Origin of the sequence: Azospirillum sp. A23 (assembly GCF_042938965.1) — a bacterium.
In the GTDB taxonomy this organism is placed as follows: domain Bacteria; phylum Pseudomonadota; class Alphaproteobacteria; order Azospirillales; family Azospirillaceae; genus Azospirillum; species Azospirillum melinis.
The window spans coordinates 1,684,130-1,795,982 of sequence record NZ_CP170667.1 but is presented as its reverse complement, the minus strand read 5'-3'; the positions used below and the strand labels follow the sequence as shown (position 1 = coordinate 1,795,982).

Here is a 111,853-nt window from a genome sequence, read left to right as displayed (position 1 = left end):
GACTCGAACGGTGTGTTCTTCGTCCGGGCGCTGGTCGACACCGCGCGCACCAAGGGCGACGGCTTCGTGGAATACATGTATCCCAAGCCGAACACCGAAGTGCCGCTGCCCAAGCTCAGCTACGTCAAGATGTTCGAGCCCTGGCAGCTGCTGATCGGCACCGGTGTCTACATCGACGATCTGGATGCCCGTTTCACCAGCAGCCTGTGGACCATGGCCGTCGTCGTCGGCGGGCTGGCCCTGCCGGTGGTGGCGCTCATCGCGCTGGTCGGCAACTCGATCAGCCGGCGCATCCGCCGCCTGTCCGACAGCATGCGCAGCCTCGCCGACGGCAACCTGTCCACCGTCATCCCCGAGACCGACAGCGGCGACGAGTTGGGTGACATGGGGCGTGCGGTCCAGGTGTTCCGGGTCAACGCCGAGGCCGGCCGCCGGCTGGAGGCCGAACAGGCCGAAGCCGCCCGCCGGGCCGAGGAGGAGAAGCGTCAGTCGATGGACCGGCTGGCCGCAAAATTCGAGGGGACGGTGGGCGGCATGATCCGCTCCGTCTCCACCACCACCGACGCGCTGGGGCAGAAGGTGCGGGCGATGTCGCAGGCGGCGGAGCAGACCAGCCAGCTGGCCGGCATCGTCGCCAGCGCCAGCGACGACACCGCCGCCAATGTGCAGACCGTCGCCGCCGCGTCGGAGGAGCTGAGCGGTTCCATCGTCGAGATCGGCCGGCAGGTGTCGGAAGCCAGCCGCGTCGCCGGCGAGGCGGTCGGCATGGCGCAGGAGGCCACCGGCCGAATCGGCAGTCTGGCCGAGGCGGTCGAACGGATCGGCACCGTGGTCGGGCTGATCAACTCCATCGCCGGACAGACCAACCTGCTGGCGCTGAACGCCACCATCGAGGCCGCCCGCGCCGGTGAGGCCGGCAAGGGCTTCGCCGTCGTGGCGAGCGAGGTGAAGGCGCTGGCCAACCAGACCGCCAAGGCCACCGACGAGATCGGCGGCCAGATGAGCGGCATCCAGGCGGTGACCGGTCAGGCGGTGACGGAAATCCAGAAGGTGGCAGCGGTGATCGAGCGGCTGAGCGGTATCGCCACGGCGATTTCCGCCGCGGTCGAGCAGCAGAACGCCGCAACCGCGGAGATCACCCGCTCGGTCCAGCAAGCCGCCGCCGGCACCGGGGAGGTGTCGAGCAGCATCTCCGGCGTCACCGCCGCGTCCGACGAGAGCGGCCGCACCGCCCGCGAACTGGTCGATGCGCTTGGCAAGCTGACCAGCGAGGCCGCCGGGCTGAACGCGCAGGTCGGCGACTTCCTGGCGACGGTGCGGGCGGCCTGAGGGCAGGTCGCCCCAAAGAAAAAAGGCGCCTTCCGTGAGGAAGGCGCCTTTTCCTTGTCGAAGCGAGGCTTACTTGGCGTTCGCCATGGCGACGGCGGTGTCGCTCATGCGGTTGGAGAAGCCCCACTCATTGTCGTACCAGGTCATGATGCGGACGAAGTTGCCGTCGATGACCTTCGTCTCGTTCAGCGCGAAGATCGAGCTGTGCGGGTCGTGGTTGAAGTCGGTCGAAACCAGATCCTCGGTGTAGGCTTCCAGCACGCCCTTCAGCGGGCCGTTGGCGGCGTCGGAGATCGCCTTGGTGATCTCTTCGACCGAGGTGGCGCGCTTGGACGTGAACTTGAAGTCGACGACCGACACGTTCGGGGTCGGAACGCGCATGGCGGTGCCGTCCAGCTTGCCCTTCAGCTCCGGCAGGACCTTGCCGACCGCCTTGGCCGCACCGGTCGAGGTCGGGATCATGTTCAGGGCCGCAGCGCGGGCGCGGTGCAGGTCCTTGTGGTTGGTGTCGACGATCCGCTGGTCACCCGTGTAGGAGTGGATCGTCGTCATGAAGCCCTTTTCGATGCCGACGAGGTTGTTCAGCACGAAGGCCACCGGGGCCAGGCAGTTGGTGGTACAGGACGCGTTCGAGACGATCTTATGCTCGGCGGTCAGCTTGTCGTGGTTGACGCCGTAGACGACGGTGATGTCCTCGTCGGTGGCCGGGGCCGAGATCAGCACCTTCTCGGCGCCGGCTTCCAGATGCTTGGCGGCATCGGCGCGCTTGGTGAAGATGCCCGAGCATTCCATGGCGATCTGGACGCCCAGATCCTTCCACGGCAGCTTGGCCGGGTCACGCTCCTGCACGACCTTGATGGAATGACCGTTGACGATCAGGACGCCATTTCCGTTTTCATCGGTACCGGTCTCGATGGTGCCGGGGAAGCGGCCGTGGACGCTGTCGTACTTCAGCAGGTGCGCATTGGCCTTCAGATCGGCGAGGTCGTTGATCGCCACGACCTCCACGTCCTTGCGGCCGCTCTCGTAGATGGCGCGCAGAACCAGACGGCCGATGCGGCCAAAACCGTTGATCGCTACCCGTACAGCCATGACTTCCTCCAGTTGGATATGGGGCGTCCGAATTCGGCTGGACGCCCCTTCGGCTTCTCTCAGAGACGCGCCTTAACGGCGTCCACGACCGCTTCGGCGGTGATGCCGAAGTGCTTGTACAGTTCCTGGTAGGGGGCCGATTCGCCGAAGCCGGCCATGCCGACGAAGGCGCCCTTGTCGCCCAGCCAGCGGTCCCAGCCCAGACGGATCGCCGCCTCGACGCCGACGCGCACGCCGGTGCCGAGCACGGACGCCTTGTAGGCGTCGTCCTGGCGCTCGAACAGTTCCCAACTCGGCATAGACACAACGGCGGTGCCGATGCCCTGGGCCTGCAGGGCCTTGCGGGCCTCCACCGCCAGCGACACTTCCGAGCCGGTGGCGAGAATGGTGGCCTTGCGCTCACCCTCGGCCTCGACGATCACGTAGGCGCCGCGGGCCGACAGGTTCTCGGCGGTGTGCTCGGTGCGCAGCGTCGGCACGTTCTGGCGGGTCAGCGCCAGCACCGACGGGGCGCCGGTGGCCTCCAGCGCGATCTGCCAGCATTCGGCGGTCTCGACCGCGTCGGCCGGGCGCAGGACCAGCAGGTTCGGGATGGCGCGCAGTGCGGCCAGATGCTCGACCGGCTGGTGGGTCGGGCCGTCCTCGCCGAGACCGATCGAGTCGTGGGTCATCACGAAGACGGTGCGCTGCTTCATCAGCGCGGCCAGACGGATGGCCGGGCGGCAATAGTCGGCGAACTGCATGAAGGTGCCGCCGTACGGAATGATGCCGCCATGCAGCGTCATGCCGTTCATCAGCGTCGCCATGCCGTGCTCGCGCACGCCGTAGCGGACGTAGCGGCCGGCGAACTCGCCCTTGCCCTTCACGTCGGCGGTGTTCTTGACCTTGGTGTTGTTCGACGGGGTCAGGTCGGCGGAGCCGCCGACCATCTCCGGAATCGCCGGCACCAGCACTTCCAGCGTGTTGCCGGAGGCGACGCGGGTCGCCCAGCTCGGCTTCTCGGCGCTTATCTTCTGCTTGAAGGCGACGATGGTGTCGGTCAGCGCGCTCGGCACGCCGTGGCTGAACGCCTCGTCGAATGCCTTGCCAGCCTCGGCGCTCAGGGTGGCGCGGCGGCTGCTCCAGGCGTTGTACGCCTCGGCGCTGCGGGTTCCGGCGGCCCGCCAGGCGGACAGCACCTCGTCGGGAACGACGAAGGGCTCATGGGTCCAGCCGATGGCGGTGCGGGTCGCGGAGACCTCGTCGGCGCCCAGCGGCGAGCCGTGGCAGGCGTGGCTGTTGGCCTTGTTCGGCGCACCCTTGCCGATGATGGTGCGGCAGGCGATCAGCGTCGGCTTGTCGGTGGAGGTGCGGGCCTGGGCGATGGCCTTGGACACCGCGTCGGTGTCGTGGCCGTCGACGGCGATGGTGTTCCAGCCATAGGAGCGGAAGCGCGCCTGGGTGTCGTCGGTGAAGCTGAGGTCGGTCGTGCCGTCGATGGAGATGTGGTTGTCGTCCCACAGCACGATCAGCCGGTTCAGCCCGAGATGCCCGGCCAGCGAGCAGGCCTCGTGGCTGACGCCCTCCATCAGATCGCCGTCCGACGCGATGACGTAGGTGTGGTGGTCGATCAGCTCGTCGCCGAAGCGGGCGTTGGTGATCCGCTCCGCCAGCGCCATGCCGACGGCGGTGGAGACGCCCTGGCCCAGCGGGCCGGTGGTCATCTCGATGCCGAGGCTGGGGTCGACTTCCGGGTGGCCGGGGGTCAGGCTGTGCAGCTGGCGGAAGCGCTTGATCTCGTCGATGGTCATGCGCTCGTAGCCGGTCAGGTAGGCCAGCGAGTAGAGCAGCATCGAGCCGTGGCCGGCCGACAGCACGAAGCGGTCGCGGTCGGCCCAGGTCGGGTTCTTCGGATCGAACTTCAGGAACTGCGTGAACAGGACCGTGGCGACGTCGGCCATGCCCATCGGCATGCCGGGGTGGCCGGACTTCGCGGCCTCGACCGCGTCCATGGAGAGCGCGCGGATCGCGCTGGCCATCGTGTGGAGGGAGGGCTGGGCGGAGTCAGCGGACATCTGGCGTTTCCTGCGGGTCGGGCGCGGTTGCGGCGTCGGCAACGGTGGTTGCGCGGTCGCCTTGATTAGGCGCCGCGAAACGGGCGCACCATGCAGAACCGCCGCCCACAGGTCAACATGGGATTGGGATAAGCGCGGGCATGGCAGAGGCCCCTCGTCCGTGTGGGAAGCCTCGCACCCGTTAAGGATTCGACACTGATGCATCGGTTGCGGCGTTCCGTCACGCCCCGGTATTCCGTATGGGCATTCGGTGGAAGAGTCCCTCGTGACGGTTGACGCGGTCGGCGTCCCGGCCCAACTCTAGGCGCTCCGATAAGGCAGCGGCTTGGCTTGGCGGCATGCCGGTCCGGGTCCGCCGCCCATCGAACATGACGTGCCCACAGGTCGAGGTTGACGTCCATGGATTCCCTGAAAACCGCTCTCGACCGTCTCGGCCGTGCCGTGGACCGGCTGGAACATGCCGCGACCGCCCGCGATGAGCGGGTCGTCCGGCGCGAACAGGACTTGTCCCAGGCGCTGGAAACCGCGCGGGCGGACCGGGCGACCGCCCAAGCCACCGCGGAGGCGGTGTCCCAGCGGCTGGAGGTCGCCATCGCCCGCCTGCAACAAGTGCTGGAGAGCTGACGCCATGGCGCAGGTGGATATCGAGGTGAACGGCCGCTTCTATCGCATGCTGTGCGAGGACGGGCAGGAGGGCCGGCTGCGGGAACTTGCGGCCTATGTGGACGACCGTTTGCGCCGGCTTACCGGCGGCGGGCGCAGCGGGTCGGAAGCGCAGATGATGCTGATGACCTGTCTGGTGCTGGCCGACGAACTGCAGGACGTGATGTCCGGCAAGGGGATCGCGCCCGCCGTGGACGAGGCCGCGGTGGTCGGTGAACTCGATCGTGTCGCAAAACGCATCGAAGAGGTTGCCGCGCGGCTCGAGCGCGCCTAGATTGGTACTCGGAAGGACCGCTGCCTGGTTCGACAGGCTGCAATAATCCCCAGGGCCGATAACCTTGATCTCTAGGGAGCTGTCCCTGTCCGGCCCATCGGGCCGGATACATGGCGCCCACCTGCTCATGCAGGCCATGGAGGATAGGCATATGGCCACCGGCCGAGGCGGCGCCTTCCACCCTATTCCGGGCCACCCTGTTTCCAGGGATGTCCCCGTTCCGTCCCTCCGCACGCAGTCCGCGATGACCGATCCGCAAGCCAAGGACGCCGCCCGACGCGAGGCGCGCGCCCGGCGCGACGCCATCGCCGACTCCGACCGCTCCACAGCCTCCGCCGCCGTGCGTGACCGCATCGCCGAACTGGCGCGCGATGGCCATCTGCCGGGCGGTGCCGCCGGGGGATATTGGCCGCTGGGGTCGGAACTCGACGCGCGGCCGGCTTTGCTCCATCTTAAGGAACTCGGCCATGCGGTCGGGCTGCCGGTCTCGGGCCCGCGCGGCACCGCGCTGCTGTTCCGCGACTGGGACCCGCAGGCGCCGATGACAGCCGGGCGCTACGGCATCCAGGAACCGGCGGAGGGTCGCGCGATCCTGCTGCCCTCGCTGCTGCTGGTGCCGCTGCTGGCCTTCGACCGCTCCGGCCACCGGCTCGGCTATGGCGCCGGCTATTACGACCGGACGCTGGACGGCCTGCGGGCGGGCCGGCCGGGAGCGGGCACGGTGGTCGCTGTCGGCGTGGCCTTCGCCGCGCAGGAGATGCCGGCGGTTCCGGTGGACGGCCATGACGAGCGGCTGGACTGGATCGTGACGGAGCGCGAGACGCTCCGCATTCATAAGTGAGTTATAGCTCCGTGCGTTTAACATGAAACGCGCGGAGCTATAGTTTTGTATTTGACGATCGGATTCACGCTTCAAATCGATGCCGATTTTTACGCGATCCGATCTAATCGGGAAGGTTGGGGCGATGCGGATTCTGTTCTTCGGCGATGTGGTGGGCCGGTCCGGGCGCGAGGCTGTGCTGGCGCATATGCCGATGCTGCGCGAGAAGCTGGACCCCGACCTGACGGTGGTGAACGGCGAGAATTCGGCCGGCGGCTACGGCGTCACGGTCAAGATCGCCGAGGAGTTCTTCGAGGCCGGCATCGATGTGGTGACGCTGGGCAACCATACGTGGGACCAGAAGGAACTGGTTTCCACCATCGAGCAGCAACCGCGCATCGTCCGCCCGGTGAATTACCCGGAGGGCACGCCGGGCCGCGGCTATGTGCTGCTTCAGGCGCGCGGCGGGCGCAAGGTGCTGGTCGTCAACGTGCTGCTGCGCCTGTTCATGGAGCCGATGGACGACCCCTTCGCCGCGGTGGACCGGGTGCTGAAGGCCCATCGCCTCGGCCCGGGCGGCGTCGATGCCGTGCTGATCGACATGCACGGCGAGGCAACCAGCGAGAAGATGATCATGGGCCATTTCTGCGACGGCCGCGCCTCGCTGGTGGTGGGCACCCACAGCCATGTGCCGACCGCCGACCACATGGTCCTGCCGAAGGGCACCGCCTACCAGTCCGATGCCGGCATGTGCGGCGACTACGACAGCGCCATCGGCATGAAGAAGGAGGTGGCGCTCGCCAAGATGGTGCGGAAGCTGCCGACCGAGCGGCTGTCCCCGGCGGAAGGGGAGGGCACCGTCTGCGGCTGCTACGTCGAGACCGACGACCGCACCGGACTGGCGGTCCGCATCGAGCCGTTGCGCATCGGCGGGCGGCTGAGCCCGACCTTGCCGGAACGGATGCAGTAAGGCCGTCACGGCTGCGGCCACGCCGCGCCGCAATCTCGCCATATTGACTTTCTAATCCCGTGGGTGTCGTCTCCCGCGCCGAAAAGGTGCGGTGGGGCGGCAGACCTGTTACATGTGTCGTGCGCTTCACCCCGCCCGATTGACCAATTCCGTTTCGAGGCTCGTTCGACCCATGGCCGGTCATTCCCAGTTCAAGAACATCATGCACCGCAAGGGCGCGCAGGACGCCAAGCGGTCCAAGATCTTCAACAAGCTCGCCCGCGAGATCACCGTCGCCGCCAAGAGCGGCCTGCCGGACCCGGCGGCCAACCCGCGCCTGCGCGCCGCCATCCTGGCCGGACGCGCGCAGAACATGCCGCGCGACCGCATCGACCGCGCCATCAAGCAGGGCACGCCCGGCGGCGGCGACGACGCCAACTACGAAGAGGTGCGGTACGAGGGCTACGGCCCCGGCGGCGTCGCCCTGATCGTCGAGGCGCTGACCGACAACCGCAACCGCACCGCCGCGGAAGTGCGCTCCAGCTTCACCAAGTACGGCGGCAGCCTGGGCGAGACCAACTCGGTCAGCTTCATGTTCAGCCGCATCGGCGCGATCTTCTACCCGGCCGCCGCGGCTGACGCCGACGCGGTGTTCGAGGTGGCGCTGGAGGCCGGCGCCGACAACGTCGAATCCGACGAGAACGGCCACGAGGTCACCACCACGGTGGAGAATTTCGGCATTGTGCGCGATGCGCTGGAGGCCAAGTTCGGCGGTGCGGAGAGCGCGCGCCTGACCTGGCGTCCGCTGAACACCGTCGCGCCGTCGGAGGATGCCGCGGCCAGCCTGCTGAAGCTGCTGGACGTGCTGGAGGACAACGACGACGTCCAGGTGGTCGAAGGCAACTTCGACATCTCCGACGAGCTGATGCAGAAGCTGACCGCGTAAGCTGAACGCGGGTCTTGCAAGCGGAGAGCGGGTGCCGTGTTTGCGCGGGCAGGACGAAGTGAGGCGACGGTGCCTTCGCCGGTGCGGCTGCTGGGGATCGACCCCGGCTTGCGCCACACCGGCTGGGGCATCATCGACGTGGCGGGCAACCGCCTGAGCCACGTCGCCGACGGCGCGGTGCATTCCGACGACCGCTGTCCGCTGGCCGAGCGTCTGGTGCAGCTCCACGACGCCCTGTCGGCGGTGGTGGAGCGCTACCGCCCCGACGAGGCGGCGGTGGAGGAGACCTTCGTCAACAACAACGCGGTCTCGACGCTCAAGCTGGGGCAGGCCCGCGCCGTGGCCCTGCTGGTGCCGGCCCAGGCCGGGCTGGCGGTGGCGGAATACGCCAACAACATGGTCAAGAAGGCGGTCGTCGGCCAGGGCCGCGCCGAGAAGGCGCAGGTCCAGACGATGGTGCGGCTGCTGCTGCCCGGCTGCGAGATCGCCTCGCCGGACGCCGCCGACGCGCTGGCCATAGCGATCTGCCACGCGCACCACCGCGCCAGCTGGACGATGTGGCGGCGGGGTGGCGAAGTGCCGCGTCAAACCCTCTCCCCCCCGGGGAGAGGGCAGGGTGAGGGGGATGCACAGCGTTCCTCTCCCAAGAGTCCACGCAGCGCTTCCCCCTCACCCCGACCCTCTCCCCGGGGGGGAGAGGGAGACGCTCCCATGGGGCGAGTGGGGGACATGGCGCTGATTGCGAAAACCAAGCCCACCGACTACATAACCGAGCGCGCGCGCGATCTGCGGATGAATGCCACGGACGTGGAAAAGATCGTCTGGCAGAAGCTGCGCAATGCCCAGCTCGGCGCGAAATTCCGGCGGCAGGAGCCGATCCTGGGCTTCGTCGCCGACTTCGTTGCCCATGACCATCGCCTGATCGTCGAACTGGATGGTGGCCAGCATGCCGAGCAGCGCGCCGCCCATGACGAGCGGCGGTCGCGCATGCTGGAGCAGGCCGGCTTCCGCATCCTGCGCTTCTGGAACACCGACGTGATCGACAACCTTGACGGCGTGCTGGAGACCATCCGCGCGCGTCTCGAAGAGACTTCCATTCTTCGCAGCCAGCCCTCGGGCCGGGAGTTCCCATGATCGCCAAGCTGACCGGCATCGTCGATTCCACCGGCACCGACTGGGTCGTGCTCGACGTGAACGGCGTCGGTTACCTGCTGTCCTGCTCCAACCGCACGCTGTCTCGCCTGGCGGTGGGGGAGCGGGCGTCGCTGGTGGTCGAGACCTTCATCCGCGAGGAACGCATCGTCCTGCACGGCTTCGGCGATCAGGCGGACCGGGAGTGGTTCAAGCTGCTGACCACCATCCAAGGCGTCGGCGCCCGGCTGGCGCTGTCGATCCTGGGCGTGCTCGACCCCGACCAGCTGACCCGCGCCATCGCGTCCCAGGACAAGACCGCGCTGGTGCGCGCCGACGGCGTCGGGCCGAAGGTGGCGGCGCGCATCCTCAACGAACTCAAGGACAAGGTCGGCAATCTGGCGCTCGGCCCCGCAGCGAGCGCGGGCGCGCCGGCCGGCAAGGGCGCCCCCGCCGCCGTGCCGGGCGCCACCCCGGCTCTGGCCGATGCGGTGTCGGCGCTGGTCAATCTCGGCTATGGCCGGTCGGAGGCCTTCGGCGCGGTCGTCGCCGCCGGGCGCGTGCTGGGCGATGACGCCGGCGTGTCCGATCTGATCCGCCAGGGCCTCAAGGAACTGAGCCAATGAGCGACCCCAACTCCGACCGTCTGGTCCAGCCGGGCCAGGGCCACGGCGATTCGGCCGAGGCGTCGATCCGTCCGCTGTCGCTCGCCGAGTTCATCGGCCAGCGGCAGGCGCGCGAGAACCTGTCGATCTTCATCCAGGCCGCCCGCTCCCGCAACGAGGCGCTCGACCATGTGCTGCTGTTCGGGCCGCCCGGCCTGGGCAAGACCACGCTGGCACAGATCGTGGCGCGCGAGCTGGGCGTCGGCTTCCGCGCCACCTCCGGCCCGGTCATCGCGCGGGCCGGCGATCTGGCGGCGCTGCTGACCAACCTGCAGCCGCACGACGTCCTCTTCATCGACGAGATTCATCGCCTTAATCCCGCCGTGGAAGAGGTGCTCTATCCCGCCATGGAGGATTTCCAGCTCGACCTCATCATCGGCGAAGGCCCGTCGGCGCGGTCCATCCGGATCGATCTGCCGCCCTTCACCCTTGTCGGCGCCACGACGCGCAGCGGCCTGATCACGCGCCCCTTGCGCGAACGCTTCGGCATTCCCGTGCGCCTGCAATTCTACGAGCCGGACGAGCTGGAGCTGATCGTGCGCCGCGCCGCCGGCGTGCTCGGCATGGGCATCACGCCGGAGGGGGCGCGCGAGATCGCCAACCGGGCGCGCGGCACGCCGCGCGTGTCGGGCCGGCTGCTGCGCCGGGTGCGTGATTTCGCCGCGGTCGCCGGCGTCGAGGAGGTCGACAAGCGCGTCGCCGATGCCGCGCTGACCCGGCTTGAGGTCGACCGGCTGGGACTCGACAGCATGGACCGCCGCTATCTCGGGCTGGTCGCCAACAACTATGGTGGCGGGCCGGTCGGCGTCGAGACGCTGGGGGCGGCGCTGGGCGAACAGCGCGACGTGCTGGAGGAGGTGGTCGAACCCTACCTGATCCAGCAGGGCTTTTTGCAGCGCACTCCGCGCGGGCGCATGCTGACCGACCAGGGCTTCCGCTATCTCGGGCTCAACCCGCCCAACGCGCCGCTCCGGCAGCTCGACCTGCTGGACCGCGTCCCCGACCCGACGGACGGGGACGGCGATGAGTGACGCATCCACCCCTCCCGGCCTCTCCGGCCGGTTCGCGGAGGACGGCACGCACCGGTATCCGCTGCGGGTCTATTACGAGGACACCGACGCCGGCGGCATCGTCTATCACGCCAATTACCTGCGATTCGCGGAGCGAGCGCGCACGGAGATGCTGTACTTGATGGGCTTCCGTCAGAGGGAGATGGCCGAGGGTTTGGGCGATGTCACAGGTGTGTCATTTGCGGTACGGCGCCTGACCATCGATTTTGACGCCCCTGCCAAGCTGGAGGACACGCTTGAAGTGGAAACCCGAATCGTCGATATCCGCGGTGCCTCCTTCGCACTTGCACAAGTCATCCGCCGCGACGGTCGCGTGCTGGCGCGCGCCGACCTGCAGCTGGTAACGATCAACCGGGCCGGGCGGGCCGTGCGCCTTCCCGAACCGGTGAAAGCGGCGATGGAGACGCTGCATGCAAAGCAAAACGCCTCTTCTCCCGCTTGACCCGCCTGCCTGATCGTATCGACCGTTTCCTTCCACTCCCCGTGCCAACAGCGCAAACGCGAGACTGACTGCGATGGACGCCCTGCAAACCGCCCAACTGGCCGGCAATGCCGCCGCCACGACGGCACATGAGATCACGATCCTCGGCCTGTTCTGGCAGGCCGACGCGGTCGTCAAGATCGTGATGATGATGCTCGTCGTCGCCTCGATCTGGTGCTGGGCGATCATCATCGAGAAGCTGATGCGCATCCGCCGGCTGAACGCCCAGGCCGACTCCTTCGAGGAGGCCTTCTGGTCCGGCGGGTCGCTCGACGCGCTGTACGACCGCATCGGCCAGACCCCGGCCGACCCGATGGCGGCGACCTTCGCCGCCGGCATGCGCGAATGGCGCCACGCCGCCGACCGCGGCATCGGCGGCACGATGAAAAGCTCGCTGCAACAGCGGGTGGAGCGGGTGATGGCGGTGAGCATCGGCCGCGAGATGGCGCGGGCCGAACGCTACATGACCTTCCTGGCCTCGGTCGGGTCGACCGCCCCCTTCATCGGCCTGTTCGGCACGGTGTGGGGTATCATGAACTCCTTCACCTCGATCGCCGGCTCGGGCAACACCAGCCTCGCCGTGGTGGCGCCCGGCATCGCCGAGGCGCTGTTCGCCACCGCCATGGGCCTGCTGGCCGCCATCCCGGCGGTGCTGTCCTACAACAAGTTCTCCACCGACCTCGGCCGCTACGCCGACCGGCTGGACACCTTCTCGGGCGAGTTCTCGGCGATCCTGTCCCGCCACCTCGAGGAGCGGGGAGCCGCCTGAACCATGGCCGGACAACTCGCAGGCAAATCCCACGGGCGCGGCAAGCGCCGGGGCTATCGCGCGATGGCCGAGATCAACATGACGCCCTTCATCGACGTCATGCTGGTCCTGCTGATCGTCTTCATGGTCGCCGCCCCGATGCTGACCGTCGGCGTGCCGGTCGACCTGCCCAAGACCAATGCCGCTCCGCTGGAGCAGCAGAAGGATCCTCTGTTCGTCACGGTGCAGACCGACGGGCGCGTCTTCGTCCAGGAGACGCCGGTCGAGCTGGCCAACATGGTGCCGCTGCTGATCGCGGTGACCAACAACAACCCCGAGGCCCGCATCCTGGTCCGCGGCGACGCCAAGATCGCCTACGGCAAGATGCTGGAGGTGATGGGCACCATGAGCGCCGCCGGCTTCAAGAAGGTCGGGCTGGTCGCCGAGATGCCGAACGGCCCGACCGCGTCCAGCGCGCGGGTCGGCGCGCCCAAGCCGGCGCGTTGAGGCGGGCGGAACTCCCATGCGCAAGCCCCTGATCGCCTCGGCGGTGCTGCACGTCGCGCTGGTCGCGCTGATGGTGCTCGGCATGCCGCCCAGCGATCGCAAGCTCGAAATCGCCTCCTCGATCCCGATCGAGATCGTCGACGTCGGCGAGATCACCCAGGCTGCCCGCGTCGAGAAGGGCGAGCCGAAGCCGGCCACCGCCGCGCGTCCGCCGATGCCCGAGGCCAAGCCCGCCCCGCCGGCGCCGGAACCGCCGGACGAGGAGGACGAGCCGCCTCCGCCCCCGCCTCCGCCTGCCAGGACGCCGGAGCCGCCGAAGGTCGCCCAGGTGCCGCCGCCCCCGCGCGAGCCGACGCCGCCGCCCAAGCCCGCTCCGACGCCCCCGCCTCCTCCTCCGCCGCCACCCCCGCCGCCCCCGGATCCGGCGCCGTCGCCGACTCCGAAGCCGCCTGAGCCTCCCAAGCCGGAGCCGCCGAAGCCGGAGCCGCCCAAACCGGAACCGCCGAAGCACGAGCCCAAGCCTGAGCCTCCGAAACCGGAGCCGCCCAAGCCTGAGCCGAAAAAGCCCGAGCCTCCCAAGCCGGAACCGCCGAAACCGGAACCGCCCAAGGCGGAGCCGAAGAAGCCGGAGCCTGCCAAGGAGGTCGCGAAGGCCGAGCCGGCGAAGGATGCCAAGGCCGAGGCGAAGAAGGCGGATGCGCCGGCCAAGCAGCCGGAGAAGCCGTCGGCCAAGGCCGACCCGCTGTCCGATCTGCTGTCGAACGTCGGTAAGATCAAGCCGTCGGACAACCCGAAGGCTGACGGCAAGGCATCGGCCAGCGCCAACAGCGACGCCAAGCCCAGCCAGAAGACCGCGTCCGCGGCTCCGGCCGGGGCGGCCAAGGCAACAAACGGCCCCGACAAGCCGTTCAAGCCGTCCGGCCGTGCGTTGGATGCCATCCGCGGCCAGCTGAGCAAGAACTGGAACTTCGACAGCGGCCGCAAGGACGCCGGCTCGATGCAGATCGAGATCCATGTGGAGGTCGGCCGCGACCACAGCGTGGTTCGCGCCTGGATCGACGACAAGTACAGGTCGCGTTACATGTCGGATGCCGCCTTCCGGGCGTCGGCCGACGCGGCGGTGCGCGCGGTCAAGCGGTCCAGCCCCCTGGAACTGTTGACCAGCGAGTTCACGCCGCAGACTTATGAAGATTGGCGCTTCATCGTGTTCAATTTCGACCCGAGGGACATGTTCTGACCATGACGACGAAGACGAGGCTTCTGTTGAAGCTGGCCGGGGCCACCGGCGCGCTTCTCCTCTCCCTCGGCGTTGCCGCTCCGCAGGAGGCGCGCGCCGAGTTGCGCATCGACATCACGCGGGGCGTGTCCGAGCCGCTGCCCATCGCCATCACCAGCTTCGCCGGATCGGGCGGGCGCGATGTGCAGATGGGCGCCGACATCTCCAAGGTGATCTCCGACGACCTGGAGCGGTCCGGCCTGTTCAAGCCGCTGGACCCGCGCGGCTTCCTGCAGACGCCGGACCAGCTGCGCAGCGGCGAGCCGCGCTATCAGGACTGGAAGGCGCTGGGCGCCCAGGCCCTGGTCGCCGGCAACACCACCACGGGCGCCGACGGCCGCATGAAGGTCGATTTCCGCCTGTGGGACGTCGCCGCCGGCCAGTACATGCAGGGGCTGAGCTACAGCGCCTCGCCGCAGGAATGGCGCCGCATCGCCCACATCGTGGCCGACGCCATCTATAAGCGCCTGACCGGCGAGGACGGCTATTTCGACACGCGCATCGTCTATGTCGCCGAATCCGGCCCGGCGAACGCGCGCAAGAAGCAGCTGGCCATCATGGACCAGGACAGCGCCAACCATCAGTTCCTGACCGACGGCCAGACCCTGGTCCTGACGCCGCGCTTCTCGCCGACGTCCCAGGAAATCACGTACATGTCGTACTTCAACAAGAAGCCGCGCGTGTACCTGTTCAACATCGACACCGGCCGCCAGGAGGTCCTGGGCGACTTCCCCGGCATGACCTTCGCCCCGCGCTTCTCGCCGGACGGCAACAAGGTCATCATGTCGATGGCCCAGAACGGCAACACCGACATCTACACGCTGGATCTGCGCACCCGCCGCCAGACCCAGCTGACCGATGCGCCGGGCATCGATACGGGCCCGAGCTATTCGCCGGACGGCCAGCGCATCGTCTTCGAGTCGGACCGCGGCGGCACCCAGCAGCTCTATGTCATGGGCGCCGACGGCTCGGGCGTGAAGCGGCTGACCTTCGGCGAGGGCCGCTACGGTACGCCGGTGTGGTCGCCGCGCGGCGACCTGATCGCATTCACGCGCCAGCGTGGTAGCAGCTTTGCAGTTGGCGTAATCCGTCCGGATGGGACGGGGGAACGGATCCTGACCGAAGCCTTCCACGTCGAGGGTCCGACCTGGGCCCCCAACGGCCGAGTCATCATGTTCTTCAAGGACTTGCCGTCGGGTGACGGGCGTGGCCGCAACGCGAAGCTGTACAGCATCGACATCACCGGCGCCAACGAGCGTCGCGTGAGCACCCCGGTCGACGCGTCGGATCCCGCGTGGTCGCCCTTGATTCCCTAGTGGAGTAGCCCTATTTTGCGGCCACGCGGGAGCAATGCTCAAGACAAAGGTCGAACGTCGTCTTTTCGTCGGGGATTGGCGGAAAGAAGCGGCTCCTGTGCAGACAAAGTTCGGCCATCAAACAAGTTTCGTTCAAGGGGTCCCTGAACATGCGTATGAAGTTCCTCGCTCTCGCCGCGGTCGCTCTGCTCGCCGCTTGCGAATCCACTCCGAACGACGCCGCCAACGGCGCCAACACCGGTGCCCAGCAGTCGTCGGTCCGTCCGGGCTCGGCGGAAGATTTCGTCGTCAACGTCGGCGACCGCGTCTTCTTCGGCCTCGACCGCTTCGACCTGTCGCCGGAGGCTCGCGCCACCCTCGACCGTCAGGCCAAGTGGCTGCAGACCTACGGCTCGGTCACCGTCACCGTCGAGGGCCATGCCGACGAGCGCGGCACCCGCGAGTACAACCTCGCCCTGGGTGAGCGTCGCGCCAACTCGGTGAAGAACTACCTGGCCGCCAAGGGCATCACCCCGAACCGCGTCAACGTCGTCTCCTATGGCAAGGAGCGTCCGGCCGTCGTTGGTTCGAACGAGGCCGCCTGGTCGCAGAACCGCCGTGGCGTGACCGTCGTCAACTGATGACGCCGGTCCCCGCCTGACGGGGAACAGGGAAGGGCGCCGCCGCCGGGCAACCGGGGGCGGCGCCTTTTCTTTTTGGCGGCATCTTTTCGGCGATATGTTTTTTGGGGCCGGGAAAATCCGGCAAGGTCGGTTCTTTGCGCGGACGCGCAAGTTCTGCTAAACAGCGGCCATCGCGTCGCCTTTATCGTTCGCCATGGTCGCCGTGGGTGCTCCCCCGGCATCAGATCTCCTCAGGATCCCACGCGCATGACCAACATCCGTCCCGTCGCCGCCCTGCTGCTGGGTGGCATGCTCGCGGCAACCCCCGCCCTGGCCCCCGCCCTGGCCCAGTCGAAGGGGCAGATCGAGCGGCTGCAATCTCTGGAAATGCAGGTCGCCGCGCTGGGCGGTCCGGTGGAGGTGGCGCAGCTGTCGCCCTCCGTCGCCGCCGATTTCGAGATTCGCCTGCAAAACCTCGAACGCACCATCCAGGATCTGACCGGCAAGTACGAGGAGTCGAGCTATCAGGTCACCCAGCTGCGCGAGCGTCTGGAGAAGGTCAATTCCGACGTCGATTTCCGGTTGAAGGAGCTGGAGAAGGGCGGCGGGACCGCCGGGGGCGCCATGGGTGGCGCGATGTCCGATGCCGCGCCGACCAAGCCGTCGAAGGCTGCCGCGGCCGCCTCCAATTCCGACGACAAGAAGGCCGACAAGCCGGCGCAGACCGCGGCGGCCAATCCGCCCTCGACCGCCGGCCTGTCGCCGGAAAAGCAGTATGAGCAGGCGTTCGAACTGCTGCGCAACTCCGACTATGACCGGGCGGAGAAGGCGTTGCAGGAGTTCATCGTCAAGAACAAGTCGCACGCCTATGCCGGCAACGCGCAGTATTGGCTGGGCGAGAGCTATTACGTCCGCAACAAGTTCCCGGAGGCGGCCCAGGCCTTCGCCGAGGTGCTGTCCAAGTACCGCACCAACCCGAAGGCGGCCGACAGCCTGCTGAAGCTGGGCATGACCCTGCAGCAGATGAACAAGAAGTCGGACGCCTGCACCGCCTTCGGCCAGCTGCTGACCAAGTTCCCCGAAGCCTCGGCCAGCGTGAAGCGCCGCGCCGATACGGAGCGCAAGCGCATCAATTGCCCGGCCTGATGGGCGGCGACTCCGAAGACGGCCCTGGAGACGGTGGGCCGGTATCGCCGGACGAGTTCGCCCGTGCCCTGGCGGCGCTGGGCGGATTCGAGCCGGCGCCGGCCGTCGCCGTCGGGGTTTCCGGTGGCGGCGACAGCATGGCGCTGGTCCTGTTGCTGCGGCATTGGGTCGCAGAGCGGGGCGGAAGCCTGCTGGCGCTAACCGTCGATCATGGGCTGCGGCCCGAGTCCGCCGGGGAGGCGGCAGCGGTCGGACGGGCGATGGCCCGTCTCGGCGTTCCCCACCGCATCCTGCACTGGGACGGGGCGAAGCCGTCGGCCGGAGTACAGGCGGCCGCCCGGACGGCGCGGCACCGGCTGCTCGGTGCGGCCTGCGCCGAGGCCGGCATCCTTCATCTGGCGCTTGCCCATCATCGCGACGATCAGGCCGAAACGGTGCTGCTGCGGCTGGCCCGCGGGTCCGGCATCGATGGGCTGGCCGGGATGGCGCCCGTCCGTGCCGATGGGGCGGTGCGGGTGATCAGGCCGCTGCTGCGCGTTTCCCATGATCGGCTGCTGGCGACCTGCCACGCCGAGGGCCTGGACTGGATCGAGGACCCCTCCAACCGCAACCCGCGCTTTGCCCGTGCCCGGCTGCGCGCCGCCCGCGAGACTTTGGGCGGGGAGGGGCTCGATGCCAGCCGGTTGGGCGAGGTCGCCCGGCGGGCCGGCCGTGCCCGGGCCGCGCTGGAACAGGCGACGGCCGCGCTGCTGGCGGAGGCCGCGACCGTTCATCCGGAAGGCTGGATCACCCTGGCGCCGGCACCTCTGCGCTCCGCACCGCTGGAGATCGCGCTGCGGGCGGTGGGCGCCGCGCTGGCTGCGGTCGGCGGGTCGGCGCACCCGGTGCGCGACGAGGCGCTGGAGCGGCTGCTCGACGGGTTGGCGGAGGGGCAGGGCGGGACCTTGGGCGGCTGTGTCGTTCGGAAGCGGCGCGGCGTGGTCATGGTGGCGCGCGAGCCGGTTGCGGTGACGGAGCGGCTAATGGTGGCTCCCGGAGAGATGATCCGCTGGGACGGCCGATTCGACCTGAGGGTGTCGTCCAGCCATCGCCGCCCTGTCACGGTCGCGGCGCTGGGGGCCGGCGGTTGGCGCGAATGGGCAGGTCGGCAGGTGCCGGAAAGGCTGCCCGACCTGCCGGTTCCGGTGCGGGAAAGCTTGCCAAGCCTTTGGTCGGGCGTGGATTTGCTTGGTGTGCCGATGATCGGTATGTGCTACGGGTTCGACGCGGATGGACAGCACCCGGTGGACAGCGCAAGGTTTTGTCCACTTTCGTCGTTGGGAAGACCAGCTTTTACGGTTGTTTCGGACCGGGACGGCATTATTTAATCAGGGAACGTGCCCGTAGGAGACCGGGGTGCGGCCTTGTCGGCGCACCGCATGGCGATGGGTTCGCAGAAAGGCGTGTGACGTGAACAATTTCGGCAAGAACCTCGCTCTCTGGATCATCATAGGGCTGCTCCTCGTGGCCCTGTTCAACCTGTTCCAGAGTTCCTCCACCCGCAGCCCGCAAACGACCGTTCCGTTCAGCGAGCTTCTCGCCGAAGTGGACCGGGGCCAGGTCGCCGACGTGACGATCAAGGGCAACCAGGTTTCGGGCCATTTCTCCGACGGCCGCTCCTTCAGCACCTATGTCCCGCCCGAAGCGGGTCTGGTGGAGCGCCTGACCAACAAGAACGTCCGGATCAATGCGGTCCCCGACGACAGCAACGTGCCGTCGCTGTTCTCGGTGCTGCTGTCCTGGTTCCCGATGCTTCTGCTGATCGGCGTCTGGATCTTCTTCATGCGCCAGATGCAGTCCGGCGGCGGCAAGGCCATGGGCTTCGGCAAGTCGCGGGCCCGCCTGCTGACCGAGAAGGTCGGCCGCGTCACCTTCGACGACGTCGCCGGCATCGACGAGGCCAAGCAGGAGCTGACGGAAATCGTCGAGTTCCTGAAGGACCCGCAGAAGTTCCAGCGGCTGGGCGGCAAGATCCCGAAGGGCTGCCTGCTCGTCGGTCCTCCGGGCACCGGCAAGACGCTGACCGCCCGCGCGGTGGCCGGCGAAGCCAATGTGCCGTTCTTCACCATCTCCGGTTCGGACTTCGTCGAAATGTTCGTCGGTGTGGGTGCGTCCCGCGTCCGCGACATGTTCGAACAGGGCAAGAAGAACGCCCCCTGCATCATCTTCATCGACGAAATCGACGCGGTCGGCCGCCATCGCGGTGCCGGCCTGGGCGGCGGCAACGACGAGCGTGAGCAGACCCTCAACCAGCTGCTGGTCGAGATGGACGGCTTCGAGGCGAACGAGGGCGTGATCCTGATCGCCGCGACCAACCGTCCGGACGTTCTCGACCCCGCTCTGCTGCGTCCGGGCCGCTTCGACCGTCAGGTCGTGGTGCCGAACCCCGACGTGCTGGGCCGTGAGAAGATCCTCAAGGTCCACATGCGGAAGGTCCCGCTGTCGCCGGACGTCGACGCCAAGGTCATCGCCCGCGGCACCCCCGGCTTCTCCGGCGCCGATCTGGCCAACCTGGTGAACGAGGCTGCCCTGCTGGCCGCCCGCATCGGCAAGCGCGTCGTCGGCATGTCCGAGTTCGAGAACGCCAAGGACAAGGTCATGATGGGTGCGGAACGCCGCTCCATGGTGATGACCGAGGACGAGAAGAAGCTGACCGCCTACCACGAGGCCGGCCACGCCATCTGCGCCATCCACTGCGCCGACAGCGACCCGGTCCACAAGGCCACCATCATCCCGCGCGGCCGTGCGCTGGGCATGGTGATGCGCCTGCCGGAAGGCGACCGCATCAGCCTGTCGCAGGCCAAGCTGCTGGCCGACCTGACCGTCGCCATGGGCGGCCGCATCGCCGAGGAACTGATCTTCGGCAAGGAGCGGGTGACCACTGGCGCGTCGGGCGACATCAAGATGGCGACCGAGATGTCGCGCCGGATGGTGACGGAGTGGGGCATGAGCGAGAAGCTCGGCCCGCTGCTCTACGGCGAGCCGACGCAGGAGGTGTTCCTGGGCCATTCGGTGACCCAGCACAAGAACATGTCGGACCGCACCGCCCAACTGGTCGACGAGGAAATCCGCCGCATCGTGGACGAGAGCTACGACCGCGCGCGGGTCATCCTGACCGAGAACATCGACCAGCTGCACACCCTGGCCAAGGGTCTGCTGGAGTACGAAACGCTGAGCGGCGACGAGATCAACCGTCTGCTGCGCGGCGAACCGATCCTGCGCGACGACGACCGCGAGACGATGGCCGTCCCGCCGCGTCCGACCACCGGCTCCGGCCGCCGCTCCTCCGTTCCGCCCAGCACCGGGCAGGAAAGCGGCGGCATCGGTCCGGAACCGCAGGGCACCTGACGGTTCGGGGTTCCGAAATGAAGAAGGCGGCGCTGCGAGGCGCCGCCTTTTTTCTTTGGCAGATTTCGAAGTGGGCGGGAGCCGCTCAGAGCGCGCCCTTCTGCTCGCGCCGGCGGTCCAGCGCCACGTCGAACTGGCGCAGCAGCTTCTGCATGCCCTCGAAGTACAGCTTGCGCGACGGCGTGTTCTTCATGCAGCGGGCGTCGAGATGGGCGACGCTGGTCAGCGCGGACACGCAGTAGCCGAGCAGCCAGTAGCGCGACCGGATGCTGCGCAGATAGTCGCGGAACGGCTCCGGCTGGCCGGCCATGAAGCTGCTGAAGGAGGTTTCGTAATCCGACAGGATGGTGCGGATGTCGAGCAGCGTCGTCTCCAGCAGCTTGCCCACCTTCTCGATGTGCATCAGCAGCTGGGTCTCGTAGGGCTTGTGCATGCGGATGTCGACCGGAATGCACTCGCGCGACTTCAGCCAGGTCAGGATGGTGCGGGCGCGCGGGGCGATGCGGCGCAGCTGGTATTCATAGAAGGTCGTGCCCTTCCACGCGCTGAAGATGGTGTCGGCCTCCGACCGCTCGATGCCGAAGGCGGAGACGAACAGGCCGGCCTCTTCCAGGTTGGGGTTCCAGATCGCCTCCAGGAAGCGTTCGACGCTTCCGGCGCTGCCCTGGCTGCCCGACAGCGCCTTGCGGACGATCGGCTCGATACGCGCGCGGATCAGGCGGCGGAGCTGGTGGTCCTCCTCGTTGGAGATCAGCCAGTGCCGCGGATCGACGTTGATCTTCTCCGCCTCGAAGCAGGTCTTCAACAGGAAGGCGTCGAGCGACGGCACGTCGTCGATCATTTGGAGCATCTTCATGTCGCCGATGATGCCGTTTTCCTGCGGCCCGTGCTTGATGCCGAACTGCTCTTCCAGCAGGGCGGCACTGTTGCGGCCGCGGAGATAGACGGCGACTCCGCCGCCCTCCGGCGCCTTGGCGTTGTGCGGCACATAGATCCCGGTTTCGACCGGGCGCTCGCCGCCCTCCAGTTCCTCATCCTCGGCGATGGGATCGCCCCCGTCGTCGTCGCGATCGTCGAAGTTCGGGTATTTGAAGAGGATGCAGTTGTTCAGGCCCTGAGCCTTGAACATGCGCTGCTCTTCGGGGATCTCGCGCGTGATGGCGATGAGATTCATCGATACGCTGGACCCGCCATAAAGGATCTGTTCAAGGATCGGAGAAACCGAGTCCATTTTCTTGCGAGCGCGCATGAATATTACCCAATCCCGCGAATATTTCTCAAATCATAAACGCCGCATTCGCAAACGCAAAGAGGGATCGGCGGACCGATCCCTCTCTTCACTATGCGATTGCGCGCAGCTTGCGGCCGCTCAACCAAATGGGTCAACCAACCGGGGCCGCTCAGACCTCAGCCGGCCTTCGGCGTGCCGCCCAGCGAGCCGAGCAGGCTGGCGACTTCGGCCGCCTCGTCCACCGCGACCATGCCGACAGTGTGGTAACCGCTGTCGACATGCATCACCTCGCCGGTGACGCCGCTGCCCAGGTCGGACATCAGGAACAGGCCGGCGCCGCCGACCTCCTGGATGGTGACGTTGCGCTTCAGCGGGGCGTTCAGCTCGTTCCACTTCAGGATATAGCGGAAGTCGCCGATGCCGCTGGCAGCCAGAGTCTTGATCGGACCGGCGGAGATGGCGTTGACACGGATGTTGCGGCCACCCAGATCGACTGCCAGATAGCGCACGCTGGCTTCCAGCGCGGCCTTGGCGACGCCCATCACGTTGTAATGGGGCATGACGCGCTCGGCGCCATAGTAGGATAGGGTAAGCAGGCTGCCGCCGTCCTTCATCAGCGGCACGGCGCGCTGCGCCACCGCGGTGAAGGAGTAGCAGGAGATGTCCATGGTGCGCAGGAAGTTGGCCCGCGTGGTGTCCAGGTACAGCCCGTCCAGCTCGTTCTTGTCGGAAAAGGCGATGGCATGAACCACGAAGTCCAGCTTGCCCCATTCCTGTTCGATGGCGGCGAAGGTCGCGTCGATGCTGGCCTCGTCCGTGACGTCGCAGGGCAGGACCAGCTTGGCGCCGACCTGTTCGGCCAGCGGCTTCACCCGCTTCAGCAGCGCGTCGCCCTGGTAGGTGAAGGCAAGCTCCGCCCCGTGCTGGGCCAGGGCGGAGGCGATCCCCCAGGCGATCGAACGATCGTTGGCCACGCCCATGATCAGGCCACGCTTGCCGGCCATGAGCGGCATCGGATTGGACATCGGAACCTCGTGAACGACGGATGTGCTGCGGCTCCAGCCGCGAAAAGTGGGGCGCATCCTACACGAAAGCGCCCGACGGTCAAACCGACGCGGGCTGTCTTGCCGCAGGAGGCGTCGCATGTCTCCCCCTAAGGACAATCCCGGCCGCGAGGAGGAGGAGCGCAGCCGCATTCTGACCGGCCTGCGGGAGCTTGGCGGCTTCTTCGGCCACTCGATGCTGCGCTTCTACAACGACAACTGCTTCCAGACCGCTGCGGCACTGACCTACACCTCGCTGCTGGCCATCGTGCCGATGATGACCATCGGTTTCGCCATCTTCTCCGCCTTCCCGGCCTTCAGCGCCCTGCAGCTGCGCATCCAGACCGCGCTGGTCAAGAATCTGGTGCCGGAGATCGGCGACGCGATCCTGGAATATCTCGGCCGCTTCATGGCGAACGCCGGCCAGATGCCGATTTTCGGCGTGATCGGGCTGGCGGTGTCGGCGGTGCTGCTGATCTGGACCATCGAAGGGTCCTTCGCCACGGTCTGGCGCGTGCGCGAGCCGCGGTCCTACGTGACGCGCATCCTGTCCTTCTGGGCGGTGGTGTCGCTGACCCCGCTGTTCGCCGGCGCCAGCCTGTCCCTGTCCAGCACGCTGTGGACGGCGCTGGAGGTCGCGCATCTGGAGGGGGTCGTCCATCCGCTGGCGGGGATCGGCATGCTGCTGCCCTTCGCCTTGCAACTGCTCGGCTGCTCGCTGCTGTATCTGATAATTCCGAATCGGGATGTGTTCTGGCTGGACGCGCTGTGCGGCGGCGCCATCGGCTCCATCCTGCTGGAAGGGTCGAAGGCGATCTTCGGCTGGTACATGCGCGAATACCCGGCCTACCAGACCATCTACGGCGCGCTGTCGGTGGTGCCGATCTTCCTGTTCTGGCTCTACATCGCCTGGTCGACGGTGCTGTTCGGCGCGGTGGTCGCCGCGTCGCTGCCGGAATGGCGGGCGGGCAAGGTCACCCGCGGCGGCATGGAGGGGCTGCTGCCGGCCCAGCGGCTGGCGCTGGCGCTGGCCGTCCTGCATGAGTTGATGGAGGCGAGCCGGCTCGGTGTCGGCATGCGCCGCCGCACGCTGGTCGGGCGGGTGCCGGTGGGCACGCTGCTGATCGACGGCATCCTGGAACAGCTGCGCGATGCCCATTGGGTCGCCCACACCACCCGCGACGCCTGGGTGGTCACCCGCGACATGGGCGAGGCGACCCTGCTGGAGCTGATGAAGGCGCTGGGCATCGGCATGCGCGGCTCCGTCCATGGCCTGGGCGGCCTGGATCTGCCCTGGCAGGAGCGCACCGCCCGTTTGCTGGACGCCGCCGAGGCGCGGCAGGGCGATCTGCTGAACGTGCCGTTGAAGCTGCTGCTGAACGACGATCTGCCGCCGGAAGGGCAGCCGGCGGGGCAGGGGGCGGGAGAGGGCAGCACCGGGCCGGTGCCGCTGCGGGCGGTGAAGAAATAGGGGGCAGGCGGTTACTCCAGCCCGGCCTTCTTGCGGACGTCGTAGCTGCGGGTCTTCGCCCATTCCTCGACGAACTTGACCAGTTCGCCGTCGGGCGGGTCGGGCAGGACGACCTTCAGCTTCACATACTGGTCGCCCGGCTGCTTGGTGGCCTGGTTGACCACGCCCTTGCCGCGCAGGCGCAGGACGGAACCGGTGTTGGCGCCCGGCGGCACCTTCACCGCGACCTTGCCGCTGATCGTCGGGACATTGACGGTCGCGCCCAGAACCGCCTCGTTCAGGGTGATCGGCACCTCGACATGGATGTCGCTGTCCTGCCGGGTGAAGAAGGGGTGGGATTCGACATGCACCTCGACGATGGCATCGCCGTTGGGCATGCCGCCCATGCCGGGCAGGCCCTGGCCCTTCAGACGCAGCTTCGACTCGTTCTCCGTTCCGGCCGGGATGGCGACGTCGATGCTCTTGCCGTTGGACAGGTTGATGCGTCGCTTCGACCCGTTCGCCGCCTCGATGAAGGGGACGGTGACGGAATAGGAGATGTCGCTGCCCCGAACCTTCGGCCCGGCGGAGCCGCCGGCCCCGGCTCCCGCTCCGGCACCCGGCCCGCCGGGGCGGCGCCGGCCTCCGCCGAACAGGTCGGAGAACCAGTCGTCGCCGCCGCCGAAGAAGCTGTCGTCGGCGGTGCTGCTGTAGGCCTTGCCGCGGCTGCCGGCGGTCCGGCCGCGCGAGCCGAAGCCCGCGTGCCGTTCCTGCCCCGACGGGTCGATCTCCCCGCGGTCGTAGCGGGCGCGCTTCTCGGCATCCGACAGCAGCGTGTAGGCGGCCGAGATTTCCTTGAACCGCTCCTCGTTGGCGGCGTCGCCCGGTTTCAGGTCCGGGTGATGCTGCTTGGCGAGCTTGCGGTATGCCTTCTTGATGTCGTCGGCACTGGCGGACCGGCTGACGCCGAGAACGCTGTAGGGATCGCGCGTAGCCACGGGCAGAGATTTCCCGCCCCAGGGGGGCTCAAAGGTTGCGGGTCGGCGGTGTTACGAGTTGCCGATGATCTTCCACGTACCGTCGGCCTGTTTGCAAGCGGTTCCGTAGGCCTGCTCCGTCCGCCCCTTGACCACGATGGTCTGCTGGAACTCGCGGCAATAGGTGCCGGTGTTGCTGTAGCCGTCGCGGGTGGTCACGATGGTACCGGAATTGCCCGACTGCGGGTTGTTCCAGTTGATGCGGTCGCCGACCGGAGCGGCATAGGCCTGACGGGCAGCGGTCTCGGCATAGCCGGAATCGGCCTTGTCGAGCGAACCGCCGATCTCCTTGCCGATGAAGGCGCCCAGCAGCGTGCCGACGCCGGTCGCCACCAGCTTGCCCGTTCCGCCGCCGATCTGCGAACCGATCAGGCCGCCGGCGACCGCACCGCCGACCGTGCCGACCGTTTCCTTCTGACCGCCCGTCTGGCACCCGGCCAGCAGGCCCACGACGATCACGGCCGGAACGACTTTCTTCACGAACATCCTTGCGCCTCGAAAAGGTTGGTTGCCGCGGCACCCAATCGGTGGCTTCGCGGTGGACAGTGATATAAGCGACCCTATGCTTGCTGTGAATTGTGATGAGGCTGTGACCCTTTCGCTTTTGCACAAAAGCCCGCTCCCGCACCGGCCGCGCGCCACCCGCCCGGCGGCGCGGGACCCATCGAGACAGGACCCAGGAATGACGGACAGCAACGACCGCAATCCCCGCTCCCCCTATGATCTCTTCGCCGAATGGATGAAGGAGGCGGAACAGAGCGAGCCCAACGATCCCAACGCCATGGCGCTGGCCACCGCCGACGCCAGCGGCATTCCGTCGGTGCGGATGGTGCTGCTGAAGGGGATCGATCCGCGCGGTTTCGTCTTCTACACCAACACCGAGAGCCGAAAGGGCACGCAGCTGCTGGCGAATCGGAACGCCGCCCTGTGCTTCCACTGGAAGAGCCTGCGCCGTCAGGTGCGGGTCGAGGGTCCGGTGGAGATCGTGACCGACGCCGAGGCCGACGCCTATTTCGAGAGCCGTCCGCGCGACAGCCGGATCGGCGCCTGGGCCTCGCAGCAGTCGCGCCCGCTGGAGGGCCGCTGGGAGCTGGAGAAGCGCGTCGCGCAGTTCGCCGCCAAATACGCCATCGGCACCGTGCCGCGGCCGCCGCACTGGACCGGTTTCCGCGTCCTGCCGTCGCGGATCGAGTTCTGGCGCGACCGCCCGTTCCGCCTGCACGACCGGCTGGTGTTCCAGCGGGTGGAAGGCCAGGGGACAGAAGGAACCGACGCCGATGCGCCGGGTTGGACGACCGAGCATCTGTTCCCGTAAAGGGGATGTCAGACCGGTGCGGACCGTAAGCGACCTGTAAGGACGGGCCGCTACGGTCGCGCCGGCCATGCCGGCCGGCTTTGCGGAGTGGGGGAACCAGTGAGCGACAATGCGGGAAACGCGGCATCGGCGGATCGCCTGCGCCGCTATGCCACCTATGCCAGCGTGTCGGTGGCCTCGACCCTGATCGCGGCGAAGCTGGGCGCCTATCTCCTGACCGAGTCGGTCAGCATCCTGTCCTCGCTGATCGATTCCTGCACCGACCTGATGGCCTCGGTGGTGACGCTGCTGGGCGTGCGCCATGCCCTGCGCCCGGCCGACGCCAACCACCGGTTCGGCCATGGCAAGGCGGAGGCGCTGGCGGCGCTTGCCCAGGCCGCCTTCATCGGCGGCTCCGCCGTGCTGCTGAGCATCGAGGCGGTGCGGCGGCTGGTCCGGCCGGAGCCGATCGCCGAGGGGACGATGGGCATCGCGGTGATGCTGCTGTCGATCCTGCTGACCGCCGGGCTGATCACCTTCCAGCGCCGGGTGCAGACCGCCACCGGCTCCGTCGCCATCGGGGCGGACCGGCTGCATTATTCCGGCGACCTGCTGATGAACGGTGCCGTCATCGTCGCCATCCTGCTGACCGAGGCGACCGGGCTGACCGTGGTCGACCCGCTGTTCGGCATCGGCATCGCCCTGTTCCTGCTGAACGGCGCCCGCGGCGTGGCGCGCGACGCGCTGGACGTGCTGATGGACCGCGAGTTGGCGGAAGAGGAACGCGGCCGCATCGCCGAGCTGGCACTGGCCGAGCCGGGAGTGCGCGGCCTGCACGATCTGCGCACGCGCAATGCCGGTACCGGCTGCTTCATCGAGCTGCATCTGGAACTGGACGGCGGCCTGACCCTGACCGCCGCGCACGAGATCGCCGACCGGGTCGAGGCGCGGCTGCGCGACGCCTTCGCCAATGCCGAGGTGCTGGTCCATCAGGAGCCCGCCGGTCTGGCCGACGAACGGCTGGACCACCGCATCGCCGGCTGACGGCGGAAAAGTTGTGCAGAGCAGCCCCGTGATGCGGATCCGCATTGCGGGATAACCCGCATATCGCATCCAACTTTTGTCATCGCACAATCACTGGGCGCAGCTTCTCCTTAAGGTATCCTACCAATGGACAGGGGGGCCGGGTTCGGCTCGGTCTCCCCGTTCGTTGCGAATCTGTATCAAAAGCGCAATAATAGTTCTCGGGAGAAAGCGCTCGGTTATAAAACAGCAAAAATGGTGGATAAGATGGATGGTGGCTTTGGGCTTCGTCCGCATCTGATCGCGGACATCGCGGAAGAGGCTGGCAATCTCGGTATCGAGATCGCGGATATCGCCGGCCACATCGAGGATGTGAACGCCCGCGTCACCCACCAGTCGGAGGTGTTCACCCAACTGCGCGACACCGGCGCCAAGATGTCGCGCAGCACGGAACGGATTTCCCAGGCCTCCGCCATCGCGCGCTCGGTCACCGAACAGGCGCGGCAAGAGGTCGACAGTTCCCACGACCGCGTGCAGAAATCCTTGTCCGACATCCATTCGCTGGTGTCGTCGGTGACGGGGATCGAAGGGCAGATCGCCGGGCTGCGCGACGCGCTCGACCGCGTCGGCAAGGTCGCCAAGGAAATCTTCACCATCGCCAAGCAGACCAACCTGCTGGCGTTGAACGCCACCATCGAGGCGGCACGCGCCGGCGATGCCGGGCGCGGTTTCGCCGTGGTGGCGAACGAGGTGAAGTCGCTGTCCACCAAGACCAGCGAGGCGACGACCGAGATCGATGCGACGCTGAAGTCCCTGAACGAGCAGGCGCAGCGCCTGATGGCGGAGAGCGCCGCCAGCGCCGCCAAGGCCCGCGCGGTCAGCGAGGGGACCACCGCCATCGGCACGGTGATCGAGACGGTCGGCCGCGCCATGCGCGAGCTGAACGGCGAGACCGACAAGATCGATGCCGCGTCGGCCGAGATCGGCGGCAATTGCGGCGAGCTGGAGCGCGAGATCGCCGATCTGGCGGTGGGCGTGAGGCTGTCCAGCGAGAATCTGGCCCAGGCGCGCGACCGGGTGAACAATCTGGTCGGGATGAGCGAGCGGCTGATCGGCGTTACCGCCGAACTGAACATCGAGACGGTCGACACCCCCTTCATCGCCGCGGTGAAGGATGCCGCCGCGAAGGTCTCCGCCGCCTTCGAGGATGCGCTGGTCCGCGGCGACATCAGCGAATCCGACCTGTTCGACCGCCAGTACCAGCCGGTCGCCGGATCGGACCCGCAGCAGGTGATGACCCGCTACACCCAGCTGTGCGACCGCGTCCTGCCCGGCATCCAGGAGCCGGTGCTGTCGGCCAACGGCCGCATCGTCTTCTGCGTGGCGGTGGACGAGAACGGCTATCTGCCCACCCACAACCGTCAGTTCAGCCAGCCCCAGGGCCGCGACCCGGTCTGGAACGCCGCAAACTGCCGCAACCGCCGCATCTTCAACGACCGCGTCGGGCTGGCCGCCGGCCGCAGCACCAAGCCCTTTCTGCTCCAGACCTACAGGCGCGACATGGGCGGCGGGAAGTTCACGCTGATGAAGGACGTCTCCGCCCCCGTCACCGTGCGCGGACGCCATTGGGGCGGGCTGCGGCTGGCCTACAAGGTGTGAATGGTTAAGGTCTGATGGCGGGACGATTTCCCGGGCTTCCCTCTTGATCCGTATCAACGCATACGATCAGCCTTGCGGGTGAAATGGCTGGGCAGAGGGAGCGACCATGAAATACGTCGAAGAGTTCCGCGATCCGGTTCTGGCCCGCAACGTCGCCGCCGCCATCGCGCGGGAGGTGCGGGCCGACCGCTCCTATCACCTGATGGAGTTCTGCGGCGGCCATACCCATGCCATTTCCCGCTATGGCATCCCCGACCTGCTGCCCGCCAATGTGCGGATGATCCACGGGCCGGGCTGCCCGGTCTGCGTCCTGCCGGTCGGGCGGATCGACGACGCCATCGCGCTCGCCCGCCGGCCGGAGGTGACGCTGTGCACCTATGGCGACGTGATGCGCGTGCCGGGGTCGGGGCGGCTCAGCCTGCTGAAGGCCAAGGCGCAGGGGGCCGACGTGCGGATGGTGGTGACCGCCGATGCGGCGGTGCGCATCGCCGCCGAGACTCCGGACCGGCAGGTGGTGTTCCTCGCCATCGGCTTCGAGACGACGACCCCGCCGACGGCGCTGGCCGTCCGTGCCGCCGTGGCGCAGGGGCTGACCAACTTCTCCGTCTTCTGCAACCATGTGCTCACTCCGTCGGCCATCCAGGGCATCCTGGCCGGGGCCGATGAGGGGCTCTCGCTCGACGGATTCGTCGGGCCTGCCCATGTCTCGGTCGTCATCGGGTCGGAGGCCTACGCTCCGGCCGCGGCGGAGCATGGCAAACCGGTGGTCATCTCCGGGTTCGAGCCGCTCGACGTCCTGCAATCCATCCTGATGCTGGTCCGCCAGATCAACGACGGGCGGGCCGAGGTCGAGAACCAGTTCACCCGCGCCGTCACCGCCGACGGCAACCGCAAGGCCCAGGCGCTGGTTCTGGAGATTTTCGAGACCCGGCCGTCCTTCGAATGGCGCGGGCTGGGCAGCATTCCGCACAGCGGGTTGAGGCTGCGCGACGCCTATGCCGCCTTCGATGCCGAACGGCGCTTTCCCATCGCCGGGGCCAGCGTTGCCGACCACAAGGGCTGCGATTGCGGCGCCATCCTGCGTGGGGTGAAGCGGCCGGTCGACTGCAAGCTGTTCGACACCGTCTGCACCCCGGAAAACCCCATGGGGTCCTGCATGGTCTCGGCCGAGGGCGCGTGCGCCGCGCATTACACCTATGGACGGTTCCGCGACGCCTGACCGGTTCCCGGATCGGTTTTCCGGCCAGCCGGCTCGCCCCCTTGCGACCTCTCGCCGCAGGCCGGCAGAACGCTGCTGGACGAACGCCGTCCGGCTGAACATGATGCATATGAAACAATCCGCCAGCCTGCCGATCATCCCACAGATCGCCCGCATCGGCCGGCCCGGCGGAGAACCGCAGACGTCATAAGACTTCGCACTTCATACCGGGGGGACCCGCATGACCTACAAGCACATCCTCGTCCATCTCGACAGCAGCCCGCATGTCGAGGCGCGTCTCGATGCCGCCGTCGCGCTGGCCCAGCGTCATGGCGCCTTCCTGCGCGGCCTGTTCGCGCAGGGCGACCGCAACGCCACCAGCGTGATCGCCCGCCGGTCCAGCGACCATCTGGGCGACGCCGCGGCCCGCAGCGAGGCGCTGTTCAAGGAAAAGCTCGCCGCGTCCGGGTTGCAGGGCCATTGGCACGGCCTGACCCATGGCGAGTACAACCATGTCATCCGCGAGGTCATCATCTGGTCGCGCTTCGCCGACCTGACGGTGCTGGGCCAGTATGACCGCGAGGCGGGATCGCAGGCGGCGCCCGAGGAGTTGAACGAGCAGGTGGTGCTGAATTCCGGCCGCCCGGTGCTGGTCATCCCCTATGCCGGCCGCTTCGCCACCATCGGCCAGCGTGTGGCCGTCGCCTGGAATGCCGAGCGCGAGGCTGCCCGTGCCCTGTCCGACGCCATGCCGATGCTGGAGAAGGCCAAGGAGGTGACGGTCATCACCGTGCTGACCCAGGCATCCTCCTCCGCGTCCGAAGCGCCGCGGGTCGGCGTGCTCGACCATCTCGCCTTCCACGGCGTGACGGCGGAGCAGACCCATTTCACCGTGAGCGACATCGGTGCGATGGACGCCCTGCTGGCCCGCGCCATGGACACCGGCGCCGACCTGCTGGTGATGGGCGCCCACGGCCATTACGGCTTCCCGTTCCTGCACCGCGGCAGCGGGACGCGGCATGTGCTGCGCACCTGCCCGGTGCCGCTGCTGCTGTCGCACTGATGAAAGGGGCAGGGGGGCGCCGGGTCGCGCCCCCCGGTTCGTCACGCCGCCTTCACGCCGCCTTCACGCCGTTGAGGAAGCTTTCCACCTCCTGGCGCAGGCGGGTCGATTCGCCGGTCAGGTGATCGGCGACGCTGCGGACTTCGCCGGCGGCGCGGCCGGTGTCTCCGGCGGCGCGGGTGACGCCGACGATGTTGCTGGTCACCTGCTGCGTGCCCTGGGCCGCCTCCTGGACATTGCGGCTGATTTCCTGGGTCGCGGCGCTCTGCTGTTCCACCGCCGAGGCGATGGTCGCGGAGATCTGGCTGATCTCGGTGATGATGCGGCCGATCTCCTCGATGGCGGAAACCGCCTCGCGCGTCGCGCCCTGGATGGTGGCGATCTGGCCGGTGATATCCTCGGTCGCCTTGGCGGTCTGGTTGGCGAGGCTCTTCACCTCGCTCGCCACCACGGCGAAGCCCTTGCCGGCCTCGCCGGCACGCGCGGCCTCGATGGTGGCGTTGAGCGCCAGCAGATTGGTCTGCGCCGCGATGTTGTTGATGAGGTCAACCACCTCACCGATCTTCTGCGCCCCTTCGGCGAGGCCCGACACCACGCCGTTGGCGCGGTTGGCGCCGCTGACCGCCTGTTCGGCGACGCGAGTCGACTGGGTGACCTGACGGCCGATCTCGGCGATGGAGGAGGACAGTTCCTCCGCCGCGGCGGCGACGGTCTGCACGTTGGCGGACGCCTGCTCGGCGGCCGACGCCACCGTGGTGCTCTGGCGGTTGGTCTCGTCGGCGGTGCTGGTCAGCGCGCCGGCCGACTGCTGCATCTGGGTCGCGGCACCCGACAGGCTCTGCACCACCGCGGTGACGTTGCCCTCGAAGGCGCGCATCAGTTCCTCCAGCCGGGCGGTGCGGCGGGCCTTGGCCTCCTCCTCGGCGCGCTGGGCGGCGGTGAGGCGGTCGGCTTCGATGGCGTTGCGCTTGAAGACATCCACCGCCTCGGCCATGGCACCGACCTCGTCCCTGCGGCCGACGCCGGGCACCTCGACCGCGCGGTCGCCGCCGGCCAGTCGTGCCATGGCGGCGGTCATGGCGACGATGGGTGTGGCGATGGACCCGCGCAGCACCAGCCCGGCGGCCACGGCGATCAGAAGGGAGATCAGCGCGCCGGCGATGGCGGTGAGGTAGCCGGTCGAGAAGGCGGTCTTCTGCTCCGCGTCGCGCACGGTCAGCAGAGCGCGCTCGGCGTCCTCGATCTGCCGGACCAGGGCGCGGATGCTGTCCATCGCCGACTTGCCGAGCGCCTTCGCCTCCATCGCGCGGGCCTCCTCGCGCGTGTCGGCCTTGGACATCAGGGCGATTTCCTTTTCCGCCACCGTCTCGCGCCAGGTTGCGGCGTGCCTGCGCAACTCCTCCAGCCGGGCCTGCTGCTGCGGGTTGTCGGCGGTCAGCGACTTCACCTCCGCCAGGGCACGGTCGAACGCCTGCGCGCCGGAGCGGTAGGGCTGGAGGAAGGCCGGATCGCCGCTGACCAGATAGCCGCGCAGACCGGTTTCCTGATCGACCATCGCCGTCATCGCCGCATCGGTGGTCTGGATCACGCGGTAGGTGTGGATCGTCCAGCCGATGGAGGACTGGATCGACGATAGGGTCGAATAGTTGGCAATGCTGATTGCGACAATGATGACGATCAATGCAGAAAATGCCGTCAACAGCTTTCCGCCGATGCGGAGATCGGTGAACCAGGACATCGTCTTGCCCCTCATTTGACCGGACAGGCCTTTGATTCGCGGGGACGGTCGCCTCGCCTTCGGAGTTGCATACGAAAGGGTGAATGCCTCACCCCATCGAACGCGAGAACTGATACGTCAACGATTTCGATTTCGATCATCGAAAATTCTATGTATGACGAAATCATCAGTCTGTTACGTAAGGCTTATGCCTTGCCGGCAAACGAAGGAATAACAACGCTCCGTTGTCTTCCCAAGGTCGCAGACAGCCGCGGGCAGCAATGCCCCCGTATGCATGGGGCATTGTGTCGCATCGCCGTGCTGGCGATGGCGGGGCGGCTGCAAGGGAGGTGTCTCGACGCAGGTTCAGCGGCGGATCGCCGGTAAAGGAAGCGTCAGCGCCGCAGCCGCATGTCGATGTGGGGAATGCCGAAATCGTCGTACGGGTCGGTGTCCCGGACGAAGCCGAAGCCGCCGTAGAAGCGTTCGAGATGCTGCTGCGCGCCGATGACCACGTCGCGGCCGGGCCAGCGCTCCGCCAGCACCGTCAGCGACTCCGCCACCAGCGCCCGCCCCAGCCCGGTGGAGCGTTGCGACGGATCGACCGCCAGACGGCCGAAGGAGACCGGCGCGTCCGGATTCGCCCCGTCCGGGCCATCATCATCCGGGCCGAGGCAGCGGGCGCAGCCGACGATGGTGCCCGCCTCGTTCACCGCGATCAGGTGAAGCGCGCCAGGATCGCGGCCGTCGATGTCGGGGTAGGGGGAGGCCTGCTCGACCACGAACACGCGGCTGCGCAAGGCCAGCATGTCGTGCAGGTCGCGCAGTGTCAGGGCATCGAAAGCGACGCGGCGGACGGGCGGCGGGGAGGTCTTCACGGGATGCTCAGGCAATCGCGTTGCGGATCATGTAGTCGGCGATGTCCTTGGGCTTCACCTTGACGTCGGTCAGCGGCTCGTCGGCGGTCATCGCCTTGGCGACCAGCAGGCTGTTCTGCACGTTGGTCAGGGTGATGCGGTACACGCCGACCGCTCCCTTCAACCGCGGGTAATAGGTGGGGTCGATCGCCTTTTCGCGTCGGCCGAGCCGGGCCAGCGCGGCTTCCTCGTCCGCCTCATCGACCGGCTTGGTCTCGATCAGTTTCCAGTCGGATTCGCCACCCCAGCCGGCGGCGACCGCCGCCTTGACCGCGGCCTCATCCTCCGCGATGCCCAGCTTGTAGATGTGTTTTCCCTGTCCGACGTCGGACGCCCATTTGGTCAGGGCGGCGCTGCGCGCGACATAGACGAGGGGCATGACGAGTCGATCCTTAGCATGGGGCCTTGTTACGGAGCCTGGAATTACGGAGCTTTCCGGGGAGCAGTCTATTGCAGCGACGACTGCCGCGCGATGGGCGTGATGAGGATGCGGCTGACCACGTCCTTGCCGAACATGGCGATCACCGATTCGTCGATGCGGCGGCGCAGGGCAGGGACGTTCGCGATGTTGCCGCGGACGATCCAGCCCTCGTCCACGCCCTTGTAGATGGCGGTCAGGATGGCGTCTTGCAGGCGCGGGATGCTGAGCTGCACCTCTCCCAGCTTCAGGGCGTTGCCGATCTCAAGATTCACTTCGACCTGGGTGTATTTCTCGATCCGTCCGGCATTCACCACCGGGACCATCAGCGGCTTGATCCGCACCGACGGCGGCAGGGCGCCCGGCGCGCCTTCGTTCGCAACGGCCGATGGCGCCGACGGCAGCGTCAGGAACAGGGCAAGGCCGAAGGCATACAAAAGGCGACGCATGACGGAATACCGCGAAGGACCGGACAGCGGGGATGCTATCGGTCCGACGCGGCGCTTGCAACCGGGGTCCGGCCCTTATGCAGGGCCGGGGACGATTGGTCACGGAAGACTTGAGGGATTATGGGATCAGGCGGCTTTCTTGCCACTGGCCGCCATCGCCTTCTTGTTGACGTCGCTGATCGCCAGCTTGTTCAGCAGCGTGTCGGTGTCCTTTTCCTCCTGCAGCGTCTCGTCCAGCAACTGGGCGACCTTGTCGAGGCCGCAGGCGGTGGCGAAGGCATGCAGCGTGCCGTAGCTGGCGATCTCGTAATGCTCCACCTTCTGGGCGGCGGCGATCAAGGCGGCGTCCTGCACCTCGGGCGCCAGACCCATTTCCAGGATTTCCTGGGCTTCGCTGATCAGCCCCTCCATCGCGTCGCAATGCTTGCCGCGCGGACGGCTATCCAGCTCCTCGAACACCTGCTGAAGCCGCTCGATCTGCCCATGGGTCTGTTCCAGATGGGTTTCGAACGCCTGGCGCAGCTGGTCGGAGCTGGCGGCCTTGGCCATCTTGGGCAGAGCCTTCGCGATCTGCTTCTCGGCGTGGTAAATGTCGCGAAGATCCTCGATCAGCAGATCCTGCATCGTCTTGGCGGCCATTTTGGTGGTCCTTCCTCGCAGTGGGGGTTGGCGGAGCGGAGCTCCTGCGCGCCGAATGGCTGGGTGGACAACAGCGATGGCTGCCGGGTGTTGCGGTCTCGAACGGGGACTGACCTTAGGGTAAGGAGGGCCGGGCGATGTGGAACCGGGCAGGGGAGGGCATTGGGCATGACCGACGGTGACGTGCTGTTCGAGTTCCAGCGGGTCGGCAGCTATCTGCGGGTAACCGCCATCGATGCCAGGACCGGCGTCGAGGTGACGGTGGCCGGTCCGGCAACCGGCAGCCAGGAACTGCTGAAGCGGACGGCGATCAACAAGCTGCGCTTCGTACAGAACAAGAGCGTCGGACCCGCCGCGCCGGCCAAGCCGGGGCCGAAGCGGGGCGGCGGACTTTATTGATCCAGCCGCAACATCCAATAGTTGTGTATCTGCCGTGGGCTGCTCTTCTCCGCAAGGTGCGAAAAGAAAACGCGCCGCCGGACGGGGCCAGGCGGCGCGTATCGAAGTCTGGCTTTTGCTGATGGTGAGCGCCGGCATGCCTCCGCCGGCGGCCCCGACGCTGGGTCGGCCCGCCGGTCGTAGAGCGAACCGCTCGACCCCGACAGTAGACCTATGCCTGCCCGTTGACACTGGCGCAGGGGGTGTAACGCTTGTAGAACCGCGCATCTCTGAACGAATGGCGCATAAGGAAAGCCCCTTTTCCTGCGCCGTTCAGCCGGTTAAGCCGGGTGTCGGCCGGGCCGTTTTCCGTGCCGGCCTTCGGGCAGAAAAATGAAACGCCAGAGGATCGAGGCCATGTTGGGTTTTAAGGCGGCGGGTTTTAGGGCGGCAGGCTTCAGAACGCTGGGCGTGACGGCTTTCCTGCGCGTGTCGCTGATGTCGGCGGCGTTGACGGCCACCGCTTCGGTTGCAGCCTTGCCGGTTCTGGCGATCCCGCAGGCGGCGCTGGCCGCCTCGTCCCAGCCGACCCAGAAGCCGGGCCATGGCGCACAGGACCATGGCGGCCGGCAGTCCGCCCCCGGCGCTGCCGGCGCCGCTGGCGGGACGGCAAACGGTGGACCGCCCTCGACCGCCCCGCAACCGACGATGCCGGCCGCGGGCTGCCTGAAGCCGGGTGTGCCGCTGTGTATGGACGATCAGGCGACCTTCCTCAGCGCCGACAAGATGTCGTCCTGTCAGGGCGAGGTGAAGGATTACGTCGACAAGTCGATGAGCTATCTGACCTGCCTGAACGAAGAAAATGTGTCGACCGGGCGCGAATTGAGTCGAAATGTCGACCGTTTCAACTGCCGCCTGTCGGGCCGCAAGGGTTGCGCCAACTGAGGCCTGCGGCCCCTGGAATGCAACCGATTTGCAACTTCAACCAGTCGGATGGCAGGGCCATCGACCGGACACGCACACGGGCCGACTCCTGGGTGGATCGGCCCGTGTTGCATACGGACTTTACTCGATCAACCGGCCTTGCGGCGGGTCTGGCGGCCGGAACTGCGGCCCAGGCCGATGCGCTTGGCGAATTCCGAACGCTGCGCCGCATAGTTCGGCGCAACCATCGGATAGTCGGGCGGAAGTCCCCAGCGTGCGCGATACTCGTCCGGCGACATGTTGTAGGTCGAGCGAAGATGCCGCTTCAGCATCTTCAACTTCTTCCCGTCTTCCAGGCAGACGATGTATTCGGGCGTCACTGACTTGCGAATCGGAACGGCCGGCTTCAGCGGCTCCGCCGCGACCTCACGGGGCTGACCATTCAGACCGGTCAGCGACGAGTAAACCGTATTGATCACGTCGGGGATTTGCTGAGCAGGCAACACGTTCTTGCTGACATACGCCGATACGATGTCGGCGGTCATCCGCAGCAGCGCATTGTCCGGTACATCGGCGCGAAGCTGGTCGCTCATTGCACTGTGTCCTGGTTTTTCATTTGTCCGTAGGAACCAAGTTGCATACCGTGATTTGGGTGTCAATATAATTTCGGCAAGCATCAAATTAGTTGCTCTTGTCGGCCAGAACAAAGGAACGCCGCGTAAATCAGCCTTCGCTGAAAATCGTTGCACGGTTGTGGCTGTGCCGCGGCTTTAAGGGGCGTCTAGTAGGCGCCGGCTTGCGATTTTCCCCTGACTCCGTTGCGGCAATTGGCGGATTTCCCCCGCATATAACGAATCGGCTATCTCCCTTGTTTTGCCCCTTCGGCAACGAAGAGGTGAAAACAGAGACCGAACTTTCGCGGTGGTAGGCGCCGGAGCCGCTCCGGCTGTGCGCCGGCCGATCGCGGGCCGGAGATCGACCGCCAAATCGACCGCCGCCGGTCGGTGTTGGGTTTAGCTATGCATCCACGTCATGGTGTGGCTGTGGCGGTTGGCACCGACATCTGGTAGGGTGCCGGCATCTTTTGCCCGATTGCAGGCCGCTTCGCCGGCTCGGCTGCCGCCTGTGCATCCGTACTGCCCGTATCCGTTACCGACCGCACCGGAGTTTCCGCCGTCATGACCGTCCGCACCGTGGCACTCGCTTCCGATCACGCCGGCTATGAGCTGAAGGCTCAGATCGCACGGCAGCTTGAGGGCGCCGGCTACACCGTCCTCGATCTCGGTACCGACGGTCCGGCCTCGGTCGATTACCCGGACTTCGCCGCGGCGCTGGCCGCCGCCGTCACCGACGGCCGGGCGCAGCGCGGCGTGCTGGTCTGCGGCAGCGGCATCGGCATCAGCATCGCCGCCAACCGCCATCCCGGCATCCGCGCCGCCCTGGTGCACGACGTGACCACCGCGCGCATGTCGCGCGAGCACAACGACGCCAACGTGATCGCGCTGGGCGCCCGCATCGTCGGGCCGGAGATCGCCAAGGATTGCGTCGAAATCTTCTTGAAGACCGACTTCGAAGGCGGCGAGCGTCACAGCCGCCGCATCGCCAAGATGGGCTGAGCGCGTCTCCGCGCCGCTTTTCCCGGCCCGTTGTTTGGCCCCTTATTTGGCCGTGAAGGCCCGCAACCGGGACGCGACAGATCCCGGAAAGACCCGACCGGGCTGCATCGCCCGGAAGGACCCGACGAAAGCGGGCGGGCCGCGCGCCCGTTCTGCCTGACGCCCCTTCGATGAGGAACCTCCAGCCATGACCAGCAGCAACACCGCAGAGATCGGCCGCTTCTTCGCCGCCTCGCTTGCCGAGACCGATCCCGAACTGGCCCGCGCGGTGCGCGACGAGCTGGTCCGCCAGCAGGAGCAGATCGAGCTGATCGCCTCCGAGAACATCGTCTCCCAGGCGGTGCTGGAAGCGCAGGGCTCGGTCCTGACCAACAAGTATGCCGAGGGCTATCCGGGCAAGCGTTACTACGGCGGCTGCGAATTCGTCGACGTGGCGGAGAACCTCGCCATCGAGCGCGCCTGCAAGCTGTTCGGCTGCGATTTCGCCAACGTGCAGCCGAACTCCGGCTCCCAGGCCAACCAGGCGGTCCTGCTGGCCCTGCTGCAGCCGGGCGACTGCGTGCTCGGCATGTCGCTGGCCGCCGGCGGCCACCTGACCCACGGCGCCGCCCCCAACATGTCGGGCAAGTGGTTCAAGGCCGTGCAGTACGGCGTGCGCAAGGACGACCACCTGATCGACTTCGATCAGGTCGAGGCGCTGGCCCGCGAGCACAAGCCGAAGCTGATCATCGCCGGCGGCTCCGCCTATCCGCGCGTCCTGGACTATGAGCGCTTCCGCGCCATCGCGGACGAGGTCGGCGCGATCTTCATGGTCGACATCGCCCACTATGCCGGCCTGATCGCCGGCGGCGTCTATCCGAACCCGTTCCCCTATGCCGACGTGGTCACCACCACCACCCACAAGACGCTGCGCGGCCCGCGCGGCGGCATGGTGCTGACCAACAAGGAGGACATCGCCAAGAAGATCAACTCGGCCGTCTTCCCCGGCCTCCAGGGCGGCCCGCTGATGCATGTCATCGCCGCCAAGGCGGTTGCCTTCGCCGAGGCGCTGCGTCCGGAGTTCAAGACCTACGCCCAGGCGGTGGTCGACAACGCCCAGGTGCTGGCCAAGACGCTGATCGCCGGCGGGCTGGACATCGTGTCGGGCGGCACCGACAGCCACATCGTGCTGGTCGACCTGCGTCCGAAGAACCTGACCGGCAAGGCGGCGGAAGCCAGCCTCGAGCATGCCGGCATGACCTGCAACAAGAACGGCGTGCCGTTCGACCCGCAGAAGCCGATGATCACCTCCGGCGTCCGCCTGGGCAGCCCGGCAGCGACCACGCGCGGTTTCGGCACCGCCGAATTCCGCCAAGTTGGCGAGATGATCGTCGAGACGCTGGACGGTCTGGCCGCCAGCAACTCCGGCGACAACACGGCGGTCGAGGCGGCGATGCGCGAGCGTGTGCGCGGCCTGTGCCGTCAGTTCCCGATCTATCCCACGCTGTAATTGCCCACGCTGTAATTAACGGGGAATCCACCAGATGCGCTGCCCGTTCTGCGGAAACGAGGACACCCAGGTCAAGGACTCGCGCCCGACCGAAGACAACTCGGCAATCCGCCGGCGGCGCTTCTGTCCCAGTTGCAGCGCCCGCTTCACCACCTTCGAACGCGTCCAACTGCGCGAGTTGACGGTGGTGAAGAGCAACGGCCAGCGCGAAGGCTTCGACCGTGAGAAGCTGCTGCGGTCGATGAGGATCGCGCTGCGCAAGCGCCCGATCGACGCCGACCGCATCGACCGGGTGGTGAACAGCATGGTCCGCCAGCTGGAATCCTCCGGCGAGAGCGAAATCCCGTCGAAGCAGATCGGCGAGAAAATCATGGAAGCGCTGCAGACGATGGATCAGGTGGCGTATATCCGCTACGCCTCCGTCTACAAGGACTTCCGCGAGGCTTCCGACTTCAACGAGTTCGTGGAAACTCTGGCGCCGGAAGCCTCGCCGGGACTGTGAATGCGTCGGTGCGGGGCAGGCGGTTGTCCTGCCCCGCACCTGCCCCTCATCCGAGCCCTTATCCGACCTGGGCCAGGATCGCCAGCAGCAGGATCGCCACGATGTTGGTGATCTTGATCATCGGGTTCACCGCCGGGCCGGCGGTGTCCTTGTAGGGGTCGCCGACGGTATCGCCGGTCACCGCCGCCTTGTGGGCGTCGGAGCCTTTGCCGCCGTGATTGCCCTCCTCGATGTACTTCTTGGCATTGTCCCAGGCACCGCCGCCCGACGTCATCGAAATGGCGACGAAGATGCCGGTGACGATGGTGCCCAGCAGCATGGCGCCCAGGGACGCGAAGCCGGCCGCCTGCCCGCCGATGGCGGCGATCACCAGATAGAGGACCACCGGGGCCAGAACCGGCAGCAGCGAGGGGATGATCATCTCCTTGATCGCCGCCTTGGTCAGCATGTCCACCGCACGGCCGTAATCGGGCTTGGCGGTGCCCTCCATGATGCCGGGGATTTCGCGGAACTGACGCCGCACCTCCACGACGACGGACCCGGCGGCGCGGCCGACGGCGGTCATGCCCATGGCCCCGAACAGATAGGGCAGCAGGCCGCCCACCAGCAGCCCGACGACGACGTAGGGGTCGTTCAGCCGGAACTCGACCGGAATGTTCGGGAAGTAATGGCCCAAATCCTGGACATAGGCGGCGAAGAGAACCAGCGCCGCCAGACCGGCGGACCCGATGGCATAGCCCTTGGTCACCGCCTTGGTCGTGTTGCCGACGGCGTCCAGCGCGTCGGTGGTGACGCGGATGTTGGCGGGCATGTCGGACATCTCGGCGATGCCGCCGGCATTGTCGGTGACCGGCCCATAGGCGTCGAGCGCCACCACCATGCCGGCCAGCGCCAGCATCGTCGTCGCGGCGATGCCGATGCCGAAGACGCCGGCCTGTCCATGGGCGATCAGGATGCCGGCGCAGATGACGATCACCGGCAGGGCAGTCGATTCCATCGATACGGCAAGGCCCTGGATGACGTTGGTGCCGTGACCGGTCTCCGACGCCTTGGCGATGCTGCGCACCGGGCGGAAGGCGGTGGAGGTGTAGAACTCGGTGATCCAGACCAGCAGGCCGGTGACGCCCAGCCCGACCAGCGCCGACACCAGCAGGTTGAAGCCGGTGATCGACACGCCGTCGGTCATGGTGATGGCGCGGGTGAAGCCGAACAGGATCGCGGTGACGATCAGGATTAACACCAGCGAGATGCCGGCGGCCACGATCAGCCCTTTATAGAGCGCCTTCATGATGTCGTTGTCGGAACCGAGCTTCACCGCGAAGGTGCCGGCGACAGAGGCCAGGATGCAGACGGCGCCGATCAGCAGCGGATAGACCAGCATCATCCGCAACACACCGCCGGAAAAGAAAATCGCCGCCAACAGCATGGTGGCGACGATGGTGACGGCGTAGGTTTCGAACAGGTCGGCGGCCATCCCGGCACAATCGCCGACATTGTCGCCGACATTGTCGGCGATGACCGCCGGGTTGCGCGGGTCGTCCTCCGGGATGCCGGCCTCCACCTTGCCGACCAGATCGGCGCCGACGTCGGCGCCCTTGGTGAAGATGCCGCCGCCCAGCCGGGCGAAGATCGAGATCAGCGAGGCACCGAAGCTGAGCGCCACCAGCGCCTCCAGCACGGTGCGGACCTCGGCGGGATCGTTGACGCGGTAGACCAGCGTCAGGACGCCGAAATAGCCGCCGACACCCAGCAGCCCGAGCCCGACCACCAGCATGCCGGTGATCGCCCCCGACTTGAAGGCGATGTCGAGTGCCGGCGCCAGCCCGCGGGTGGCTGCTTCAGCCGTGCGGACGTTGGCGCGGACCGAGACGTTCATGCCGACATAGCCGGCACTGCCCGACAGCACGGCGCCGATCAGGAACCCCAAGGCCACGGGAAAGCCCAGCGTCACCCATAGGATGACCAGCAGGACGGCGCCGGCGATGGCGATGGTGGTGTATTGACGGTTCAGATAGGCGCGCGCCCCTTCCTGCACCGCGGCGGCGATGGCCTGCATCCGTTCGGATCCAGGCGACGCGGCCATGACTTCTTTTCCGGTACGAAAACCGTAGGCCAGCGCGAGCAGGCCGGCGGCGATGATGACGATGAACGCTAGAGCCATCGCATCCCCCGATTGATTTTAAGGTCGCGCCCCGGAAAGGCTGGTCCCACCACGGTGGTCAAGTGGGGGAGAAGTCGGGCGCAAGTATTATCGGGAAAAGCATGCGCCCGGTCCCGCCGCTTTGCAACCGCCGCACGGGGCGGCGCGACGCGGCGAAATGGCCGGGGGTACCCCTGGCCTTTATGGGTAGTGTCGGGATAATGCACCGCAAAATGGGTGCAAATTGCGGGTGCTGCGGGAGGCGGTCAGAGATTGCGCTGCGTAACCGCCTGGACCAGCACGTCATAGACCGCGTCCTTGCCGACGACTTTCCCGGCGGCCTCCGCCAACTTGGCCTTTACGGCAGGAATATTGACCAAAGCCCCGTTCAGGATCGACTTGTCGGCGATGCCGCCATAGAGCGCGGTCAGGAAGGCGTCGGTCAGGCGCGGCTGGTTGGCCTGGACCATCGGCTGCTTTTCCAGAAGCACTTCCACCGCGACCACGACGGTCACGAACTGCTCGACTCGGGTCGGGCCGATCATCGGCACCACCAGCGGGGCCAGGCGGACGAAGGCGGTCGGCGGCTTGGGTGGCGGCTCCACTTTCTTCGGCGGTGCGTCGGGATGTTCGGTGAAGTATTTCTGATAGACGAACCATCCGCCGAAGCTGGCGCCGCCCAGCAGCACGATGCCGAGAACGAGGACGATCAGAGCCTTGACCACGGCAACACACCTTACGCAAACGGCGAATCGGCGAACCCTGCGCTGCCGATGCTTTCGATTGTCTTAAATGCCGGGCGTCGGAACCGGATGGTCAAAAATGGTCCCAGCCGCGCCGGGTCAGCGGCAATGGCGCGCCGGCGCCGTCCAGCACCGCGACCTCGCCGGGCGTGCCGGGGCGGAGTTCGCCGATCTCGGTGATCGCGACCCCGCATTCGGCGGCCAGGGCGGTCAGGGCATCACGGGCCGATGGCGGGGCGGTGAACAGAAGCTCGTAATCGTCGCCGCCGGTGATGGCCAGCGCCAGCCGCAGCGGATCGCCGTCGATGGCGCCGCGGGCGGCCTCGGACAGCGGGACCGCATCGGCGTGCAGCAGCGCGGCGCAGCCGGACTCCTCGCAGAGATGGCCGAGGTCGGCGACCAGCCCGTCCGACACATCCATCGCACCGCTTGCCAGCCCGATCAGCCGCGGCCCGACGCCCATACGCGGGTCGGGCCGGCGCATGCGGCGCAGCAGATGGGCGCGGGTGTCCTGATCCGGGATGTCGAGACGGCCATAGGCGACTTCGAGCCCGAGCGCGGCGTCGCCGATGCTACCGGTGACGAAGACGCGGTCGCCCGGCTGTCCGCCCCAGCGCGGCAGGGCGCGGCCGGTGGGGACCAGTCCGAAGGCGGTGACCGACAGGGTGATGGGGCCACTGGTGGAGACCGAATCGCCGCCGGCCAGCGCAATGCCGAACTGCCGCTGCTCCTCGCCCAGCCCAGCGGCGAAGCCTTCCAGCCAGGACTCGTCCAGGCCGCGGGGCAGGGCGGTCACCAGCGTGTAGGCCAGCGGCTCCGCCCCCATCGCGGCGAGGTCGGACAGGTTGCTGCGCATCAGCTTGGCGGCGATGTCGGCCGGCGCATCGTCGGGGAAGAAATGCACCCCGGCGACCATGGCATCGGTGGTGACGACCAGTTCCCGCCCGTCAGGCACGCCGAACACGGCGGCATCGTCCCGCAGGCCGCGGGCACCGGGAAAACCGGCGGCCAGCGGCTTGAAGAAACGGGTGATGCGGCCGAACTCGCCGAGGGGGCGATTCCTCCTCTCCCCCCCGGGGAGAGGGTCGGGGTGAGGGGGATGCACGGGGTGGATTCTCGTGAAAGGCACGCGGTGCGACCCCCTCACCCTAACCCTCTCCCCAGGGGGGAGAGGGAATTTCTTCGAGTATTACTCCTCGGCCGCGTTGCGGCCGGGGTCGGGCTTGGCGAGATCGTCGGCGCGCAGCGCGCGGGCGACATGGTCGAGCACGCCGTTCACCATCGCCGGCTCGCGGCCGGAGAAGAAGGCGCGGGCGACGTCGACATACTCGCTGATGAGGATGCGCGGGTGGGTGTCCGTATGGACCGCGATCTCATAGGCACCGGCGCGCAGGATGGCGCGCAGCAGCAGCTCCAGCCGGTCGAGCGGGAAGCGCGGGTCGAGAGCGGCACCCAGCACCCCGTCCACCTCGGCCCGGCGGTGGATCGCGCCGCGGACGATGTCGGCGAACAGCTGCGGATCGCCGGAGACGAACTTGTCGCCGTCGATCTCCTCGCCCAGCCGGTGGGCGACGAACTCGCCGACGACATTCTCGACCGGGGCCTGGGCCAGATCGATCTGGTACAGCGCCTGGGCCGCGGCCAGACGGGCGGCCTTGCGGCGCGCCTTGGCGGAGCCGCCGCCGGTCTTGTTCTTGCGGGACTTGGACTTGCCGCCCTTCGGTTGACCGGAGGCGCGTTCGGGTGTCACGGGGCTGCCCGCGTCGTCGTTGCTCATGATCTGCAGTCGCTAAAAGAGAGGAGATGTCGGGGTCAGCGCGGATAGAGGCGGAATTTGCGCTTCAGGTCAATCATGTCAAGACAGGCCCGCGCGGCGCGCCCGCCGGTATTGACCGATCCGACATTGGCCCGCGCCCAGGCCTGCTCGCGGTTTTCCACCGTCAGGATGCCGTTTCCGACCGCCAGACTGTAGCGCAGGGCCAGATCCTGCAGGCCGCGGGCGCTTTCGGCACAGATCGTGTCGTACCGCGTCGTCTCGCCCCGGATCACGCAGCCCAGCGCGACATAGCCGTCGAAACGCTTGCGGGCGGTGAAGAAATCCATCGAGCGGATGGCGTACATGATCGCCGCCGGAAGCTCCAGACAGCCGGGCACGCCATAGCGGATGTGCGTGGCCCCGGCGCGGTCGAGTTCCGCGACGGCGCCACGCGCCAGCTCATCCGCGATGTCCTCGTGGACGCGGGCGTCCACGACCATGATGTGGGGCGTGTCGGTCATCCGGCGGCGTTCTGGTCCTCAGTCCTCACCGGGGTCCGCGGCACCCGGATTGATGGCGCGGTGGCCGACCACGGTCAGGCCGTAGCCTTCCAGCCCGATGATCGGCTTCTTGCGGTTGGAGATCAGGGTCATCTTGCGCACGCCCAGATCCAGCAGGATCTGCGCGCCGATGCCGTAGTCGCGCAGTTCCGGAACGCTGCCGGCCTGACCTTCCAGCCGCGCCTTCAGCACGGTGGAAAGGCCGTTCGGGTTCGGCTCGCGCAGCAGCACGACGACGCCGCGGCCTTCCTTGGCGATCAGCTCCATCGAGGCGTGCAGGTCGTTGTCGCGGCCGGAGTTGCGGTCGCCCAGCACGTCGTCCAGCACCGACTGGGCATGCATGCGCACCAGCACCGGCTCGTCGCCGGAGATGTCCCCGCGCACCAGCGCGATGTGCTCGGCATACTGGATCTTGTTGATGTAGACATAGGACTGGAAGCGCCCGCCATAGCGGCTGTCGAGATTGCCGGCCAGAACCTGCTCGACGATGGTCTCGGTGCGGCGGCGATAGGCGATCAGGTCGGCGATGGTGCCGACCTTCAGCCCGTGGAACTGGGCGAACTGCACCAGATCCGGCAGGCGGGCCATGGTGCCGTCGTCGTTCATGATCTCGCAGATCACCGCGGACGAGGAATGGCCGGACAGCCGGGCGATGTCGACCGAGGCCTCCGTATGGCCGGCGCGGACCAGCACGCCGCCGTCACGCGCCAGCAGCGGGAAGATGTGGCCGGGGGTGGCGAGGTCGTGCGGACCGGACGCCGGGTCGATGGCGACGGCGATGGTGCGGGCACGGTCGGCGGCGGAGATGCCGGTGGTCACGCCTTCGCGCGCCTCGATGGAGACGGTGAAGGCGGTCTGGTGGCGCGAGGCGTTCTGCTGGGCCATCAGCGGCAGCCGCAGCCGTTCGATATTCGGCCGGTCCATGGTCAGGCAGATCAGGCCGCGCCCGTGCTTGGCCATGAAGTTCACCGCTTCCGGCGTGGCGCAGGAGGCGGGGATCACCAGATCGCCCTCGTTCTCCCGGTCCTCGTCGTCGACCAGAATGAACATCCTGCCCTGACGCGCCTCTTCGATGATCTCTTCGGCCGTCGACAGGTAGTGGTGAAACTCGGACGTCATTCCTGCCCCGCGAGCCGGGCGACATAGCGCGCCAGCATATCGATTTCGAGATTGACCGTATCGCCCTCCGTCAGCCCGCCGAAAGTGGTGGCGGTCTGGGTGTGGGGGATGATGTTGACGCCGAAGCGGTTGCCTTCGACCTCGTTGACGGTCAGCGACACGCCGTCGATGGCGACCGAGCCCTTGGGCGCGATGTATTTGGCGAGAGTGGCCGGCGCCTCGAAGGTCAGGCGCAGCGATTCGCCCTCGGGGCGGACCGACAGCAACCGGCCGACGCCGTCGACATGGCCGGACACGATGTGGCCGCCCAGCTCGTCGCCGACCTTCAGGGCGCGCTCCAGGTTGACGCGCGTGCCGGCCTCCCAGCCGCCGAGCGTAGTCTTCGACAGGGTTTCCCCCGAAGCCTGGATGACGTAGGCCCCCGGTCCCTTTTCGATGACCGTCAGGCAGACGCCGTTGTGGGCGATGGACGCCCCGATCGCGATCGTCTCCGTGTCGAAGGCGGTCTCGATGGTGAACCGGGTGTCGCCCTGCCGCTCCACGGCCCGGACGCGCCCGACATCGGTGATGATTCCGGTGAACATGCGGGGGAATTTAGCAGGTTTCGCGGCCAGGGGAAGCGGGCGCGACACCGCAAGCGGCGCAACGGTCTGTTGCGTGGGCTAGACCGACGCTGCGGAGGCTTTCCGGCGGTAGCTTTCGGCCAGATCGGCACCGGCGCCGCGGACGGCGGTGCGTTCGAAGCGTGCCATCGCGGCCAGCGCCTCGACTCCGAAGCCGGCGACCGCCGGTAACCCGTCGCCGCCGATCAGCGAGGCGGCCCGGAACCACTCCAGCCGGTCGACCAGACCGGCACCGAGCAGGGCGCCGGCCATCGACGCTCCGCCCTCCACCAGCACGCGGGTGATGCCGCGGGTGGCGAGGGCGGTCATCGCGGCGGCGGGATCGACACGGCCGTCGGGCCCGGCGGCGACCGGGAGCAGCTCGACGCCGAGCGCCGTTAGAGCCTCGGCACGCGCGGGGTCGGGAGTAGGGCCGGTGACGACCCAGGTCGGAATGCGGGCGGCGCCGATGGCGAGCTTTGCCGTGGGTGGCAGGCGCAGGCTGCTGTCCACCACCACGCGCACCGGGCTGCGGTCTTCCAGGCCGGGCAGGCGGCAGCTCAGTTCGGGATCGTCGGCCAGGGCGGTGCCGATGCCGACCAGGATGGCGTCATGGCTGGCGCGCAGCCGGTGGCCCCAGGCGCGGGCGGTGGGGCCGGTGATCCACTGCGACTCGCCGGTGACGGTGGCGATTCGGCCGTCCAGCGTGCTGGCGACCTTCAGCGTGACCAGCGGGCGGCCCAGCGTGATGCGGTTGAAGAAGCCCTCGTTCAGGGCCAGCGCCTCGGCCTCGCAGACGCCGGTGGTCACCGCGATGCCGGCATCGCGCAGCCGCGTCAACCCACCGCCGGCAACCCGCGGGTCGGGGTCCTGGCAGGCGACGACGACGCGCGCCACCTTCGCCTCGACCAGGGCCAGGGCGCAGGGCGGCGTCTTGCCATAATGGTTGCAGGGCTCCAGCGTGACATAGGCGGTGGCGCCTTCCGCTCCGCCGGAAAAGGCGCGGGCGCGGGCCAGCGCCTCCGTCTCGGCATGGGGGCGGCCGCCGGGCTGGGTCCAGCCGCGGCCGATCACGGCGCCGTCGCGGACCAGCACGCAGCCGACCGCGGGATTGGGCCAGGTCCGCCCCAGCCCGCGCGCCGCGAGCGACAGGGCGGCGCGCATGTGGCGCAGGTCGGTGTCGGTATCGAAAAGAGGGGGCACGGCGGTCCGGGCTATCGGCCGGCCGATCAGCTGCCGGGGCCCTTGCCCTTGGTGTCCTTGGCGGAGAAGCGGCCGACGTTGCCCATCATCTGTTCCAGGAAGCCCATCTCTCGGCCGGCGGTGGGGGTCGTGCGCTCCACCAGATCGATGTCCTGGCCGTTCGACTTGTCGAGCGTCTTGATCTCGCGCAGGACGCCGTTGTCGTCGAAGCGGGCGACGACGACGCGGCGTTCCGTCACTTCCGGCTCGAAGAAGGCGGTCTTCTCGGTCTTCTGACCGATATAGTACCAGACGTTCGGATCGAAGGTGCCGACCGAGGTTGGCGTGCCCAGCACCGCGGCGACGTCGTCGCGCCGGCTCTGGCCCGGTTGCAGTTCCGCCACCAGCTGCGGGTCCGTCAAGTTGCCGCGGGTGGCGACGGTGGGCGAGCAGCCGGTCGCGGCGAGGCCGGCGAGCAGGACGCTGCCCAGCAGGGCGGTGCGAATGACGGTACGAGGGGCGGAAAAGTTCGATCTGGTCATGGTGCTCGGGCTATGATGGAGCCGGCGGGGCAGCGAGGCCGTTCACGGCTGTGGACAGTCTCCGGGCGGGACAATCGCACCGGCTGCTTCGCCCTGTCAACGAGACTCCGAGTCGGGGAAGGGCTGCCGTTCGTGTCAGGAAGCTTTATCGGCCGTTTGCTGGGCCCTTTTCTGGGCCCTCTCTCGGGTCGTGTCGGGGGCGGAGACCGCGCCCGCAACGCCGCCGCGGTGGGCGGTCTGTTCAGTGCCATCGTCGGGCAGGCCCGCGAACCGGGCTTCTACAGCGCGCTTTCCGTACCCGACAGCCTGGACGGGCGGTTCGAGATGGTGGCGCTGCACATGCTGCTGGTGATGCGCCGGCTGAAGGGGCAGGGGCCGGAGGCGGGCAAACTGTCGCAGCGCCTCTACGAGACGATGGTCGACGATTTCGAGAAGTCGCTGCTGGAGATGGGGGCCGGCGACAGCGGCATCGCCCGGCGCGTGAAGACGATGGCGCGCGGGATGGCCGGGCGGATCCGCGCCTATGACGAGGCGCTGGCCGACTCCGGCGGCCGCAGGCTGGAGGTGGCGCTGGACAACAACCTCTACGGCACGGTCGATCCGGTGCCGGACGGGGCGCTGGCGACCATGGCCGCCTATGTCCGCAGCTGTGCCGCGACGCTCGACGCCCAGCCGCTGGAGTCGCTGATACGGGGTGAGATCCGCTTCGCGCCGGTCCCGGTCTGACCGCTTCCCTATATATGAGGAGTCGCCCTGGGATATCTTGAGCCTCGCCGACGCCTGCCGCCGCGTCTCGGGGCTTGCCTTTCCGGGCCGCGGGCTGCATGTGACTCGGGTGTCGCCGGGCGTTCGCCGCGCCGGCCGTTTTGGTTTTCGATCGGAAAGTCTTTGCCATGAGCCCTGCCAACGGCGCCCTGCCGGCCCCGGAATTCTCGCGCGTCGTCAATGCCGACACGGTGCGTCGTGCCGAGGTGAGCGAAACCATCGAAGCGACGGAGGCGGAGCGCCGCGCGCTCGCCGAACGGCTGGAGCTGGAGGCGATCGGCAGCCTGACCGCCACGGTGAAGCTGCGCGCCGTGCGGGGCGGCCAGATGATCCGGGTGTCCGGGCAGCTGGAGGCCGACGTCGTCCAGACCTGCGTCGTGACGCTGGAGCCGGTGCCGGCCCATGTCAGCGAACGCTTCGAGGCGCTGTTCGCTCCGGAGTCGATGATCGAGGATCCGGGGCTGGAGATCGATTTCGACGCCTCCCTGTCCGACGAGGACGTTCCCGAGCCGATGGAGAACAACCGAATCGACATCGGCGAGCTGACGGCGCAGCACCTGTCGCTGGGGCTCGACCCCTATCCGCATGCCGAAGGCGTGGACTTCGAGGGCTACCGCGAGCATGAGGAAGGGGAGGCGGTGGAGGAAGAGGCCGCCGCGGAGTCTGAAAAACCCAATCCCTTCGCCGTCCTGCAGCAGTTGAAGCCGCGGGACTGATCCGGCTGTTGCTTTCTCCGCCGCGTCTTGTATAAGGGCCGGCACTTCCACCCCCACCAATGAGCGGCCCGGGGTTGCGAAATGGGGGTTGTTCGGGCTTGCCCTTTTGGGGCATTTGCCTTATTGAATGCCGCTCGCGCTGGGCGGCCCCTGTTCGGGCCGCCCTTTCCAATGAAGAGAGTTTACGGTCATGGCTGTTCCGAAGAAGAAGACCTCCAAGTCGCGGCGCAACATGCGTCGTTCGCACCACGCTCTGCCGACTTCGGCCTACAACGAGTGCCCGAACTGCGGTGAGCTGAAGCGTCCGCACCACGTCTGCGGGTCTTGCGGCCATTACGACCAGCGTGAAGTGGTTCAGAGCGGCACCGCGGCCGCTTGATCCGCATCGCGTTGTCTGAGGTCCCGTTGATCGGGGGCGCCCGTCGCCCCTGCCGGGGTCCAAGCCGGGGAGCCTGTTCGCGGTGAGCCAGCGCCTGACCATCGCCCTGGATGCCATGGGTGGCGATCACGGTCCCGACATGGTCATTGCCGGGGCGGACATCGCGCGGGAACGCCATCCCGACGTGCGTTTTCTGCTGTATGGCGACCAGCAGCGGCTTGAGCCGCTGCTGAACCAGCGGCCTGCGTTGAAGGCGGTGGCGGAAATCCGCCACACCGCCGACTTCGTGGCCGGGGACGCCAAGCCTGCGGTTGCGCTGCGTGCGGGTCGCCAGTCCAGCATGAGGCTTGCCATCGACGCCGTTGCGGCGGGCGAGGCGGCCTGCGTGGTGTCGGCCGGCAACACCGGCGCCCTGATGGCGATGGCCAAGTTCGTGCTGAAGACGCTGCCGGGCATCGACCGGCCGGCGATGGCCTCCTTCTTCCCGACGCAACGGGGCGAGAGCGTGATGCTGGACCTCGGCGCCAATGCCGAGTGCCAGCCTGAAAACCTCGTCCAGTTCGCCGTGATGGGGGCCGTCTTCGCGCGTGCCATCCTGGGCCTGCCGCAGCCGTCGATCGGCGTGCTGAACATCGGCTCGGAAGACATGAAGGGCAACGAGGTGGTGCGTGCCGCGGCGGCCAGCCTGCGCGACATGCCGCTTCCCGGCCGCTTTCATGGCTTCGTCGAAGGCACCGACATCGGGCTGGGCACGGTGGACGTCATCGTCACCGACGGCTTCACCGGCAATGTCGCGCTGAAGACGGCGGAGGGGACGGCGAAGCTGTTCTCCGAATTCCTGCGCCGCACCTTCGCGACGTCCTTCCTGGCACGGATCGGCTATCTGCTGGCCCGCGGCGCCTTCAAGCGCTTCCGCGAGCGGATCGACCCGCGCCGCTACAACGGCGCGATGTTCCTGGGCCTGCGCGGCGTCTGCGTGAAGAGCCATGGCGGCACCGACGCTGTCGGCTTCGCCAATGCCGTTGCGGTCGCCATCAATCTGGCGACGCACGGCTTCAACGAACGCATCAAGGAAGAGATGGGGCGCATAGCCGACGCGAACCCTCTTCCCGACACGAAGGCGGCGGCGGGCTGAACAATGGTCATGCGTTCCCGAGTTCTGGGTTGCGGCATCTTCCTGCCGTCCAACGTCGTCACCAACCAAGATCTGGAACAGCGGGTCGACACGACGGACGAATGGATCGTCCAGCGCACCGGCATCAGGTCCCGCCACATCGCCGCCGAGGGGGAGAAGACCTCCGACCTCGCCATCGCCGCGGCGGCGCGGGCGCTGGAGCATGCGGGCGTGCCGGGCAGCAGCATCGACTGCATCATCCTGGCCACCACCACCCCGGACAACACCTTCCCGGCCACGGCCACCAAGGTGCAGGCCGCGCTGGGCGCCGCCGGCTTCGCCATGGACATCCAGGCGGTCTGCGCCGGCTTCGTCTATGCCATGTCGGTGGCCGACAATTTCCTGCGCAACGGTCAGGCGCGCCGCGCCCTGGTGATCGGGGCGGAGACCTTCTCCCGCCTGCTGGACTGGAACGACCGCACCACCTGCGTGCTGTTCGGTGACGGCGCCGGCGCCATCGTCATGGAAGCCTACGAGGCCAAGGGCGATTCGAGCGACCGCGGCGTGCTGTCCACCCACCTGCATTCCGACGGCAACCAGTACGACCTGCTCTATGTCGATGGCGGTGCGTCCTCCACCGGCACCATCGGCCATGTCCGCATGCATGGTCAGGAGATCTTCCGCCATGCCGTGTCGAAGCTGTCGGCGGTGGTCGAGGAGGCCCTGGCCGCCAACGGCCTGGAGTCGACCGACATCGACTGGATGGTGCCGCACCAGGCGAATCGCCGGATCATCGACGGGCTGGCCCGCAAGATGAAGCTGTCGCCGGAAAAGGTGGTGCTGACGGTGGACCGCCATGGCAACACCTCCGCGGCCTCGATCCCGCTGGCCTTGGGCGAAGCGGTGGCGGACGGCCGCATCAAGCGCGGCGACCTGATCCTGATGGAAGCCATCGGCGGCGGCCTGACCTGGGGCTCGGCGCTGGTCCGCTGGTAAGGCGGCAGCGCCTTACGCATATCGCACTTCCGTCATACTGCGCTGCACGCCCGGCCAGGCTTCGGCCGGGCCGTATGAGGCTGCCAAGCTTTTGAATTGACGGACCTTCTTTCGCCGGATTACCGTCTTTGCAACGGTTGCGGGGGGAGGTCTGACAATGTCGCAAAATACCGTAACGCGCGCCCAACTGAGCGAAGCCGTCTACCAGGAAGTCGGACTTTCGCGCAACGAATCGGCCGATCTGGTCGAAACGGTGCTGGACGAGATTTCCGATGCCCTGTCCCGGGGGGAGATGGTCAAGATCTCCTCCTTCGGCAGTTTCCAGGTCCGCCAGAAAGGCGAACGGGTCGGCCGCAACCCCAAGACCGGGGAAGAGGTGCCGATTCTGCCGCGCCGTGTTCTGGTCTTCCGTGCCAGCCATGTGCTGAAGCATCGGATCAACGAGGTTCAGGAGGGTGGGGCACCGACGCCTGCGCGGGCGCTGTCCTGACGCCGGTCGATTGCGATGACCTCTCCGCCTTGCCTGTCGCCGTGCCGTGCCTTACCGCGGATCGCCGCTGGCGACCTCTGTCGGACGGCGGCCTGATCGCACCATGAAATCCGCCACGGCCTATCGCACCATCAGCGAGGTGTCGACCGACCTCAACGTGCCTCAGCATGTGCTGCGGTTCTGGGAAACGAAGTTTCCCCAGATCCGTCCGCTGAAGCGCGGTGGCGGCCGGCGCTATTACCGGCCGGAGGATGTCGAACTCCTGCGGCGGATCCAGGCTCTGCTGTATGAGGACCGCTACACCATCAAGGGCGTCCAGCGTCTGCTGAAGGAAGGACGCATGTCCGACCCGACGCCGCCGCTGCCCGAGGATGCCGACGATGGCGGCGGGCCGGTCGATGCGGAAGGGTTCGACGGCACCGACGATGACAGGGATGGGGGCGAGGATCATCCGCCGCTGTCGGATGCGGTCCGGCACGAGATCACCATGGTTCTGGACGAGCTGAAATCGCTGCAATCGGTGCTGTCCCGCCTGTCCGAAATAGGGGGCAAAAAAAGCTGAAAAATCATCACGGGAGATGTTGCATCGGCGAAAGCCCGCGGCTATAGTCCCGTTCCCTTCCGGAGCCAAGCCGCAAGCACTGCGGTGATGTTGACGGAGCGTAGCGCAGCCTGGTAGCGCATCAGACTGGGGGTCTGGGGGTCGCAGGTTCGAATCCTGTCGCTCCGACCAGTTCCGGAAGGACCGAAAAAGCCTTGAAACCTAATGGTTTCAGGGCTTTTTCTTTGCCCGCGTCCTGGGGGCCGGCGCGTCTTCTGTCGGCACCGCTTGGAAGTCTTGGGTGGGACGGCAGGCGCGCAGGGCCGGCCGGCAAAGCGCTTCATTGAAAAAACGGGTCAGCCATTCCGAACCGGACGGGAGCCGGCGCAATGGGAGAGTCCGCAAGCGAAGCGGGACCGAGCGCACGCTTTGGCGCGTTCATGCTCCACAGTGTCGCAACGAGGCCATCATGCTCCAGCTCAATCCGCCGCTCCCCATGGACACCCCGAAGGGCCCCGCCCTTGCGCATTTCCTCATCGACTATGGCGCCGAGCATGATTTGTGCTGGGTCTGCTTCCAGGATGAGACCGGCGAATGCTGGACGTGGCGGAACCGGGACGTGCGGGCGCCCAAGAACATCACCATGGGGCGCAGGACCGACGAACGGCGCGGCAAGGTGGACCTCCGGGTAGCGGAATGAAAAGCCTTTCACGTCGCTGAAGGCGTTGCGGCCGGAGGATCCGGGCAGAGCCGGCGCTGCCCGTGCCTCCGCCGCTTTCTCTTGTATGCAGTGCCATGCGCTAGACGCATTGCGCGCAATCGAACAACGCACAATCAAATACATTGCGCGCAATTCAATTGTGCGTCATTGTTCGCCTCACAAGATCGACGGGCGCCGGTTCGACCCGCCGCCCAGGAAACCAAACTCCGCCACTCGGCGATCAATGAAGGAGCACACGTCATGAAGACCCTGTATTCGACCAAGGTGACCGCCACCGGTGGCCGTGACGGCAAGGCCGTCAGTGAGGATGGCCTGCTGTCGGTCGCGCTGGCCGCGCCGAAGGAGCTGGGCGGCCAGGGTGGCGCCACCAACCCCGAGCAGCTGTTCGCCGCCGGCTATTCCGCCTGCTTCATCGGCGCCATCAAGTTCGTCGGCAACCGCGACAAGATCGCCGTCCCGGCCGATCTGACGGTGAACGCCACGGTCGGCATCGGTGCCCGCGACGATGGCGAAGGGTTCGGCCTGACGGTCGATTTCGTGGTTTCGCTGCCGGGCATGGACAAGGCCGCCGCCGAGGATCTGCTGGCCCGCGCCCATAAGGTCTGCCCGTACAGCCACGCCACCAAGGGCAACATCCCGGTCACCACGACCGTTGCCTGAGGGCCGTTGCCTGAGGGCCGGGCCTGAGACCATCGCCTGAAGCGAAAAGTCTTCGGCATTGCGCCGCCAGGCTGTTGCGCGCGATTGTGCAGTCCGCACGATCGACCGACGCGCGGCATCCCGGCGGCGCGCCGTCTTTTCAAGGTTCAGACATCATGGCAGCCGACAGGGACGATCCGCTTCTGCTTTCCAATCAGGCGTGCTTCGCGCTCTATTCCGCCAATCTGGCGATGAGCCGCGTCTATCGCCCGATGCTGGAGCAGCTTGGCCTGACCTATCCGCAGTATCTGATCATGCTGCTGCTGTGGGAGGAGGACGGCCAGTCGATGAAGCTGCTCGGCGAGCGGCTCGGGCTGGACAGCGGCACGCTGACCCCGCTGCTGAAGCGGATGGAAGGGCAGGGACTGCTGACCCGCAGCCGCGATCCGCAGGACGAGCGGCTGGTCCGCATCGGCCTGACCGCCGAAGGGGCGGCCTTGCGGACGCAGGCCGAATGTCTGCCGACGCGGATCGCCGCCGCCGCCGGCTGCTCCGCCGCAGAGCTGATGTCGCTCCGCGATGCGCTGCTGCGGCTGCGCGACGATTTGAACCGGGCGGCCGATCAGGACAGATAAGATTGGGACTGGAAATCGTCGGCGGGAGAGCCTTTTCTATCCAGCCGCCTTCCCGATCCAAGGGTTCCGCCCGTGAGTTCCGCACTGACTGACGACCGCCTCCGCCTTCGCTCCGCCGATGCCGACGACGCCCCGGATCTGGCACGGCTGATCGACATCGCCGGCGGCGGCGTCTACGAATTCCTGCTCGACGGGCTGGTGCCGGGGATGACCGCGGCGGAGATGCTGATGCCCGGTCTGGCCGGACGCAGCGGGTCGCTGTCGCATCGCCAGAGCGGTGTCGCCGAACTGGATGGGCTGGTGATCGGCATCGCCCATGGCTATCCCACCGACTGGATCCGGACAGAGGATTACAGCGGCCTGCCGCCCGACCGCATCGCCCATATGGGCGAATTCTCCGAAACGCTGGACTGGGGTAGCTATTTCCTGTCCGCCCTGGCGGTCGATCCCGTGCACCGGCGCCACGGCATCGCCGGCCGGCTGCTCGGCTGGTTCTACGAGCGGGCGCGGACCGGCGGCTTCGACCGGGTCACCCTGCATGTCTGGGCCGACAACGAGCCGGCCCGCCGTCTCTATGTCGGCGAGGGGTTCGAGGAGATCGGCAACGCCGCCATCCCCTGGCACCCCCGGCTGCCGCACCAGGGCGGCAGCATCCTGATGCGGCGCTATCTGTGAGCGACGATCCGCGGATCCGTCTTCAAGGCTGACAGTTCGTCGATGTGGTGCACGACCAGGTCCGGATCGGCATAATGGACCATGTGGCCGGAGTCCGGCACCCAATGCAGGGTGCTGTCGGGCAGCACATGATGCAGCCGGCCGCTCTGCTCCTCCTGCTCGACCACGCGGTCGTGATGGCCGGCGAAGATCGCCACCGGGACGGTCACCTCGGCATAGCGGTGCTGGAGGCGGTCTGCGGCGGGCGCCATGGTCACGCCATCCTGGGCGTTGGCGCGCATCTGGCCCGGCCGGATGGTCAGGGCGGCGGGGAAGCTCTCCGTCAGATGCTCCGGCACTGGACGGGGCGAGAACAGCGTCTTCAGCAGCCCCGGCATCATCGCCATCGAAACCGGCGGCGACAGGGTGTGGCGCAGCAGGTCGCCCAGCACCGGCATCGCCAGCGGCGCCACCAGAGCCGCATCGGCCCGCTTGGTCGGGAAATAATAGCCGGCCATCAGCACCAGGCCCTTCACCGTCCGCGGATGGTCCAGGGCCAGCGCCAGCGCCACCAGCGTGGCGTAGGAATGGCCGACGACCACGGCGTTCTCGATCTCCAGTGCGGCGAAGGCCTGGGCCAGCAGGTCGGCCTGATCCTCCGGCGTCCAGGCGCGATCCCGAGGGCGGTCGCTGTGGCCCATGCCGGGCCGGTCGAAGGCGATCACCCGGTGGGTCCGGGCCAAACGCTGGAACAGCCCGCTCGCCAGCGAATCGCCGAGGGCGGAGACATTGCCGTGCAGCAGCACGACCGGCGGGCCTTCGCCGGCCTCCATGTAATGCAGCCGGACGCCATCGACGGTCAGGAAGCTGCCTTCGGGCGGATAGCGCCGTTCGGCCGCGCGGGCCGCAATGGTGTTGGCGACGGCCAATCCGCCCAGGGTCAGCGCGGTGAGGCCCAGGGTCTTGACGAGGGTGGAGCGGCGGTCGGTCATCGGCGGCGTCCTCTTGGGGCTGTTGCGGCGCAACATCGTGAGAGGACAACCGGTGGGCGGGAGAAGGGTTCCTGGGGAAGTCGGGCCCCCACCCGGTCCTCCCCGGATGGGGGGCCGAAGTGGGGGCAATCGCACTCTACGTTCGGCTCACTTCCCAGCCTTCAGCTGGTCCCGGGTCAGCCAGAACACCTCGCCGAAGCTGTTGGCGGTCTGCAGCCACAGGAAGTCCAGATGGGGATAGTCCGCCTCCAGAATCTCGCGGCCGGTGCCGAACTCGCACAGCAGGCCGCCTTCCGGCGTCAGATGCTTGGGCGCTTCCTTCAGGATGCGGCGGACGATGTCCAGCCCGTCGTCGCCGCCAGCCAGCGCCATTTCCGGCTCGGCCCGGAACTCCGGCGGCAGGGCGTCCATCGATTCGGCATCGACATAGGGCGGGTTGGTGATGATGACGTCGTATTTCCGCGTTTTCAGCGGGGCGAACAGGTCGCCCTGATGCAGGGTGATGCGGTCCTCGAACCCGCTGTCGGCGACGTTGCGTTTTGCCACCTCCAGCGCGTCGGGCGACAGGTCCACCGCGTCGACCTGGGCTTCCGGGAAGATGCGGGCGGCCAGGATGGCGAGGCAACCGGAGCCGGTGCACAGATCCAGCACCCGCTCGACCGAGGTCGGGTCCTCGACCAGCGTGAAGTCGTCGCCGCCGAACATGTCGGAGAACAGCAACTCGCCGATGTAGGAGCGCGGGACGATCACCCGCTCGTCCACATAGAAGGGGATGCCCTGGATATAGGCCTTGTTCAGCAAATAGGGCGCCGGCTTGCGGGTGTCGATGCGGGCATGGAGGATGCCGGCCACCGCCTCGCGTTCCGCCGCGGTCAGCCGGGCGTCCATATAGGGGTCGAGCTGGTCGACCGGCAGGTGCAGCGACTCCAGCACCAGGAACACCGCCTCGTCGAAGGCCGTGGTGGTGCCATGGCCGTAATCCAGATCGGCCTCGTTGAAACGGCTGACGCCGTAGCGCAGGAAATCGCGGATGGTCGACAGCTCAGCGGCGGCGGATGCTGCGGTGTGCTTGCTGGTCACGGGCGGCGGGCTCCGGTGAAGGGGCGGGGGTGAGGGGCAGGGGCGGGGGGATAGAGCGGATCGGAGACGGTCAGAGCAGTTCCAGCACCGACTCCGGCGGGCGGCCGACGCGGGCGCGGTCGCCCTTGACCACGATGGGGCGTTCGATGGCCGCCGGATTGGCGGACAGGGCGGTGACCAGCGCCTCGCCGTCGAGGTCCTTCGCGATGCCGGCCTCCGCCGCTTCCTTGGCGCGGGTGATGTCGCGCGGACCCTTGCCCAGCTTGGCGAGGATGGCCGACAGCTCCGCCGCGGTCGGCGGGGTCTTCAGATACTCGACCACCGTCGGTTCGACGCCGCGGGAGCGCAGAAGCTCCAGCGTCTCGCGCGATTTGCTGCAACGCGGGTTGTGATAGATCGTCACGTCGCTCATGACAGGCTTTCCAGGTTTGAAGAGCGGTCAGACTGATACACCCAACCCGCGTTGCGCGCCAATCCGGCATGCGGAAACGGACGCCGCGGCGCAACATCCGTCAGGTGACAAGGGCTGCCTTTGGTATTATTTTGCGCGCTCGCTTTTCCGAAAGGCCCTGCGCGCCGTATCCCGGTGGGCTGGCCTTGCGGGACAGAACCGATGCCCAGATACGGAAGCCGGCCGTGACCAAGCTCTCGCTCTCCAAGGACAAGATCAACATCCTTCTGCTGGAAGGTGTCCACGACAACGCCATCGACGAGCTGGCCCGCGGCGGTTATGCCTCCGTCGAGCGGCTGCCGCGCGCGCTGGACGAGTCCGAGCTGCTGGAACGCATCGGCTCGGTCCACATCCTGGGCATCCGCTCGCGCACCCACCTGACCGCCAAGGTGTTCGAGGCGGCGAACAAGCTGATCACCGTCGGCTGCTTCTGCATCGGCACCAACCAGGTCGACCTGAAGGCGGCGCGCCGCCACGGCGTGCCGGTGTTCAACGCCCCCTATTCCAACACCCGGTCGGTGGCGGAGCTGGTGATCGGCGAGATCATCATGCTGATGCGCGGCATCTTCGAGAAGTCGCAGCTGGTGCATGGCGGCGGCTGGATGAAGTCGGCCAAGGACTCTTACGAGATCCGCGGCAAGACGCTGGGCATCGTCGGCTACGGCCACATCGGCACCCAGGTGTCGATCCTGGCCGAAGCGATGGGCATGCAGGTCCGCTTCTACGACACCGTGCGGAAGCTGGCGCTCGGCAATGCGCGGGCCTGCGACTCGCTGGAGGAACTGCTGTCGGTGTCCGACGTGGTGACCCTGCATGTGCCCGACACCCCGCAGACCCGCGACATGATCGGCGAGCGGGAGTTGGCCGCCATGAAGAAGGGCAGCCACCTGATCAACGCCGCCCGTGGGCAGGTGGTCGACATCGAAGCGCTGGCCGCCGCGATGAACTCCGGCCATGTGCTGGGTGCGGCCATCGACGTCTTCCCGGTCGAGCCCGGCTCGGACAAGGAAGAGTTCCAGAGCGCGCTGCGCGGCATCAAGACCGCCATCCTCACCCCGCACATCGGCGGCTCGACGATGGAGGCGCAGGCCAACATCGGCACCGAGGTGGCGCAGAAGCTGCTTGAGTATTCGGACAACGGTTCCACCGTCGGCGCGGTCAACTTCCCGCAGGTGGCGCTGCCGGTGCAGGCCGGCTGCACCCGCTTCCTGCACGTCCACGAGAACCGTCCGGGCATGCTGCGCAAGGTGAACGAGGTGTTCTCCGGCCGCGACCTGAACATCGCCGCCCAGTATCTCCAGACCGATCCGGAGCTGGGCTATGTGGTGGTCGACGTCAACGGCGACGTTGAGGAGCTGGAGGTCGTCAACGACCTGCGCGCCATCGAAGGCACCCTGAAGGCGCGCTTCCTGTTCCCGTCCCAGCACTGAGTGGGCAGCATTGAGTGGAAGGGCCACCGCCGCAGACCAGCGGTGGCGGCCCTTCCATATCTTTTGCCGCCAAATCTCTTGTAGGAGAACGGTTTCCCGGTAACAGTGCTGGGATGACCGTTCGCCTCCTGTTCTTTGCCTTTCCGGCAATTCTGCTGTCCATGTCGCCGGCCGCGGCGCAGTCGAACGGCTGCACCGGATTTCCGCCGGCCACGCTGGACCTCGACACCGTGCTGGCGCCGATCCAGCGCGACGATGCGCTGTCGATCCCGCAGCTCACCCGCCTGCCCGGACGTACGCCGGGGCCGGTCAGCACCGCCGACAGCCATGTGCTGGGGCTGACCCAGGCGCGGTACGGCGAGCAGTCCCAGGTGTCGGCCCTGTTCAAGACGATGGGCGACGGCACCTATTGCGCCTCGGCCAGCAAGCTTACCATCAGTTTCGGCTTCCAGCAGCGCATCGTCCATGTCGCCCGGGAAATCCCCGCCGGCTCCTGCCTGCATGGCGAGGTGCTTGCCCACGAAATGCGCCATGTCGCGGTGGACGAGGCCCTGCTTCAGGAGATGATGCCGCAGATCCGCAGCCGGCTGGATCAGGTGATCGCGGAGATGGCGCCGGTGCGGTCGCGCAGCCAGTCGCAGGCGATGGCGGCGGTCCGCCGGCCGCTCGAATCGGCGATGCGGCGGATCATGCAGGAATTCGGCCGCGAGCGCGACCGCCGGCAGGCCCAGGTCGATACGGTCGAGGAGTATGAGCGGGTCAGCCGGGTCTGCAACGGCGAAGCCCGCAATTATCTGCCGAAGCCCGCCACGCGGCGGACCGTCCGCCAGGGCTGAGGGGGCGTTCAGCGCTTGCGCCGCCGCCGGTCTCCGGCTTGCCGGTCGGTGGCGTGGCCGTCGTTGAATTCCGGCGGCTTGCGACGGACCCAGCGGATGAAGCCGGCGATGTCGGGATGGCCGCGCAGGGCGTCGATCTCGTGATACCGGTCGCGGAGCTGCTGCTCGGTCAGCACCGCATGGATCTTCGCATGGCAGATGCGGTGCATCGTCACCGTCTCGCGCCCGCCATAGGTGCGGGGGATCAGGTGGTGTTCGTTCAAGCTGGCGCCCGGCACCATCGGCCGGCCGCAGAGCGGACAGGCGGGGCCGTCTGGATCGGCGGCCAGCTGGGGCTTGTGGGAAAACGGATGGTCGGGAAGACGCATATCTGTTGGAACCGCTGATCGCTGGTCATGTTGGCAATCTAGGAGAGGCCATAAACGATATGGTCCGCAACCTCCAGGAGGCCACTGTGAACGATCCCAAATCACAGCCTCGCGACCAGAAGCATGACGGCGAAAAGGCAGCCGCCAGCCAGACCGCCGCTAGCCAGACCGCCGATTGCACCCAGTACGGCCAAGCCGCCGGATCGCCCGGCGGGCGTGGTGGCACCAGCTGCTATGGTGGCATCCAGCGGGTGCAGCCGCGCACGGCAACCGCGGCAACGCTCTCCCCTGACAAGGACCGTAATGCCAAATAGATAAAGGGGGAGCCGCGCGAACGGCTCCCCCTTTTTATGACCTGCCGGCGGTAGGCGTCAGGCCGCCTTCTTCTCGGCGATCAGCTGGACGAAGCGGTCGAACAGATAGTGGCTGTCCTGCGGGCCGGGCGAGGCTTCCGGATGGTACTGCACCGAGAAGACCGGCTTGCCCTTCAGGCGGATGCCTTCGTTGGTGCCGTCGAACAGGCTGACATGGGTGACCTCGGCGTCGGCCGGCAGGGTTTCCGGCATCACGACGAAGCCATGGTTCTGGCTGGTGATCTCCACCCGGCCGCTCGCCAGATCCTTCACCGGATGGTTGGCGCCGCGGTGGCCCTGCTGCATCTTGGTGGTCTTGGCGCCCAGCGCCAGCGACAGCATCTGGTGGCCGAGGCAGATGCCGAACATCGGCACGCCGGTGTCGAGCAGGCCCTTGATCGTCGGCACGGCATATTCGCCGGTGGCGGCGGGGTCGCCGGGGCCGTTGGACAGGAAGACGCCGTCCGGCTGGTGCCGCATCACGTCCTCGACCGTGGCGGTCGACGGCACCACCGTCACCTTGCAGCCGGATGCTGCGAGGCAGCGCAGGATGTTGCGCTTGGCGCCGTAATCGATGGCGACGACATGGTACTGCGGCTTGTCCTGCGTGGCATAGCCGCCGCCGATGGTCCAGCCGGCCTCGGTCCAGTCGTAGGTCTGGCGGCAGGACACGTCCTTGGCCAGATCCATGCCCTCCAGACCCGGCCAGCCCTTGGCCTTGGCGACCAGCGCCTCGATGTCGAACTTGCCGTCCGGCGCGTGGGCGACGACGCCGTTGGGCGCGCCCAGGTCGCGGATGCGGCGGGTCAGGCGGCGGGTGTCGATGCCGGTCAGGCCGACGAGGCCGTAGCTCTTCAGCCAGTCGTCGAGGTGGCGGGTGGCGCGCCAGTTCGACGGATCGGTGATGTCGGCGCGCAGGATCAGGCCGCGGGCGGCGGGCGTGATCGTCTCGATGTCCTCAAGGTTGGCGCCGGTGTTGCCGATGTGCGGGAAGGTGAAGGTGATGATCTGGCCGGCATAGCTGGGATCGGTCAGGATTTCCTGATAGCCGGTCATGGAGGTGTTGAAGCACACCTCGCCCACCGAATCCCCCGTGGCGCCGATGCCTCGGCCGCGGAACACGGTGCCGTCGGCCAGGACCAGGACGCCGGTGTGAACCGCATTGTCGGAGGGGGGAGTGGCGAGAGTCATTCCTGTAAACCTTCCCAAAAACCGCGGCCGGCGACGGATCGGGTGATCGGCGGAACGGCGACGGCCTAGCGTCCCGCCGGGCGCGCACACGTAGCCGCTCGCACCCCACCTCCGCCGGAATGGGCAGTGACGTGGGATCGAGTGGGCTGATCGGATGGGCCGGACATCCTATATGACGATTGGACGCAGGATTTCCAGCAATAGCTTTGCAAGGCGGCCCTGATCCGTGGACAAAGTCGGACGGTCGCGGGGCACCCATTTGCCGGCTGGGGCTTTTGCCGTGGAAATCGGCGGCCATTTTCGGAATAGTCGGCTGTCCGGCCGGAGCCTCCTATCCCGGCCCGACGAACCAAGGAAGACGGGACATGACACTGCGCACGCAGTTCAACGACAGCCTCAAGGATGCGATGCGCGCGAAGGACCAGCGCGCGGTGTCCACCATCCGCATGATCCTCGCCGGCCTGAAGGACCGCGACATCGAAGCCCGGGGGCGCGGCGTGACCGACGGCATCGACGAGGCGGGCATCCTGTCGATGCTGCAGGGCATGGTGAAGCAGCGCACCGAATCGGCGGCGATGTACGAGCAGGGCGGGCGTCCCGAACTGGCCCAGCAGGAGCGCGAGGAGATCGCGGTCATCGAGCGTTATCTGCCCAGGCAGATGAGCGAGGAGGAGGTCGCCGCCGCCATCGACGCCATCGTGACCGAGCTGGGTGCGGCCAGCATCAAGGACATGGGCAAGGTGATGGCCGAGCTGAAGGCCCGCCACGCCGGCCAGATGGATTTCGCCAAGGCCGGCGGTCTGGTGAAGGCCCGGCTCTCCGGCAAGTAAGGCCGGGCTGACGGGGCGCCGGCCGCCTCGGGGCAGCCAAGCTTCGCACGAGGCCGGGCGCCTCGATCGGCCGGGTCCGGCCCAGTCGGACGAATGCCGTCGTTCCGTCTGCGTCCTCATCGACGCCCTTGGGGACGGCGGTTCCGGTTCCCATACTATGGCGCTGCCATAGCGCTGTGCCTTTGCTTCCCGTTTATCGTATCCGGTGACCGTTCGACCATGGCTTTCCCGCCCCAATTCCTGGAAGAACTGCGCACCCGGCTGACCCTGTCGGAAGTGGTCTCCAAACGGCTGCGGCTGATCCGCGCCGGCCGCGAGTACAAGGCCCCCTGTCCTTTCCACAATGAGAAGTCGCCATCCTTCTACGTCAACGACCAGAAGGGCTTTTTTCATTGCTTCGGCTGCGGCGCCCATGGCGACATCATCGGTTTCGTCATGCGCCACGACAATCTCGGCTTCCCCGAGGCGGTCGAGCATCTGGCCGGCGAGGCCGGGCTGCCGGTGCCGCGCCCGACGGAGGAGGACCGCCAGCGCTACGAACGGCGCAAGACCCTGCACGACCTCGTCGAGCAGGCGGCGCGCTGGTTCGAACAGCAGCTGCACGCCTCCGCCGGGCGGACGGGGCTCGATTATTTCCTGCGGCGCGGTCTGGACGGCGAGACCATCGCGCGCTTCCGGCTGGGCTACGCGCCCGGCGATTCGAATGCGCTGCGCACATACCTTGGCAAGCAGGGCTTCTCCGACGAGGACATGGTCAATGCCGGGCTGCTGAAGCGGCCGGACGACGGCCGGTCGCCCTACAGCTTCTTCCGCAACCGCGTGATGTTCCCGGTGACCGACCGGCGCGGGCAGGTGGTCGCTTTCGGCGGTCGCATCCTGGAGGGCGACGGGCCGAAATACGTCAACACCGCCGACACGCCGCTCTTCCACAAGGGCACGCTGCTCTACGGTCTGTCGCGGGCGCGGCAGGCGGCGGCGGACGGCAAGCCGGTGATCGTCGCCGAAGGCTATATGGACGTGATCGCGCTGGTCCGCGCCGGTTTCGAGGGGGCGGTGGCGCCGCTGGGCACCGCGCTGACCGAGACCCAGGTGCAGGAGCTGTGGAAGCTGATCCCGGCGGCGGAGAAGGTGCCCTTCCTGTGCTTCGACGGCGACAATGCCGGCCGGCGGGCGGCCTGGCGGGCGGTGGAGCGCATCCTGCCGCACCTCGCCCCCGGCCAGTCGGCCCGCGTCGCCTTCCTGCCGGAGGGCGAGGACCCCGACAGCCTGATCCGAGCCCAGGGGGCGAAGGCGATGGGAGCGGTGCTGGAGGCCGCCATCCCGCTGTCCGACGCCCTGTGGCGGATGGAGAGCGAGGGCCGGCCGACCGACACGCCGGAGGCCAAGGCCGCGGTGAAGGCGGCGCTGGAGGCCCGCGTCGCCACCATCGCCGACCGCGACGTCCAGAGCTTCTACCGCACCGAGATGCGCCGCCGCGTCGACGAGGCCTTCGCTCCGGCGCGGCCGGCCTACAACCGCGGACCGTGGGTGCCGGGGCAGGGGCGGGGACGCTTCGGCGCCGCGCCGCGCCGCCATGTGCCGGGCACGCCCGGACGCCTGACTTCCAAGCCGGCGGGGGAGGGGAGGGGCCGCGCCTCCCGTCTCGTGTCGATGCGCGAGCGCATTCTGCTGGCCACGCTGATCAACCATCCGGATTTGTTCGGCGAACTGGCGGAGCCGCTGGGGCTGTTGCCATTCGGTGACCCGGAGCTGGAAAAACTGCGCTGGGCGGTCATCGAATGCCTTTCCGACGACCGCAACCACGACTCGACACTTGACGCCGATGCGCTTTGTCGCCACTTGTCATCCGCCGGCCATGAGACGATGGTCGGTGCTTTGCTAGGCGAGTCGACCTATGTCCATGCCGGCTTCGCCCGTCCGGACGCCTCCACGGAGGATGCTCGGAAGGGATGGTGGCCTGCGTGGCGGCATCTGCATCACGAGCGGGTGCTCGACGATCTTAGGGAAGCGAAGGCCGCTCTGACCCGTGACAACAGCGAGGCCAACTTCGCGAGGGTCGTGGCTCTTCAGCAGGAGGTCATAAAGTCCGGTATGGGTATCGCGGACAGTGACTTTGACGACGTCTGACGGTTGATGATGCATATCGTCGGCAATCGGATGTCGGTTGATGGGTACAGAGGGCAACAGGACGGGGCCGCATGACAGTTTCTGTGATGGCGGGTTCTGGGTAGATACATGGTTGGGGGTGGGGCGGACGGGCCGGGAAACCGGGACCGGGCGCTCCTTTCGTCTTTATTCACTGGGGTAATGCGGGGGCACCGATCGCATGGCCACGAAAGCTGCGAACAGCGTGGAAGTTTCCGAAACGCGGGAGGAATCCGCAGACGGTCCTCTGATGGACGGCATGGGTTTGGCCGTCAAGAAGATGATCGCCCGCGGCAAGGAGCGCGGGTATGTCACCTATGACGAGCTGAACGCAGCGCTGCCACAGGATTCGTCCTCGTCCGAGCAGATCGAAGACACGATGGCGATGCTGTCCGAGATGGGCATCAACATCGTCGAATCGGAAGAGCAGGATTCGGAGAACAGCGGCGAGGGGGCAGGCGAAGGCGAAGGCCGGTCGTCGGGCAACCTCGACGACGACGACATCGGCCGCACCGACGACCCCGTGCGCATGTACCTGCGCGAGATGGGTTCGGTGGAGCTGCTGTCGCGCGAAGGCGAAATCGCCATCGCCAAGCGGATCGAAGCCGGCCGCGAGATGATGATCGGCGCGATCTGCGAATCGCCCCTGACCATCCGCGCCATCCTGGAGTGGCATGATTCCCTGATGGAAGGGAAGATGCTGCTGCGCGACATCATCGATCTGGACGCCACCTATGGCGGCGGCCCGGATGGCGAGGAGTTGCCGGAAGGGCTGGCTGAGGTGGTTGATGCCACTGGCGTCGCCGGAACTGCCGGCACTGCCGCCGCGGCTCCCGCCGCCGCCGGTGCCGATGCGCCGGCCGGAGAGGAAGGCGACGAGCCGCGCCCGCCGCGCGCCGAAGGCGAGGGCGAAGAGGGCGAGGAAGGCGACGAGGGCGAGAACAGCCTGTCGCTGTCCGCGATGGAAGCCGCGCTGAAGCCGCAGGTCATCGAGACCTTCGAGAACATCAAGGCGACCTACGACAAGCTGCACAAGCTGCATGAGGCCCGCATGGGCGCGATGCAGCGCGGCGAGGATGTCGGCAAGCAGACGGACAAGAAGTACGACAAGCTGAAGCTCGAAATGGTCGAGCTGATGAACACCGTCCGCCTGAACAACCAGCGCATCGAGCAGCTGGTCGAGCAGCTCTATGGCCTGAACCGCAAGCTGACCGGCTTCGAAGGCCGCCTGCTGCGCATGGCCACCGAGTGCCGGGTGAAGCGCGAGGACTTCCTGAACCAGTATTTCGGCCACGAGCTGGATCCGAACTGGCTGGAGCGCATCCGCGGCCTGAACCCCAAGACCTGGGGCAAGTTCGCGGAGAAGTACGACGGCGAAATCCGCAAGACGCGCGAGTCGATCTCGAACGTCGCCGAGGAAGCGCGTCTGCCGATCAACGAGTTCCGCCGCATCGTCTCCACCGTCCAGAAGGGCGAGAAGGAAGCGAGCCGTGCCAAGAAGGAGATGGTCGAGGCCAACCTGCGTCTCGTCATCTCCATCGCCAAGAAGTACACGAACCGCGGCCTGCAGTTCCTGGACCTGATCCAGGAGGGCAACATCGGCCTGATGAAGGCGGTGGACAAGTTCGAGTACCGGCGCGGCTACAAGTTCTCGACGTATGCCACCTGGTGGATTCGTCAGGCCATCACCCGCTCCATCGCGGACCAGGCGCGGACCATCCGCATCCCGGTCCACATGATCGAGACGATCAACAAGCTGGTCCGCACCAGCCGCCAGATGCTGCACGAGATCGGCCGCGAGCCGACCCCGGAAGAGCTGGCGGAGCGTCTGATGATGCCGCTGGAGAAGGTCCGCAAGGTCCTGAAGATCGCCAAGGAGCCGATCTCCCTCGAGACGCCGATCGGCGACGAGGAGGATTCGCATCTCGGCGATTTCATCGAGGACAAGAACGCCGTCCTGCCGCTCGACGCCGCCATCCAGGCGAACCTGCGCGAGACGACGACCCGCGTCCTGGCCTCGCTGACGCCGCGCGAGGAGCGTGTGCTGCGCATGCGCTTCGGCATCGGCATGAACACCGACCACACGCTGGAAGAGGTCGGCCAGCAGTTCAACGTGACCCGCGAGCGTATCCGCCAGATCGAAGCGAAGGCGCTGCGCAAGCTGAAGCACCCGTCGCGGTCGCGCAAGCTGCGCAGCTTCCTGGATACCTGATCGGGACGGTTGCTTTTCGAGACGGAGCGGGGGCCTTTGCGGCCCCCGTTTTCGTTTCCGGATTCCTGTGTCGGAACGATGAACGAGGGGTTGCAACTCCCCAAGACTTTGTCGCAAAGTGCGCCCCGCGGTAGGGCCTGTAGTTCAGCGGTTAGAACGCGCCGCTCATAACGGTGTTGTCGTCGGTTCAAATCCGGCCGGGCCCACCACGCCTCCCCGACCGACCCAACACTCTGATCGGGGACATGGCGGGGCATGGTCGTGGGCGACGTTCTCCAACTCATTCAATCGGCGGCGGCGGCGTTGCAGCGGCGGGAACCGGCGGCGGCGCGCAGGGCGTTGCGGCAGGCGCTGGCGCTCGATCCGGGGCGCGGCGACGGCTGGAGCATTCTCGGTGTCGCGGCCATCGGCAGCGGCGATGCGGTGGGGGCGCTGGCGCCGTTCCGGCGGTCGCTGTGCAGCGCGCCGGGCAATCCCGCCTATGCCCGCAACCTCGCGGCCTGCCTGAAGCGGCTGGGCCGGGCGGAAGAGGCGGCGGCCGTCCTGCATCGGGCGGCGCTTGCCGGCGCGCTGGCTCCCGACCTGCTCTGTGACCTCGCCGATCTGCGGCTGGCGAGCGGCGACGCATCGGCGGCGCTGCCGCTTTACCGGGCAGCGCTGCTGCTGGCGCCCGACCATGGGCGCAGCCTGAACAATCTGGCGGAAACCCTGCGCCGGCAGGCCATGCCGGAGGCGGCGACGGAGCTGGCCCGGCTGGCACGGCTTCGCGGCACGGCGCCGGCCTGGGCCGCGGCAGGAGCGGAACTGGTCGAGGCGGGGCGGATCGAGGAGGCGCGGCCGGCGCTCTGCCGGGCGCTGGCGCTCGATCCGGCCGATCCGGCAAGCTGGAGCAATCTCGGATTCGCGCATCTGCAACGGCATCGGGCGGAAGCGTCGGTGGCGGCCTTCGCCCATGCCCGCCGCCTCGACCCGGCCCTGGCGGAGGCGGCGGTCGGGCAGGGCAGCGCGCTGATGCTGATGGGGCGCCTGCGCGAGGGGGCGGCGCTCTATGAGGAAAGACTGCGGCTGCCGCTGTTCCAGCCGCCGCGGCGTTTCGACCGGCCGGACTGGGACGGCAGCATCCGGCCGGGGGCGACCCTGCTGATCCATGCCGACCGTGGCATAGGCGATGCGATCCAGTTCATCCGCTATGCGCCGATCCTGCGGGCGCAGGGGATGCGGGTGCTGTTCTGCGGCCAGGAAAACCTGCTGGGGCTGCTGCGGTCCTCACGCATCGTCGACGCCGCCTTCGGCTATGACGACGAACTGCCGCCCTACGACATGCATGCCCATGTGATGAGCCTGGTCCATCGGATGGGGACCGGGCTGGACAGCATTCCCGCGGACATCCCCTATCTCCACGCTTCGCAGGCGGCGAAGGCCCTCTGGGCCGGGAGGGCCGCGGGTCTGGAGGGGCTGAGGATCGGCATCGTCTGGGCCGGTTCGGTGCATTTCCGCTATGACCGCGTCCGTTCGCCCCGTCTGGAGCCGCTGCTGCCGCTGTTCGGCATTCCGGGGACGACGGCGGTGGTGCTCCAGTTCGGGCAGGGGCGCGACGACATGGCCAAATTCCCGCTGCCCGCCGGCACCGTCGATTGGGGCTGCTCGTTGCAGGGCATGGACAACACCGCGGCGGCCCTGGGCGAGCTTGATGTGGTGATCAGCTCCTGCACCTTCATGGCCCATCTGGCCGGCGCGCTGGGGCGGCCGGTGTCGGTGCTGCTGCATGCCGGGTCGGAATGGCGCTGGCTGCGCGGGCTGGAGGAGTCGCCCTGGTATCCGACGGCTCGGCTCTACCGCCAGACGGCTCCCGGCGACTGGTCGGGGCCGGTGGAGCGGCTGCGGGCCGATCTGGCGGCATTGGCGGAGCGGCGGATTGCCCTGGCCGGCAACTGACGGGGCCGCTCTGAAGCCTTTTCGGCACAAGCGTGGCGGTACCGCACAAATTTTGCTGCAAGCCTCATAAAGTCTGGAATAAAGGATGCGCGGCGCGCGTTCGCACCCATATGCATCGGGTCTCCCATTCGGCCGCAAGGTCGAAGGAGCCGGCCCGGCCTCTGGAGTTGCGGCGCCCTCGTCGTCCCCGTCCGCCTTGTCGGCAGAAGGGGGAGGCCATGGCGTGAGCCGTGGCGTGATCGGTTAAGGATCGGGTGCGCGGTTGAGCAAATTCGGGGTCGATCTGGAAGTCCACATCGCGTCCTTGCGGCGCTACGCGCGTGCGCTGATGCGCAACAGCGCGGATGCGGAGGATCTGGTGCAGGAGGCGCTGACGCGCGCGGTGGCGCGTGCCGACAGCTTCCAGGCGGGGACGAACCTGCGGGCATGGCTTTTCACCATCCTGCACAACGTCCACGTCAATCAGGTCCGTTCCAAGGCTGCCCGGCCGCAGGAGGTCGACGTCGACGACGTCGAATCCAAGCTGGTCAGCCCGCCCCGGCAGGAAGAGCGTGTCGAGTTGCGCGAGATGATGCGCGCGGTCGACGAGTTGCCGGAGGAACAGCGCAAGGTGCTGCTTCTGGTGGCGCTGGAGGGCCTGAAATACGACGAGGTCGCCGATATGCTCGGCGTGCCGATCGGGACCGTCATGTCGCGCCTGTCCAGGGCGCGCGAGGCGGTACGGGCGAAACTGGCGAACGAGGGTGGCGTTACCCTCCGGCGGGTGAAGTGATGAACGCGCATCAGGGACTGGGACGGGTCACGGAGGACGAACTCCACGCCTATGTCGACGGGCAGCTGGACGGCAACCGTCGTCTGGCGGTGGAGCGATGGCTGGCCGAGGATCCGGAGGCGGCACGCCGGGCGGAGGATTACCGCGCCCAGGCGATCCTGCTGCACGAGATGTTCGACACCGTCCTGCGCGAGCCGCCGAGCGACAAGGTTCAGGAACTGTCCGACCGGCTGAAGGGGCGCGTCGCCTTCAACGACAACCGTCCGGCCTGGCATGCCCGTCCGCTGGTGCGCTTCGCCGCGGCGGTGATGCTGGTGGTTGCCGGTGCCGCCGGCGGCTGGATGGGCCGCGGGGTCGACCAGCAGGTCGGCGCTCCCGTCGCCCAGCAGCGCCAGACGCTCGCCACCTTCGCCCAGGAAGCCACCCAGGCGCACCGCTTCTACACCTCGGACGAACGCTTCCAGGTGGAGCTCGGCGCCGACAATCAGGACGAGCTGAACGGCTGGCTGTCGAAGCGGATGGGCCGCGACGTGTTCGGGCCGGACCTGGGCCGCGTCGGCTATCGCCTGATCGGCGGCCGCTCGCTGCCGACCGACCTCGGCGCCGGCGCGCAGTACATGTACGCCAACGACGGCAACAAGCGGATCACCCTGTTCGTCGGCGCTCCGCAGAGCGGCAACCAGTCCAACTTCAGCTTCACCCAGAACGGCGACGTGGCGACCTTCTACTGGGTCGAAGGGCCGCTGGCCTACGCCCTGGCCGGCCGCCTGTCGAAGGAGGAGCTGCTGGAGATCGCCAAGGCGGTCTATCAGGACGTGAAGGCCGGCCCGCCGCGGCGCGAGGCTCCGCCGGAGCAGCAGCAACAGCAGCAGCCCCAACAGCAGCAGGAGCAGCCGGCGGGCGTGCAGCCGATCAGCGACACGCACAAGGCCAAGGAAAGCTGAGGGAATCTCCCAAGCAGATCGAGGGGAGGGGCGCCGGTGGCGCCCCTTGTCGTTTCGGCAGACCTTACGTTTCGGCAGACCTTATCGCTCCAGCAGGTAGGTCTTCAGCCAGTCGCGCACCTCGCGGCAGACCGCTTCCGACGCCTCTTCCAGCGCATGGCCGGTGCCGGGGACCAGAACCAGCTTCTTCGGCTCGCCCGCCTTGCGGTGGACGTGGATGGAGCAGCTGGCCGGCAGAATCTCGTCCGCCTCGCCATGGATCAGCAGGATGGGGCAGGACAGGTCACCGACCGGATCGGTGCCGTAGCCCTGGGTCGCCAGCGTCACCACGGTGCAGACTGCACCACGGTTCGACGCCGCCGCCTGGATCGCCACCGCGCCGCCGAAGGAATGGCCGACCAGCGCCACATGGTGGATGCCCTGCCGGCCCAGGAAGCTGAGCCCGCACAGCGCGTCGTGCACCGCCTCCTCCAGGTCGCGCGGATCGCGGAAGCGCAGGCGCAACGAGGCGACGCCGTCGGCGGTGAAATCCGCGGCCAGGCGCGGGTAGAGCCCGCGCGCCGGGGTGTCGAACCCACCACCGACCCCACCGACCCACAGCACCGCCAGTTCGCCGTCCGGCGCCGGGTAGAAGCGGGCCTGGACAGGGCCGCGGTCGGTTTCCAGCGTCACCGGCCGAAAGCCCTCGGCGTCGACGATGCCCATGGTGGCGTCCAGAAGAGGCACGGCATCCTCCCATCCGATCTTTGCTGTGGAGATCAACAGCGCAGACGCCCTGCGGTTGCCGCTTACCACGGCAAGTAAGGCGGCGGGTGAGGCAACGAAGCCGCAATCCGGCTGTTCTCTGTCCATAGTCTCTGCACAGACGGGAAAGGAGCGGCGATGGCGTCGAACAGTTTGACCGGGCGGGGTGGCCGCTGGCCGCAGCCGGACTCTCTCCTCTCGGGCCTGGGTTCCGGCCTTGCGGGCGCGGGATCGGGCGGTGCCGCGACCGGCGGCCGCTGGCTTGCCATGGTCGGCGGTACGGCGCTCGGCGTTCTGGGATTGCAGCGGTCGGGCTGGGGCGGGGCGATGATGGCGCTGGGCGGCGCCGGCCTGTTCGCCGCCGGCGCCCTCGGGCTGCGGCCCTTCGGCGAGCGGTCGCTCGGCACGGCACCGAACCCCGGCGCATGGCGCCACCAGGGTCCGGCCACCCGCCGCCGGTCGCTGACGCCGGAACGCACGCAGGCGGTGGTCACCATCGCGTCGGATGCCGGGACGATCTTCCGCTTCTGGCGCAACTTCGCCAACCTGCCGAAGCTGATGCCCCAGCTGGAGCGGGTCGATGTGCTGTCGGCGACCGAAAGCCGCTGGGTCGGCAAATCCGCGACACAGTCAGCGGGGGAGTCCGCAGGCGAAGCGCCGAACTGGCGCTGCGTGCTGGACCGCGTCGACGAGGACCGGCTGCTGACTTGGCATACGGTGGGCGAGACGGCCCTGCCGCACCGCGCCTCGCTGATGCTGCGCCCGGCGCCGGGCGACCGCGGGACGGAGGTGCGGCTGACGCTGGTCTACCGCGTCCCGGCGACCGAGGTGGCGGCGCTGCTGGGCACCACGCCGGCGGGACAGGCGGAGGAGGCGCTGCGCCGGCTGAAGCAGCGGGTGGAGACGGGCGAGCTGTCCACCATCGAACGGCAGCCGCGCGGCGGAACCTCCGGCCCTTTCCGGGAGGCGACGGAATGAAGGCGCTCTGCTGGAACGGAACCAACGACCTGCGGGTGGAGCGGGTGCCCGACCCGGTGCTGATCAATCCGCATGACGTGATCGTCAAGGTGGCGCTGTCGTCGGTCTGCGGGTCGGACCTGCATCTGATCGACGGCTATGTGCCGACCATGCGGCCCGGCGACATCATCGGCCACGAGTTCCTGGGCGAGATCGTGGAGAAGGGGCCGGAGGTCCGCTATCTCAACCGCGGCGACCGGGTCATCACGGTGTCGATCATCGGCTGCGGCCATTGCGGTCACTGCCGGCACGGCGAAAGCTCGCTGTGCGACAACTCCAACCCGAACCCGGACCATGCCCGCACCGCCTACGGCCATTGCGGCGCCGGCATCTTCGGCTACAGCCATGCCTTTGGCGGCTATGCCGGCAGCCATGCCGAATACATCCGCGTGCCCTATGCCGACTTCAACGCCATCCGCGTGCCCGACGGGGTGAGCGACGAGAAGGCGGTCTTCGTGTCCGACGCCGTGCCGACCGGCTACATGGCCGCCGACATGGCCGGCATCAAGCCGGGCGACGTGGTGGCGGTGTGGGGCTGCGGCGGCGTCGGCCAGATGGCGATCCGCAGCGCCTATCTGCTGGGGGCGGAGCGGGTGATCGGCATCGACCGCGTACCCGACCGGCTGCGCGCCGCCCAGATGAAGGCGGGGGCGGAGACGCTGGATTACAGCCGGGTCGACATCTTCGACGCGCTTCAGGCGATGACCGGCGGGCGCGGTCCCGACGTCTGCATCGACGCCGTCGGCATGGAGGCCGACAGCGGATCGAACGCGGTGGAGGATCTCTATGACCGGGCCAAGCAGGCGGTGGGGCTGCAGACCGACCGGCCGGCGGTGCTGCGCCAGATGATCGAGAGCTGCCGCAAGGGCGGCACCCTCTCCATCGTCGGCGTCTATGGCGGGCTGATCGATAAGTTCCCGATGGGGGCGGCGATGAACAAGGGCCTGACCTTCCGCATGGGCCAGCAGAACGGCCAGCGCTATGCCGAGCGGCTGTTCGAGCACATCCGCAACGGCGAGCTGGACCCCTCCTACCTGATGACGCACCGGCTGCCGCTGGACGACGGGCCGCAGGCCTACCGCATGTTCAAGGAGAAGGCCGACGACTGCCTGCGCGTCGTCTTCGCGCCGCAGGGTTGAAGCGACAAGGAGAGACAGATGGAACTGGTCTATGCCTATCCCGCGGAGCGCGGCCGGGGCGTGGAGGCCGAGATCGTCGGCAGCCTGCGCGACCGCTTCGGCACTGTCGTGCAGCGGGGGCGGGAGGAGCGGGACGCCGAGCGCGGCGACCGCTCCGACGTGGTGGTGACGCTGGAGGTCACCGACGACAAGGTCGAGGCGGCGCTGATCGCGCTCCGCGCCCACCCGCTGGTGATCGATGCCGCCGCACGGAGCTTCGGCGAGCGGGTTTGAGCGCTGCGGCATAGTCCGGATGCGATAATCCCATGGAAAGTCTTCCCTGGGAGAGCGGTCTGTCGTCCGCTCTCCCCTTTCGTGCATCGGGTCGGGAGTGCGGGATGCGGAGGTTTCTGAGCGCGGTCGTTCTGACCGTCGCGCTGGGCGGCAGCGACGCGGCCGCCCAGCAGTCGATCATCGACGGCTGGGCGTGGAGCACCCTCGTGCCATCGATTGCCCAGACGGACATCCTCGGCACCTATCTGCGCGAACTGAGAAACGAGCAGGAACGGCGCAACACGCCGCCGCCGGATGTCTCGCGACTGGGCTTCACGCCGTCGAAGGCGCGGCGCAGTGCCAACCTCGCCGCCTTCGTCGAGCGGACGCGGGCGGTCGATCCGAGCGGTGCGGCCGATCTGCAGCGCCTGTTCGCGGAGGGCGACATCATCGAGCGGATCAGGACGCTGATCGCTCCCGTCGGCCTGCGGATCGACAATGTCGCGGATGCCTATGCGCTGTGGTGGATCACCGCATGGCAGGCGACACGCGGCGACAACGACACGCTGGGCCGCGACATGTACGCCGCCGTCCGCGCCCAGTCGGCGCGTGCGCTGAACGCCGCCGGCAGTCCCGCCAGGGCGTCCGATGCGGAGAAGCAGGAGCTTGCCGAAGCCCTGCTGGTCCAGACGGCGCTGATCGATGGAGCGGTGGAGCAGGCGAAGCGCGATCCCGTGCGGATGCGGCAGGTCCGGGCCGCCGTCGCCAAGGGCGCGCAGGGCATGGGGCTCGACATGGCCGGGATGGAGATCACCGGCGGCGGCTTCGTTCCCAATGGCAAGAGGTGAGGGGCCGCGTCTCCCGGTTTCCCGTGGCAATCCCAACCCGCGGACGACCCCGCCGCTAAATCCATAGTTTTCGAAACAATTTTCCACCTCCGGCGTGATCACACCGCCTCGCTCCTGTTTAGCGTAGGCACAGCGGAAATCCGCATCACTCACCGGGGGGCCGTTGCCGTGACGATTTCCGCCGCAATTCCGCTTGTCGAGCAGGTGCAGGCCACTGTCGAACGCCGCTGGCCCATCGGGGTGGAAGCGCTGCCCGGAGGCGCCCATGCCAGGGTCTGGGCGCCCGATGCCGAGCGGGTGGAGCTGGTCGCCGAACCGGACGGGCGGGCAACGGTGCTGGGCGACGAGGGGAACGGCTATTTCTCCGGTGCGGTTCCGGAGTTGGAGGCCGGCGGACTCTACCGCTTCCGGCTGGACGGGAAGGAGATGCTCTTTCCTGATCCGATGTCGCGCTTTCAGCCGGAGGGGGCGCATGGGGCCTCGCAATTGGTCGACCCACACCGCTTCGCCTGGACCGACCAGGGCTGGCAGGGCCGCGCCATCAAGGGGCAGGTGATCTACGAGATGCATATCGGCACCTTCACACCCGAAGGGACCTGGGATGCCGCGCTGGCGGAACTGCCGAGGCTGGCCGATCTGGGCGTGACGGTGCTGGAGCTGATGCCGGTGTCGGAGTTTCCCGGCCGCTTCGGCTGGGGCTATGACGGGGTGAACCTGTTTGCGCCGACGCGGCTCTATGGCGATGCGGACGCCATGCGGCGCTTCGTGAATGAGGCACACCGGCTGGGCCTCGCCGTCATTCTCGACGTCGTCTACAACCATTTCGGGCCGGACGGCAATTACCTGAAATGCTTCGCCAAGGACTACTTCACCGACCGCTACAGGAACGACTGGGGTGAGGCGATCAACTTCGACGGCCCCAATTCGGAGCCGGTGCGGGAGTTCTTCCTGACCAACGCCGCCTTCTGGATCGAGGAATACCACCTGGACGGGTTGCGGCTGGACGCCACGCAGTCGATCAATGACGGCAGCGAAGCTCAGGGCAAGCCGCACATTCTGACTGAAATCTCGCGTGCCGTGCGCCAGGCCGCCGGCGGGCGCGCCACCATTGTCGTGGGGGAGAACGAGCCGCAGCATGCCAGCATGGTGAAGCCGGCCGAAGAGGGTGGCTGCGGGCTGTGCGCCATCTGGAACGACGACCTGCACCATTCGGCGATGGTGGCGCTGACCGGCCGGATGGAGGCCTATTACACCGATTATCGCGGCACACCGCAGGAATTCGTGTCGGCGATGAAGTACGGCTTCCTCTACCAGGGACAGTGGTATCGCTGGCAGCGCAAGCGGCGCGGCATGCCGGCCTTTGGCGTGCCACGCCCGGCCTTCGTCAGCTTCCTGCAGAATCACGACCAGATCGCCAACTCCGCGCGCGGACTGCGGTTGCATGCCCTGACCACGCCGGGCCGGCTGCGGGCGATGACGGCATTGTTCCTGCTGGGCCCCGGCACGCCGATGCTGTTCCAGGGCCAGGAATTCGCCGCCAGCGCCCCCTTCCTCTATTTTGCCGACCACAAGCCGGATCTGGCCGGACTGGTCGAGAAGGGCAGGGCGGAGTTCCTGGCCCAGTTCCCCAGCATCGCGGGGCCGGCGATGCAGGCGGCCCTGCCGAAGCCGCATGCCGAGGACAGCTTCACCCGCTGCAAGCTCGACCATCGCGAGCGGGAAAGCAACGCCGCGGTCTGGGCGCTGCACCGCGACCTGCTGCGCCTGCGCCGCGAGGACCCGGTCTTCGCCGCCCAGTGCATCGGAGGGCTGGACGGCGCCGTGCTGGGGGAGGAGGCTTTCATCCTGCGCTTCTTCGGGGAGGAGGGCGACGACCGGCTGCTGCTGGTCAATCTTGGTCGCGACCTTACCCTGACTGTGATGGCCGAACCGCTGCTGGCACCGCCGCTGGATGGGGCCTGGACTGTGCTGTGGTCCAGCGAGGAGCCCGCCTATGGCGGCTGCGGCACGGCGGCGGTGGAGCAGCCGGACGGAGCGTGGCGGCTGCCCGGCCATGCGGCGCTGGTTTTGCGACCGGCACATGGCTTTTCGACGGAAAGCGACGATGAGGGTGGCAACACAACCCCGGTCATCGTGGTTTCCCAAGGATAGGAAACCGATAGCTGAGCATAGGTCCACCATGGCTGATTTCGTCCGCACCCTGTCACGCGAGGTCCTGAACACCGGTCCGAAAGGTGCCGAAACCCGTGAATGGCTGGTTGCCAACGGTCTTGGCGGCTATGCCTCCGGGTCGGTGTCGGGGGCGGTGACACGGCGTTATCACGGGCTGCTGATCGCCGCACTGCCGGCTCCGCTCGGCCGCGTGCTGATGCTGAGCCAGTTGAGCGACGTGGTCATCGACTCCGACGGTCACCGCTACCGGCTGAGTTCCCGCGACACTGGTGGTGATCCAGGCGGCGGCGATCCGGCCGGCGGCGAAGCGGGGGAGGTGGGGCAGACCGCCGCCCTTCAGGAATTCCGCATGGAGACCGGGCTGCCGGTCTGGCGCTTCCGTGCCGGCGGGGCGGTGATCGAGAAGCAGGTCGTCCTGCCGCACGGCCAGAACATCGTCCACGTCACCTACCGGGTGATGGAAGCGAAGGCACCGGTACAGCTGCGGCTGCGGCCGGTTCTGGCCTTCCGCACGCTGGAATCGGCGGTGGACCGGCCGCTGGCCGGGGCCTATCGAATCACCGCGTCGGGGCAGCAATATGAGGTCTCGGCCGGCCCCGACCTGCCGGTGCTGCGCATGGCCATCGAAGGCGGCGATTTCCCGATGACGCTCGACGGCGGCATCCGCCGCGACGTCTATTACCGGGTGGAGGACGAACGCGGCTACGAGTCGCGCGGGTCGCTGTGGACCCCCGGCTATTTCAGCGGTGAGGTCGGGGCGGGCCAGAGCATCACCTTCGCCGCCGCGACCGAGGACTGGTGGCGGCTGGAAGCCCTGCCGCCGGCCGATGTGCTGGGGTTCGAGGCTGAACGCCGCCGCCGCATCATCCAGAACGCCCATCCCAGCTTGCGCAACGGCGCGATGGCGGAGCTGGTGCTGTCGGCCGACAGCTTCCTGTTCGTGCCGGCCGGCCGCGTCGCCGACCAGATGAGGGCGCGGGCGGAGGGCGACGAGGTGCGGACGGTGATCGCCGGCTACCATTGGTTCACCGACTGGGGCCGCGACACCATGATCGCGCTGGAGGGGCTGACGCTCGCCACCGGACGCCATCTGGAGGCAGGGTGGATCCTGCACACCTTCGGCCATTACATCCGCGACGGCCTGATCCCCAACATGTTCCCCGACGGCAAGGACCGCGGGCTGTACCACACCGCCGACGCCACGCTGTGGTTCTTCCATGCGCTGCACCGCTATCTGGGCGTCACCGGCGACCGCGACACGCTGCGCCTGCTGCTGCCCAAGCTGCGCGAGGTGATCGACTTCCACCGCCGCGGCACCCGCTTCGGCATCGGCGTCGATCCCCGGGACGGGCTGCTGCGCCAGGGGCAGGAGGGCTACCAGCTGACCTGGATGGACGCCAAGGTCGATGACTGGGTGGTCACGCCGCGCCGGGGCAAGGCGGTGGAGATCAATGCGCTGTGGCACAACGCCCTGCGGCTGACGGCCGGCTGGCTGCGCGAGGAGGACGGCGAGGCCGCCGCCCGCCCGCTGGAGGAACTGGCCGATCAGGCACGCGCCTCGTTCAACGCGCGCTTCTGGTGCCAGTCCGCCGGGCATCTGTTCGATGTGGTGGATGGCGAGCATGGCGACGACATCGCCTGCCGGCCCAACCAGATCTTCGCCGTCTCGCTCGACCATCCGGTTCTGGAGCGCGAGCGCTGGGAACCGGTGGTGGAGACGGTGCGCAAGCACCTGCTGACCCCGTTGGGGCTGCGGTCGCTGGCGCCGGGCTGCCGCGACTACAAGGCGAAATATTTCGGCGATCTGCGGGCGCGCGACGCCGCCTACCACCAGGGCACCGTCTGGGGCTGGCTGATCGGCCCCTATGTCGATGCTTGGCTGAAGCTGCACCCGGAGGACAAGGCGGGCGGGCGCCGGCTGCTGGAGGGTTTCCTGCCGCATCTGGACGAGGCCGGCATCGGCACCATCAGCGAAATCTTCGATGCCGAGGCCCCGTTTACCCCCCGCGGCTGCATCTCACAGGCCTGGAGCGTGGCGGAGGTGCTGCGCTGCTGGGTGAAGACGGAAAGCTAGGCGGCGCCGGGGGTTGGGGTCGTCACCCACCCGAAGGTCATAGGGCGGCCGATGGGGGCCGCCTTACCCGCAACGATGGTGCAATGCCCTTGGGAGCAGTTGTCAACAGGGCACAACAGGGTGTGAAATCGCAGTGTCCGGTGGAATGTGACAGATTTCAGTTGACACGCCGCTGAGGCACCAACAGCCGGAAAAACGTGATTATTCTTGTAAATCAGGCGGTTGCGTAGATTGCCTGATTTTTGGGCAAACACAGTGGGCCCCTTGAATCGCCTTGCGCGAATCGGGACTGCTCACGGCTTGCCCACACAGTTATCCACAGCCTCTGTGGAGACCGCGGGCGAGGCCGGCGGCCAAGCCATTCGTCGTGCCTATACAATGAACCTGTCCATAAGATGCCTTTACTTTGGGCAGGGATGCAGGTGGTGCTCAGCGCAAGGGGGTAACCGTATTGGATTTTAGCCAGACCGGAGAAAGCATCCTATAGTTCCCGCACCGGTTCCTTCGGTAATCCGATTGAGCCACGTGAATCAGACCGTACGGGGTGCGGGAGAACAGCCAGAGCGGAGGTGCCAATGCGGAGCGTTGTGCGGGGCGTCGCCGGCTTGCCATACCCGGCGGTCCGGTCTGGGCCAGTCCGGTTTGGGCCGGGCCGGTCCGGATGGGTGGACGGCGATGCCGTCGCCAAACCGACCGAAGCGCCGGCACGGGGACTCCTGGGCGGGCTGCCCGCCGTGGTCGGTCCGCTGCTGGGCGCGTCGGTGCTGGGGGCGCTGATCCTGCATCTCATGGCCAGCCTGGTTGCGCAGCTTCCGGCCGCCGATGCGCTGGGGGCCTTGTCGGTGATGGTCGGCATGGCGGTGGTCCTCGTCACCCTGCTGCCCTTCGCCTTGCTGTCCTTCAGGCGGGCGCAGCGGGCATGGGCGGCGATTCAGGACTTCGGGCAGGAGACCGGGCAGGGCGCCGGCCGTCCCTGAGGCATCAGGTTCTTCCCTGACGGCAACCCGACAGGATTTCGTTGCTACGCGAAGCGTGCCCGCGTTTAATCGCGGGCGAGGGCGGCACTCGCCCTTCCGTCCGTCGCAAGCGGGGGCGGCTTTCCGGGGGCACGGTATGGGGCTTTTCGATTTTCTGAAGGTCTCTGTGACCGACAAGAAGGCCGCCAAGCCGGCGGCCCGCATGCCGGTCAGCGTCATCCAGTGCGACGGAAAAAGCTATCCCATCGTGTCACTGACGCCCAAGGGCTTCGTCGCCCGCGGTTTCGACGGGTCGCTGGTGGTCGGGCAGAACGCCAAGGTGTCGGTGCGCGTCGACGATGCCGCCGGCAAATTCACCTTCAACGCCACCGTTTCGGTGGTGGAGATCAAGGGCGACAGCGTCGGTGCGACCTGGAGCATCCTGCCGACGGAAGTCGATGCGGTGATCCGCCAATACGCCCAGAATCGCAAGAAGCAGGACGGCAAGGGCGCCCGCTGAGGCCCATCGGGTGGCGCTCAGGTGGCGGGCGGTGCCTTACTGGCGGCCGGTCGCCTCGTCCCCGCCCGGTGACGGCATGCCGGCATTGACGATCTTCGGCAGCGCCAGGACGCGCGCCCGTTCCAGCCATTCCGACAGGGTGACGAACTCGCAGCCCTTGGCTTTCAGTTCGGCGATGACGCGCGGCAACGCCTGCGCCGTGCTGGGATAGGTGGAGTGCATCAGGAAGACGTTGCCCGGCAGTCCGCCCAGCTTGATCTGGCTGACGATCTTGTCGGCGTTGCGCACCTGCCAGTCGCGCGTGTCCACCGACCACAGGACGGAGCCCATGCGCTCGTCCCGCGCGATGGTCAGCAGCTCGTCCGAATAGCGGCCATAGGGCGGGCGGAACAGCACCGGGTTGGCGCCGAAGCTGCGCAGGATGCGGTTGGTCTCCGCGATCTCGTAGCGGGCGCCGGTGGCGTCCATCTTGCGCAGGTCGGAATGGGTCAGGCTGTGGTTGCCGATCTCGTGCCCGGCGGCAACGAAATCATGGATCAGGTCGCCCTGCCGCTCGGCGATGCGGCCGACCGGGAAATAGGTGGCGCGCACGCCTTCCTGGTTCAGGATGTCCAGGATCTGGCGGGTGACCGTGCGGTGCGGCCCGTCGTCGAAGGTCAGGGCGCAGAGGTTCCAGTTCTCCCGCTTCAGCGTCGCCGGCATCACGTCATAGCGCGAATCCGGCATCACCGAGCGCAGCCGGCCTTTGCGGCGGCTGTGCTGCTCGATGTCCGCCATGGTGCGGGCGTCTTCCTCGTTGTAGATGATCAGCCCGTCGGCCGGCGGCGTCGCGTTGGCCACCGACGGCGGCGGCGGGGGCGCCAGCGGAGCGGCGACAGCCGATCCGATCGGCGCCAGGACGGAAGAGGTGGTGGTCGTCACCGTCTCGCGGTTGCCGGCCGGCTGCGGCGGCTTGGCCTCGGCCTGTATGGGGGCCGGCATGGGCGTCGGCGCCGGGGCGACCGCCACGGTCACGGCCGGCGGCTTCGCCGACGCAGCGGGCGCAACAGGGGCCGCAACAGGGGCCAATGCCGGGATTGCGGAGGCGCCGCCCGCCGCCGGGGCGGACGGAGCGGTGACAGTGGCAGCGGCACTGGCGGGTGTCGCCTTCTCCGCCGGCTTTTCGGCCACGGCCGGGCGGTCCACGACAAGGCAGCCGAAGCCGGCACCGACGATCCGCCGGCACAGCGCCCGCGCGTCCGTCCCCTTGCCGACCTGGGCGTAGAGCGCCACGCCGGCACCGCTCTTCCCGTCCAGCTGCATGACCGATGCGGTCAGGCCTGCCGTCAGCTCACGCTCGCGCTGCTGCAAATTCTTCCAGCTCAGCCATGCATCGCCGTCGCGGGAATAGATGCCCAGCTGTAGAACCGGACCATCGGGCGCCGGGGCGGCTGCGGGTGTGGCGGCCTGCACCGGAACGGCAGGCTTCGCCTCCACCTTCATGGCGGACGGACGCTTTGCGGCAGGCTCGGCAGCGACGGCAGGCAGGGCAGGCAGGCCGAGGGCGCAGGCCAGCAAAGCGACCTTGAGCATGCCGGCGCGGCCCAGCGGGACCAGGGCGCCGCCATGGCTTCGGACGGCATCGGCCGCCCGGAGTCGGGTGCTGGTTGAGGCGGGATTCGGCCAGAAAATGCGCAACATATCGGTCCCGTCGCTTGGCCCAGCCACTGTCTGCGGACCGCCGGTTGATGGCGGTGCAATATCATCACGATGGGGTTAATTCAAACGACAAGCGGCGGAATTGTGGCGGCTTCGCCGCTTTTCACAGGGGCGTTGCCGTTCGGAAACGGTGGCGGGTGCAGGGAGAACGAAAGCATAGAGCGGAAGCGTTCCGGAACCGGCGGGGGAGCGGCGTGGTTCATTACAGGACCGGCGGGGCGGACCGGGGCGGCGGTCGCCGCCGCGCGCCGTTCCTGCCTCCCTCCGCAAAGCCCACCCGTGAAGGAGACGACCCGTATGGCCGAGGATTTGGAAAGCCGCATCCGTCGGCGCGCGCACGAGATCTGGGAAAATGAAGGCCGGCCGGAGGGTCGTTCCGAGGCCCATTGGGAGCTGGCCAGCGAAGAGATCGCCATCCAGGACAATTATCTCGACACGCTGAAGCCCAACCCTGCCGGCGGTCCGGAAGCGACCGCGATGCGCACCGAGCCGGTCGAGCCGGTGCTGAGCATCGCCAACCAGGGCGAACAGCCCGGCCTCGCCGACCAGGGCGAAGAGATGGGCATCCCGATGCGCGGCGACCGCGACGTCTGGCCGACGCCGGAAGAGGCGGCCTCGACCGCCGTGCCGCCCAACCGCAGCAAGAAGACGCGACGCCGGGCATAAGCCAGGCGTCGCGCCGTCCGGCCTTCGTCAGACGCTGGACTTGTTCGCCGCATTTTCCGCCGTGCCGCTCTTGTCCAGCGGCATGGCGGCGCGGCCCGCATTGGGCTGCCCACCGGCAGGCGGCATGGCAGCCGGAGACAGCGCGGGGGCCGCGGCGGGCGTGGTGCCCGGAAGCGCGCCGGATAGCGGCGCCGGAACGGACACCGCGGCCGGCGCGTCGTCCAGACGATCATAGATGTCCGGATGCAGGCGGACCGCCCCATCGGCCTCCACCGTCGCGATCCAGTAGACGAACTGCACCGGCATCGGTGCCGCTAGCTTGACCCATTGCGGCTGCTGCTTGCCCAGCATGCGATCGATCCGCTCCGGCGTCACGCTGGTGCCTTGCAGCAGCAACTCGGCCAGCTTGCGCGGATCCTCCAGACGGACGCAGCCGGAACTGATCGAGCGCAGTTCGCGGGCGAACAGCCGCGGCTCGTTGGTGCCGTGCAGATAGATGTCGTAGGGGTTGGTCAGGTTGAAGCGGAACCGGCCGAGGGCATTGTGGTCGCCCGGCTGCTGGACGATGCGGACACGGCCCGGCGTGACGTCGTGCCAGTCGACCGATTCCGGCGCCACCTCCTGCCCGTCGAGATAGACGATGGCGTTCTGGATGCCGGGCGTGCCCTTGGCGCGCAGGTTCGGCAGCTTGTCTTCCTTCAGAACGGTGGGCGGCACCGTCCAGGTCGGGTTGACGATGACGTGGGTGATGCGATCGGTCAGCAGGGGCGTCTCGCGCGACGGCCGGCCGACGATGGCGCGCATCGTCAGCTCCTCCTCCCCGCCGCGGACCAGGGTGGTGGTCTGGTTGGTCAGGTTCACCACCAGGATATTGTCCGGGGCGGTGTCGCGGAAGCTGCGCATCGCGACGGCGCTCTGCCGCATCAGCGCCGCGGCCTCGGCCGGCGTGCGGTCGAGCGCCGCCCTTGTGCCGGCGCCGATCAGCCCGTCGGGCTTCATCCGCTGGGCGAGCTGGAAGGCCTTCACCGCGCGGTCGATGTCGGTCGTGAACACCTCCGACACCTTGTCGGCCGGCAGCAGGCCGAGTTCGGCCAGGCGCTGAGCCAGCCGGCCGACACGCTCGCCGCTGCTGCCCAGCTTCATCAGCCCGCCTTCCCCGATCCGGGTGGAGGTCTGTACCGGGGCCTGGTCCAGCTCCACCGCGGCGGCATCCAGCCGGTCGGCCCACTGGGTCAAGGTGTCGCGGTAGGGCAGGGCGTCCGCCGGCCCGGCCCCGAGCAGCGCCATCGCCGATGCGGCGGTCAGCGCCAGCAGGGCCAGCTTGCGGGACATGCGGAGGTCGGCGGAAGCGATCATGGCGGCACCTTCTGTCACTGTGGTCCAGCGAAGCATCGGAATGGATGCACCGCTGCCCTCCCGATCAATTTATGCAACGCAATAATGGAAGGCGAGGCGCGCGGCGAGAAATCCGGTCGATCATTCTTCCGGTGTGATCTTCCTGCCGCCGTCCTATGACCCGCCTATGCAAGAAGGTCACACTGTGAAATTTTTTAATTGCCTCAGCCGATGACCTTCCCTATACGAATATCCGTCCGGAGACGATTCACACCAGACGGGACGCTTCGGATCAGCGTTGGTCATAAGGCTGATACTATCACCGCGGGCGCCGCGCGACCCGCCAAACGCCGAACGGCCACAGCGTAGAACGGCAAAAACGTAAGACGACGAGGTTCGGGGATGCATTTGGGGGATGATGAGCGTGCCGTACCGGCAATCGGGCGGCGCGGGTTCCTTGGTTTTGCCGCGGCGGCGGTATCTGCGGCTCTTCCGGCCGCATCGGGGATGATGACGGGGGTCGCCACCGGTGTGGTGACGGGTGTGGCGACGGCGCCGGTCCTTCTGGGATCGGGCTCTGCGGAAGCCGCTCCCCTGGCCGGCAGCGTCCGGCGAATCAGCCTGCACAACATCAACACGCAGGAACGGTTCGACGGCGTCTATTGGGCCGACGGCAATTACAAGCCGGACGCGCTGCGCAAGCTGGACGTGCTTCTGCGCGACCACCGCGCCAAGCAGGTCTGCCACTACGACCCGCGCCTGTTCGACCTGCTCGCCCGCGTTCACCAGAGCGTCGGATCCGACGATCCGTTCGAGGTGATCTGCGGCTACCGCTCCCGCCGCACCAATGCGATGGCCCGGCGCCGGTCGCGTGGCGTCGCGAAGGAGAGCTATCACACCCGCGGCATGGCCATCGACATCCGCCTTCCCGACACCCAACTGCGCGCCATTTCCGAGACGGCGAAGGGGATGCAGTCCGGCGGTGTCGGCTTCTACCCGCGCAGCGGCTTCGTCCATCTCGACGTCGGTCCGGTCCGCAGCTGGTAAGGCCGCCGGCAACCGTGCCCGTCCTGTTATGAGAAAGGCTCCGCATCGGCTGATGCGGAGCCTTTTTCTTTTGCTGCCAGCCGAGCGCGGCTTTTCAAATGCCGGACCTGGATCAGCTTCTCGGTGATGGCTTGGACGCGCGCACGATGTCGGTCGGGTCCCACACCGCGCCGTGACGCCGTCGCGACTTGCTCTGGCTGGCGGCATCGGCTGACTTCACCGGCTTGACCCGCGGCGCGTCGCTGCGCACCGGACGACCGGCCTTGCGGACGCTTTCGCCATCCGGTCCGGCGGCGACGATCTCGGTGCCGGCAAGGCGGCTTCCCTGGTTGACCGACGACTGTGGACTGCCCGATCGAGAAGATGCATCCGCCTCGCCGTCCTCACCCTCGCCGGGGCCTTCCGGCGGTTCCTTGATTTCGGGGGAAAGGGCAGAGAGCAGCGACAGCATCTCGTCCGACACATGGGAGGGGGCGGCGCGCCACAGGCGCAGCAATCGTGCCTCACGCCGGCTGATCTGGCTGTCGCTGTCGTCCGACTCCTCGAAACCGCCGCGTGAGCGGCGTGGGCTGTCGGCGTCATTGTAGGTATCGAAAAAGAAACTTACGGGAACGTCCAGAACCTGGCTCAGCCGATACAGGGTGCCCGCCGAAATACGGTTGGAGCCGCGTTCGTATTTCTGGACCTGCTGAAAGGTCAGGCCGATCGCTTCGCCCAGTTTTTCCTGGCTCATTCCCAGCAGGGTCCGGCGCATTCGCACCCGTTGCCCGACATGGGCGTCCACAGACCAGGACTCCGGCGATCCGCGTCGTCCTCTTTTGCGCGCCGTCGGTTCACTCATGTCCATTGGTCTCCGCTGCCCAGTCTTCCGCGGCCTGACTTTGCGATAATGAAAAGATTGTTCACACATTCGTTGAAGCGATTCAAGAGAAAACTTCTGAATATTGGTGTGTGTTTGCCATATTCCGATAGGCATTGGTGGTGGTGCAGCATTCGCAGGGGTTGTCATATTACAGCTTTGTATTATTTCGCCGACGCTGAGAATCAATTGCGCCAAGCCTCTGCCGGATCCCTGCATTCATCCCTTTGCGGAAATCACCGAGTCTTTGGGATCATCCATTGGTTGGGCCAATAGCTTTTCGATTATAGAAATTCCGTGATCGGGAACCGATAAGATTTGCACCGCCACAAATGGTGGTGAAGAACCTTCTGGTTGTAATAAATAAACCGGAGAGCAGAGAGAAACTTTCTTCTCTCAAGGCCGATACGGTCCGTCACGCTGCATCCGGGCCGGGCCGTTCGGGTCGCATGGTTGGCCAGACAAGCGTTAATACATAATTAACCTTATTGAGCCGCCGTTAACTGGGGTCCGGAACCGGCGATTCAGGGGCGCGGGGGCCGCGGTGCGTGACTATCCGTATCGGCCTTCCGGGTGCTCCTCGTTCGGGCAGTGCCGGACGGGTGGGGGGACGCCATCGCCCAGGGACCGCCGGCCATGGCGAAGCCTTCCACATGGTCGCGCAGCTTCTGAACCTGGGACGGCGTGACAGCGCGGCCGAAGCGGGATTTCAGCAGGGCGGCCAGCATCCCGCGGGTCGGCCGGACGCCGCCGGCCGACAAAATGCGGTAGGCGACGAAGGCCTCGGCATAGAGCCGGATGCGGTCGGGCCGTCCGCGCAGTTGTGCCGCCTGGGCGGACGGTCTGCCGTCCAGATGGTCGGTGAGCCGCGCCTCCGCCTGCGCCACGGTCAGATCCGGCAGGTCGGCGGCCACCGGCTCCGGCGGTTCGGGCCGGCCGATGGAATCGCGCAGGCGCCGCCGGCGCTGGCGCTCGCGGTCGCCGGCCCGCAGCCGCTCGGCATAGGCCGGGTCCGCCGCCCGACGCTCGGTGCGGCTGCGGTTGGACTTCGCGGCACGCTCCGCCTCCCGCGCCCGCAGCATCGGGTCGCGCAGCAGGAAGGCCAGCTCGTCCGCGGTCAGCCGATGCGCCTGATCGGCGCCCGCCGGCAGGGCTCCGCCGTCGCGGATCTCCCCGCGACCGCCACCCTTGCCGTCGTTCTGGCCGCTGTCCTGGCCGCCATCATGATGGTCGCTGTCGTCCATCGCCGGGAAACGCGTGTCCGCCCGGTCCTGTTCCCGCGGCATTTCGCCCGGCCCCGTTTGGATTCCCCGCCCCGGCGCTCCGTTCGGAAAATCCCGGGACGGAAGATGAGGGAGATTTCATGTCCGGTGCCGGTCGCGCCCGTGCTAGAGAGGGGCCGTTCTTTTTCGGCCCGTGCAACAGTGGATTCGCCCGCCATGACCCCCCGGCAAGCCCTTCAGCAGCGCCTTGCGGCTTTGGATGCCCATCTGCGGGCGGAAAACCCCAACCTGCTGCCGGTCCTCCCGACCTTCCGTGCCTTCGACCGTATCCTGTCCGGGCTGGGGCTGATCGACCGCCATGAATCGCTGACCACCCGCATTCCCTGGTGGCCGATGGTCGCGGTGCTCGGCACCTTCTCCGCCGGCAAGTCGACCTTCCTCAACGGCTATCTGGGCGAGGTGTTGCAGAACACCGGCAATCAGGCGGTGGACGACAAGTTCACCGTCATCTGCCACGGTCCGGAAACCCGCAAGGAGGCATTGCCCGGCACCGCGCTCAACGCCGACCCGCGTTTCCCCTTCTATCGCATCGCCGACGAGATCGAGAAGGTTGCCGCCGGCGAGGGCAAGCGGATCGACAATTACCTGCAACTGAAGACGCTGGCCGGGACGCGGACCAAGGGCAAGATCTTCATCGACTCGCCGGGCTTCGACGCCGACGACCAGCGCCGTTCGGTTCTGCGGCTGGTCGACCACATCGTCGAGCTGTCGGACCTCGTGCTCGTCTTCTTCGACGCCCGCCATCCGGAGCCGGGCGCCATGCAGGACACGCTGCGCCATCTGGTCGCTAAGACGGTCAACCGCGCCGACGCCCGCAAGGTCTGCTACATCCTCAATCAGGTCGACACCACCGCCAAGGAGGACAATCTCGAGGCGGTGTTCGGCGCTTGGCAGCGCGCCATCGCCCAGGCCGGGCTGGTGTCGGGCCGCTTCTATGCCATCTACGACCAGCGCTCCGCCGTCGACATCGAGGATGACGGCCGCCGCGCCCGCTACCAGGCGCGCCGCGACCACGATCTGGCCGAACTCCAGACCCGCATCAACGAGGTCGAGGTCGCCCGCGCCTATCGCATCATCGGCTCCATCGACAGCCTGACCAAGGAAGTGGAGGGGGAGGTGCTGCCCAAGCTGCGCGAGGCGATGGCGGCGTGGCGCCGCCGCGTGCTGATCGGCGACGCGGTGTGGGGCGTGCTGCTACTGGCACTGCTGGGCGCCGTCGTGCAGACGCTGGGCGGCGGATTCGGCGCCTTCCTCGGCTGGCTGTCCGAGTCCGGCGACAGCGGGCTTCCGCTGCACCTGATCGGCACCGCGCTGCTGCTGGGCGGGCTGTTCCTGGCCGGGCATTTCAAGCTGCGCCAGTTCTTCGCCCGCCGCATCGCCGCCACCTTGAGCGACCGTTTCGGCGACGTCGACCTGAACCTGCGGCAGGCCTTCCTGCGGAACACCCGCTTCTTCCGCTCGATCTTCGCCAGCCAGCCGGCCGGCTGGGGCGGGCGGGCGCGCAAGGCGATCTTCGCCATCCGCGAGGCGACGGCGGTGCATGTCCAGCGCATCAACGACCTCTACACCGATCCGGCCGGCCGCCGTGCGCGGGAAGCCGCCGCCGGCCCGGCCGCCGCGGCTGAGTGACCGTAAGCGACCGCAAGCCGGCGGCGGGTGTCGGCGGCTCTTTACAGTGCGGCGTGCAGGCCGTTAGATCTTGGCGATTGGATCTTGGCCGGCGCCGTACGACCGCGGCGCCGGACCCACCAGCGGACGGCCAACGGACTTGCGGGATTCGGCAAACGGGGCGATAGGCACGGTGAGACCCTCGGCTGCGGGCATTGTCCTGGCCGGGCTGCTGCTGTGCGTTGCCCCGGCTCAGGCGCAGGTCCCCGGCCCGGAGGCCGGCGGCAGGGAACCCGCTCCGGCCCCCTACACCGGCCTGGATTTGGTGACCGGCAGCGACTATGCCCCCTACACCGGCGACGACCTGCCGGGTGGCGGGCTGGTGACCGACATGGTCCGCCGGGCCTTCGCGGTCGGCGGGCGCCGGTACGACGTGCGCTTCATGCCGTGGAAGCGCGGCTATGATGGCGTGGTGGCCGGCCGTTTCCTTGCCACCTTTCCCTATATCCGCACGCCGGAGCGCGAGCGGGAGGTGCTGTTCTCCGACCCGGTGATGGAGGTGCGGCAGTTCGTCTATCTGTCGAACCGGTCCGGGATGGAGTTCCACGGCCGGGCCGGAGGCGACGACTCCGGCGGCCTGGAGGATTTCCAGGGGCGGACGATCTGCCAGCCGGTGGGCTACGCCCTGCCGGCCGGACTGGAGGCGATGGTCGGGCAGGGCCGCCTGACCCGGCAGACCCCGTCCGACCTGGGAGCCTGCGTGCGCATGGTGGCGACCGGGCGGGCCGACGTTCTGGTGATCGACGAGTTCAGCGGCGCTGCGGCGATTCAGCACTCCGGCCTGGCCGACGACATCCGGGTGGCGGACCGGCCCTTCGCCGTGGTGACGCTGCATCTGGTGGTCGGACGCGCCACGCCGGGGGCGGAGACGACGGTCGCCGACTTCAACGATGGGCTGAAGGCCCTGAAACAGCAGGGCGTCTACCACCAGCTGCTCCTCAGCCACCCGCTTCGGCCTGCTCCCTGATATTGCTGGGGTTTTCCCTGAGGGTCCGCGCGGTCTTCCGGCACTGCCGCGGCGATTTTCCGGATTTGGGCGCGCTTTTCCGCGCGGAAGGCCCCCGTCGCCATGGACAGGACGGTGCTTCGTGATATAAACGCGCGGTTTCGATCATGGAAAAGGGGCGCGGGCCGTGGCCATCGACGCGTCGATTCTGGTCCTCAACGGGCCGAACCTCAACATGCTGGGTGTGCGGGAGCCGCAAATCTACGGGTCGATGACCCTGGACGAGCTGGAGGCCGCCTGCCACGAGCGTGCCGACACGCTGGGTCTGACCGTGGATTTCCGGCAGTCGAATCACGAAGGCGAACTGGTTTCGTGGATTCAGCAGGCCCGCACGGAGAATGACGGCATCGTCATCAACGCCGGCGCCTATACCCACACCTCGGTCGCGATCATGGACAGCCTGATTCTGTCGGATCTGCCGGTGATCGAGGTCCATCTGTCGAACATCTTCAAGCGCGAGCCGGTCCGCCATCACTCCTACATCTCGCCGGTGGCGAGGGGGATGATCTGCGGGTTCGGGCCGCACGGGTATCTTCTGGCGCTGGACGCCATCGCGAACATCATCGACCGCGATTAAGGAAACGGGAACGACTGACATCATGGCGAGCTTCGACATCGACGGCGATCTGGTCCGCAAGCTGGCGGACCTCCTGCGTGAGACGGGCTTGAGCGAGATCGAGTTCGCCGAGGGCGAAAAGCGTATCCGCGTCACCCGCCCGACCGCCGCCCAGACGGTCGCCGTCCAGGCAGCCCCGGTCCTGGCGGCCGCTCCGGTCGCCGTGGCGGCGCCGGCCGCTGCAAAGCCGGCAAGCCATCCGGGTGCCGTGACCTCGCCGATGGTCGGCACCGCCTATCTGGCGGCCGAGCCGGGCGGCACGCCCTTCGTCCGTCCGGGCGACGTGATCAAGGCCGGCCAGACCATCATGATCATCGAGGCGATGAAGGTCATGAACCCGATCAAGGCCCCGCGCGGCGGCACCGTCGCCGAAGTGCTGGTGTCCGACGCCCAGCCGGTCGAATTCGGCGAAGTTCTCCTCATCATCGAGTAAGCGGGGCATTCCCTTGGCGATGTTCGAAAAGATCCTGATCGCGAACCGTGGTGAGATTGCGCTCCGCATCCACCGCGCCTGCCGCGAGATGGGGATCCAGACCGTGGCGGTGCATTCCACCGCCGACGCCGACGCCATGCACGTCCGCCTCGCCGACGAAAGCGTGTGCATCGGTCCGGCGTCCGCGCGCGACAGCTACCTCAACATTCCGGCCATCCTGTCGGCGGCGTCGATCACCAATGTCGACGCCATCCATCCCGGCATCGGCTTCCTGTCCGAAAACGCCCAGTTCGCGGAGATGGTGGAGGAGCACGGCTTCACCTTCATCGGCCCGACGCCGGAGCATATCCGGATCATGGGCGACAAGGTCACCGCCAAGAAGACGGTGATGGAGCAGGGGCTGCCGGTGGTGCCCGGCTCCGACGGTCCGGTGACGTCGCTGGAGGATGCGGAGAAGGTCGCCCACGAGACCGGCTATCCGGTGCTGATCAAGGCGGCGGCGGGCGGCGGCGGCAAGGGCATGAAGGTCGCCCGCAACCCCGACCAGCTGAAGGAAGCCTATCAGCTGGCCCGTGGCGAGGCGCGCGCCGCCTTCGGCAACGACGAGGTCTATCTGGAGAAGTATCTCGGCCATCCGCGGCACATCGAGATCCAGCTCCTGGGCGACACCCACGGCACCTGCGTGCATTTCGGCGAGCGCGACTGCTCGGTCCAGCGCCGGCACCAGAAGGTCATCGAAGAGGCGCCGAGCCCGGCGCTGAACGCCGAACAGCGCGCCTTCATCGGCGAGCTGGCGGCGAAGACGGCGGCGGCCATCGGCTACCGCGGCGTCGGCACGATGGAGTTCCTCTACGAGGACGGGCAGTTCTATTTCATCGAAATGAACACCCGCCTTCAGGTCGAGCACACCATCACCGAGATGATCACCGGCATCGATCTGGTTCGCGAGCAGATCCGCGTCGCCGCCGGTGCGCCGCTGGGCTACGGCCAGTCGGACATCCGCTTCGAAGGCCATGCCATCGAATGCCGCGTGAACGCCGAGAACCCGGAGACCTTCATCCCGTCGCCCGGCAAGATCGACGGCTATCACGCGCCGGGCGGACTGGGCGTTCGCGTCGATTCGGCGCTGTATGACGGCTACCGCGTGCCGTCGCATTACGACAGCCTGATCGCCAAGCTGGTCGTCCACGGCACCACCCGGAACGAGTGCCTGATGCGCCTGCGCCGCTCCATCGAAGAGTATGTGATCGGCGGCATCCAGACTACGCTGCCGCTGCATGACCGCATCATCGCACAGCAGGCCTTCATCGACGGCAATTACGACATCCATTGGCTGGAACAGCTGATGGCGAAGTCCTGACCGCTCGCGGCATTTTCTCATACGCGGAAATACTGCGGCAGAATGTCGCAGTTATGAAACCCCTCTCTCCACGTGGAGAGAGGGGTTTTTCTTTATTAATGTTTTCTGATGCAGTGATTAATCTTCCCCTTGGGGAATCTGTTCTTTCGCAATTTGATAATTTCTCGCCCGGATCGCGTTTTCATTCGCAAATTGCGACGCCGAACGCGGCGAATCCCAGTTGACGTGCGTGCCCGGTCATCAGGGTTTTACCGGAACGGCGGTTTGCGAAGAATTCAGAGTGCATGGCACGCCGCTTGCTGACTTGATCTGTGTCAGTGCGGATGTGGGCTACCCACAGTAGATGAAACGCCATTCCGTTAGCTGTGCCGAACCATCGCTTTCTCCAGGCGGTGCGCCGGCCCCTGGTCTGTCCACCGGTCGCGACCCGTCGCGCCGGCTTGCCTGCCCGAACGCGCCCATTGTCTGACGAGGCCCCCGCCCCATGCGTCTCAACGAACCGATCACCGACCGTGAAATCGTGATGGAAGACGGTGTCCTGCTGGTGTCGCGTACCGACACGGGTGGACGCATCACCTTCGTCAACAAGGCATTCGCCGACATCAGCGGCTATGCCGAATCCGAGTTGATCGGGGCTCCGCACAATCTGATCCGGCATCCGCACATGCCGAAGGAGGCCTTCGCCGACCTGTGGGCGACCATCAAGGACGGCCGGCCGTGGGAAGGGCTGGTGAAGAACCGGACCAGGGACGGCGACTTCTATTGGGTCCGCGCCAACGTCACGCCGGTGATCGAGGACGGAACGGTGACCGGCTTCATCTCGATCCGCACCAAGCCGTCGCGCGATCAGGTGGCGGCGGCGGAGCGGCTCTATTCCGACATCCGCGAGGGCAGGGCGCGCCATCTGACGGTGCGCGACGGGCGGGCGGTCGGGCGCGGCGCCGGGGCGGGGTTCCGCCGCTGGATGGCGACGGTGACCGGGCGGCTGACCCTGATCTTCGCCTTCATGATCCTGTCGATGCTGGCGGTCGGCGGCGTCACGCTGCGCGGCATGTCCGACAGCAACGCGTCGCTGAAGATGGTGTACGAGCACCGCACGGCGCCGGCGGTCCAGATCGGCGAGATTCTGGACCATATGCGCGACAATGTGCAGACGTTGCAGCGCCTGATCATCGACACCCGCGACGGCACCGATCCCAAGGCGATGGCGCAGCGCGAGGACCGCATCGCCAAAAACGCCGCCACCATCGACCGGCTGTGGGCGGACTATGTCACCACCTTCATGACGCCGGAGGAGACGATTCTGGCGGACCGCTTCGCCAGGCAGCGCGCCGCCTTCCTGAACGAGGGGCTGAAGCCGGCGATGGAGCTGGCGCGCCAGGGCGATTCGCTGCGGCTGGAGGTTCTGGTCCGCGACCGCATCGACCCGCTGTTCCAGGCGGCGTTCCAGACCAACAAGGACCTGCTGCAATTGCAGCTGACGGTCGCCAAGGGCGACTATGAGGGGGCGCTGGAGGATTTCCGCTGGCATCTGGTGTTCGCCGTGGCCGCCGGGCTGGCCGTCCTGCTGGGGGCGGTGTTCTGCGGATTGCTGCTGCTGCGCACCGTCCGCCGTCCGCTCGCCGCCTTCTCGGTCGATTTCGACGCCATCGCCCGCAACGACCAGACCCACACCATCGACCTGCCGGCCGCGGCCGAATTCCATCCCATCGCCGGCCAGCTGCGCGGCTTGAAGGCGCGCCTGTGCTATGCCGTGCAGGAGCGCGTCGAGCGCGCCCGTCATGCCGACGAGGAACGCCGCCGCGCCCTGGAGACCATGGCGTCGACGGTGGAGCGGGAGGCCGGCCGCGCGGTGGAGGAGGTCGCCCAGCGCACCGGCGCCATGGCCGACGATGCCGAAGGCATGTCCGGTTCGGCCGAGCGGGTCAGCGTCAACGCCCAGACCGTGGCATCCGCCGCCGGGCAGGCGCTGGCGAACGCCCAGACCGTCGCCGCCGCCAGCGAGGAGCTGGCCGCCTCGATCCGCGAGATTTCCTCGCAGGTCGCCCATTCCAGCGCGGTGACCCGCCGCGCGGTGGAGAGCGGCCACCACACCCAGGCCACCATCCGCTCGCTGTCGGAAACGGTGGCGAAGGTGGGCGAGGTGGTCAACCTGATCCAGTCCATCGCCGGCCAGACCAATCTGCTGGCGCTGAACGCGACCATCGAGGCGGCGCGGGCGGGAGAAGCCGGCAAGGGCTTCGCCGTGGTGGCGCAGGAGGTCAAGAACCTCGCCAACCAGACCGCGTCCTCGACCGAGGAGATCACCCGCCAGATCACCGCGATCCAGGCGGTGACCGACGAGGCGGTGCAGGCGGTGGAGGAAATCGGCCGGACCATCGCCGAGATCGACCACATTGCCGGCTCCATCGCCGCGGCGATGGAGGAGCAGTCGGCCGCCACCCAGGAGATCAGCCGCAACGTGGTGGAGACCTCCACGGCGGCGCAGGAAGTGTCGTACCGCATCGCCGCGGTGTCGGAAGAGGCCGACCGCACCGGCGAACAGGCCACCCATGTCAAGAACGGGTCCGGCGACGTCGCCCGTTCCATCGAGAGCCTGCGTCAGGTGCTGGTCCGCATCGTCCGCACCTCCACCGGCGATGCCGACCGCCGGCGCAAGCCGCGTTTCCAGGTGGACGAGACGGGAACCCTGCTGATCGGCGGCGACCGGCTGGCGGTGACCGTGCGCAACCTGTCCATCGGCGGCGCCATGATCGATCCGGTGACGACGACCGACGGCCGCTCGCTGGCGGGGGCCATCGGTCATCTGCGGCTCGACCGCTATGCAGCGGAGGTGGCGGTGGTGGTGAAGGCGGTGGAGCACAGCCGCATCCATCTGGCCTTCGACGCGGAGAAGATGGCGGGCGATTTCGCGCGGGCCGTGGAGATCGCCACCAAGGACCGTTCGCCGGTCGATGTGGCGGCCTGACCGCAGACCGGATAAGCCCCCCGGATATAAGCCTGCCGCACCGTCATCGATCCGTCGCACCGAACGTTACGCATCTTCTTCATCCCGCAGGTTGAGGACTTATCCCCTGTGACAATTTCACAGGGGGAGTCCCTATTGGATGACGGGATATGATTGCGTTCATTGCCGGCGGTGCGTGCAGCTTGAAGCATCCCGTCCGCTGTACGGAACCCTTCGACGGAAAAGAGGCCGGGACGCAGTGATGGCCGATACCACAGCCTTGTCTTGCTCGTCGGGATGTTTCCAATCGGAAAATACCCATCCCGGGGTTGGGGCGGCGACCGTCGCGGCGGAAATCAGGCGCAGTCCCCGCACCCGTCTGCGCTGGCGGCGCGACCTGACGGCCTCGGCGGGGCCGCGCCTGCATCTGGCGGCCGATGCCGCCGGCGACGGGCTGTGGGAGTGGGACATCGCCGGCGGTGCGCTGTGGTACAGCCCCGGCTTGCAGACGATGCTGGGCGTCACGCCGGGGGCACCTCCGGCGACGGTCGAATTCCGGCGCTCCCGCATCCATCCCGATGACCTGCCGGCGGTCGAGGCGGCGCTGGCCGCCCATCTGTCGGGCGACCATCCCCGTTACGAGTGCGAGTACCGTGTCCGCACCGCATCGGGCGGCTGGCTGTGGATCCGCGACCGCGGCCGGGTGGTGGCCTGGGATGCGGAGCGCCGTCCGGCGCGCATGATGGGCAGCCAGGTCGACGTCACCGCCCGCAAGCGGATGGAGGAGGAGCTGCGCCTGTCGGAGGAGCGGCTGCAGGGCATCATCGGGCTGGCGCAGGACGCCATCCTGACCACCGACGCCGATCTGAACATCACCCTGTTCAACCGGGCGGCGGAAAGCCTTTTCGGCTACGATGCCGACGATATCCTGGGGCGTCCGCTGTCGCTGCTGATCCCCGAACGCTTTCGGGCGGACCACGACGTGCACATCGCCAACTTCAGCGCGTCGGGGGTACAGGCCCGGGTGATGACCAACCGCCGTGAGGTTCAGGGGCTGACCGCCGACGGGCGGGAGTTTCCGGCGGAGGTGTCGATCGCCAAGCTGCACCATGCCCATGGCCTGCTGTTCACCGCGGTGATCCGCGACGTGTCGGAACGCAAGCGGGTGGAGAGCGAGCTGCGCCGCATGGCGACCACCGACCCGCTGACCGGCCTCAACAACCGCCGCCGCTTCCTGGAGCTGGCCGAGGTCGAGATTGCCCGGCTGCGCCGCTATGGCCGGCCGGTTTCGGTGCTGATGCTCGACATCGACCGCTTCAAGGCGATCAACGACAGCCACGGCCATGCGACGGGCGACCGGGCGCTGGTTAGGCTGGCGGAGGTCTGCCGCAGCGAGCTGCGCGACACCGATCACATCGGCCGTCTGGGCGGCGAGGAGTTTGCGATCATCCTGCCGGAAACCCCGCTGACCTCGGCGGGCGAAGTGGCGGAACGGCTTCGCCACCGTCTGGCGCTGGCCGATGTGCCGCTGAACGACCTGCCGCTGGATCCCGCCGACCTGGGGCAGGGATGCATCCGCATGACCGTCAGCATCGGCGTCGCGATGTCCGGCGAGGACGACGCCTGCATCGAACGGGCGCTTGGCCGCGCCGACCGCGCGCTGTATGAGGCGAAGGCGGCGGGCCGCAACCGCGTGGTGATCGACGACGGCTATCCCGGCCCGGCCTCCGTTCCCACATCCTCCGTTCCCACCTCCATCGCCAGCTGACGGTTCGTTCGAGGAAAAATGGCAGAAGGATTTAAAGCCCAACCCGTGATCCGACCCAGGTCGGCGGCAAATGAGGCGGTGCTCCTGGTGTCCCAGGCGTTGGCGCCCGCCGGGTCGCTCGCCCCGCTTTTTCCGGAGCTGGTGCGGGTGGACACGGTGGCCGCCGCCTTGGACCGGCTGCGCGGCGGCGGTGCGGCGGCGGGGGAAACGGTGGTGCTGCTCGACGCTCCCACAATGGCGGCGGTCGAGGCGCTGGCCCGGCTGGAACCGGCCCCGGCGGTGGTGGTTCTGCTGCCGGAAGGGCAGGAGCACGACAGTGCGGGCTTCATCGCGGCCGGGGCGCAGGATGCACTGCCGGCCGGCGATGGTGAAAACGATGGCGATGGCCTGCGCCGCGCGGTATCGGCCGCCCGCCGGCGCCAGATGCGGGAGAACCGGCTGCGGATGGCGCTGGCCGAGGCGCAGCGGGGCCGGGACGAGGCTGCATCGCTGCTCGACGCGGCGGGGGCTGCTGTTGCGGCGGCGCTCGATCCGATGATGGCGCTGACGGCCGCCGCGCTGGAATCGCCGCTGTTGCCGCGCCAGCAGGACCGGCTGCTCGCCGTCCAGGCGGCGGCTACCGCCCTGCGGACCACCGCAGCGGCCCTGCGCCCGGTCGGACCGGGCGCCGTGGTGGAGGAAAGCCTGACGCTGGCGGCGCTGGCCGCGGATGCGAAGGCAATGTCGATTGAAGGCGGGGCGGACGAGGAGTTCACCGGCGATGCCGCCGGGCTGCGGGGTCTACTGACGCTGCTGGCCGCGGAGGGGGGAGCGTCTCTGTCCCTGTCGCTGCGGCCGGCAGGCGATGCCGCCGAGTTGACGCTGCGCCGCCGCGGGGCGGCCCGGCTGCGCCCCCTGGTGCTGGCCGCGGTCCAGCCGCTGGTGCGGCGTCTGGGCGGGCATCTGCCGCCCGACGGGCCGGATGGCGCAGCGGGGGAGTGGCTGACCGTCCGCATCCCGGTGCGGGCCATGCTGCGTCCTGCCGCCCTGTCGGTCCTGCTGGTGGAGGACAACCCCATCGGCCGTCTGGTGGCTGCCGGCTTTTTCAAGGCGCTGGGCCACACGGTGACGACGGCGGAGGACGGGGCGCAGGGGCTGGCCGCCGCGACGGACGGGCGGTTCGACCTGATCGTGATGGACGTGCAGATGCCGTTGATGGACGGCCACGAGGCCGCCCGCGCCATCCGCGCTTTGCCGGGGGAGGCCGGCCGCGTGCCCATCGTGGCGCTGACCGCCGGGACCGATGCCGAGGACGACGCACAGTGCCACGCCGCCGGGATGGACGATTGCCTGCACAAGCCGCTGACCATGGACCGTCTGCGCACGGTTCTGGAGCGCCTGTTCCCCGGCCGGGTCCAGCCCGGCGGATGACGGCTCCGGCACTACAAATTGTCGGAAAATTTACAGAACCAAAATCATATTCCATCCGCCGGTAACCGACCTTCGATTGCCCGCCACCGGTTCGGGCGGTATCAGTGGGATGCGGCGTGTTGGCTGGAGGAATGGGAGTGGATATGCAGGCGATCGACTATTCCCAGTTTCGGATCCTGGTCGTCGAGGACCAGCCCTTCGTCCGCCGCACCATCGTCCAGATCCTGAGCCAGATCGGCTTCCGCGACGTGACGGAGGCCGACAACGGCGAGTCGGCGATGTACGAGTGCATCCGCGTCAATCCCGACCTGATCGTCTGCGACATCGACATGAAGCCGGTCTCCGGCCTGCAATTCCTGGCCCGCCTGCGCGCCAGCATTGAAGCCGCCAACCCCCGCGCCCCGGTGGTGTTCCTGACCAACCACACCGAATCCGAGATCGTGAAGCAGGCGATGGCGCTGGGCGTCAACGGCTTCGTGGTCAAGCCGCCCTCCTTCGCCGCCCTGAAGGAGCGGGTCGACCGGCTGCTGGGCGGTCGGTGAGGCGCGGCCTGTTCCTGATCGCCACGCTTCTGCTCGCCGCCTGTTCGGGCGAGCCGTCGGAGGGCGACATGCGCAAGCTGGTTGAGGCCCACACCCGCCGCACGCTGGAGCGCCAGGGCAATGCGGCCTTCCGCGCCTTCGACAATTTCCGCAAGCAGGGCTGCGTCGAGGCGAAGTCGAAGGGCGGCACCGGCGCCGGCACTCAGGACGGCAGCGGCCAGTATGACTGCTATTACGCTGCCACCTTCGTGCCGCAGCCGGGCCAGCCGCCGCTGACCGTCAACGGGAAGGGCCGCTTCCGCCACACCGACAAAGGCATGGCCTTCGAGGATCTGGGCGCCCAGCCGCGCTGAGCCTTCTTACCCATTGCGCGCCAGACGGGAGAGGGTGGACAGCGGGTCCCCGGCCTCCTCGCCGAAGCAGACCTCCACGTCGTCGCACACCTCGCAGTTGGGAGACTTGCACAGCATCAGCCCCTCGCGTTCGCAAAGCTGGCGGTAGAAGAACTTCTTCCATTTCATGTCGCCGGAGTTCAGCGCCACCAGCGCCGGGAAATGCCGCCGGAACATGGTGTTGAGTTCGCCGCGGTCGTGGAACCCCATATCCTGCCACAGATGGTTGGGCTCCAGCGACCGGCGGGCCAGGATGGCGGCCAGCCAGCGCTCCTCGTCGGCTCCCTTGGCACCATGCTCGATCAGAAAGGCCCGCAGGTCGGCCTCTTCGATGGCGTCCTCGCCGGACCCGCCTCCGCCGGAGAGGGCGGCGACGGCATTGGAGAACTGCGGCGCGTGTCTTGCGGCAAGCTCCATCAGCTCGGCCTTGGTCAGCGCCAGCGCTCCCGTCATCGTCCGCGCCGGATCGGCGGCGGCAAGCGCCAGGATGCGGCCGAAGATCATGCGGTCGGTCGCGGCGGCGACGGCAGCGGGATTCTGGGCAAGGCTGTGGGCAGCGGGCTGGGACAGGACCACTCGGCATCTCCACCGGCAAAGAGCACCCGCGACGCCTGCTATCCTGACCCAAGATGCTGCATCTGCGAAAGCCGCTCTCCGGCCCCATAGCCTGCGGCATTGCGCCGCAGCGCCTGTCCCATCCCTTGTCCGGTCATTCTGGGCGGCCGTCGACCTCCTCCGCAAAGCGCTCGAAGAAGCCGGCGAGCACGCGGTCGGTCTTGGCCTGCACCAGCTTCACCGCCAGCCGGCCGACCGCGCCGCCGAGCGCCACCGACAGGCTGTAGGTCAACCGGGTCCGCCCGTCCTCCTCCTCCAGCACGACGAACGCCTCGCCCTTGACTGCGCCGGCCAGCCCGCCATTGCCCTGGGCGACCAGCCGGTAGCGGTGGGGGCCGTCCTCCGGCTCCAGCCGCAGCCGGCCGGAGAAGCGCGCCTTCATCGGCCCAAGCGTGGTGCGGACCCGCGCCGCATAGTCGGTGGACGACAGCCGCTCCATCTCTTCCAGCACGGGGATGCAGCGCATCAGCACCGCCGGGTCGCAGAGTGCCGCGAACACGCGGTCGCGCGGTCCGGGAACGCTGTGGGTGCCGGTGATGTCCATGCGCCGTCTTCCTCCTTGGCCTTCCGACAGAAACAGTGCGCCCATGGATTTTATTCGGGCGACACCGTTGGGGTAGAGACATCTGGTATTGCCTGTCCCCGGAACCAAGCCAACGAACCATGAAGGAGACCGCACGCCATGCGACAAGCCGTCACGACGCTGACCGTTCCCACCCGCGGTGCCGGGCTGGTCGAGGTGACCGCCCAGGTCCGGCGCTGGGTGGCGGAGCAGGGGATGGAGACCGGGCTGCTGACGGTGTTCTGCCGCCACACCTCGGCCTCCCTGACCATCCAGGAGAATGCCGACCCCGACGTGCAGGCCGACCTGTTGCGCTTCTTCCGCCGGCTGGTGGCGGAGGACCCGTCGCTCTATGCCCACACCACCGAGGGGCCGGACGACATGCCCGCCCATATCCGTTCCGTCCTGACCGGCGTCAGCCTGTCGATTCCGGTGATGGCGGGGGAACCGGCGCTGGGCACCTGGCAGGGCGTCTACCTGTTCGAACACCGCGCCCGGCCGCACCGGCGGGAGATCGCGCTGCATCTGATCGGGGAGTAGGCCCGCGAGACCGATCCGGCCGGCCAGCCTGAAATTTCTTTCATCCGGTCGCAAGGCGGCGGTGAAGGGCGGGTTCCTATGTTGGGGACAACAGCGGTGAGGTGCCGCGGCGGCCGGACCGCCGGAGCCACCTCCCCACAGTCGGAATCGCCTGATCGGAGTGTCGCCGTCATGACCACCCTTCCTCCCGCCAATTCCCAGTCGAAGCCCCAGCGCGAGATCGGCCGTGCGGGTCGCCTGCGCCGGACCGTCGCCGCCCTGCTGCTGGGCTCCACGGTGCTGACGGCTCCGGCGCTGACCGGCTGGGCGGTTTCGCAGGCCCAGCAGAACGCCGCCCCGCCGGCCGTCGCCATGGTGCAGGACACGCCGGCCAGCTTCGCCGACCTTGCCGCCAAGGTCAGCCCGGCCGTGGTCAACATCGCCGCCACCCAGGAGGCCAAGGCCGAAGCTCGCACCCAGCGCGGCCCGGCGATCCCCGGCGTGCCCCCCGGCACGCCGTTCGAGGAGTTCTTCCGCCAGTTCCAGGACCAGATGAACCGGAATGGCGGCCCGAATGGCGGTCCTGACGGCGACCAGGATCAGGACCAGGGCCCGCGTGGCAAGACCGGGGCGCTGGGGTCCGGCTTCATCATCGATCCGGCCGGCTATGTCGTGACCAACAACCACGTCATCGACGGCGCCAGCGAGATCACCGTCACCCTGCAGGACGGCACCGCCATGCCGGCCAAGCTGATCGGCCGCGACGCCAAGACCGACCTCGCGCTTCTGAAGGTGAAGTCGGACAAGCCGCTGCCGTCGGTCGACTGGGCGGACAGCGACAAGACCCGCGTCGGCGACTGGGTGATGGCGGTCGGCAACCCGTTCGGGCTGGGCGGCACCGTCACCAAGGGCATCGTGTCGGCCCGCGGCCGCGACATCCACAGCGGCCCCTATGACGATTACTTCCAGCTCGACGCCGCCATCAACCGCGGCAACTCGGGCGGCCCGACCTTCGACCTCAGCGGCCGGGTGATCGGCATCAACACCGCCATCTACTCGCCCAACGGCGGGTCGGTCGGCATCGGCTTCGCCATCCCCGCCAACCTCGCCAAGGAGGTGGTGGCCCAGCTGAAGGACAGCGGCAAGGTCGAGCGCGGCTGGCTCGGCGTGAAAATCCAGGAAGTGACGCCGGACATCGCCGACAGCGTCGGACTGCCCAGCGCCAAGGGCGCCCTGGTGGCCGAGGTGACCGCCGACAGCCCGGCCCAGCGCGCGGGCCTGCATCAGGGCGACGTGGTCCTGTCCTACGCCGGCAAGCCGGTCAACAACCTGCGCGACCTGACCCGCCACGTCGCGGATACCAAGGCCGGCGACACGGTGGACCTGAAGATCCTGCGCGAGGGCCGCGAGAAGACGGTACCGGTGCGCATCGACCGCCTGTCCGAACAGCAGCAGATGGCCGCCGCCGAAACCGACCCCGGCAAGGGCACCGCCGAGCATGAGGAGGTCGCACCGGTGAAGGGGCTGAAGCTCGCCCCGCTGGACCGGGCGGCGCGCAAGCGGCTGGGCATCGGCGAGGACGTCCAGGGCGTGGTGGTGACCGGCCTGTCCTCCAGCGTCGACGTGCCGGTCCGTCCCGGCGACGTGATCGAACGGGTCGGCGACACCGAGGTGAAGAGCCCGGCCGACGTCCGCCGTCAGGTCACCGAGGCCGAGAAGGCGGGGCAGAAGGCGCTGCTGATGCTGATCAACCGGCAGGGCAACGAGTCTTTCGTCGCGCTGAAGCTGAAGGCGTGAGGCAACGCGCTCACTGAGTGACGGAAAGTCCGGCCGGGCACGACACCCTCGTGCTTGGCCGGGCTGTTTTGGGAGGCTACACTCGTGCTCATGAAGATTCTCGTCATAGAAGATGATCGCCAGGCCGCCAGCTACCTTGCCAAGGGGCTGAAGGAGGCCGGCCATGTGGTGGACGTCGCCAACGACGGGAAGGAAGGCCTGTTCCTGGCCGGGGCCGAGCATTACGACGTGATGATCGTCGACCGCATGCTGCCCGGCCGCGACGGCCTGTCGCTGGTCCAGGTGCTGCGGGCGGCCGGCAACGACACGCCGGTGCTGTTCCTGTCGGCGCTGGGCAGCGTCGACGACCGGGTGAAGGGGCTGAAGGCCGGCGGCGACGATTACCTGACCAAGCCCTTCGCCTTCTCCGAGCTGCTGGCGCGGATCGAGGTGCTGGTGCGCCGGCGGGGTGCCGCCCAGCCGCAGACCCGCCTGTCGGTCGGCGATCTGGAACTCGACCTGCTGTCGCGCAGTGTCAAGCGCGCCGGCAAGGCCATCGACCTGCTGCCGCGCGAGTTTTCGCTGCTGGAATATCTGATGCGCAATGCCGGCAGCGTGGTGACCCGCACCATGATGCTGGAGAATGTGTGGGACTATCACTTCGATCCGCAGACCAACGTGATCGACGTGCACATCGCCCGTCTGCGCCAGAAGATCGACAAGGATTTCCCCACCCCCCTGATCCACACCGTGCGCGGCGCCGGTTACAGCCTGCGCGCGGCGGAGGCGTAAAAGACTTTATGGAGCTTGGATTTTGACGGCGGCGATTCCCCTCTCCCCCCCGGGGAGAGGGCAGGGTGAGGGGGAACCGCTTGCCGGACGCTCCTCGCAATGCATCCCCCTCACCCAACCCTCTCCCCGGGGGGGAGAGGGCTCTTGTTGAGGACCGAGGCTCATTCTGCCGGCCTGCACGGCTTTGTCGCCGCCGGGCTGCGGCTGGTGCGCACCACGGCGTTCCGGCTGGCGCTGCTCTATCTGGCGATGTTCGTCCTGTCGGTCGGGCTGATCCTGGGCGTCGTCTATCGCACCACCGCAGGCTTCCTGGAGCAGGAGATCGGCGAGACCATCGCGCTGGAGGTCGCCGGCCTGCAGGACCATTACCGCAATTACGGGCTGCCCGGCCTCGTCGAGGTGGTGCGCACGCGCAGCGCGGTGGCCAACAACAACTCCATCTATCTGCTGACCACGGCGGCGGGGGTGATCCTGGCCGGCAACCTGTCGGGCTGGCCGGCGGCGGTGCCCAATGCCAGCGGCTGGACCCATTTCAAGGTAGCCGACTATGGCGGGGTGACCGACAGGCCGTCCACCGCGCAGGCGGTGACCTTCACGCTGCCGGGGCAGTTCCGCCTGCTGGTCGGCCGCGACATGAGCGAGATCGACCAGCTGCGCACCCGGATGTTCCGCTCGCTCGGCTGGATCCTGGGTTCGACCGCCCTGCTCGGGCTGGGCGGCGGGCTGCTGATGAGCCGCGGCGCCATGCGGCGGATCGAGGCGATCAATCGCACCACCCGCCAGATCATGAGCGGCGATCTGAGCGACCGCGTGCCGCGATTCGGTGGCGGCGACGAGATGGACCGGCTGGCCGGCAACCTCAACGCCATGCTGGACCGCATCGAACGGCTGATGACCGGCATGAAGCAGGTGACCGACAGCGTCGCCCATGACCTGCGCACGCCGCTGACCCGGCTGCGCTCCCGCATCGAACTGGCACTGCTGCACGAGACGGAGGACCCGGAGGTCTATCGTTCCGTGTTGCAGGACACCATCGTCGAGGCCGACCGGCTGCTCGCCACCTTCACCGCCCTGCTGTCGATTGCGGAGGCGGAATCGGGCGCCAAACGGCAGGACTTCGTGCCGGTCGATCTGGCGGAGGTGGTGGAACTGGCCGCCGACCTCTACGAGCCGGTGGCGGACGAGCGCGGGCAGCGCCTGTCCGTCGACATCCGCGGCAAGCCGGTCGTCCACGGCAACGGGCAGCTTCTGGCCCAGGTGGTGTCGAACCTGCTCGACAACGCCATCAAATACACGCCGGACGGCGGCAGCATCGCGCTGGTTCTCGACGGTCCGGCTCCCGGACGCGCCGCCTGCATCGAGGTCGCCGACAGCGGCCCCGGCATTCCGCCGGACATGCGCGACAAGGTCCTGCAACGCTTCGTCCGGCTGGACACCGCCCGCGCCTCGCCCGGCAACGGGCTGGGGCTGAGCCTTGTCGATGCGGTGGCGACGCTGCATGGCGCGAAGCTGGAACTGAGCGACAACGGGCCGGGCCTGAAGGTCAGCCTGCTGTTCCCGCCGGAGGCACGCCGGTAAGGGGAGCCGATAGCAGGTCAAAAAAAAGCCCGCCGTGAGGCGGGCTCTTCAAGTGACATCAGCGAGAATGACTCCTTGGCGTCACTGCTGATATGGGGCGGTTCGGGGCAGCTTCCATACCGATCTTCGGACTACCGCCGACGGCCTAACCTGCCAACAGTGCGCAACGTCTGCGGATCCCGCGCGTTCTTCCCGCGAGGCCGTCCCTCCGACGGCCGCGAGTGCGGGAGTTTGAACAGATGGCGACACCCAGCCGGCCCACCGCCTATCAAGCGACACCCCCCGGCGGCGGGGCGGCGCAGACCGAGCCGCCGGCGCGGGCCGGGCGCGGCGAGCTGGCCGTCTTCACCTGGAAGGTGCTGATCGTCGCCGGGGTGGCGGCGCTCAGCATCTTCCTGTGGCGGATCTCCGGCACGCTGCTGCTGATCTTCACCGGCGTGCTGTTCGCCATCCTGTTGCAGCGGCTGACCGGTTATGTGCAGCGGGCGACCGGGCTCGGCCATGGCTGGTCGCTGGCCATCGTGCTGCTGACGCTGGTCCTGCTGGTCGGCGGCGGCGGCTGGCTGATGGGCACCTCGATGGCGGCCCAGCTCGGCCAGTTGCAGGAGCAGGTGACCAAGGCGATGGGCATGCTGCCCGACGGCTGGCGCGACCGCATCATGGAGCAGGGCAAGGAATGGCCTTGGATGAACCAGCTGAGCAGCTTCGCCTCCGGCCTCGTCTATGTCGTCGGCGACGCGGTGGTGGTGATGTTCGCGGCCCTGTATCTGGCGGCGTCGCCGGGGCTCTATCAGCGCGGCGTCGTTCTGCTGGTGCCGCCGCGCGGGCAGAAGCGGGCCTGCGAGGTGATGGATGTGGCCGGCGACAGCCTGTGGAAGTGGCTGATCGGGCAGTTGGTGGCGATGGCGGCGGTCGGCACGATGATCGCGGTCGGGCTTTGGCTGCTCGGGATCCCGTCGGCGCTGGCGCTGGGCATGGTCGCGGGGCTGATGGAGTTCATCCCGCTGGTCGGTCCCTTCCTGGCGGCGGTGCCGGCCCTGCTGATCGGCTTCGCCCAATCGCCGCAGGACGCGCTGTGGGTCGCCGGGCTCTATCTGGTCATCCAGCAGATCGAAGGAAACGTGATCACGCCGCTGTTGCAGAAGCGGGTGGTCGATCTGCCGCCGGTGGTCACCATCGGCGCGATCGCCGCCGGCGGCGTGCTGTTCGGCATAATGGGCATGTTCCTGGCGACGCCGCTCGCCGTCGTCGTGCTGGTGCTGGTCAACCTGCTCTACATCGAGGACAAGCTTGGGGAGCCCAGGCACTTCCCCAGCGATCATTCCTGACGGCCAACAGAACAATCCGGCCGGCCAGCCCAACCGGTCAGCCTTCCGCCGCCGGGGCGGTCTCCGCCCGGCCGGGGTTGGCGGAGCGCAGCGGCAGCTCCTTCAGGAACAGCGTCATGGCAAAGGAGACGACCGCCAGCGCCGCGGCCAGCAGGAACAGGGTGGCGAAGCCGTGCTCCAGCGTCGCCACCACCCCGCCGCGGGCGGCGGCGGGCAGGCCGGCGAGGGCGGCGGCGCCATGCTCCAGAACCGCGCGGCCGGACAGGCCGGCCCCCTCCAGCCGTTCGGACACCACGGCGTTGAAGACGGCGCCGAACACCGCGACGCCGACCGACCCGCCGAGCGAGCGAAAGAAGCCGACCGCGGCGGTGGCGGCCCCCAGGTCGCGATGCTCCACCGCATTCTGCACGGCGACCGTCATCACCGGCATCACCAGACCCAGCCCCATGCCCAGCGGCACCAGGATCAGCGTCGACCACAGCCCGTCCGCCGCCAATGCCGGCAGGCTGCCCAGCAGGGCGTACATGACGCCCGACAGGGCCAGCCCCGCCAGCGGGAAGGCCTTGTAGCGCCCGGTTTTGGCGATCAGCCGTCCGCCGCCGACCGACCCGACGGTCATGCCCAGCACCAGCGGCAGGAGCAGCAGGCCCGACACCGTGGCGCTGGTCCCCTGCACCAGTTGGAGATGCAGCGGCAGATAGACGATGCCGGCGAACAGCACCATCGCCGACACCGCGACCACCGGCGTCGCCACCGCCACCACCGGGCGGCGGAACAGGTGCAGCGGCAGGATCGGCTCCTCGATCCGGCGCTCGTGCCACAGGAAGACCACCAGCATGACGAGGCCGGCTGCCAGCAGGGCCAGCGCCGCCGGGCTGCCCCAGCCCATGGCGTCGCCGCGGGTGGCGACGACCAGCAGACTGGTCACCGCCCCGGTCAGCAGCGCCGCCCCGGCCAGATCGATGCGTGGCCTCGCCCGGCCGGCGGGCAGGCGCGACAGGGTGCTGCGGGTCATGGCGAGCGCGGCGGCGCCCAGCGGCAGGTTGATCAGGAAGATCCAGTGCCAGCCGATGGTTTCGGTGAAGATGCCGCCCAGCAGCGGCCCGGCGACGCTGGCCAGCGCGAAGACGCCGCCGATCATCCCCTGGTAGCGCCCGCGTTCGCGCGGGGCGACGACATCGCCGATGATGGTGAAGGCCAGCGACATCAGCCCGCCGCCGCCCAGCCCCTGCAACCCCCGGAACAGGATCAGCTGGGTCATGCTCTGCGCCGCGGCGCACAGGACGGAGCCGACCAGGAACAGCAGGATCGCCGTTTGCAGCACGCGCTTGCGGCCATAGAGGTCCGACAGCTTGCCGTAGATCGGCGTCGTGGTGGTGGAGGTCAGCAGATAGGCGGTGACCACCCAGGGCAGCATCTCCAGCCCGCCGAACTGGCTCGCCATCGTCGGCAGCGCGGTGGCGACGATGGTCTGGTCCATCGCCGCCATCAGCATCGCCAGAGCCACCCCGCTGAACACCCGCAGGATTTCCTGGTGGGTGAATACGGGATGGGCCGGATCGGGCTGAGCGGGGCGGGCGGCGGTCTCGGTCATGGTCAGGCGTCTCGGACGTGAAGATCTTCGAACGGTGAGATCCCCCTCTCCCCGGGGGGAGAGGGGATTTTTCTGAATGCTTGGACTCACTTCCCCAGCGACATCGGCGGCATGCGGGCCTGCACGCCGTCGCCCTGGGTGGCGGCCAGCAGGGGGCGGAGCTGCGCCAGCAGGGGGCGGAGTTCCGCCACGGCGGCCAGCGCGCCGACCAGTTCGCCCTTGCGGGACACCAGATCGAGTATCTGGTCGGTCACCGACTTCGGCGGCGGGTAGGGGACCAGGCTTACCGGGGCATCGGCGGAGAGGCCGGCGGCGGTGCGGGCCAGCGTCAGCGCCTGTTCCTGGCCGCCCAGATCGTCGACGAGGCCGAGTTCGCGGGCCTGGGCGCCGGTCCAGACGCGGCCCTTGGCGATGCCGCGCGCCTGTTCCGGCGTCATCCGCCGGGCCTCCGCCACCCGTTGCAGGAAGTTGGCATAGGTGTCCTCGATGATGGCGTTCAGCCGTTCCGATTCGCCGCCTTCGAAGGGATGCAGCGGCGACCACATGCCGGCATTCTGCGCGCCCTGCACCCGGTCCCAATGGATGCCGAGCTTGTCGGACAGGCCGCCGATGGCGAATTTGCCGGCGACGACGCCGATGGAACCGGTGACGGTGGCAGGGGAGGCGACGATGTGGTCGGCGGCCAGCGCGATCCAATAGCCGCCCGACGCCGCGGTGTCGCCCATGCTGGCGATCACCGGCTTGCCGCTCTGACGCGCCTTGACCAGGGCCCGCCGGATCGCCTCCGACGCGGAAACCGCGCCGCCGCCGCTGTCGATGCGGAACAGGATGGCGCGCACCTCCGGATCGTCGGCCGCCTCCTCGATGGCCTTGACGATGGTCTCCGACCCGGCGGACATCCCGCCCAGCGTCGGCTTGCCGCTCTCGCCGCCGGTGATGGTGCCGACGGCGTGGATCAGGGCGATGGTCGGCCCCTCGCCGTTGGGGCTGCCGGCAACCGACAGGTAATCGGCCGGATCCAGCGTCTCCGCCCCGGTGCCGGCCCGCTTCAGCGCCTCGTCCCGCGCCTCGTCGGCATAGCCGAGCCGGTCGACGAATTTCTGGTCGAGCGCCTCCTTGCTCAACAGCGGCGCCTTGTCCATGGCGGTCCGCACCGCGGCGGGGGCGAGGCGCCGGCTCTTGGCGATGCCGTCGACCAGCTGGTTGCCGAGGTCGGCGACCAGCGCCTCCATCATCTCGCGGTTGGCCGGGGTCATGCCGGATTTGGTGAAGGTCTCGGCGAAGCTCTTGTATTCCTCGCGCTGGGCGAAGCTCGGCTGCACGCCCAGCTGGTCGAAGGCGTCGCGGGCGAAGGGCAGCTCCGCCGACAGGCCGGTGATGCCCAGCGTGCCCAGCGGTTGCAGCCAGACCTCGTCGAAGGCGCTGGCCAGCAGGTAGGAGCGGTTGCCGGCCCCGGCCCCGCCATATTCCTCGGCGAAGGCGACGGCGAAGCGGCCCGAGGCGCGGAACCGCTCGATGGCGGTCCGCAGCTCCTGGGTCTGGGCGAAGCCGATGCTGTCGTCGCCGAAGCGGGCCAGCACGCCCTTCACCTTCGGGTCGCGCCGGCCGCCGTCGAGCGCGTCCAGCACCTCGCGCAGCGTGGTCTGATGCTCGAACAGGCTGCCGAACTTGCCGTCGTCGCTCTCGGCCAGCGGCTTGGTCAGGTCGAGTTCCAGCACCACGGCGGCGGGCAGGGTGGGTTCGTGACGGACCGCCAGCACCACCACCGCCACCGCGCCGACCACCAGCAGCAGGCCGATGAGCGCGAACAGACGGACGAAGAAACGGACGATCGCCATGATACCTACCCTGTGTGGCCTTGAAGACTACCGATAAGACTACCGATTAGGCTGCCGAGTGCGATGCCGGTGAAAGACCGGGACTTTCCGGGCCTTAGCGGTCCTGGCTGTGGTACTCGCGGTTCGGGATCATGTCCACCGCGGTCGCCACGCGGTTGGACAT

The 111,853-nt window shown here is 67.9% G+C and carries 109 protein-coding genes, 2 tRNA genes, 1 other RNA gene and 2 pseudogenes (2 of these 114 cut by a window edge); 78 read left to right on the top strand and 36 right to left on the bottom strand.

The genetic code is table 11. From position 1 onward, the window contains the following. Window positions 1–1,329 carry the 3' portion of a methyl-accepting chemotaxis protein gene (locus tag ABNQ40_RS25850; protein WP_247879675.1) on the top strand. It extends 345 nt beyond the left edge of the window, so 1,329 of the gene's 1,674 nt are visible here — the last part of the coding sequence; its start codon lies off the left edge, out of view; the stop codon is at window positions 1,327–1,329. A 69-nt stretch (window positions 1,330–1,398) separates the two neighbouring features. On the opposite strand, the gene gap is transcribed toward ABNQ40_RS25850, so the two are convergent. Both gap and tkt read right to left on the bottom strand, forming a co-directional pair. Further along, window positions 1,399–2,421, bottom strand: a complete 1,023-nt coding sequence (gene gap / locus ABNQ40_RS25845; protein ID WP_391347761.1) for a type I glyceraldehyde-3-phosphate dehydrogenase — start codon at window positions 2,419–2,421, stop codon at window positions 1,399–1,401. A 59-nt stretch (window positions 2,422–2,480) separates the two neighbouring features. Beyond that, on the bottom strand, window positions 2,481–4,475 hold the full coding sequence (gene tkt / locus ABNQ40_RS25840; protein WP_391347759.1) for a transketolase: 1,995 nt from the start codon (window positions 4,473–4,475) through the stop codon (window positions 2,481–2,483). Window positions 4,476–4,874: 399 nt separating this feature from the next. Between tkt and ABNQ40_RS25835 the strand changes: the two genes are divergently transcribed. The 19 genes and pseudogenes from ABNQ40_RS25835 to ftsH all read left to right on the top strand — a co-directional run bounded on the left by ABNQ40_RS25835 (window position 4,875) and on the right by ftsH (window position 20,456). Further along, the gene (locus ABNQ40_RS25835) at window positions 4,875–5,099 is read left to right on the top strand and encodes a hypothetical protein (RefSeq protein ID WP_109051808.1); all 225 of its coding nucleotides are present in this window, start codon (window positions 4,875–4,877) and stop codon (window positions 5,097–5,099) included. A gap of 4 nt (window positions 5,100–5,103) precedes the next feature. Next, on the top strand, window positions 5,104–5,412 hold the full coding sequence (locus tag ABNQ40_RS25830; protein WP_391347757.1) for a cell division protein ZapA: 309 nt from the start codon (window positions 5,104–5,106) through the stop codon (window positions 5,410–5,412). Between the two features lie 14 nt (window positions 5,413–5,426). Then, window positions 5,427–5,590: non-coding RNA, 6S RNA (gene ssrS / locus ABNQ40_RS25825), on the top strand. 66 nt (window positions 5,591–5,656) lie between these two features. After that, entirely contained in the window at window positions 5,657–6,253 is a 597-nt protein-coding gene (locus tag ABNQ40_RS25820; RefSeq protein ID WP_391347754.1) for a 5-formyltetrahydrofolate cyclo-ligase, read from the top strand. A gap of 124 nt (window positions 6,254–6,377) precedes the next feature. Then, window positions 6,378–7,202, top strand: a complete 825-nt coding sequence (locus ABNQ40_RS25815; protein ID WP_109051805.1) for a TIGR00282 family metallophosphoesterase — start codon at window positions 6,378–6,380, stop codon at window positions 7,200–7,202. 172 nt (window positions 7,203–7,374) lie between these two features. After that, window positions 7,375–8,127, top strand: coding sequence for a YebC/PmpR family DNA-binding transcriptional regulator (locus ABNQ40_RS25810; protein WP_098740241.1), 753 nt, complete (start codon window positions 7,375–7,377; stop codon window positions 8,125–8,127). An 81-nt stretch (window positions 8,128–8,208) separates the two neighbouring features. Then, a pseudogene (gene ruvC, locus ABNQ40_RS25805) lies at window positions 8,209–8,676 on the top strand (crossover junction endodeoxyribonuclease RuvC); the annotation flags it as partial. A gap of 6 nt (window positions 8,677–8,682) precedes the next feature. Continuing rightward, window positions 8,683–9,261, top strand: coding sequence for a DUF559 domain-containing protein (locus ABNQ40_RS25800; RefSeq protein WP_348982918.1), 579 nt, complete (start codon window positions 8,683–8,685; stop codon window positions 9,259–9,261). After that, on the top strand, window positions 9,258–9,884 hold the full coding sequence (gene ruvA / locus ABNQ40_RS25795) for a Holliday junction branch migration protein RuvA (RefSeq protein WP_109051804.1): 627 nt from the start codon (window positions 9,258–9,260) through the stop codon (window positions 9,882–9,884). Before ABNQ40_RS25800 ends, ruvA begins: the two co-directional genes overlap by 4 nt. After that, window positions 9,881–10,954 (top strand): Holliday junction branch migration DNA helicase RuvB, encoded by a 1,074-nt coding sequence (ruvB, locus tag ABNQ40_RS25790; protein WP_109051803.1) that lies wholly within the window; start codon window positions 9,881–9,883, stop codon window positions 10,952–10,954. Before ruvA ends, ruvB begins: the two co-directional genes overlap by 4 nt. After that, window positions 10,947–11,435: a tol-pal system-associated acyl-CoA thioesterase gene (ybgC, locus tag ABNQ40_RS25785; protein ID WP_109051802.1), complete on the top strand. Its 489-nt coding sequence runs from the start codon at window positions 10,947–10,949 to the stop codon at window positions 11,433–11,435. The genes ruvB and ybgC overlap by 8 nt, the downstream gene beginning before the upstream one ends. 73 nt (window positions 11,436–11,508) lie before the next feature. Continuing rightward, window positions 11,509–12,243, top strand: a complete 735-nt coding sequence (gene tolQ, locus ABNQ40_RS25780) for a protein TolQ (protein ID WP_098740236.1) — start codon at window positions 11,509–11,511, stop codon at window positions 12,241–12,243. Between the two features lie 3 nt (window positions 12,244–12,246). Continuing rightward, complete coding sequence (locus ABNQ40_RS25775) at window positions 12,247–12,729, top strand: biopolymer transporter ExbD (protein ID WP_109051801.1); 483 nt, start codon at window positions 12,247–12,249, stop codon at window positions 12,727–12,729. Between the two features lie 16 nt (window positions 12,730–12,745). Next, window positions 12,746–13,966 carry a hypothetical protein gene (locus ABNQ40_RS25770; RefSeq protein ID WP_109051800.1) on the top strand — a complete coding sequence of 407 codons (1,221 nt, stop codon included), beginning with the start codon at window positions 12,746–12,748 and terminating at the stop codon, window positions 13,964–13,966. A gap of 2 nt (window positions 13,967–13,968) precedes the next feature. Then, window positions 13,969–15,321 carry a Tol-Pal system beta propeller repeat protein TolB gene (gene tolB / locus ABNQ40_RS25765; protein ID WP_109051799.1) on the top strand — a complete coding sequence of 451 codons (1,353 nt, stop codon included), beginning with the start codon at window positions 13,969–13,971 and terminating at the stop codon, window positions 15,319–15,321. Window positions 15,322–15,470: 149 nt separating this feature from the next. Beyond that, entirely contained in the window at window positions 15,471–15,941 is a 471-nt protein-coding gene (gene pal, locus ABNQ40_RS25760) for a peptidoglycan-associated lipoprotein Pal (protein ID WP_098740232.1), read from the top strand. 249 nt (window positions 15,942–16,190) lie between these two features. Further along, window positions 16,191–17,069, top strand: a complete 879-nt coding sequence (gene ybgF / locus ABNQ40_RS25755) for a tol-pal system protein YbgF (protein ID WP_109051798.1) — start codon at window positions 16,191–16,193, stop codon at window positions 17,067–17,069. Next, window positions 17,057–18,436 carry a tRNA lysidine(34) synthetase TilS gene (tilS, locus tag ABNQ40_RS25750; protein WP_391347747.1) on the top strand — a complete coding sequence of 460 codons (1,380 nt, stop codon included), beginning with the start codon at window positions 17,057–17,059 and terminating at the stop codon, window positions 18,434–18,436. Before ybgF ends, tilS begins: the two co-directional genes overlap by 13 nt. 82 nt (window positions 18,437–18,518) lie before the next feature. Then, a complete protein-coding gene (ftsH, locus tag ABNQ40_RS25745) occupies window positions 18,519–20,456 on the top strand; it encodes an ATP-dependent zinc metalloprotease FtsH (RefSeq protein ID WP_391347744.1) in 1,938 nt (645 codons plus the stop codon). An 85-nt stretch (window positions 20,457–20,541) separates the two neighbouring features. Here the strand turns inward: ftsH and ABNQ40_RS25740 are convergent, their stop codons facing one another. Both ABNQ40_RS25740 and fabI read right to left on the bottom strand, forming a co-directional pair. After that, a complete protein-coding gene (locus ABNQ40_RS25740) occupies window positions 20,542–21,630 on the bottom strand; it encodes a hypothetical protein (protein ID WP_391347743.1) in 1,089 nt (362 codons plus the stop codon). A 233-nt stretch (window positions 21,631–21,863) separates the two neighbouring features. Then, window positions 21,864–22,712 carry an enoyl-ACP reductase FabI gene (gene fabI / locus ABNQ40_RS25735; protein ID WP_098740228.1) on the bottom strand — a complete coding sequence of 283 codons (849 nt, stop codon included), beginning with the start codon at window positions 22,710–22,712 and terminating at the stop codon, window positions 21,864–21,866. Window positions 22,713–22,830: 118 nt separating this feature from the next. On the opposite strand from fabI, the gene ABNQ40_RS25730 reads away from it, so the two are divergent. Continuing rightward, window positions 22,831–24,201 (top strand): YihY family inner membrane protein, encoded by a 1,371-nt coding sequence (locus ABNQ40_RS25730; protein ID WP_391347740.1) that lies wholly within the window; start codon window positions 22,831–22,833, stop codon window positions 24,199–24,201. A gap of 11 nt (window positions 24,202–24,212) precedes the next feature. On the opposite strand, the gene ABNQ40_RS25725 is transcribed toward ABNQ40_RS25730, so the two are convergent. Together ABNQ40_RS25725 and ABNQ40_RS25720 are read right to left on the bottom strand one after the other, a co-directional pair. Continuing rightward, complete coding sequence (locus ABNQ40_RS25725; protein ID WP_391347738.1) at window positions 24,213–25,178, bottom strand: DnaJ C-terminal domain-containing protein; 966 nt, start codon at window positions 25,176–25,178, stop codon at window positions 24,213–24,215. A gap of 51 nt (window positions 25,179–25,229) precedes the next feature. Continuing rightward, a complete protein-coding gene (locus ABNQ40_RS25720) occupies window positions 25,230–25,703 on the bottom strand; it encodes an RT0821/Lpp0805 family surface protein (protein WP_109051793.1) in 474 nt (157 codons plus the stop codon). Window positions 25,704–25,899: 196 nt separating this feature from the next. Between ABNQ40_RS25720 and pdxH the strand changes: the two genes are divergently transcribed. The 5 genes from pdxH (at window position 25,900) to ABNQ40_RS25695 (ending at window position 31,454) form a co-directional block, all read left to right on the top strand. Next, the gene (gene pdxH, locus ABNQ40_RS25715; RefSeq protein ID WP_391347737.1) at window positions 25,900–26,532 is read left to right on the top strand and encodes a pyridoxamine 5'-phosphate oxidase; all 633 of its coding nucleotides are present in this window, start codon (window positions 25,900–25,902) and stop codon (window positions 26,530–26,532) included. A 99-nt stretch (window positions 26,533–26,631) separates the two neighbouring features. Beyond that, window positions 26,632–27,555, top strand: coding sequence for a cation diffusion facilitator family transporter (locus tag ABNQ40_RS25710; RefSeq protein WP_391347735.1), 924 nt, complete (start codon window positions 26,632–26,634; stop codon window positions 27,553–27,555). A 246-nt stretch (window positions 27,556–27,801) separates the two neighbouring features. Next, window positions 27,802–29,193, top strand: coding sequence for a methyl-accepting chemotaxis protein (locus ABNQ40_RS25705; RefSeq protein WP_109491175.1), 1,392 nt, complete (start codon window positions 27,802–27,804; stop codon window positions 29,191–29,193). Window positions 29,194–29,299: 106 nt separating this feature from the next. Continuing rightward, a complete protein-coding gene (gene hypD / locus ABNQ40_RS25700) occupies window positions 29,300–30,412 on the top strand; it encodes a hydrogenase formation protein HypD (protein WP_109051791.1) in 1,113 nt (370 codons plus the stop codon). A 220-nt stretch (window positions 30,413–30,632) separates the two neighbouring features. After that, window positions 30,633–31,454: a universal stress protein gene (locus ABNQ40_RS25695; protein WP_098740221.1), complete on the top strand. Its 822-nt coding sequence runs from the start codon at window positions 30,633–30,635 to the stop codon at window positions 31,452–31,454. A 52-nt stretch (window positions 31,455–31,506) separates the two neighbouring features. Here ABNQ40_RS25695 and ABNQ40_RS25690 read toward each other — a convergent pair whose 3' ends face one another. The 5 genes from ABNQ40_RS25690 to ABNQ40_RS25670 form a co-directional block, all read right to left on the bottom strand. Further along, window positions 31,507–33,192, bottom strand: a complete 1,686-nt coding sequence (locus tag ABNQ40_RS25690) for a methyl-accepting chemotaxis protein (RefSeq protein ID WP_247880050.1) — start codon at window positions 33,190–33,192, stop codon at window positions 31,507–31,509. Between the two features lie 374 nt (window positions 33,193–33,566). Continuing rightward, a complete protein-coding gene (locus ABNQ40_RS25685; protein ID WP_247880049.1) occupies window positions 33,567–34,049 on the bottom strand; it encodes a GNAT family N-acetyltransferase in 483 nt (160 codons plus the stop codon). Window positions 34,050–34,056: 7 nt separating this feature from the next. Further along, complete coding sequence (locus ABNQ40_RS25680; protein WP_109051789.1) at window positions 34,057–34,467, bottom strand: hypothetical protein; 411 nt, start codon at window positions 34,465–34,467, stop codon at window positions 34,057–34,059. Window positions 34,468–34,535: 68 nt separating this feature from the next. After that, window positions 34,536–34,955 (bottom strand): hypothetical protein, encoded by a 420-nt coding sequence (locus tag ABNQ40_RS25675; RefSeq protein WP_109051788.1) that lies wholly within the window; start codon window positions 34,953–34,955, stop codon window positions 34,536–34,538. A gap of 126 nt (window positions 34,956–35,081) precedes the next feature. Next, the gene (locus ABNQ40_RS25670) at window positions 35,082–35,594 is read right to left on the bottom strand and encodes a ferritin-like domain-containing protein (protein WP_391347728.1); all 513 of its coding nucleotides are present in this window, start codon (window positions 35,592–35,594) and stop codon (window positions 35,082–35,084) included. Window positions 35,595–35,762: 168 nt separating this feature from the next. On the opposite strand from ABNQ40_RS25670, the gene ABNQ40_RS25665 reads away from it, so the two are divergent. Further along, the gene (locus ABNQ40_RS25665) at window positions 35,763–35,993 is read left to right on the top strand and encodes a DUF6898 family protein (RefSeq protein WP_109051786.1); all 231 of its coding nucleotides are present in this window, start codon (window positions 35,763–35,765) and stop codon (window positions 35,991–35,993) included. 372 nt (window positions 35,994–36,365) lie between these two features. Further along, the gene (locus ABNQ40_RS25660; protein WP_109051785.1) at window positions 36,366–36,917 is read left to right on the top strand and encodes a hypothetical protein; all 552 of its coding nucleotides are present in this window, start codon (window positions 36,366–36,368) and stop codon (window positions 36,915–36,917) included. 128 nt (window positions 36,918–37,045) lie between these two features. On the opposite strand, the gene ABNQ40_RS25655 is transcribed toward ABNQ40_RS25660, so the two are convergent. Further along, window positions 37,046–37,489 (bottom strand): MucR family transcriptional regulator, encoded by a 444-nt coding sequence (locus tag ABNQ40_RS25655; protein WP_014247241.1) that lies wholly within the window; start codon window positions 37,487–37,489, stop codon window positions 37,046–37,048. A gap of 585 nt (window positions 37,490–38,074) precedes the next feature. Here ABNQ40_RS25655 and rpiB point away from each other — a divergent pair. The 3 genes from rpiB (at window position 38,075) to nrdR (ending at window position 40,503) form a co-directional block, all read left to right on the top strand. Beyond that, a complete protein-coding gene (rpiB, locus tag ABNQ40_RS25650; protein ID WP_109051784.1) occupies window positions 38,075–38,512 on the top strand; it encodes a ribose 5-phosphate isomerase B in 438 nt (145 codons plus the stop codon). 187 nt (window positions 38,513–38,699) lie between these two features. Continuing rightward, window positions 38,700–40,001: a serine hydroxymethyltransferase gene (glyA, locus tag ABNQ40_RS25645; RefSeq protein ID WP_109051783.1), complete on the top strand. Its 1,302-nt coding sequence runs from the start codon at window positions 38,700–38,702 to the stop codon at window positions 39,999–40,001. Window positions 40,002–40,035: 34 nt separating this feature from the next. Continuing rightward, entirely contained in the window at window positions 40,036–40,503 is a 468-nt protein-coding gene (gene nrdR, locus ABNQ40_RS25640) for a transcriptional regulator NrdR (protein ID WP_098740213.1), read from the top strand. 58 nt (window positions 40,504–40,561) lie between these two features. Here the strand turns inward: nrdR and ABNQ40_RS25635 are convergent, their stop codons facing one another. The 9 genes from ABNQ40_RS25635 to ABNQ40_RS25595 all read right to left on the bottom strand — a co-directional run bounded on the left by ABNQ40_RS25635 (window position 40,562) and on the right by ABNQ40_RS25595 (window position 49,147). Beyond that, a complete protein-coding gene (locus ABNQ40_RS25635) occupies window positions 40,562–42,664 on the bottom strand; it encodes a sodium-translocating pyrophosphatase (protein ID WP_109051782.1) in 2,103 nt (700 codons plus the stop codon). Between the two features lie 245 nt (window positions 42,665–42,909). Then, window positions 42,910–43,368, bottom strand: a complete 459-nt coding sequence (locus ABNQ40_RS25630) for a hypothetical protein (protein ID WP_109051781.1) — start codon at window positions 43,366–43,368, stop codon at window positions 42,910–42,912. A gap of 91 nt (window positions 43,369–43,459) precedes the next feature. Beyond that, on the bottom strand, window positions 43,460–44,491 hold the full coding sequence (gene thiL, locus ABNQ40_RS25625; RefSeq protein ID WP_109051780.1) for a thiamine-phosphate kinase: 1,032 nt from the start codon (window positions 44,489–44,491) through the stop codon (window positions 43,460–43,462). An 84-nt stretch (window positions 44,492–44,575) separates the two neighbouring features. Next, a complete protein-coding gene (gene nusB / locus ABNQ40_RS25620) occupies window positions 44,576–45,163 on the bottom strand; it encodes a transcription antitermination factor NusB (RefSeq protein ID WP_109051779.1) in 588 nt (195 codons plus the stop codon). A gap of 35 nt (window positions 45,164–45,198) precedes the next feature. Further along, window positions 45,199–45,663, bottom strand: coding sequence for a 6,7-dimethyl-8-ribityllumazine synthase (gene ribH / locus ABNQ40_RS25615; protein ID WP_098740208.1), 465 nt, complete (start codon window positions 45,661–45,663; stop codon window positions 45,199–45,201). A gap of 18 nt (window positions 45,664–45,681) precedes the next feature. Next, the gene (gene ribB / locus ABNQ40_RS25610) at window positions 45,682–46,821 is read right to left on the bottom strand and encodes a 3,4-dihydroxy-2-butanone-4-phosphate synthase (protein WP_109051778.1); all 1,140 of its coding nucleotides are present in this window, start codon (window positions 46,819–46,821) and stop codon (window positions 45,682–45,684) included. Next, window positions 46,818–47,405, bottom strand: a complete 588-nt coding sequence (locus ABNQ40_RS25605; RefSeq protein WP_109051777.1) for a riboflavin synthase — start codon at window positions 47,403–47,405, stop codon at window positions 46,818–46,820. The genes ribB and ABNQ40_RS25605 overlap by 4 nt, the downstream gene beginning before the upstream one ends. A gap of 78 nt (window positions 47,406–47,483) precedes the next feature. Next, window positions 47,484–48,587, bottom strand: a complete 1,104-nt coding sequence (gene ribD, locus ABNQ40_RS25600) for a bifunctional diaminohydroxyphosphoribosylaminopyrimidine deaminase/5-amino-6-(5-phosphoribosylamino)uracil reductase RibD (protein ID WP_109491173.1) — start codon at window positions 48,585–48,587, stop codon at window positions 47,484–47,486. Window positions 48,588–48,652: 65 nt separating this feature from the next. Then, complete coding sequence (locus ABNQ40_RS25595) at window positions 48,653–49,147, bottom strand: outer membrane protein assembly factor BamE (protein ID WP_109051776.1); 495 nt, start codon at window positions 49,145–49,147, stop codon at window positions 48,653–48,655. A 228-nt stretch (window positions 49,148–49,375) separates the two neighbouring features. Here ABNQ40_RS25595 and ABNQ40_RS25590 point away from each other — a divergent pair, with 228 nt between their 5' ends. The 12 genes from ABNQ40_RS25590 to ABNQ40_RS25535 all read left to right on the top strand — a co-directional run bounded on the left by ABNQ40_RS25590 (window position 49,376) and on the right by ABNQ40_RS25535 (window position 56,818). Next, the gene (locus ABNQ40_RS25590) at window positions 49,376–49,873 is read left to right on the top strand and encodes a ubiquinol-cytochrome C chaperone family protein (protein ID WP_247880045.1); all 498 of its coding nucleotides are present in this window, start codon (window positions 49,376–49,378) and stop codon (window positions 49,871–49,873) included. 167 nt (window positions 49,874–50,040) lie between these two features. After that, window positions 50,041–50,628 carry a DUF177 domain-containing protein gene (locus ABNQ40_RS25585; RefSeq protein ID WP_109051774.1) on the top strand — a complete coding sequence of 196 codons (588 nt, stop codon included), beginning with the start codon at window positions 50,041–50,043 and terminating at the stop codon, window positions 50,626–50,628. A gap of 190 nt (window positions 50,629–50,818) precedes the next feature. Continuing rightward, window positions 50,819–51,007 carry a 50S ribosomal protein L32 gene (rpmF, locus tag ABNQ40_RS25580; protein WP_012973646.1) on the top strand — a complete coding sequence of 63 codons (189 nt, stop codon included), beginning with the start codon at window positions 50,819–50,821 and terminating at the stop codon, window positions 51,005–51,007. 82 nt (window positions 51,008–51,089) lie between these two features. After that, a complete protein-coding gene (gene plsX, locus ABNQ40_RS25575) occupies window positions 51,090–52,142 on the top strand; it encodes a phosphate acyltransferase PlsX (RefSeq protein WP_109051773.1) in 1,053 nt (350 codons plus the stop codon). A 3-nt stretch (window positions 52,143–52,145) separates the two neighbouring features. Beyond that, entirely contained in the window at window positions 52,146–53,117 is a 972-nt protein-coding gene (locus tag ABNQ40_RS25570) for a beta-ketoacyl-ACP synthase III (protein ID WP_109051772.1), read from the top strand. Between the two features lie 157 nt (window positions 53,118–53,274). Further along, the gene (locus ABNQ40_RS25565; protein WP_098740199.1) at window positions 53,275–53,607 is read left to right on the top strand and encodes an integration host factor subunit alpha; all 333 of its coding nucleotides are present in this window, start codon (window positions 53,275–53,277) and stop codon (window positions 53,605–53,607) included. 103 nt (window positions 53,608–53,710) lie between these two features. Further along, window positions 53,711–54,169, top strand: a complete 459-nt coding sequence (locus tag ABNQ40_RS25560) for a MerR family transcriptional regulator (RefSeq protein ID WP_109051771.1) — start codon at window positions 53,711–53,713, stop codon at window positions 54,167–54,169. Window positions 54,170–54,263: 94 nt separating this feature from the next. Next, window positions 54,264–54,340 (top strand) — tRNA-Pro (locus ABNQ40_RS25555). 277 nt (window positions 54,341–54,617) lie between these two features. Beyond that, window positions 54,618–54,848 (top strand): hypothetical protein, encoded by a 231-nt coding sequence (locus ABNQ40_RS25550; RefSeq protein WP_098740197.1) that lies wholly within the window; start codon window positions 54,618–54,620, stop codon window positions 54,846–54,848. Between the two features lie 261 nt (window positions 54,849–55,109). Then, window positions 55,110–55,529 carry an organic hydroperoxide resistance protein gene (locus ABNQ40_RS25545; RefSeq protein WP_012973667.1) on the top strand — a complete coding sequence of 140 codons (420 nt, stop codon included), beginning with the start codon at window positions 55,110–55,112 and terminating at the stop codon, window positions 55,527–55,529. Window positions 55,530–55,684: 155 nt separating this feature from the next. Continuing rightward, entirely contained in the window at window positions 55,685–56,143 is a 459-nt protein-coding gene (locus ABNQ40_RS25540; RefSeq protein WP_109051770.1) for a MarR family winged helix-turn-helix transcriptional regulator, read from the top strand. A 72-nt stretch (window positions 56,144–56,215) separates the two neighbouring features. After that, window positions 56,216–56,818 carry an N-acetyltransferase gene (locus ABNQ40_RS25535; RefSeq protein WP_109051769.1) on the top strand — a complete coding sequence of 201 codons (603 nt, stop codon included), beginning with the start codon at window positions 56,216–56,218 and terminating at the stop codon, window positions 56,816–56,818. On the opposite strand, the gene ABNQ40_RS25530 is transcribed toward ABNQ40_RS25535, so the two are convergent. The 3 genes from ABNQ40_RS25530 to arsC form a co-directional block, all read right to left on the bottom strand. Further along, window positions 56,809–57,789, bottom strand: a complete 981-nt coding sequence (locus ABNQ40_RS25530) for an alpha/beta fold hydrolase (RefSeq protein WP_109051768.1) — start codon at window positions 57,787–57,789, stop codon at window positions 56,809–56,811. The two genes, ABNQ40_RS25535 and ABNQ40_RS25530, sit on opposite strands and share 10 nt — an antisense overlap. A 147-nt stretch (window positions 57,790–57,936) precedes the next feature. Continuing rightward, window positions 57,937–58,869 carry a 50S ribosomal protein L3 N(5)-glutamine methyltransferase gene (gene prmB, locus ABNQ40_RS25525; RefSeq protein WP_391347709.1) on the bottom strand — a complete coding sequence of 311 codons (933 nt, stop codon included), beginning with the start codon at window positions 58,867–58,869 and terminating at the stop codon, window positions 57,937–57,939. Window positions 58,870–58,939: 70 nt separating this feature from the next. Beyond that, a complete protein-coding gene (gene arsC, locus ABNQ40_RS25520) occupies window positions 58,940–59,281 on the bottom strand; it encodes an arsenate reductase (glutaredoxin) (RefSeq protein WP_109047516.1) in 342 nt (113 codons plus the stop codon). 224 nt (window positions 59,282–59,505) lie between these two features. On the opposite strand from arsC, the gene serA reads away from it, so the two are divergent. Both serA and ABNQ40_RS25510 read left to right on the top strand, forming a co-directional pair. Continuing rightward, window positions 59,506–60,750 (top strand): phosphoglycerate dehydrogenase, encoded by a 1,245-nt coding sequence (gene serA / locus ABNQ40_RS25515; RefSeq protein ID WP_109047515.1) that lies wholly within the window; start codon window positions 59,506–59,508, stop codon window positions 60,748–60,750. 113 nt (window positions 60,751–60,863) lie between these two features. Further along, window positions 60,864–61,586 carry a hypothetical protein gene (locus ABNQ40_RS25510; protein WP_109047514.1) on the top strand — a complete coding sequence of 241 codons (723 nt, stop codon included), beginning with the start codon at window positions 60,864–60,866 and terminating at the stop codon, window positions 61,584–61,586. Between the two features lie 8 nt (window positions 61,587–61,594). Here ABNQ40_RS25510 and ABNQ40_RS25505 read toward each other — a convergent pair whose 3' ends face one another. After that, window positions 61,595–61,954 carry an HNH endonuclease gene (locus ABNQ40_RS25505; protein WP_109047513.1) on the bottom strand — a complete coding sequence of 120 codons (360 nt, stop codon included), beginning with the start codon at window positions 61,952–61,954 and terminating at the stop codon, window positions 61,595–61,597. Between the two features lie 5 nt (window positions 61,955–61,959). Between ABNQ40_RS25505 and ABNQ40_RS25500 the strand changes: the two genes are divergently transcribed. Next, window positions 61,960–62,268 carry a hypothetical protein gene (locus ABNQ40_RS25500; RefSeq protein WP_146255392.1) on the top strand — a complete coding sequence of 103 codons (309 nt, stop codon included), beginning with the start codon at window positions 61,960–61,962 and terminating at the stop codon, window positions 62,266–62,268. A gap of 57 nt (window positions 62,269–62,325) precedes the next feature. Here the strand turns inward: ABNQ40_RS25500 and carA are convergent, their stop codons facing one another. Next, window positions 62,326–63,498, bottom strand: a complete 1,173-nt coding sequence (carA, locus tag ABNQ40_RS25495) for a glutamine-hydrolyzing carbamoyl-phosphate synthase small subunit (protein ID WP_109047511.1) — start codon at window positions 63,496–63,498, stop codon at window positions 62,326–62,328. A 365-nt stretch (window positions 63,499–63,863) separates the two neighbouring features. Between carA and ABNQ40_RS25490 the strand changes: the two genes are divergently transcribed. The 7 genes from ABNQ40_RS25490 (at window position 63,864) to ABNQ40_RS25460 (ending at window position 72,336) form a co-directional block, all read left to right on the top strand. After that, window positions 63,864–64,328, top strand: a complete 465-nt coding sequence (locus tag ABNQ40_RS25490; RefSeq protein ID WP_109047510.1) for a GatB/YqeY domain-containing protein — start codon at window positions 63,864–63,866, stop codon at window positions 64,326–64,328. Window positions 64,329–64,547: 219 nt separating this feature from the next. After that, window positions 64,548–66,455 (top strand): DNA primase, encoded by a 1,908-nt coding sequence (gene dnaG, locus ABNQ40_RS25485; protein ID WP_109047509.1) that lies wholly within the window; start codon window positions 64,548–64,550, stop codon window positions 66,453–66,455. Window positions 66,456–66,654: 199 nt separating this feature from the next. Next, on the top strand, window positions 66,655–68,685 hold the full coding sequence (gene rpoD / locus ABNQ40_RS25480; RefSeq protein ID WP_109047508.1) for an RNA polymerase sigma factor RpoD: 2,031 nt from the start codon (window positions 66,655–66,657) through the stop codon (window positions 68,683–68,685). Between the two features lie 133 nt (window positions 68,686–68,818). Then, a tRNA-Ile gene (locus tag ABNQ40_RS25475) sits at window positions 68,819–68,894 on the top strand. A 46-nt stretch (window positions 68,895–68,940) separates the two neighbouring features. Next, the gene (locus tag ABNQ40_RS25470; protein ID WP_109047507.1) at window positions 68,941–70,620 is read left to right on the top strand and encodes a tetratricopeptide repeat protein; all 1,680 of its coding nucleotides are present in this window, start codon (window positions 68,941–68,943) and stop codon (window positions 70,618–70,620) included. A gap of 262 nt (window positions 70,621–70,882) precedes the next feature. Further along, complete coding sequence (locus ABNQ40_RS25465) at window positions 70,883–71,392, top strand: sigma-70 family RNA polymerase sigma factor (protein ID WP_042703142.1); 510 nt, start codon at window positions 70,883–70,885, stop codon at window positions 71,390–71,392. Next, window positions 71,392–72,336, top strand: coding sequence for an anti-sigma factor (locus ABNQ40_RS25460; RefSeq protein ID WP_109047506.1), 945 nt, complete (start codon window positions 71,392–71,394; stop codon window positions 72,334–72,336). Before ABNQ40_RS25465 ends, ABNQ40_RS25460 begins: the two co-directional genes overlap by 1 nt. Before the next feature lie 81 nt (window positions 72,337–72,417). On the opposite strand, the gene ABNQ40_RS25455 is transcribed toward ABNQ40_RS25460, so the two are convergent. After that, on the bottom strand, window positions 72,418–73,062 hold the full coding sequence (locus ABNQ40_RS25455; RefSeq protein WP_109047505.1) for an alpha/beta hydrolase: 645 nt from the start codon (window positions 73,060–73,062) through the stop codon (window positions 72,418–72,420). A gap of 156 nt (window positions 73,063–73,218) precedes the next feature. On the opposite strand from ABNQ40_RS25455, the gene ABNQ40_RS25450 reads away from it, so the two are divergent. From ABNQ40_RS25450 to ABNQ40_RS25415, 8 genes are all read left to right on the top strand, one after another. Further along, window positions 73,219–74,058, top strand: coding sequence for an SRPBCC family protein (locus tag ABNQ40_RS25450; protein ID WP_109047504.1), 840 nt, complete (start codon window positions 73,219–73,221; stop codon window positions 74,056–74,058). Then, a complete protein-coding gene (locus ABNQ40_RS25445; RefSeq protein WP_109047503.1) occupies window positions 74,055–75,236 on the top strand; it encodes a zinc-dependent alcohol dehydrogenase in 1,182 nt (393 codons plus the stop codon). Before ABNQ40_RS25450 ends, ABNQ40_RS25445 begins: the two co-directional genes overlap by 4 nt. Before the next feature lie 18 nt (window positions 75,237–75,254). Further along, window positions 75,255–75,509: a hypothetical protein gene (locus ABNQ40_RS25440; protein WP_109047502.1), complete on the top strand. Its 255-nt coding sequence runs from the start codon at window positions 75,255–75,257 to the stop codon at window positions 75,507–75,509. Between the two features lie 104 nt (window positions 75,510–75,613). After that, the gene (locus tag ABNQ40_RS25435; RefSeq protein WP_109047501.1) at window positions 75,614–76,336 is read left to right on the top strand and encodes a DUF6683 family protein; all 723 of its coding nucleotides are present in this window, start codon (window positions 75,614–75,616) and stop codon (window positions 76,334–76,336) included. A 168-nt stretch (window positions 76,337–76,504) separates the two neighbouring features. Further along, window positions 76,505–78,487 (top strand): malto-oligosyltrehalose trehalohydrolase, encoded by a 1,983-nt coding sequence (gene treZ / locus ABNQ40_RS25430; protein WP_391347701.1) that lies wholly within the window; start codon window positions 76,505–76,507, stop codon window positions 78,485–78,487. A gap of 28 nt (window positions 78,488–78,515) precedes the next feature. After that, window positions 78,516–80,582 (top strand): amylo-alpha-1,6-glucosidase, encoded by a 2,067-nt coding sequence (locus ABNQ40_RS25425; RefSeq protein WP_109047500.1) that lies wholly within the window; start codon window positions 78,516–78,518, stop codon window positions 80,580–80,582. A gap of 665 nt (window positions 80,583–81,247) precedes the next feature. After that, the gene (locus tag ABNQ40_RS25420) at window positions 81,248–81,559 is read left to right on the top strand and encodes a hypothetical protein (RefSeq protein ID WP_109047499.1); all 312 of its coding nucleotides are present in this window, start codon (window positions 81,248–81,250) and stop codon (window positions 81,557–81,559) included. A 166-nt stretch (window positions 81,560–81,725) separates the two neighbouring features. Next, window positions 81,726–82,058 carry a hypothetical protein gene (locus tag ABNQ40_RS25415; RefSeq protein ID WP_247879493.1) on the top strand — a complete coding sequence of 111 codons (333 nt, stop codon included), beginning with the start codon at window positions 81,726–81,728 and terminating at the stop codon, window positions 82,056–82,058. Window positions 82,059–82,094: 36 nt separating this feature from the next. Here the strand turns inward: ABNQ40_RS25415 and ABNQ40_RS25410 are convergent, their stop codons facing one another. After that, window positions 82,095–83,738 carry a polysaccharide deacetylase family protein gene (locus ABNQ40_RS25410; protein WP_391347699.1) on the bottom strand — a complete coding sequence of 548 codons (1,644 nt, stop codon included), beginning with the start codon at window positions 83,736–83,738 and terminating at the stop codon, window positions 82,095–82,097. Between the two features lie 315 nt (window positions 83,739–84,053). On the opposite strand from ABNQ40_RS25410, the gene ABNQ40_RS25405 reads away from it, so the two are divergent. Next, entirely contained in the window at window positions 84,054–84,422 is a 369-nt protein-coding gene (locus tag ABNQ40_RS25405; RefSeq protein WP_376958794.1) for a DUF2934 domain-containing protein, read from the top strand. 27 nt (window positions 84,423–84,449) lie between these two features. On the opposite strand, the gene ABNQ40_RS25400 is transcribed toward ABNQ40_RS25405, so the two are convergent. After that, window positions 84,450–85,778 carry a L,D-transpeptidase family protein gene (locus ABNQ40_RS25400; protein ID WP_391347696.1) on the bottom strand — a complete coding sequence of 443 codons (1,329 nt, stop codon included), beginning with the start codon at window positions 85,776–85,778 and terminating at the stop codon, window positions 84,450–84,452. 486 nt (window positions 85,779–86,264) lie between these two features. Between ABNQ40_RS25400 and ABNQ40_RS25395 the strand changes: the two genes are divergently transcribed. Then, on the top strand, window positions 86,265–86,804 hold the full coding sequence (locus ABNQ40_RS25395) for a DUF882 domain-containing protein (protein WP_391347695.1): 540 nt from the start codon (window positions 86,265–86,267) through the stop codon (window positions 86,802–86,804). 585 nt (window positions 86,805–87,389) lie between these two features. Here the strand turns inward: ABNQ40_RS25395 and ABNQ40_RS25390 are convergent. Together ABNQ40_RS25390 and ABNQ40_RS25385 are read right to left on the bottom strand one after the other, a co-directional pair. Then, window positions 87,390–87,645 (bottom strand): annotated as a pseudogene (locus ABNQ40_RS25390) (helix-turn-helix domain-containing protein); the annotation flags it as partial. Between the two features lie 542 nt (window positions 87,646–88,187). Then, window positions 88,188–88,949 (bottom strand): hypothetical protein, encoded by a 762-nt coding sequence (locus ABNQ40_RS25385; RefSeq protein WP_247879476.1) that lies wholly within the window; start codon window positions 88,947–88,949, stop codon window positions 88,188–88,190. Window positions 88,950–89,102: 153 nt separating this feature from the next. On the opposite strand from ABNQ40_RS25385, the gene ABNQ40_RS25380 reads away from it, so the two are divergent. The 10 genes from ABNQ40_RS25380 (at window position 89,103) to ABNQ40_RS25335 (ending at window position 101,049) form a co-directional block, all read left to right on the top strand. After that, window positions 89,103–90,575, top strand: coding sequence for a dynamin family protein (locus ABNQ40_RS25380; protein WP_109047373.1), 1,473 nt, complete (start codon window positions 89,103–89,105; stop codon window positions 90,573–90,575). Between the two features lie 172 nt (window positions 90,576–90,747). After that, complete coding sequence (locus tag ABNQ40_RS25375; protein WP_247879477.1) at window positions 90,748–91,581, top strand: ABC transporter substrate-binding protein; 834 nt, start codon at window positions 90,748–90,750, stop codon at window positions 91,579–91,581. Between the two features lie 166 nt (window positions 91,582–91,747). Beyond that, window positions 91,748–92,197 (top strand): type II 3-dehydroquinate dehydratase, encoded by a 450-nt coding sequence (gene aroQ, locus ABNQ40_RS25370; RefSeq protein WP_098740164.1) that lies wholly within the window; start codon window positions 91,748–91,750, stop codon window positions 92,195–92,197. Between the two features lie 22 nt (window positions 92,198–92,219). Continuing rightward, a complete protein-coding gene (accB, locus tag ABNQ40_RS25365) occupies window positions 92,220–92,669 on the top strand; it encodes an acetyl-CoA carboxylase biotin carboxyl carrier protein (protein ID WP_109047375.1) in 450 nt (149 codons plus the stop codon). A gap of 19 nt (window positions 92,670–92,688) precedes the next feature. Next, window positions 92,689–94,029: an acetyl-CoA carboxylase biotin carboxylase subunit gene (gene accC, locus ABNQ40_RS25360; protein WP_109047376.1), complete on the top strand. Its 1,341-nt coding sequence runs from the start codon at window positions 92,689–92,691 to the stop codon at window positions 94,027–94,029. A gap of 484 nt (window positions 94,030–94,513) precedes the next feature. Then, window positions 94,514–96,997, top strand: coding sequence for a methyl-accepting chemotaxis protein (locus ABNQ40_RS25355; protein ID WP_109047377.1), 2,484 nt, complete (start codon window positions 94,514–94,516; stop codon window positions 96,995–96,997). A 241-nt stretch (window positions 96,998–97,238) separates the two neighbouring features. Continuing rightward, on the top strand, window positions 97,239–98,744 hold the full coding sequence (locus ABNQ40_RS25350) for a sensor domain-containing diguanylate cyclase (protein ID WP_158285520.1): 1,506 nt from the start codon (window positions 97,239–97,241) through the stop codon (window positions 98,742–98,744). Window positions 98,745–98,822: 78 nt separating this feature from the next. Continuing rightward, a complete protein-coding gene (locus tag ABNQ40_RS25345) occupies window positions 98,823–100,154 on the top strand; it encodes a response regulator (protein ID WP_199235211.1) in 1,332 nt (443 codons plus the stop codon). 143 nt (window positions 100,155–100,297) lie between these two features. Next, window positions 100,298–100,696, top strand: coding sequence for a response regulator (locus ABNQ40_RS25340; protein ID WP_247880150.1), 399 nt, complete (start codon window positions 100,298–100,300; stop codon window positions 100,694–100,696). Then, the gene (locus tag ABNQ40_RS25335) at window positions 100,693–101,049 is read left to right on the top strand and encodes a hypothetical protein (RefSeq protein WP_109047380.1); all 357 of its coding nucleotides are present in this window, start codon (window positions 100,693–100,695) and stop codon (window positions 101,047–101,049) included. The genes ABNQ40_RS25340 and ABNQ40_RS25335 overlap by 4 nt, the downstream gene beginning before the upstream one ends. A gap of 6 nt (window positions 101,050–101,055) precedes the next feature. Here the strand turns inward: ABNQ40_RS25335 and ABNQ40_RS25330 are convergent, their stop codons facing one another. Together ABNQ40_RS25330 and ABNQ40_RS25325 are read right to left on the bottom strand one after the other, a co-directional pair. Continuing rightward, window positions 101,056–101,664 (bottom strand): nitrogen fixation protein NifQ, encoded by a 609-nt coding sequence (locus tag ABNQ40_RS25330; protein WP_247879478.1) that lies wholly within the window; start codon window positions 101,662–101,664, stop codon window positions 101,056–101,058. A gap of 133 nt (window positions 101,665–101,797) precedes the next feature. Then, window positions 101,798–102,247 carry a CoxG family protein gene (locus ABNQ40_RS25325; RefSeq protein WP_109047381.1) on the bottom strand — a complete coding sequence of 150 codons (450 nt, stop codon included), beginning with the start codon at window positions 102,245–102,247 and terminating at the stop codon, window positions 101,798–101,800. A gap of 138 nt (window positions 102,248–102,385) precedes the next feature. On the opposite strand from ABNQ40_RS25325, the gene ABNQ40_RS25320 reads away from it, so the two are divergent. The 5 genes from ABNQ40_RS25320 to ABNQ40_RS25300 all read left to right on the top strand — a co-directional run bounded on the left by ABNQ40_RS25320 (window position 102,386) and on the right by ABNQ40_RS25300 (window position 108,258). Then, entirely contained in the window at window positions 102,386–102,805 is a 420-nt protein-coding gene (locus ABNQ40_RS25320) for a secondary thiamine-phosphate synthase enzyme YjbQ (protein ID WP_109047382.1), read from the top strand. Window positions 102,806–102,976: 171 nt separating this feature from the next. Beyond that, window positions 102,977–104,581 carry a DegQ family serine endoprotease gene (locus tag ABNQ40_RS25315; protein WP_109047383.1) on the top strand — a complete coding sequence of 535 codons (1,605 nt, stop codon included), beginning with the start codon at window positions 102,977–102,979 and terminating at the stop codon, window positions 104,579–104,581. 90 nt (window positions 104,582–104,671) lie between these two features. Continuing rightward, on the top strand, window positions 104,672–105,352 hold the full coding sequence (locus ABNQ40_RS25310) for a winged helix-turn-helix domain-containing protein (protein ID WP_391349096.1): 681 nt from the start codon (window positions 104,672–104,674) through the stop codon (window positions 105,350–105,352). A 147-nt stretch (window positions 105,353–105,499) separates the two neighbouring features. Further along, the gene (locus tag ABNQ40_RS25305; RefSeq protein WP_391347690.1) at window positions 105,500–106,930 is read left to right on the top strand and encodes an ATP-binding protein; all 1,431 of its coding nucleotides are present in this window, start codon (window positions 105,500–105,502) and stop codon (window positions 106,928–106,930) included. Window positions 106,931–107,169: 239 nt separating this feature from the next. Beyond that, entirely contained in the window at window positions 107,170–108,258 is a 1,089-nt protein-coding gene (locus ABNQ40_RS25300) for an AI-2E family transporter (protein ID WP_391347687.1), read from the top strand. Window positions 108,259–108,295: 37 nt separating this feature from the next. Here the strand turns inward: ABNQ40_RS25300 and ABNQ40_RS25295 are convergent, their stop codons facing one another. From ABNQ40_RS25295 to ABNQ40_RS25285, 3 genes are all read right to left on the bottom strand, one after another. Continuing rightward, the gene (locus ABNQ40_RS25295) at window positions 108,296–109,852 is read right to left on the bottom strand and encodes an MDR family MFS transporter (RefSeq protein ID WP_391347685.1); all 1,557 of its coding nucleotides are present in this window, start codon (window positions 109,850–109,852) and stop codon (window positions 108,296–108,298) included. 86 nt (window positions 109,853–109,938) lie between these two features. Next, window positions 109,939–111,690 (bottom strand): signal peptide peptidase SppA, encoded by a 1,752-nt coding sequence (gene sppA, locus ABNQ40_RS25290; protein WP_391347682.1) that lies wholly within the window; start codon window positions 111,688–111,690, stop codon window positions 109,939–109,941. A 94-nt stretch (window positions 111,691–111,784) separates the two neighbouring features. Continuing rightward, window positions 111,785–111,853: the 3' end of a peroxidase-related enzyme gene (locus tag ABNQ40_RS25285; protein WP_109047389.1), read on the bottom strand. The gene runs 504 nt beyond the window's last position; 69 of the gene's 573 nt are visible here — the last part of the coding sequence; its start codon lies off the right edge, out of view; its stop codon occupies window positions 111,785–111,787.

Bases quoted from the DNA above. Each gene is read 5' to 3' on its own strand.
- gap (WP_391347761.1), bottom strand. From the start codon at position 2,421: ATGGCTGTACGGGTAGCGATCAACGGTTTTGGCCGCATCGGCCGTCTG.
- tkt (WP_391347759.1), bottom strand. From the start codon at position 4,475: ATGTCCGCTGACTCCGCCCAGCCCTCCCTCCACACGATGGCCAGCGCG.
- ABNQ40_RS25835 (WP_109051808.1), top strand. From the start codon at position 4,875: ATGGATTCCCTGAAAACCGCTCTCGACCGTCTCGGCCGTGCCGTGGAC.
- ABNQ40_RS25830 (WP_391347757.1), top strand. From the start codon at position 5,104: ATGGCGCAGGTGGATATCGAGGTGAACGGCCGCTTCTATCGCATGCTG.
- ABNQ40_RS25820 (WP_391347754.1), top strand. From the start codon at position 5,657: ATGACCGATCCGCAAGCCAAGGACGCCGCCCGACGCGAGGCGCGCGCC.
- ABNQ40_RS25815 (WP_109051805.1), top strand. From the start codon at position 6,378: ATGCGGATTCTGTTCTTCGGCGATGTGGTGGGCCGGTCCGGGCGCGAG.
- ABNQ40_RS25810 (WP_098740241.1), top strand. From the start codon at position 7,375: ATGGCCGGTCATTCCCAGTTCAAGAACATCATGCACCGCAAGGGCGCG.
- ABNQ40_RS25800 (WP_348982918.1), top strand. From the start codon at position 8,683: ATGTGGCGGCGGGGTGGCGAAGTGCCGCGTCAAACCCTCTCCCCCCCG.
- ruvA (WP_109051804.1), top strand. From the start codon at position 9,258: ATGATCGCCAAGCTGACCGGCATCGTCGATTCCACCGGCACCGACTGG.
- ruvB (WP_109051803.1), top strand. From the start codon at position 9,881: ATGAGCGACCCCAACTCCGACCGTCTGGTCCAGCCGGGCCAGGGCCAC.
- ybgC (WP_109051802.1), top strand. From the start codon at position 10,947: ATGAGTGACGCATCCACCCCTCCCGGCCTCTCCGGCCGGTTCGCGGAG.
- tolQ (WP_098740236.1), top strand. From the start codon at position 11,509: ATGGACGCCCTGCAAACCGCCCAACTGGCCGGCAATGCCGCCGCCACG.
- ABNQ40_RS25775 (WP_109051801.1), top strand. From the start codon at position 12,247: ATGGCCGGACAACTCGCAGGCAAATCCCACGGGCGCGGCAAGCGCCGG.
- ABNQ40_RS25770 (WP_109051800.1), top strand. From the start codon at position 12,746: ATGCGCAAGCCCCTGATCGCCTCGGCGGTGCTGCACGTCGCGCTGGTC.
- tolB (WP_109051799.1), top strand. From the start codon at position 13,969: ATGACGACGAAGACGAGGCTTCTGTTGAAGCTGGCCGGGGCCACCGGC.
- pal (WP_098740232.1), top strand. From the start codon at position 15,471: ATGCGTATGAAGTTCCTCGCTCTCGCCGCGGTCGCTCTGCTCGCCGCT.
- ybgF (WP_109051798.1), top strand. From the start codon at position 16,191: ATGACCAACATCCGTCCCGTCGCCGCCCTGCTGCTGGGTGGCATGCTC.
- ABNQ40_RS25740 (WP_391347743.1), bottom strand. From the start codon at position 21,630: ATGAATCTCATCGCCATCACGCGCGAGATCCCCGAAGAGCAGCGCATG.
- fabI (WP_098740228.1), bottom strand. From the start codon at position 22,712: ATGTCCAATCCGATGCCGCTCATGGCCGGCAAGCGTGGCCTGATCATG.
- ABNQ40_RS25730 (WP_391347740.1), top strand. From the start codon at position 22,831: ATGTCTCCCCCTAAGGACAATCCCGGCCGCGAGGAGGAGGAGCGCAGC.
- ABNQ40_RS25720 (WP_109051793.1), bottom strand. From the start codon at position 25,703: ATGTTCGTGAAGAAAGTCGTTCCGGCCGTGATCGTCGTGGGCCTGCTG.
- pdxH (WP_391347737.1), top strand. From the start codon at position 25,900: ATGACGGACAGCAACGACCGCAATCCCCGCTCCCCCTATGATCTCTTC.
- ABNQ40_RS25705 (WP_109491175.1), top strand. From the start codon at position 27,802: ATGGATGGTGGCTTTGGGCTTCGTCCGCATCTGATCGCGGACATCGCG.
- hypD (WP_109051791.1), top strand. From the start codon at position 29,300: ATGAAATACGTCGAAGAGTTCCGCGATCCGGTTCTGGCCCGCAACGTC.
- ABNQ40_RS25695 (WP_098740221.1), top strand. From the start codon at position 30,633: ATGACCTACAAGCACATCCTCGTCCATCTCGACAGCAGCCCGCATGTC.
- ABNQ40_RS25690 (WP_247880050.1), bottom strand. From the start codon at position 33,192: ATGTCCTGGTTCACCGATCTCCGCATCGGCGGAAAGCTGTTGACGGCA.
- ABNQ40_RS25680 (WP_109051789.1), bottom strand. From the start codon at position 34,467: ATGCCCCTCGTCTATGTCGCGCGCAGCGCCGCCCTGACCAAATGGGCG.
- ABNQ40_RS25675 (WP_109051788.1), bottom strand. From the start codon at position 34,955: ATGCGTCGCCTTTTGTATGCCTTCGGCCTTGCCCTGTTCCTGACGCTG.
- ABNQ40_RS25670 (WP_391347728.1), bottom strand. From the start codon at position 35,594: ATGGCCGCCAAGACGATGCAGGATCTGCTGATCGAGGATCTTCGCGAC.
- ABNQ40_RS25665 (WP_109051786.1), top strand. From the start codon at position 35,763: ATGACCGACGGTGACGTGCTGTTCGAGTTCCAGCGGGTCGGCAGCTAT.
- ABNQ40_RS25660 (WP_109051785.1), top strand. From the start codon at position 36,366: ATGAAACGCCAGAGGATCGAGGCCATGTTGGGTTTTAAGGCGGCGGGT.
- ABNQ40_RS25655 (WP_014247241.1), bottom strand. From the start codon at position 37,489: ATGAGCGACCAGCTTCGCGCCGATGTACCGGACAATGCGCTGCTGCGG.
- rpiB (WP_109051784.1), top strand. From the start codon at position 38,075: ATGACCGTCCGCACCGTGGCACTCGCTTCCGATCACGCCGGCTATGAG.
- glyA (WP_109051783.1), top strand. From the start codon at position 38,700: ATGACCAGCAGCAACACCGCAGAGATCGGCCGCTTCTTCGCCGCCTCG.
- nrdR (WP_098740213.1), top strand. From the start codon at position 40,036: ATGCGCTGCCCGTTCTGCGGAAACGAGGACACCCAGGTCAAGGACTCG.
- ABNQ40_RS25635 (WP_109051782.1), bottom strand. From the start codon at position 42,664: ATGGCTCTAGCGTTCATCGTCATCATCGCCGCCGGCCTGCTCGCGCTG.
- nusB (WP_109051779.1), bottom strand. From the start codon at position 45,163: ATGAGCAACGACGACGCGGGCAGCCCCGTGACACCCGAACGCGCCTCC.
- ribH (WP_098740208.1), bottom strand. From the start codon at position 45,663: ATGACCGACACGCCCCACATCATGGTCGTGGACGCCCGCGTCCACGAG.
- ribB (WP_109051778.1), bottom strand. From the start codon at position 46,821: ATGACGTCCGAGTTTCACCACTACCTGTCGACGGCCGAAGAGATCATC.
- ABNQ40_RS25605 (WP_109051777.1), bottom strand. From the start codon at position 47,405: ATGTTCACCGGAATCATCACCGATGTCGGGCGCGTCCGGGCCGTGGAG.
- ribD (WP_109491173.1), bottom strand. From the start codon at position 48,587: ATGCGCGCCGCCCTGTCGCTCGCGGCGCGCGGGCTGGGGCGGACCTGG.
- ABNQ40_RS25595 (WP_109051776.1), bottom strand. From the start codon at position 49,147: ATGACCAGATCGAACTTTTCCGCCCCTCGTACCGTCATTCGCACCGCC.
- ABNQ40_RS25585 (WP_109051774.1), top strand. From the start codon at position 50,041: ATGAGCCCTGCCAACGGCGCCCTGCCGGCCCCGGAATTCTCGCGCGTC.
- rpmF (WP_012973646.1), top strand. From the start codon at position 50,819: ATGGCTGTTCCGAAGAAGAAGACCTCCAAGTCGCGGCGCAACATGCGT.
- ABNQ40_RS25570 (WP_109051772.1), top strand. From the start codon at position 52,146: ATGGTCATGCGTTCCCGAGTTCTGGGTTGCGGCATCTTCCTGCCGTCC.
- ABNQ40_RS25565 (WP_098740199.1), top strand. From the start codon at position 53,275: ATGTCGCAAAATACCGTAACGCGCGCCCAACTGAGCGAAGCCGTCTAC.
- ABNQ40_RS25560 (WP_109051771.1), top strand. From the start codon at position 53,711: ATGAAATCCGCCACGGCCTATCGCACCATCAGCGAGGTGTCGACCGAC.
- ABNQ40_RS25550 (WP_098740197.1), top strand. From the start codon at position 54,618: ATGCTCCAGCTCAATCCGCCGCTCCCCATGGACACCCCGAAGGGCCCC.
- ABNQ40_RS25545 (WP_012973667.1), top strand. From the start codon at position 55,110: ATGAAGACCCTGTATTCGACCAAGGTGACCGCCACCGGTGGCCGTGAC.
- ABNQ40_RS25540 (WP_109051770.1), top strand. From the start codon at position 55,685: ATGGCAGCCGACAGGGACGATCCGCTTCTGCTTTCCAATCAGGCGTGC.
- ABNQ40_RS25530 (WP_109051768.1), bottom strand. From the start codon at position 57,789: ATGACCGACCGCCGCTCCACCCTCGTCAAGACCCTGGGCCTCACCGCG.
- arsC (WP_109047516.1), bottom strand. From the start codon at position 59,281: ATGAGCGACGTGACGATCTATCACAACCCGCGTTGCAGCAAATCGCGC.
- ABNQ40_RS25510 (WP_109047514.1), top strand. From the start codon at position 60,864: ATGACCGTTCGCCTCCTGTTCTTTGCCTTTCCGGCAATTCTGCTGTCC.
- ABNQ40_RS25505 (WP_109047513.1), bottom strand. From the start codon at position 61,954: ATGCGTCTTCCCGACCATCCGTTTTCCCACAAGCCCCAGCTGGCCGCC.
- carA (WP_109047511.1), bottom strand. From the start codon at position 63,498: ATGACTCTCGCCACTCCCCCCTCCGACAATGCGGTTCACACCGGCGTC.
- ABNQ40_RS25490 (WP_109047510.1), top strand. From the start codon at position 63,864: ATGACACTGCGCACGCAGTTCAACGACAGCCTCAAGGATGCGATGCGC.
- dnaG (WP_109047509.1), top strand. From the start codon at position 64,548: ATGGCTTTCCCGCCCCAATTCCTGGAAGAACTGCGCACCCGGCTGACC.
- rpoD (WP_109047508.1), top strand. From the start codon at position 66,655: ATGGCCACGAAAGCTGCGAACAGCGTGGAAGTTTCCGAAACGCGGGAG.
- ABNQ40_RS25470 (WP_109047507.1), top strand. From the start codon at position 68,941: ATGGTCGTGGGCGACGTTCTCCAACTCATTCAATCGGCGGCGGCGGCG.
- ABNQ40_RS25460 (WP_109047506.1), top strand. From the start codon at position 71,392: ATGAACGCGCATCAGGGACTGGGACGGGTCACGGAGGACGAACTCCAC.
- ABNQ40_RS25450 (WP_109047504.1), top strand. From the start codon at position 73,219: ATGGCGTCGAACAGTTTGACCGGGCGGGGTGGCCGCTGGCCGCAGCCG.
- ABNQ40_RS25445 (WP_109047503.1), top strand. From the start codon at position 74,055: ATGAAGGCGCTCTGCTGGAACGGAACCAACGACCTGCGGGTGGAGCGG.
- ABNQ40_RS25440 (WP_109047502.1), top strand. From the start codon at position 75,255: ATGGAACTGGTCTATGCCTATCCCGCGGAGCGCGGCCGGGGCGTGGAG.
- ABNQ40_RS25435 (WP_109047501.1), top strand. From the start codon at position 75,614: ATGCGGAGGTTTCTGAGCGCGGTCGTTCTGACCGTCGCGCTGGGCGGC.
- ABNQ40_RS25425 (WP_109047500.1), top strand. From the start codon at position 78,516: ATGGCTGATTTCGTCCGCACCCTGTCACGCGAGGTCCTGAACACCGGT.
- ABNQ40_RS25410 (WP_391347699.1), bottom strand. From the start codon at position 83,738: ATGTTGCGCATTTTCTGGCCGAATCCCGCCTCAACCAGCACCCGACTC.
- ABNQ40_RS25405 (WP_376958794.1), top strand. From the start codon at position 84,054: ATGGCCGAGGATTTGGAAAGCCGCATCCGTCGGCGCGCGCACGAGATC.
- ABNQ40_RS25400 (WP_391347696.1), bottom strand. From the start codon at position 85,778: ATGATCGCTTCCGCCGACCTCCGCATGTCCCGCAAGCTGGCCCTGCTG.
- ABNQ40_RS25395 (WP_391347695.1), top strand. From the start codon at position 86,265: ATGATGACGGGGGTCGCCACCGGTGTGGTGACGGGTGTGGCGACGGCG.
- ABNQ40_RS25385 (WP_247879476.1), bottom strand. From the start codon at position 88,949: ATGCCGCGGGAACAGGACCGGGCGGACACGCGTTTCCCGGCGATGGAC.
- ABNQ40_RS25380 (WP_109047373.1), top strand. From the start codon at position 89,103: ATGACCCCCCGGCAAGCCCTTCAGCAGCGCCTTGCGGCTTTGGATGCC.
- accB (WP_109047375.1), top strand. From the start codon at position 92,220: ATGGCGAGCTTCGACATCGACGGCGATCTGGTCCGCAAGCTGGCGGAC.
- accC (WP_109047376.1), top strand. From the start codon at position 92,689: ATGTTCGAAAAGATCCTGATCGCGAACCGTGGTGAGATTGCGCTCCGC.
- ABNQ40_RS25355 (WP_109047377.1), top strand. From the start codon at position 94,514: ATGCGTCTCAACGAACCGATCACCGACCGTGAAATCGTGATGGAAGAC.
- ABNQ40_RS25350 (WP_158285520.1), top strand. From the start codon at position 97,239: ATGGCCGATACCACAGCCTTGTCTTGCTCGTCGGGATGTTTCCAATCG.
- ABNQ40_RS25340 (WP_247880150.1), top strand. From the start codon at position 100,298: ATGCAGGCGATCGACTATTCCCAGTTTCGGATCCTGGTCGTCGAGGAC.
- ABNQ40_RS25325 (WP_109047381.1), bottom strand. From the start codon at position 102,247: ATGGACATCACCGGCACCCACAGCGTTCCCGGACCGCGCGACCGCGTG.
- ABNQ40_RS25320 (WP_109047382.1), top strand. From the start codon at position 102,386: ATGCGACAAGCCGTCACGACGCTGACCGTTCCCACCCGCGGTGCCGGG.
- ABNQ40_RS25315 (WP_109047383.1), top strand. From the start codon at position 102,977: ATGACCACCCTTCCTCCCGCCAATTCCCAGTCGAAGCCCCAGCGCGAG.
- ABNQ40_RS25310 (WP_391349096.1), top strand. From the start codon at position 104,672: ATGAAGATTCTCGTCATAGAAGATGATCGCCAGGCCGCCAGCTACCTT.
- ABNQ40_RS25300 (WP_391347687.1), top strand. From the start codon at position 107,170: ATGGCGACACCCAGCCGGCCCACCGCCTATCAAGCGACACCCCCCGGC.
- ABNQ40_RS25295 (WP_391347685.1), bottom strand. From the start codon at position 109,852: ATGACCGAGACCGCCGCCCGCCCCGCTCAGCCCGATCCGGCCCATCCC.
- sppA (WP_391347682.1), bottom strand. From the start codon at position 111,690: ATGGCGATCGTCCGTTTCTTCGTCCGTCTGTTCGCGCTCATCGGCCTG.